Origin of the sequence: Roseovarius conchicola, assembly GCF_041403425.1 — a bacterium.
Classification (GTDB): domain Bacteria; phylum Pseudomonadota; class Alphaproteobacteria; order Rhodobacterales; family Rhodobacteraceae; genus Roseovarius; species Roseovarius conchicola.
Genome location: NZ_JBGEHK010000003.1, coordinates 1 through 115343, shown reverse-complemented (window position 1 = coordinate 115343; position 115343 = coordinate 1). Strand labels below are relative to the sequence as shown.

The window sequence follows — 115343 nt, the reverse complement described above, 5'->3', positions numbered from 1 at the left end:
CCATGCACAAATCGCCCGCAGTGGCAGTTTTCTGGATCGGGAAACGCGACAAAGACAAGTCTTCCTGGATGTCACCGAACCGGCTGAAAGTGTTTTGGCAGGTGATTTCCTGAAGGTCATTCTCCCGGGGCGCGCCGTGCCCAACACGGTGACGATACCGGAAAGTGCTTTGACCCGTTCGGGCCATGTCTGGATTGTCAATGAAGGTGACTTGCTGGAACGATTGACGCCGAAAGTCGTGTTTCGGTCGGGAAACACGGTGACCATTGCCGCGCCAGACACGGAGGGGCCATGGCGTGTTGCGCAAACCCCGCTTGCCTCCTTTCTTCCCGGGCAGCGTGTGACGCCGAAACCAGCGGGGAGTTAAGCCATGCATGTCTTGACCTCCTGGTTCCTGCGCAACCCGGTTGCGGCCAATCTGATGATGGCCTTGATCCTATTCCTAGGTGTGCAAACACTCCTGAACATCCGCATCGAGGGCTTCCCGCGCATCCCGCCGGAAAGCGTTCAGATCACCATTGAATATCCCAATTCGACCGCGCAGCAGGTGGATGAGCTTGTCACTCAAAAGGTGGAACAGGCGCTTGAAGGGGTCGCGGGCGTTCGCAGCGTCACATCGCAGTCGGTGAACGGCCAGAGTGCCATTACCGTGCGCCGTGCCGGCGGGCAGAAGCTACAGGCAGTGCTTGATCGGGTGCGCATCCGCGTCGACGGGATCACCGACCTGCCAGATGAAGCCCGTCGCCCGGTGATCGAGGCCTCCGGTTATGATTTCCCGGCGCTGTATGTAAACCTGCACGGGGATACCGATCCGGCCACGTTACAGACCCTGGCGCAGCGCCTGAAAGAGGAACTCCTGGCCCAGCCAGAGCTGTCCCGGCTGCAGATCTGGGGCCTGATCCCCCGCGAAATGCGCATTGAGATAGATCCGCAACGCTTGCGCCAATACGGGCTGAATGTCTCGGATGTGGCGGCGGCTATCCGGGGAAACTCGGTGACGTTCCAAGCGGGTGAACTGCGCACGGAAGGCGGCACAATTTTCCTGCGTGCTGATGATCGCGCGCGATATGCCCCGGAATATGCGAGGCTGCCCATCATCGAACGGGCAGATGGATCCAAGGTGCCGCTGGCAGATCTGGCCACAATCAAGGACACGTTTCTTGACGGGGATTTCCTCTTTCGCCTGAACGGCAATCCGACGGTTGGCATGGAAATCCTTGTGGGTCAGAAGGAAAACCTGCTGGAGATCAGCGAGGTCGTGCGCGAGACGGTAAAGTCCTTCAGCCGACAGCTGCCCCCTAATATAGAAGCCGAAATCTGGGGCGACAGCGCGGGCTACATTGGGGATCGACTGGCGCTTTTGCAGTCAAACGGTGTGCAAGGATTGATCCTTGTCATCCTCATCCTGTCGATCTTCCTGAATGTACGACTCGCCTTTTGGGTGGCAATGGGCATCCCAATTTCGGTCATGGGAGCCATTGCCGTATCTGGATCGAAATGGATTGATTACTCTCTCAACGATGTCACCACCTTTGGGCTGATCATCGCACTTGGCATTCTTGTGGATGATGCCGTTGTTGTGGGCGAAAGCGTCTTTGAGGAGCGCAGCAAGGAAAAAGACCCGATCAAGGGCACTGAACGCGGGGTTGAACGGGTGGCGGTCGCCACGGTGTTTGGCGTGCTCACGACCATCGCCGCGTTCTTCCCGATGCTCCTGATCGATAACGCTTTGGGAAAGGTCTTGGCGGGTTTCTCCGGAATCGTGATCCTGGCGCTGATCTTCTCTTTGATCGAAAGCAAGTTCATCCTGCCGTCGCATTTGGCTCATGTGCCGCTTCACAGTGAACGCCGCTATCTGCTCACACGAATTTGGGGTGGGGTGCAGGACATGGCGCAGGGTGGTCTGATGTGGTTTCGTGACCGCATTTATCAGCCAGTCTTGATTGCCTCTGTGCGTCAACGTTATTCGGTTTTGATCCTGTTTTTCGCTGCGGCCCTGTTGGGGCTCGGCCTGATGTATCAGGGCAAAATCAGAACTGTGTTCTTTCCCGAAGTGCCCGGGCAGTTGATCACCGTCAATCTTGAGATGGACCCACGCGCGCCATTCTCGCTCACCCGCGACAACGTCAACCGGATTGAGGATATCGGCGATCAACTGAGCACGGAATGGGGCGAATGGGTTGGTATGGAAGCCCCACCCGTCCAGACCTTTTTCACCATTATCGAACACGCGGGCAGTGCTCAGATTTATGCCGAGATGCTGCCCGTTGCGCAGCGGCCTGAGGTGCCAATTCTGGATTTTGTTTGGGAATGGCGCAACCGCGTGGGGGCTGTCGAAGGGGTGACTGAGATGGAGTTCACCGCCGCGGAACAGTTGGCTGGCGGTTTCCAGATTCGGCTCATGTCGAAAGACGAAGACCTGTTGCAGGCCGCCAGCGCGGAAATGCAGGCCTTTCTGTCGGATATCGAAGGTGTCAGCAATATCCGCGACAGCCTTGTCGGAGGTCAGCCAGAGTTGCGGGTACGCCTGCGTCCCGAGGCGCGCAATCTCGGATTTACCGCCGAGACACTGGCCAGCCAGATCGGGTATGGGTTCGGCGGTGCCGAGGTGACGCGCCTGCGCCGGGATGGATCAGAGTTGAAAGTGATCGTCCAGAATGCCCGCGATAGCCGCGATACTATTCATGACCTGATGCAGACCCGTTTGCGGAGCGCCACAGGCGCATGGGTGCCGTTGAACACGGTGGCCGAGGTTGTGGGCACCTATGCCGCAGGCGCCATCTATCGCCGCGATGGTCAACGCATGAACGTCATCTCGGCAACGGTCAATCGCAACCGTGTCGCACCCGAAGAGATAGGTCAGGCCATCTTTGAGCAACTCGTGCCAGAACTGAACGACAGATATCCAAGCGTCAAGATCATTGCAGCAGGTGAATTGGAAGAAATGGGCGAAATACAGGGCGGGTTGATCAATGCCCTGATCCTCGCAGCTGTCCTTATCTATGTGCTGATGGCTGTGCCGCTCAAAAGCTATTGGCAGCCCTTCGTGATCCTCGCCATCGTGCCCTTTGGGTTTATTGCCGCTGCCGTTGGCCATCTCATTATGGGCGTGTCCTTATCCTTGTTTTCCTTCTTTGGCATGCTCGCGCTGACTGGGGTGATCGTGAATGACAGCTTGGTCATGATCACGCGCTACAATCAGGCGCGCGAGGAAGGCACCACATTGGACCAGGCGCTGCAACAGGCTGGTGTCGGGCGGTTCAGGGCCATCTTTCTGACAACGGCGACAACAGTGATCGGCCTTCTTCCACTGCTGACCGAGACGTCCGAACAGGCTCAGTACCTGATCCCGGCGGCCGTATCTTTGGCCTTTGGGGAGCTTTTTGGTACGGCCCTGATGCTAATCCTGGTGCCTGTATTGATTGCCATCGCCGAGGACATCATTGCGCTTTTCCGCCCCGCCCCGGCCAACACTTCCAGCCAAAGGACCTGCCCATGATCGGAAAACTGTGTCTGACCACGTTTACTGCCATTGGCCTTGCGACGCCCACGGTTGCCGAAGGGCTTCGTATCGCCGTTGATGGGGTGCGCAACGGGAACGGAAACGTTCTGATTCTGGTGTTTGACAATGCTGACGCATTTGAAAGCCTGAACGTCTGGAAAGCGGTAGAGTATGCCGCGGTTCCGGCCCGGCTAGGCCAGATCCGACATCAGTTCGATCAGCTTCAAAAGGGTCCTTACGCGGTGTTCCTGTTTCATGACGAGAATAACGACGAGGATCTGAACACAAACGATACACGGCTGCTGGAAGGGATCGGTGCATCCGGTGCGCCCAACCGCGACGATGAACCGGATTTCGCGGCCGCCTCGGTCTGGCCGGGGGACGTCGCGCTCCGAATTCATTACGATCAGTAACCCGTCATGTTGGAGAATCAGAAACTGGCAATTGGCACGCTCTTGCGTGTCTTTCGATAGCGCATCGGGCTGACCTGGTTACTGATCCTTGGCGAGACAAGCCTTATGGCGTTGGTCCCGTTGTTCATCGGGTTTGCCATTGACGAGCTTTTGGCGGGGCAGCATGACGCTTTCATGGAGCTTGCCGTGATCCTATTGGCGCTTGTGGTGCTGAGCGTGGTCCGGCGGATGTATGATACACGGGTCTATGGCACGATGCGGGTTGAGTTTGGCAAGGCGCAGGCCGCGCGATCATCTGAACTTGCGATCTCTGCGCTGAATGCACGGCTGGGTATGGGGCGTGAACTGGTCGATTTTCTTGAAGACTTGTTGCCACAGGCTATGGCCGCGGCCCTGCAATTCGTGATTTCAATCATCATCCTTTATGCGTTTTCACCCATGCTGGCCCTGGCCGGTGGCGTGGCACTGATCAGCATGGCGGTGATCTACTCGCTGTTTCACGGCAGGTTCTACCGGCTGAACGGTGCCCTCAACCAACAATCGGAACTGCAAGTCAGCACACTTGAACGACGCCGGACTCTACCGACGCTGGCGCATCTGCTCAGGCTGCGCCGATACGAAGTCAAACTCTCGGACACCGAGGCTATCCTTTACGGCGCTATTTTTGTCGTCCTGCTTGGTCTCATCCTTTTTAATTTGTGGTTCACGACAGTCGAACTTGATGTGACGTCAGGAACCATCTTTTCCGTTGTCAGTTATTCCTGGGAATTCGCAGAAGCCGCCCTTGCCCTGCCAATTACATTGCAGTCTTGGACACGCCTGTCCGAGATCACCCGACGGCTAAACGGCGTGTAAAACTATTGCAACGAAAACGCCGCGAATTTCTTTATGCAGTTAGCGTCATAGACGGTGTGACTCTACTGGAACAGAGCTCTTCTCATATGGATGAACAACCGTTTCTTGCTCTTCACGGCCATCAGAGACAGTGCAGCATCGTTCCGGTAAAGCTGAGGTTTGGCCGTGAGCGGCCCAAAGCGGACATTCGGCTCCCTCCAAATTCGCTCGACCGGCTTTCTGAAAGCCGTCATTCGTGCAGAGCGCAGCATTTTCGGAAACGTACTTTACGTGTACCTATATTGCACCCCATTCCAAACCAAACCTTCCAAGATACTTCCGCAGCCTATCCGCATCGTTCTGGGTCTTGCGTTTACTGCGCGACACGGCAAACAGGGCGCGCCCGGCAGCGCTTAGGCTTGGAGACTTGCGGCAGGTCCGGATCACTTCTGCCAGTTGCACAAGATCAAACGGGTCAACGTCAGACACCGCGTCACCCATCACGTCTGCAACCAGCTTGAAATCATCATTGGACTGGGCCGATTTCCAATCCGCTTGAAGCGTTTCGATTTCGGTCGCGACCATCGCTCGCGTAATCCGCCCGCGTGGTGCAAGCGTGCACAAACGACGGATCGAGCCCGAAAAGTCGCGGAAGTTTCCCGGCCAGTGAGTTGCCGGGTCTTTGGCAAATGCCAGATATTGCGTGCGGGCAACGGAATTGAAACCGACATGGGTGCCCAGATCCCGTTCACAGCGATCCAGTTCATACAGCAGGTTTGCCTCGATATCCTCGCTTCGATTGCGCAGCGCGGGCAAGGTGAAACTCCAAGTGTTCAACCGGGCCAACAGATCGGGGCGAAACTGCCCTGAAGCTGTCATGCTTCGCAGGTCGCGGTTGGCCCCGGCGATCAAGTGAAACCGGCTTGAGATTTCGTGATCGGAACCCAATGGGTAGAACCGCCCGGTCTCGATGGCATGCAGAAGAACCGACTGCATGTTGGGGCTCAGTTCGTCCACATCATCCAGAAACAGGACGCCGCCATCGGCCTCGCGCAGCAAGCCGCTTCGCTCGGTCCCCGCAGCGCCATGAAAAGAACGACGCTGGCCAAACAACGTTGCCATGGCATCGGGTCCGTTCAATGTCGCGCAGTTCACATGGACCAGGCGGCCTTTGACGCGGCGCCGATCGAGTTTGAGGCTGTGAATGCGCTCGGCCAAAGCTGTCTTTCCCGTGCCGGTTTCTCCAAGCAGCAGGATAGGTTCGTCGGAATTGCTGGCGACCAGCTCAACCCGGTCGATCAGATCGTTATAAATCGCGTTGCGCGTTTCGATTCCCCCCTTCAACTGGTCACTGTGTTCTCGCGACAGTTGGTCGAAGCGCTGCTGAAGCGCGTTGTATCGGCTCAGGTCCAGATCAATGACATCGAATTTAGGCATGTCCTCATCCGGGCCGGGTGGACCGGTTTGGATCAAACGCGCAGGAACGTAGCGGCTTTCCGTCAGCAGGAACCAACAAATCTGTGCCACATGTGTTCCGGTGGTCAGATGCACATGGTACCGTTCGCGTTCATCGTCAAACCCATAGGACCGGGCGAAGTCGAACAGTTTTCCATAGACCTCCTGAAAATCCCACGGGTCATTCAGGTCAAGTTGCTGAAGCAGCACTTCTGTCTCGGGTGATGCCTCCTCGATCTCGCGCTGAACCTGCTTGGCCAGACGATTGAACCGCATGTCGTAGAGGATTTCGAGTCGATCCACCTTGAAATGATCGTGGCTGACAAGGCTGGGCGTCGGTTTCCAACGCCTTTTCTTGCCCATATCCAACTGGGTTCCGAGAAAGCCAATGACCACATTCTTCATAGTATATCCAAATTTATAAATAGCGATACTATGAGATAGTATATATGTGTGCAAGAAAACTCAAACTCCATATTATTGATTTAATATCAAGAGGTTGTTTGATTTTATGATTTTCTTTCTGGTGAACCGAGCATCATGCCAAAACGTCCTCACCAAATATGAGGAACAGAAAAATGGCGAACAAATCCGTGTTTGCATCGATCAAAGGCCGGTTGCTGCCGAAGGCAACTGCAAAGAATGCCCACGCGGCGCCGGCCTACGCTTATTCCGATGCCCATGCCCTGGCGCAGGTCGCTGTTACCGGCACTTTCGGGGGCATGTTCTATCAGTCGCCGCAAGAGGAACTGGAATATGTTCTGGACGTGGCCGAATCCGTTGATCCGCGCTATCTGGCGCAGGCGGCAATCTATGCCCGCCGTTCGGGCTACATGAAGGATATGCCTGCAGTGTTGCTGGCTGTTCTGGCCCGGCGTGATCCGGCCCTGTTCCGTGCGGCTTTCGCCCATGTGGTCGATAACGGCAAGATGCTGCGTACCTTTGTGCAGGTTATCCGTTCCGGTCAAACCGGTCGTAAGTCACTGGGTTCTGCGCCGAAGGCTATGGTGCAGAACTGGCTGAACACCGCGTCTGATTGGGCGCTGCTGAACGCCAATATCGGGAACGACCCGTCATTGGCGGACGTGATCAAGATGGTGCATCCGAAACCGGCCTCAGCCGAGCGGGAGGCGCTGTTTGCCTGGATTGTTGGGCGGCCTTGCGATTTGGCACGGTTGCCACAGGCTGTGCAGGATTGGATGGCTTTCAAGGAAACCGGCAAAGGTCCGGTGCCTGACGTGCCGTTCCAGATGTTGACGCAGCTAGAGCTGTCCTCGGCCCATTGGGCGCGGATCGCACGTAAAGGCTCGTGGCAGATGGTGCGCCAGAACCTGAATACGTTTCAGCGTCACGGCGTTTTCGGCGTGACCAAGAACGTGGATCACGTGGCGGCATTGCTGCGCAACCCCGAGGCTATCGCCAAGGCACGTGCGTTTCCGTACCAGTTGATGGTGGCGACGCAGAACGTGAACAGCGAGATGCCGCGCGAGATCGTTGACGCCCTGCATGATGCGATGGAAATCGCCGCTGCGAACGTTCCGAAGGTCGCGGGTCAGGTGGTCGTGTGTCCGGACGTCTCCGGTTCCATGACCTGGGCTGTGACCGGGTATCGCCCGGGCGCGACCTCGGCCGTGCGTCACGTGGATGTAGCAGCCCTTGTGGCCGCGTCATTCCAGCGCGTGAACCGTGGGTGTCAGGTTCTGCCGTTCGACTTCGACGTGCGTGACGTACGTCTGGAGCCGCGCGATACGATCCTGACCAACGCCGAGCGTCTGGCCGCTCTGGCAGGTGGTGGAACAAACTGTTCCGCGCCGCTGAAGTGGCTGAACGATCGTGGTCGTGCACCGGATCTGGTGGTGTTCGTGTCTGACAACCAATCGTGGGTGGATGCCCGTGCTGGCGGTCAGGGAACGGCGATGTTGAAGGAATGGGAAGCGATCAAGCGTCGCAACCCAAAGGCCAAGCTGGTCTGCATCGACATCGCGCCATACGGGACCACGCAGGCTCAGACGCGTGAAGACGTGTTGAACGTGGGTGGCTTCTCGGATGCGGTCTTTGACCAGATCGCGGCGTTTGCCTCCGGTCAGACTGGCCCGGACCATTGGGTCGGCGAGATCGAGAAGATCGACGTATAGAAAAAGGGTCAGGCGGAATGCCTGTGGGACTACAGCTGTAACCTGTCACATGTCTCACAAACATACTTGTCCGCCTGACCCAATTGAACGGAGAACAAGAACCCTTCGGAAATGCGTGGGATACGTCACGCCTTGGTGAATACACCTTGTCGTTTAAAGGAACGTAAGTCGCCGTTGCGGCCCGTACGCCGAGACATGAATGGAAAGGAAATATTTGGCGAATGCCGGTGGAAATACATCGTCCAACCATACGGATTGGGGTTCGATTCCCCGAACCGGAGTAAATCCCGGTGCTCTGGTAGAGCTTTTCACCAACTGACTTGTCGCCAAGCTAAACTGAAAAACAACCCCGGCGAATGCCGGTGGAACTACAGATTTTCAATCTCCTGGTCGCGGGTTCGATCCCCGCCATCGCAACCGCGATGTAGCTCAGTTGGTAGAGCAGGTTCGTTTCACCCCGGTCGTTCTTTGCTCACAAAAAACGACCACCTTGTCGCCGGGACTTGCGCCCGTAGCTCAGTGGTAGAGCACCCGCCTTTTAAGCGGTGCGTCGTGGGTTCGATCCCCACCGGGCACACCAAAACATATCCGGGGGAATGCCCGTGGGAATACATCGCTATGGTACGATCCGCCCCCAAAAAGGGCTTCTCACGAACTCTTGTCCCCCGGACCCGAAAAAAGAAAGGAAAACCCCGGCGAATGCCGAAGGAACTACATTGCAGCACCCTTCCGGGGTAAACCGAGCGGGTTCGACTCCCCTCCTTGCAGGCGCCCAGACGGCAAACGCGTGGTTTTCACGCGGGGCGGGTCCCGGGTTGTTTCTTCCACCTTGTCGCCGGGGCCCAAATTTTTCGGCTGTAGCTCAGTGGTAGAGCGCCTGATTGTTAATCAGGATGTCGTTGGTTCGATCCCAACCAGCCGAGCCAAATAGGAAAGGAAAACATCCGGGGGAATGCCCGCAGGACTACTGGTAGACGCACCCGGAAACGGGGGCATGGGCAACCATGCTGTGCTGGATCAAGCCCAGCCCGGGGCAACCCGGTGGCGGAAAAATGTCCTGCGAACCCCTTGTCTCCCGGATTTTTGCATGAAGATGAAACAAGCGCTTTTTTGTAGTAACTGCGACACGAGGCTCACTCATTGGCTGGCACCGATTGCGACTTTACCCGACATGTTGTCGCAATGCGATTTCGACAGCAATGGAGGGGACAAGAAGTATCAGCTTCCATTGGTTCCCGCAGGTCACGCACTCATCATGCGGACCGCCCAGATGAGATACGAACTCTTTGAACGAGCCTTGTACGCACAGATGCCGGAAGCTGACAGCTATATCAACCCCAATGACTTGCTTGATCCGATCCTTTGGACCGAAAAGGTTTTCCGGCTGTCCGGCTGTTGTGGTGTTAGTGGTATCGATGGCCCCACAAATATTTGCAAATGCCGCAAAGAGATAGGCACGACACAAGCAGATTGCTGGACGTGGCTTGTTTTTGTGCCTCAAAGCTCAAATACTTATTGGAAAAATAATGACTGAAGAAAACCAAAACTACCCGGTGACTGGTGAGCACCTGAAAGACTGGGGGCATCGCCCCGGCAAACAATTCCCATCGCTGTTGGCGCGGGCCAACGAAATGCGCGCCGAGGGCTTTGGGCTGGTCCGTATCCGTCAGGAGCTGGAGGGGGAGATTCCGCCGGTCCCGGTAACTATGGATCTGCGCGCCCCGGGCGAGGTGGCTTTTCACGAAAATATCGACATGGATCATCCCGACGAGGAAGATAACGTCGACAAGGTGCGTGAAACCATGACCGCGCTGATGCGTACCCCGACCATCGAGGCGGGGGCAATCATGCCTGATGCCTGCCCGGCGGGGCCTGTTGGTACGATCCCGGTTGGGGGCGTGGCAGCGGCGCGCAATGCGATCCATCCGGGGATGCATTCGGCTGACATCTGCTGCTCGGTCATGATCACTGATCTGGGTAACGCAGACCCCAAGGCGGTTCTGGATGCGGCCCAGTCGGTGACGCATTTCGGCCCCGGCGGACGGCCTCAGGGCAAGCGGTTCACCACCTCGATGAAACTGCTGGATGCGTTCCGGGAAAATCCGTTTCTGGACAACCCGAAATCCCTGCGCATGGCGCAGGAACATATGGGCACGCAGGGAGATGGAAATCATTTCCTGTTTGTCGGGCGCTCACGCAAGACCGGACGAACGGCGATTGTGACCCACCACGGGTCGCGCGGACCTGGAGCGGTTCTCTACAAGCACGGGATGCATGTGGCCGAGAAATTCCGCAAGGAACTGTCGCCCGAGACGGCCAAGCAGAACGCCTGGATTCCGGCAGATACCGAGGAAGGGCGCGACTATTGGGAGGCGCTGCAGCTGATCCGCAAATGGACCAAGGCCAACCACAATGCCATCCACCAGGCGACGGTCGAGGCCGCGCGTGTGGGCGATGTGGGTGGGCGGTTCTGGAATGAGCACAACTTCGTCTTCAAGCGGGATGACATCTATTACCACGGCAAGGGCGCGACGCCTGCCTGGGACGGATACGCCACGGATGCGACGGGGCTCACGCTTATTCCGCTGAACATGGCGGAACCCGTACTTGTTGTGCGTGGCAAGGACACGGGTCACGGTCTGGGGTTCAGCCCGCACGGTGCAGGGCGCAACTTCTCACGGTCCGAGCATAAACGCCGTATGGGATCGGTCACGCCTGAGCAGATGCTGAAGGCAGAAACCGAGGGCTTGGATATTCGGTTCCATGCCGGGGGCGTGGACGCCTCGGAACTGCCGTCGAGCTATAAAAACGCCGACAACGTGGTTGCCCAGATCAAGTCCTACGATCTGGCCGAGATCGAGGATTACATCGATCCATACGGCTGCATCATGGCAGGAGACGTGCCGCCGTTCTGGAAAAACAAGAAGAAAGGTCGCCGGTAATCATCGGCGCTCTTTGCGATCCATTCATGGGTGGACGTTGGGTTCCGGTTCTTAACACACATCGGAATCGGTTGCCTTGTATCCGCCCAAATTGGCTTTTATGCCTTAAACTTCAAAGCGTTCTTGATTGACCAAATTATGCAGATCGAAATTACCCTTACCGCATCCAATGATGCTGATTACGCCGCGAGTGATCTTGGGTTCTTGCTGCACAAGCATCCTGACCACATGCATCGGCGGGAAACGTCTGCCGGTGAGGTAACGATTTTCTACCCTGAGAAATCTCAGGTGCGCACAACAGCTGTGATGCACCTCGATGTCGATCCGGTCGGTCTTGTGCGTGGGAAAAACCAGCACAGCGATGGTCTATTGGCGCAATATGTGAATGACCGGCCCTTTGTGGCAAGTTCATTCCTGTCGGTTGCGATGGGGCGGGCCTTTGCCCAGACAATGGCTGGGAAGTCGAAGGACCGGCAGGCTCTGGCTGATCGAGCGCTGCCATTTGAAATCCGTGTTGTGCCTGTTGCTTTGTCGGGTGATCTGGATTTGGTCAAACGTCTATTCGAGCCATTGGGCTATACCATTATATCTCCGTCAGGGATTGGCGAAGAACAGGTTATTGAATTGCGCTTGTCCGCAACTCTGCGCCTCGCTGATATCCTTAAGCATCTTTATGTGCTGGTCCCCGTCCTTGACAACTTCAAGCACTACTATGTGAGCGAAGAAGAGATCGACAAGCTACTGGCGAAGGGTGGGGGATGGTTGTCCGAGCATCCGGACAAGGAACTCATCACACGCCGCGCATTGAAGCATCGCAGGTCATTGATGAACATGGCTCTTGCCCGCCTCGAGGAAGCGGCACCTCAGGAAGAGGAACCAGAAGATACCCCGAAACTGAAACCCGAGGATCAGCTTGAGAAGCCTTTGCGCCTGCATGCCTTGCGGTTGGATACTGTGGCAGAGGTGCTTAGGCAGAACAATGTCACCTCGGTTCTTGATCTGGGATGCGGCGAAGGCAAGCTGATGTCGCGGCTGATCAAGGAACGTGGACTTGCCCGCATTGTCGGCGTGGATGCGTCGGTGAGAACCCTTGAGACGGCGCATCGCAAGTTGCGGCTAAATCAGGCCGGGGACGCTATGGCCCAGCGTGTCACGCTGCAGATGGGCAGCCTGACCTATGGAGACCGGCGCTGGCAGGGCTTTGATGCCGCAACGCTAGTCGAGGTTATCGAACATATCGAGCCGCACCGCTTGTCGGCGCTTATTCTGTCGCTCTTTGGCGATGCACGTCCGCGCATGGTGGTGATGACGACACCCAACCGCGAATACAATGTACTGTTCGAAGGTTTGAAGGACGGCAAACTGCGCCATCCGGATCACCGGTTCGAATGGACCCGAGCGGAATTCGAGAGCTGGGCCAATATGGTGGCTGAAGAGCATGGCTATAGCGTCAGTTTCACGCCTTTGGGGCCGGTTGACGACACCCATGGCGGTCCATCGCAGATGGCTGTGTTCAAACAGGAGGATGCCGTATGAGCCTGCCTGTATTTGTCCCATCCGTCGCGCCGGATATCGAAGCGATCATTCAATCCAAGCTAACTGCCTTGGAGGCCGATCAAGATGTGCATATCCTCTTTGCCATCGAAAGCGGCAGCCGAGCCTGGGGATTTCCGTCGCCCGACAGCGATTACGATGTGCGGTTCATCTATGCCCGCCAACCTGACTGGTATCTCAGCATTGAGCCCGGTCGTGATGTCATAGAACTGCCCATCGAAGGCGACTGGGACATCAACGGCTGGGATATTCGCAAAGCGCTTGGCCTTCTGATCAAGCCCAATCCGGTGGTGCTGGAATGGCTGTCGAGCCCGATCCGGTATCGCTGGAATGATGCGGTCTGTGATCGTCTGATCCAATTTGCGGACAAAACCACATTTGGCGAAAGCTGCCTGCATCACTATCGCAACCTGGCGGTGAAGCAATGGGACAAGCATGTCGGGGACAACCCGGATGTGTCTTTGAAGAAATACTTCTACATCCTGCGGCCCGCTCTGGCGATTTCATGGATCAGGCAGAACCCCTCGGTTCAGCCGCCAATGAATCTGCAGGCGCTGGTCGAGGGTCAGTCGCTGGATCAAGAACTCATCGAATATATTGAACGGCTGCTGGTCCTGAAATCCGCTGCCAAGGAAATAGGGCGCGACGCGCGTATTCCGATGATTGATGCTTTCATCCATGATCAGATTGCTTGGGCAGAAGTTGTGGCAAAACAGGATGAACGGCCGGATTTGATGGCTGAAGGTGACGCGTTGTTGCGGCAGATCGTAAATAGAAGAACTCTAGAAGGGGATGTTGCATGACCAAGATATCCATCCCCGATTTTGCCCTTGTTGTCCTGATCGGTGCCACCGGCTCGGGCAAGTCCAGCTTTGCGCGCAAACATTTTCTGGAAACAGAGATTGTGTCTTCTGATGCCTGCCGGGCGATTGTTTCGGACGATGAAACCGATCTTGCTGCGACCGGTGATGCTTTCGATCTGCTCAACTACACGGCTGCCATTCGCTTGAAGCGCCGTTTGATGACGGTCATTGATGCTACATCAGTGAAACGCGAGGATCGGGCAAGACTTGTACAGCTGGCGCGAAAATACCATGCGCTTCCGGTGGCGCTGGTGCTCGATATCGACCCCAAGATTTGCCATGAACGCAATCAAAACCGCCCCAACCGCGACTTTGGTGAACACGTGGCGCGCAATCATGCCAAGGCACTCAGACGTGGATTGCGCGGGTTGCAGAAAGAGGGCTTCCGAAACGTACAGATCATGAAATCCCCCGAGGAAGTGGATGCGCTGGAGATTACCCGCGAACCGCTTTGGACGGACAACCGCGCTGATCATGGTCCCTTCGATATCATCGGTGACATCCACGGCTGCTTTGATGAATTGACCGAATTGCTTGGAAACCTCGGATACGTGATAGACCCGTTCGAAGCCGGTTCCGAAGACCTGATCCGCGCCCGCCACCCCGAGGGCCGTACAGCGTTCTTTGTCGGCGACATCACGGACCGGGGCCCGCGCAATCTGGATGCTTTGCGCCTTGTCATTGGCATGTGCGATGAAGGCTCTGGCCGCTGCGTGATTGGCAACCACGACTTCAAGCTGAACAAATGGCTGAAGGGCCGGAATGTGACGCAGGCGCATGGGTTGGATCTGACCGTTTCCGAGCTTGAAAAAACCTCGGAGGCCTTCCGCAAACGTGTCTCGGACTTCATTTGGGATTTGCGCTCTCATGCCTGGTTGGCCGATGGCAAGCTGGTCATCGCCCACGCCGGCCTGAAAGAGGAAATGCACGGGCGCGGCTCGGGTTATGTACGAAATTTCGCTATGTTCGGAGAAACAACTGGTGAGGTCGATGAGTTTGGCCTGCCCGTGCGCTTGGAATGGGCGCGCGATTACCGTGGCAAGGCAGATGTCGTCTTTGGTCACACGCCGATGGCCGAGGCCGAATGGCTGAACCATACCATGTGCATCGATACAGGTTGCGTCTTTGGTGGCAAGTTGACCGCATTGCGCTGGCCAGAACGGGAAACGGTTTCGGTCCCGGCAAAGACTCAATATGCGGTTCCCGCGAAACCATTGAATGCAGATCAATCCCTGTCCGCACAACAAGACCATGATCGTCTGCTTTATTTCGATGATTATGCAACCAAGATGCGGATCGAAACACGGTTCAAATCCACCCTGCAGATCCCCGAGGAAAACAGTCTGGCCGCTCTGGAGGTGATGAGCCGTTTTGCCGTTGATCCGAGATGGCTGATCTACCTACCGCCTACGATGGCTGCGTGCCCGACGGCACCCGAAGGTCCGTTTCTGGAACATCCCGATCAGGCGATGGACCACTTTGCCAGCCGGGGTGTGACGGATCTGGTTGTTGAAGAAAAACACATGGGATCGCGTGCCTTGTTGGTGGTTGCCAAGGACGTAGACGCAGCCAAGGCCAGATTTGGCGTCGAAGACGGCAAAGCAGGCGTGATCTATACACGTACCGGGCGCCCCTTCTTCAAAGATGAAGCCGAAGAAGCCGCGGTTGTGGCTCGGATTGGGAAAGCAATGCAATCCGCAGGTCTATGGGAGGAGCTCCAGACTGATTGGGTGCTACTTGACGCTGAACTTATGCCTTGGTCTGCCAAGGCACAGGATTTGCTCAAACGGCAATACCTGCCAACAGTAGCGGCAGCAAAATCGTCTGCTTCGGCGTTGCTGGAGGTAATTTCCAAAGCCAGCGAAATCGAGGGGCTGGACGTCCTTCGCGCACGTGCAACAAACCAACTTTCCAACGCGGACCTCATGGGGCAGACAATCGATGGATACTGCTGGGCAGCGGACAGTATCGAAGACTATCGCATCGCGCCGTTCCACATCCTGGCGAGCGAAGGCAAGGTGCATGCGGATCAGCCCCATACCTGGCATATGGAAACCCTGGGTAAATTGGCCGATGCCAATCCGATTTTACAAACGACGGGTTGGCAGCAGATCGATTTGAATAGTACGGCTGATCGCGATGCGGTTGTCAGTTGGTGGATGAAACACACCGACGATGGAGGAGAGGGGCTAGTTTTCAAACCCAACGCATTTACCCTGCGTGGCGACAAGGGGTTGATCCAGCCGGCAATGAAGGTGCGCGGGCGCGATTATCTGCGAATTATTTATGGACCCGACTATGACCAGCCTGTGAATATCGAACGCCTTCGTCAACGCGGGCTGGGTCGCAAATTCTCGCTTGCTGAGCGCGAATTCAAACTCGGTTTCGAGGGGGTGCATCGGTTTGTGGAAGGTCTGCCGCTCTCTAAGGTGCATGAATGTGCATTGGCAGTGCTTGCGCTTGAAAGTGAGCCAGTTGACCCAAGACTGTAGAACAGAAACTACCGTATTGGGACAGAGTCGCCGCAACTGCGGCCCAAAGCTGCCGTTGGTCGGCACCGATAACGCTGCAGAGCAGCTTTAGCCAAAGTAGACCTTCACGCTTCGCGCGGCACTCTCGGACATCGATTGATCACTTCAAGGAGTGTCGATGAGTAATCTGAAAGGTCAAGATTAGTGGAATTGGTATGAGAGAGCCGCTCCAAGCGTTGTCTTGGTTTGCGTGGAATGCTGTCTTAGCGCCCTCGTTTCAGTTGGCTTGTGATGTCGCTAGCCGTGATCTTGTCGTCATCGGCAAGCATCAGCGCTTTGGAAAGGATTACCGATAGTCGGTTGTCTCCTTCGAACGGCAATGCGATCTGCCCAGCTTTCGAGACTCCACCCGGAACGATGCACAGATATCGATCACCAGGAGACATTAGGATGTTCGAAGAGCCGAGGTGAATCTTGTATGTGTTCAGCTTGCCATCGACGATCAGAAACTTGCCTTCGATATGCGCGACATCACGGATCTTTAAACGCGGCAACAAGGTTTCCAGAACCTGTTTTCGGGTCTCGGCGAAACCATCGAGATTGCCAAAGGAATAGCTTTGCCAATAGTTGCGCGCCTCAGGTGTTGGGCCTTGATCCGCCCAAGCCGGGTCGTTGCCGACACTGGCCACGCCAACGAATAGATCAGCTTCACGCATGGTTTCCGACAAAAGACGGGGCGGTACAGTTTCAAGGTCAACCGGCGTGCCATTTCGCACAAACCTCAACTGATCCGTTCCGACATAGAGATAAATACCCGCATCGTTCCAGTTTTCTTCGTCCCAATTGGTATGAAGAAGATATTCGGCGGCCAAATCGCTTGTGACAAAGCTCTTGTGCGCCCATTGATCGTCCAGCCCATCGTCATAGGCACCCATTAACTGATAGCGCCAGCCGCGCGCTGCCATCAATGTCGCCATCTGATGCTGTTTGAGCATATGAGCGGCCATACGGTTTGAGTAAACCTGTGTTTTTCGCTCAGCATCGGTAAGCAGATACACCTCTCGATAGGCCTGTTTCGTGGGCTGAATGAGTTCAAGCTCTGCCATGCGTGCACGCCACGCCATGACCTCATCAGTCTCCCAATCGATCGGATGCCAGAGGCGAACCTTGGTCTCGGAAGAAATTTTTGCAATCGCGCCGGTCACATCCCGCCAGCTGTCGTCATGCCAAATCGCGCCGGTGGTCTTGCCGTCTGTCTCAAGCGCCCAGATCATCCGGCGTGCAATCACACACATCAGGTCATGCTCAACGTAATAGGTCACGATCTCTTCAATCGGCCATTCCAAATCCTCGGCAAAAAGACGATCAACCCGGTCTCGCTGCGCAGTCAGAACCTTTTTCAGCGCCGCGACTTCGGCCTTGACCTTATCAAACTTGGCCTTGTGCGCCGCCTTTTCGGAAATGAACTTGGGTTTGGTTTTTTGCAAGCCGCCGTCGGGTTTCAGCCAAGCCTGGCTGACTTTTCCCGGACCCTCTACCACGATCCGCAAAGCATAATCGCCGAAAGCCACGGTTTTTTCTCCCTTGGTTAGCCCGTAGGTCGGCACCACCCGTTCCTCAAGCTGGATTGTTGTGATCCCAGCCGCTTCGGCCTTTTTCTCGACGATCGCGGCGACTTTCTTTTGCACAGTTTTCTGTTTGATCGCAGTCGCAAGCCGCGACAGCCGCGCTGTTGCCTCAGCGCCCGGCGTGATTTCCAGATACCAAAGGCAAGCGTTTGCCGTGGCTTGTGCCGCGGGGCCCACACCCGGTATTTTCTTCATCGATTTTTCGCAGAGATCCGCGACCAAGTTGACGGTTTTTGAATCCTGGTACCCGTCGCAGATCCAAACCAGACCTTTTAGGAGCGTGGCATTTGACTTGGTAAAAACGGTGTGTTCCGTCCAAGTATGTTGATGATTGCCGTAGGTATGCGTGCGGGTCTGTTCGATGACTTTGGCCGAAAACGCCCGTGCAATCCAATCTTGCACATTGGACCTTACCCATTCCTTGCCCAGTTCTTCCTTCATCGCCTTCGCTTCGGTACGGAAGATTTTTGTAGGCTTCGCACCGTTAGCTGATGCCGCAAGGTTAAAGACACGGTGCCACTTGGCGGCTTCGTCGGCACTCAAAGATTTGAGCTCTATCTCAAGCGCGCCGCCGAATTCGTCGCCGGAAAGCTTTTTGTAGGGCAAGACGACTTGCTCAACACCCTCGGCACCGCCTAACAGTCGCTTGATGCGTAATCGAACTTTTGCAAAATCCGTGCCGTAATAGGTTTCGTTGGTCATTTCGGGCCAGGCAAGCATGGCATTGAGCTGCTCGAGCGCTTCCTCGGAAAGTGGAGCTTTTTTTGATTTTCGCTCGATCATCTGAACCATGAAACCGATCGGCCACTGGTTCAGATGGCTATGCCCGTTATTCCGATGTTTTTTGTGGTCATCGCAATCACGCTTCATTTGCGCCATCCAGTCCAGCAGCTCTTCCGGCTCGATCGGCAAGGTTGAGCGCATTAGGCTGGTGAAAACTGCGAAGCCGCGCCAATGCGACCTCATCCAGTCGGACCTGCCTTCAACGGGTTGGATGACTTCCGCGCGATTTGCGAAAATAAACCTCGCAAGCGCCGCTGCCTTTTCAGGGTCTTTTTTGAGTGCCTTATAGGTTTCGCTGTCAGTCGCTTTAAGGTCATAGTACGAACGAACTGCATCGCTCTCCCTCATCTCCTTGTCGATCTTGAGCAGCAGCTTGCCCAATTCGGACTTAAACAAGGCCTGTCCCCGGTCGACTGTCGGAACACGACTGGTGCCCTGGGCAACATCAGATGATGACATCAAGTTTCCAAACAACTTCTTCAAAATGGCCATGCTTTATCCCCCGACAAGCGGCGTCAGCTTGAGGAAGGTCACGATCGTTTCTTCCCGAATTTCAACCTCTTCCTCCAATCCTTCGACCTGCCTGTCATCGACAAGAAGAATAAATCCGTTGGCCTCGAATGCTGCGAGCGCCTGTGTAACAAATTTCTCCGGATCGATAGCGTGCTTTGCAGCCGGGCTGTTGAGCATCTGTTCTTTCTCATTCGGCGTGATCAGCCGTGGTGCCTGTTTGCCCGCTCTGTCAAGCAACCGATCGTCACATTCAGCTCGTACACGCTCTGAAATCAGGTCTTTCGCAGTCAGATTTCTGGAATTGAGTTTTAGCAAAAGCTCGATCACTTCGGAACGTGGAACGCTCTCGTCTTTGACAGTGACAACGAACTCATCGGGCTGAGGGATAACTGACATCAAATAGGCTCCGGCTGATTTGCATGCTTTTCTTTTTATACAGAAAAGCGTCGGAAGTTTGGCGGTTATCTTGGGAAAGATTTTGTTTTCCGGTCCAATCACCTGTGTCGCTCTCGTGTTTGGGACAGACTGGATTGATTTTTTTGATCTGCCGTCACTTTTGCGCTGTAGAATCGCGACCTGGCTTGGTTTTCACGTGTGACTCCGCCATTTTCGAAAACGTGGTTTCTCGATTGCTCACGGCCCATCGGCTTTACATCCGACTGGTGCGTGCGCCACGCCATCCCGTCAGACTGGGCAGAGCAGCGCGCGCTCATCGCGACTCTCTGATCCCAATCCACCAAACTCGTATCGCGAAATTGGCCTGCCCAAACTTTGGCCCTAGCCCGTGCTATTTCTGGTGCAGATATGGGTCTACGATTGGCGCGATCTAACGCAAGTCCCTGACAACGCGAGACCATTCCAGGCGCAAACTGTATCGGTGAAATGGCGAAGAGTGGTTGGCTGTGCGGGCAGTTTGCAGCTAGCCAGTCTCCCCCAAATTTCCCTGAAAACAGGGAAATTTACAGGGAATACGCGCTGTTTCGGTGGCATTTGATTTCTGAGGCTCCGAAATAGATAAACAGATCAGTGCCTTGTGGGCGAGTTCCCTAAATCGCAGAACAGGGAAAATCTGGTGACCTTTCAGTGAAAACTCGAAGGCTTTCAGGGAATGGCTGTTTCACTCAGCTTTCTTTCCCCAGAATTTCATCCGCCGTCGTCAGCAATCGAACAAGAGCAGTCCGGAGACATGCAAGCTCCAAAGAAATGCAAACTTCGTTTCGGCCAATAAGGCCAGAACAGTCTCGGCGACTTCATTCGAGTGGCGCATTGGCTCGATTAAGTGCTCGCCTGCAGAACCGTGCACCCTAGCCAGCCAGTTTTTCGCGATGTATGTCGAAACAACCAGTCAACTACACACTCGCTAGTGACACCCAAGGAGCCGATGGTTGGTTTTTTTCCAGTACCTCAAATCGCCTTAAATTCAAGAATGTAGGAACGCCTTGGATCATCCGGTATGGGCGCGTCAACGTTTCTCACTGAGCACGAGTATCCGTTGGCATTCGCAAGCTCAACGACGTCATTGAGCTCTGGATAATTTGATTTGGCGATCAGGATCCTACCGTCGCTAGTGAGTATTTCCCCCGACTTTTCAAATAGCGAGGTATGCGCCTTAAAAGATGTATCCCATTGAGCCGCTTCGGTGTACGTAGTTGAGGTTCTATTTCTACCAGGCAAGTTCGCCACGATAAGGTCAAATGCCACTCCCTCTTCGAACTCGGGAAGCCCATCACATTCCATCACCTTGACTACGTCATCAAATCCCCATTGGTCCGTGTTTTGTATGGTATTGCTAACGGCGGCTGGATTTATGTCCACTGCGACAACGCTTGCCGCACCCTTTATCACGGCCGCAATGGTGATGGCACCGGTTCCACAGCCAAAATCTAAGACGTTCTTGCCTTTCAGGACTGGCAAGCTTTCTATGAGTTGAATGGTGTCATCTCCCGGGGGGAACACCCCTTGTTCGACCAAGAAAGGCCGACCCATGAAATCAATGAACTGACCATTTTCGTCGAGAGAAAGCCATTCTCGTTGTTGAGCAATCTGCCTGTTCAAGGCAGCATCCAAGTCGTCCCCACTGATAACGTCAAACTTTTTCAACTGGTGTTTCCTAGTATCAATTCTTGATACAGTCTTGCGTGCTGTTCCGCCCGCGCGACCCAAGAATGATTGTCCACGACATTCGACCGGCTCGACAATCCCATTCTCCTCAATTCCGCATAATCTTTAATCAACGAAACAACCGCGTCAGCCATAGCTTTTGGATACATTGGGTCTTCGGGGTCAGTGTCCAGCAACAAACCGTTCATGCCGCTTTGCACCGAATCCTTCATGAAACCGATCCTGTTTGTAATGACCGGGGTCCCGCATGCCTGAGACTCCATCGCTACCATCCCGCAGGGCTCGTATTTAGAAGGTGCCAGGGTTATGCTTGCGTTCGCATAGAGGCCGGCTACGACGTCTCGCCGCCACTCATTGATAATCAATTTCGTTTTAGGTCTGCGTCGTCTGAGCATTTCGATCATCTCGCAATACTCGTCAGCATTCGGGTGCTTCTCTCCGTCCCAGCGTTTGGTGGAGAGCGCGAAAACCATCTGCACATCCTCATCGATGTAGTCGAGCATCGATACGATGGCTTCTATTCCTTTGGAAGGGACGGTTCGTCCGATAAACAGCAGGTAGCCAGGCGCAAGATCACTATAGGGTGCGGCTGCTTCCGGCCTAAAAGTCTGGGTGTCGACGCCGTTTGGAATGACAACGGTTTTTGAGGAGACCTCCGGATAAAAACTTGTCAAAATATCCCGGTTTTCTTCTGAAACTGCAACAATCCGATCCGCTTCGGACATCATGATTTTCTCACACAACACCCCATGTTCGTAGATGTCTGCCGTCTCATTCAACTCATCATGAGCATCGTTTTTCATGATATCGTGAGTGGTGTAAACTAGCGGAATTTTTTTAATGTACTTGGCGATAACTGCCGCCAGAGACACTTCCCAGGTATGAGCGTGAACCAAGTCGAAATCGAAGGTCGGCGAGGCATAGCGCCTGATCATTGAGAGGTTTGTCAGTTCCAGATCCAACAGCAGAGACAGCCGAGGATCATGGACGGCGACATCCGCGATTGGGCCATGCCCAACCATCCCAGCAATGATTTCAGTTGACGAACTAGTATGTGTATCCCAAGTCCAGTGCTCGAGCTTTGCGCAATGTGAAGGAAGTTCCTTCATCAACTCATACACAACAATTCCGAGACCACCGCTTTCAACCAGCGGGTATTGATAACGGCTTTGAAAGAGTATGTTCATAAAAGTACCCGGCGATCAGCTTAAAATCAGTTTCAGCAAGGCCTTTTTAAGCTGCACTCCCATAGCGGCTTCCTCCCAATATGCCGCATATTCTGACTCATCAACATCTGTTGAAAGCTCATCCATGCGAGGAAGGGAATGCAAAACCATGGCATCTCCCTTTGCTAGTCTGTGAAGCTTTTCAAGGTTTACCCGGTACTGCTCCGGAGTTTCCGGGACTTTCTGATCCCGCTCGACTCTGCTTGTCGAATAGTCCGCCTGTACAACTGGTTCCATGTAAATCACGTCGGCGCTGGGCAGCGCCTTGCTTACATCGTCGATTAATTCAATCGCGCAACCTCTTTCCGAGAAGTCGTCTAGGTACTCCTTCGGAATTCTGAGCTCAGGAGGGCTTACGAACGAGACAGAGACATCGTACCTAGAAAGCGCATAGCCGATTGAGTGCATGGTCCGCATCCGACCATCGCCAACAAGCAGGAAGTTCAATCCATCAAGATGCCCCTTGCGGCTAATCACGGTTGCAAGATCCGTGAGAACCTGAGTGGGGTGTTCGCCCCATCCATCGCCGGCATTGATAATCGGTGTTTTCGAGTGTTTCGAGGCCTCAAGAGGTGCGCCTTTCTCGAAGTGACGCATGACAATAACGTCGGCATAGTTTTCTAACATCCGAAATGTGTCTTTTATGGATTCCTGATAAAAGTCGCCTGCGCGAGTCATTTTTGGATCACCAAAGCCTATGACGCTCCCTCCCATTTGCACCATCGCTGCCTCATGAGACAGCCGTGTCCTTGTGGATGGCTGAAAGAAGGCCGAGAGTTGGGTTTTGCCTACAAGCAGATCACTGCTGTCTTTTGGATCAGATTGTGAAAACCACAGCGCGAGCTCGAGGATCTGCTCAATTTGCTCGCGTGACAGCTCCTTAAGACCAAGTAAACCATTGTTCAAGAACGTCATTTTACCTATCCCAGTCTCTGAGGCAACTACGCGAGCCACCGGCGCGCGGCCAATTAGAAATCAGTATCGGCAGACATGTCTTCGTCTGTCTAGCCCCTAGATTCTGTTCAACTAATTTGCGGTGTCTCCAACAGGCTTTCCGGAACTGGTGAAGGCATATCATTCTCCCACTATTTTTTAGAGCAACCAGTTGATGCGCAGGTTTATTTATCGATGCAGATTGGATACCGTTGAAAACTATGGCCTGCGCAAAACCACCAGAACCTGGAAGAGCGACACCACCGTCCGAAAATAGCCAATTCGCGATGAACCAATCGCACGCACTCTTAGACCATATTGAAAGTATGATAGGGCGAGGTGACTTGGGCGACAAATTCGACAAAAGCATTGAGGCCGCAGAACGGGCGCTTGACCGGTTGCGCTCAGCGGGAGCGACGGAAGCACAAGTTCGTAGAGTTGAAGGTCGTCTGAGTCAGCTGCGTGGTGATGCAATGGGCGCTGTGCGAAGAGAAGCGGAAGGTCTGCGCGGAGACAAGGCGAAGGGAACAAAGGCTCCTGACGGCAAGCAGGTCCTTGAAAAATTCCGTGAGGGGGCGCCCGATCGAAGCGCTCAGCGTGCTAGCGAAGTGCTCACCAAGCCGGGCCATTGGGCACATGAAGCATTCAAGCAAGAGGTCTTTCGAGTCATTGAGGCCAATGGTAAAATCCCCTCCGATTACAAGGCAACATTGGCTCGTGACGCCGCCGAGATGTTGAAGGTGTGCCCTTCTGCGGGCGGCTTGGTCGCAGCGATGGTCACGCGTGGACAACCGCGGGGCTCTTTTGCTCGGAGACTGAGTACCAAAGGAAACGACGCGGTCGGCGCTGCTTATGAAATCATGGGGACAGCAGCATTGTGTAAAGGCGCATCCAACCCTGCGAACACCAAACATGATGCACCGAAGCTAAGCATCAATCCCAATAAGGATAAGTTGGTATTCGGGCCAAAAGCGTACATGAATCATCGGTACGCTTACGACAGAAAGACCGCAGACCGAGATCGCCGGACCGTCGAAGCCGATGCGCAAGTTTTCCAAAACGGACGTGAGGTCGGCATAGATTTCAAGCACGTCAAGGAAGCTGGGACTAGAGGAAATTCTCGCGACCTCAACAAACAGCTGTCCGCCGTAGCGGAAGCAATCTCCCACGGTCAATACGATGAGTATCACTTTGTAACAAACGGTCGCTTTTCAGAATCATTCAAGGATGCCGTCGATGAGATCAACGATGATCTGGTCAAGAACGGGAATGCACCCATCGCCTGCCATGAGCATGTAACCTCGATCAGCGATGATCCATACGCAGATCAAGAGACCTGAGTTTCCATGGTCGCAATTACGGATCTTTACCAAGCCATTCGCTCGCAGGATCGTGGGGTGCTAGAAGACGTCTTATTCGATCCGGACAAAGGCGATGATGCGCCGAACGGATTACGCTTTGCAGTTCGTGCGCTATGGGACGCGATTGATCCTCCTCCAGAAAATCTACTCCCTATCATGCCAGTTTGCGATGGTTCGTTTGCTTGCGTTGTATGCGATCACGACATCTCGGATGGATCATTCCATAAGGGTCAAGCCCACGAAGTCGTTCGCTGGCACTTAGGCGTGGTAGATGACGTCAAACAAGGCGAGCTCCTTGATCTCGACGCAATCTCTTACATTCGCTCGATGTCGAAAGAGCTTTCAATTCGAAGAGCCGAACGAAAATCAGTCGAGAAGACGGCTACGAACTACTACAACAATTTCGTTGTTAAGGGTCGACGTCCTCGTGTCGATGTCAGGCGTCCGGTTCAGCTCGCTTGTCAAAATGTCATAATTGGATTGGCGTCGCTTCACTACGACGCGGTCTTTGATGGGCTGCGCGTCGAGGCGTATGTGACCTGCGAAGTCGCCCATCTAGCCACAGGAGAAGCAGATCGAGCGATGGCAGCGTTGTTGCTATGCGACGCGTTCCAAAGCGGTGGTACGATGGAAATCCGCTTCGGACGAGCAAACCGAGAGCGTCCAATTCCACCTGCTTTGCACCGGTTCGCACGTGTTCGCGGCATTCAGATTGGTGCCAAAGATCCTCGAGCAATATCACCGGCAGAGGCGCGCGAGCTCTTCATCTCTGTGTCGCCGATGACCGAGGAGCTGAGGCTTCGCGCGTTTGAAGCTTTCGATACCGGCGTCATCACACCAGAAAGACTATGTTATTGCCTGATGTCAGGGCTTTGGAGTGACATCGAGCTTAGCTACCTCCTTGCAACAACGCCGCGCGCGCCAAGAATTCTTGAGGGTGGCAGCGACCCCGAGGATCGAATGGCTCGCTGCGCGGAATCGGAATCATGCCGTGCAGCTGCCATGGTGGGAATGCTTAAAAGCAGACTCGAAAACGGAGCTCTGAAGGCAAACCAATCTCCTATGGTCGAAGTTCTTGAAGATTGGCGTTTGGATAGCAATTGGGTGGTTCTATCCGAAGTCGGCGCGGTGGCATTTGCCCAACTCAAAGGAAACGAAGTTCCTTGGCTCAGGAAGGGAACGGGAGCCCGGTTGAAAGTCGGCAAGGAAGCCCTGGTCGTACTGCCGCGCGGGATGCCCTTCTTAACGGATGCGGCTCTTGTCGCTCGTTTGCAGGAAGACCAGCCGGAGGCAGCGGTTTTTCTCTTGGTGCCTTCGGATGCAGATATGAGTGGCTTCCCAGGTGTGCCGTTCCTTAGGTGTCCGCAAACTCTGGATGTGATTGATCAGTCGGTACGTGGAAAACTAGATACATTGAGGATTTCCCGCAGATGACGGTTGAAAAAGTAGCGTTTGTTCGATTGCCGAGCCAAGTGACTGCTGAGTTCGAGGCTATGGCCGCCAAGGCAATGGCGGCGCTACGCCGTTCCAGCAAGCTTCCGCCGGGCAACAACGCAGAAATCGGTCGTTTCGAGGCAATTGCCGCTCAGCTTGAGAAACGCGCGATCGAACTCTCGGTGGCTGATCCTCAATCTGTGGCATTCGCCGACGATCTCCAATCACGCACGCGATTGCTTATGACGCCAGAGTTGCTGGGTGAAGTGGGGGAAGACATTCCTGCCAGTGTTGCTGATTGGCTGTCCGCAGGATCGAGCGTCGTTTCGGTGACATTGCCACATCAACAGGGCCCGACAGCTAATTCCTTGGAGGAAGTTGGACCTGCTCCGGTGGCCGAAGCCTGGAAGGGATCTCACCGCTACAAGAGAGAAGCAGAAACCGAGCGCTTCGAACATCAGATACGTTCAGCGCTTGCTGATGGGCGCGTGGACACAGCGATCAATCCCTCGGGTGTATCTAATCGCGTCCTGACAACGACTCTGAGGAAGTATGTCGCCAAGGCAGGAAGCGAAACCAGGATGGACGTACCTGTCGAATATAGGGATGGTTCGCGTGCAGAGGATTTCCCGTTTCGGGCAATTCACCTGTCGGATGACACGCCATCCAATCTGCCTGTTCTTCGTTTCACTCTCTTATCAATTCGTCATGTTGAGATGGATGAGTTGGTCGATGGCGCATGGTATAGAAACTCGCGGATCAGTCTGCCTCGTGCGGCAGGAATTACCGATGCCGACGCGTTCTCGATTTCAAAACAACAGCTCGAAACAATCAGAGCAACTGGGCCGGTAGTGATAGAGATGTTCCAAACTGGCCTTCAGCCTGCAGTAGTCGGCTTCTACCGTGCGGTTACACACGCACTGGTCGAGTATCCCGGCTCGATCTGCGTAGTGCCCAAGTTCTTTGTTGGTGAAGGATTTGAAGAAGGGGCTCCATGGCAGACGAGATAGACAATGAGCCAATGCGCGGTGCGGCAACGACGCACTATTGGAGTGCCGAGTGCAAAGACTGTGCTGCGGAGCTACGGCTAAGCGGTCGAAAGCTGAATGCTTCCAACAGGCAGAAGGGCCGGCGTGGTCCCGGGGGAGGACGAGGGTTCGAGTATTCGGGTGCTTGGGCTGAAAAGGAGTTTAATCTAGGGCATTCGCGCTCAGATCGCTGCGAGCGTCATCGTCGCCTTCATCGCCAAGCCATTAGAGCTTTGGCAGTTCCTTATGTTGATCTGGAAGTTGTTGGCACGGTTAGAAATCGTGAGAACCCCACTGGACCTTTGGGCGGTCTTGGCGCTCTGCCGCCTGCCCACAAACAAAGAGAAGCCGAGAGCAACCTTCAGGATTACGGCTTCGGGATGAGCGACCAGGACATTCTTGAGATTTTAGAAGGGCTGAAAGACAAGAAGGTAGCAGTGATCGAGGCGGGGACCGGGTCTGGCAAATCGACCTTCATGCCTTTTCGGCTCATGAACCCTCCAAACGGTGCGGTGTTTCACCCAATAAGAAACGGTCCAATCGTTGTGACTGAACCTCGAAGGGCCGCGGCAACAGGCGTCGCTACATTCGTTGGTGAGAACTTGGCTTTCGGCCGTGATAGCCGGAAAACCCAGTCTCATATTGGCCCAGGTTTTCCAGTTGGTTACCAAGTCAGCGGCGATCGCAAATGGGATGGAGCTTGCGATCTGATCTATGTGACCGACGGTACTATGATCAACTGGGTACGAGATGGAAGCTTGGCGCGCATCGGCATGGTGATTGTGGACGAAGCGCATGAGCGTAGTGAGAATATCGACATCATTCTCGCCCAACTTCGGGAAAAAGTTTTAGAATACGAACACTTAAGGGTGATTATCACGTCAGCAACGATCGATAAGGACTTTTTCGTCACGTATTTTGGTGGTGAGGAAAAAGTATTCCATCATCTTGTGCCGGAGAAAAAGAGTTTCGGCTACGGAGTCCCATTATTTATCGACCTCGATATCGACTCGCGAATAATCGCAAATGGTCTGAGCCTTAACGGAGGGATCGACCAAATCCAGTTTGGAGGTTGGTCTGGTCTTGGACCGGAACACGAGGGATTCCCGGAGGACGACCTTGCTGCAGAATCTCGCAATTACGAAAAACTTCGATGCGTAGATGAGATCCCTGTCGAGCAATGGCGTTCTGAGATGCCAAATGCATTAGCCCGCCAAGTGCTTGCCATCGCTAAGGGGACAAGTTGGGGGGACATTCTCGGGTTTTTGCCCACCACCAGAAAGATCGAGGAAGCGATTGACTTGATCAAACGCGGACTGGATGAACTTGATCTCAAATTCGACGTTTATCCGTTACTATCTTCCACAGACGCCGAAAGGACTAAAAAAGCCGTAGCGGCCAGGCGAAGGGGAGAGAAACGAAAGATCGTCATATCGTCTAATCTTGCAGAGACTTCACTCACGGTAAGTGGTGTTCGGTACGTCGTGGATTCTGGTCTGATCTGCCAGTCTGAATGGAACACCGAACTTGCCAGTGGGTCGCTGCCAGTCATTCCTCATAGTCAGTCTGGCCTTCGTCAACGTTGGGGTCGTGTCGGTCGGGATGCGCCAGGATGGGTTTTCCCGCTCTACACCAAGGACCAATTCCTGGCACTTGCTCGAGATACACCACCAGAGTCGACCCGAAAGAACCTTGAAGCTTTTTGCACAAAGCTCATCGCGTCGGGCCTCAACGTTGAGACAGCAATTTTGCCAGCGAGTTTTGAGGATCCTGCCTTCCAATTGGATGAATATGGCAAAAAGTCTGCAGAGACATTCAAGTCCGAATTGACACGAGCCAGCCGGGTCTTGCGCCAGAGTGGACTAATTGATCCGGACGGAGACTTGACCGAAATCGGCAGAGAGGTCGAGCGATACTCTGGTGAAGCCTCGGAGGCGCTAGCTATCGCGGTTGCAGACCGCCTCGCATGCGTTCATGAGGTGGCTCTTGCTATCGCTGTGTTGGTGCAGGGGACACTGTACGGGAAGACAACGCACTCGATCTTGAGAACGGATTTTGGCTGGCCTCCGGAGTGGCGACTGCGTGCTACGGCATGCCATAGGGCACTCGCAGAAGGGTGCTTAGACGATCTTGAATTGATTGTTCGCCTTGCTTCGCTCTACCAGGCAGCCTCCGACAAATCCCGCTGGTGTCGAACGTGGTGGGTGAATGAGCCAGCTCTTGTGGCAGCTATTGATGAAGTCACTTCGGTGGTGGGCAACTTGTCAGCACACATGAAGAGCGAAGCCGCTCGACCTTTTTTGCTGACCTTGCTCCCACGTGCCAGAGCGGCCTTGGTGTATGCCTTCCAAGACAACCTCTTCACCGAGCTGGAAGACGGAACTTTCGAAAAAGAGGGCGTGCCAACGCCCGCTGAATTGCAGAGCCATCGATTGGTTACCTGTAGCCGGAGCGTCATCGCGTTTCAGAGATACGAAAAGACCCTGCCTGGAGATGAAGAGCGGAGATTCATAAGTCATTTTGTAGATGCGAACCCGGAATTTACAAAGGTTCTGTCGGGCGGCGGCGTCGAAAATGACTTCGACCTATTGCTGCTCTTGAGCCGCTGGGCTGATGCGCAACCTAAAGCAACAATGACGCAGACTGACACTCTGCGACACGCTCGGGAAGCTTTGCCAATCGGTTCCATCGTGCGACTTGAAACGGCCGCGAAGACCGACGGTTTAAGCAAGGTTCTCGGGTTCGATATAGAACAACAGGCCTTTCTCGCACCTATTGGCCCAACAGACGGTCTGTTCGATAACGATGATGATGAGGTAGAATCCGGGTTTGATCGAGAATGGGACCTCTTAGGCAATGATGAGGCGACGCCGGACGAAGAAGAAGAAGCACGGAATCCCTTGGACCCTCGCTGGCTCGAAATCAACGACCGCGCCGAAGAAGGCTCCGCAGTAGTCGAATATAACAAGCCCAGCAATCCGCAGGCACCCGACACACCAGTTTTCGCGCGCTTGATGTTCGATGATTCCGAGCTAGCACCCAACAGGGCTTACGTAGTCACCGGTTGCGAATACGATAGCGGTAAGGCGGTCGTGCTGGTCGAACCATTTGATCCTATTAATCAGAGCGTTGATCCAGCGCAGCACAAGCGGCTTCGACCTTTCGACGAACTTGATGTCGAGGTCCTTGACGTGACGAGCGACCCTTACGATGCCTTCATTCGCTTCAGAGTTGTCGGATCTACAGAACGAATTGACGTTCCAGCACGGAAATTGTTTTCGCTTGATCCTTATGAGGAGGCCAATCCGCGCGGGATTGTCAACGGAGGTGTTTTTAAAGGGCTAGTTGTCGTCCCAAAGCCTGGTCAAAGAAGCCTGAGTTTTAAGGCTTGGATGCGAGAAGAACTAAACAAGTTAGGAGTTCCCCAAAAGACAGAGAAAGGAAAGGCCGACCGCCTTCATTCAGCTAGGATCATCAGCGAACCGAACGAGTACGACAAAGTCTTGGTTGAGCTAGAAGACGGGATTGAACCGGGAGATGTTGCACTGCGAACGGCGATCTGGATCGGTTGGCTCGGCGAGGAGAAAGGGGTTCCAGTTAATGTCGGTCAGCGGCTGCGCATTGGTTTCGCGGACAGTCCATCCACTTCGAACGGATTGAAACCGTTGTCGGAGGCCCTCGACCAAGTGGTCAGCAAGAGCGGTGGCAAGCTGAAGGTTCAGGGCCAGAAAGTGATTGCCAATACGGCGCTTGACCCGAGTCTTGCGAGACGACTTCTTCGACTTCACATGGGCGACAAATGGGCATCGCAAGTGTACCGCCTTTTCGAGTATTCACAGACCATCAATCCGGTCTTGGCGCTTCCTCCGATACATCAGCAAACCTCAGCGCTCACTGAGATTACAAGAGAGCTTTTCGATAACTTCCATCGCAGGAAGCAATTTGAGCAGCGCTTCAATGTGCGCTTGAAGCTCATCGAGACGAACCAGGTCGAAATCTGCGCTCAGGATGAACAAACAGTCTTGATGGCCGTGGAAGCGATCGCGTCAGTTGATGCGGCCGCGTACCTTGCTTTGCGTCTTCCTGGCGGCACTACGGGTCGCGTCATTGGCAAAGGTGGCCAGACGCTAAAAACTCTGCAAGCAATGTCTGGGGTCGAGTGGCTTTGGGTTGAAGAAGAGATTGTACACGTGATCGCGCAAACCTCCGCAGCCGCAAATGCCGTTCTCAGAAGAGTGAAGCCGCTGGTTGAAAAGGCGGTAGGCCTTGTGGTCGTTCCAAGCAACCAAATTGGGGCGTTTATTGGTCCCAAGGGCGCTCACATAAAGAGTGCAAGCGCCGCATCTCAAACACGGAACTTCAACACCGGCATAGATGGCCAATGGCGTTTGGAGGGTTCCTCGGTCGATTCCCTGGAGATGTTTGCTTCCATTGCTCGCGGATATGCCAGTGGTCTGACATTGCAGGTATCCTCTGGCCAGGAAGTTGAAATCATCGCTGAGCGAAAGCCAAAAAGAAAGCGCGCCAGTAGCAAGCCACGGTCAAAGGCCGCTGCTTCCACAGTCGCAAATCGGGCCAAACCCGCTCCTCGTGCGGCTAAAGGCAGAAAAGTCGACCAAAGCGACATTCAAAAGGCTAAATTGCAGTCAGGCAATTCATCCGCCGATGATCATGCCAAACCTACCGTAGACAAAGGTAAAGGTCTTCTGGGCCTCCTCAAAAGAAAGATTTGGGGACCTTAACCGACGCGTAAGCGCCATTATGTTAAATGCCGCCCGACCTGACTGGGGGAGTTTTCGCGACTGTATTCTGATCAGTGATCACTGATCACTGATCGCTGACGAGGGAAACCAGGATGCTTAGAGGATCTGGTGGCGGAAGTTTCAGCCGTCCCGCTCCAAATTCCTGGATCAATCTGATCGCCTCCGCGCCGTTCACCCGCGCCATTTCAAGTGAGCGTTCGAGCGCGGAGATCTGGCCTTGCCAGAGTTCGATGGGTACGCCTTCTGGCTGCGAATTCCTACGCCGCTTCAGTCTGAGTTCCCGGTTCCGGATTTCAACTTCGATTTGGCTGGAAACCTGTGTGGCAAACTCTTCAAGCACCGGAAAGAGCTGTGCAATGCTATCGTGAGCAAACTGATGAGCCGCAGATCGTACGAGTTCCAACTGTTTTGAACGAAGTGCGGAAGCCACTTCAGGCTTCAGGAAGTTTGACATAGGCCTTCGGCCACGGGCCATCGCCTTGTCGGTAGAGGCAGTAATGGGCTGGAGGCATTCGTCAACATCTTCGGCATTCAGGCGCTTCCATCCGTCCGAATTTCTTACAACCCCCGCTCGGATCAATCTCCCCGGAATTTCAAGACGCACCCTACGCTGTAGAGCGTGGAAAAGTGCTTGTAGGGCTTTCCGGTCCTCAAGTAGAGCGCTTCTTTGTGCGTCAGTTGTCGCTTGATCAAGAAGCGCCCTTGCTTCCGAAGACCAAAGGCCCGGCACCAGCTGATCTGGGAAAGGGTCCAGGGTCGCAACCGTTAGGAACGCAAGAGAACCAATTCCCCGAGCTGGGTGACCTTCGGGAAGAATAACGCTCGTCTGCACAACCGGTTTATCGGGTCCGAACTGACTGCTGACGGCTTTCGCATATCCTCTAAGCAAAGTGTCATGGACGACGCTTCCATGGTCCAGAAAACGCAAGGGCCTGGCAGTTTCTTCGCCCTCATCCGTGAACACAGCCTTTCGTGGCGGAGTTCCAATATCTGATCGGCGATATATGAAAGGAATATGATCGGACATCCAATTGTCGCGAGAGGTCGCTGGTAGCTGAAAAGGGCTGGCGCCTGCGCGTCCGGTGGCGGCTTCGCGATAGTACCACAACGTCCTGAAGCGATAGTCGTCTAACGTGTCACGGCGCGAACTCACGTTGAAGTCGTCAGATTTCCCAATGGTTTGAAGCCATGCCCCTAAGGCGCGTTCTTCTCTTCTGACGGGCGTGTCCTGTGACCGCGCGATATCTTGCATCATAGCTGGCGCCGGGCTGGTTTGCGCTTGCCACTCAGAGAACGCTGTGACCGCCCGCTCTGGCGTGTATGGATCTTGCGCAGTTAGTCGGCTCGTCAAACCGGTTCCGTCACCAGCAAGCCGCGCTATTGATCCGCGAACTTTTCGCGACTTTGCTGCTTTGCCCAGCTGGGCTTGAACGTGTTGTAGTTCGTCAGCGGAAAGTGGCGGCATCGGTGCATCAAATATGCCCATCGAAGCAACCACATCCGCAATTGCGGCTTCCTGCGAACCCTCGATAAGGATGCGCCATATATCAACGGTATTCTGCGCCCTGCGCCGGGACTTCGAGCCGCCGAGGCGGTCGATCCGGCCGATCAGCTGATCGATACTGTCGATTTCCCAAGGCAGCGAGAAGAAAATGATACCCTGCGCAACGTGATGTAAATTCAGTCCGGCCTGCACCCAGTCACCCACAAGAAGCAGCCTGCTCTCTCCAGCGAGTAGCGGGGCAAGAGTTTCCTGAATCTCTCGAAGGTTTGCGACGCCGTCGAGCTCACTTGTTGCAGGGCGCCGCATCACCGAAATCGCTCCTGCTAGATCAGGAAAATAACGAGGTAGTGTAGTGCGGAGCATATCGATTGTAGGGTTGTCGCCACAGACAACGATGAAAGCTCTTTCCGCTGCCAAACTCCATTGATCTGCAAGAATGTCGAGAAGTGCGTCGAGACGGCTGTCACCAGGGTCTTCGAGCGAGGTTGTTCGCGCTCGTTCCGCCCTTTCGCCCAGACTTCCTTCCTGCGTTGAAAGGTCCGTCAGAACGGTTCGCGCAGCTCTTGCGCTTCTCTGCAGCGCGCGCGCAGCAGTCCACAGCGGCCCCTTAAGACCTTGCTCCGGATCAGCTTCTTGTAGCAGCCTGTCGGCAATTTCATACCGGGCCCGTTCAGACTCAATGGGTTGGATGCGTACCTCATGGTTTCTGCGCTTAGGTAAGAACTCGCTCCATTGGCTTCGTCCGTTGCGGATCACTTTCCTGCCGGCAGCGGCTCGCAAGAAGCTTCGCGACCATTGCTGTGTGTCGGCGCTCTCTCCAAGGAGCTCGATCGCGGAATTCTCGCGTTCCTCGAGAACATCAACGAGTGTACGGCCTTCCAATCGCGCCAACTGGCTGGCTTCCGGTTCGATCATCCGCATGATCAATTCACGCCATGCCGGATCTCCGAGGCGCGGAGTAGCAGAGAGTATGAGTGCCTGCCTGAAGTTGTCAGAGGCCTGGGACAACATTTGGATCGTTTCGCGTGGCATGGTCTGCGGTTCATCTAATACCAGCAGATCAAACAGAGATGAGTCTGCAGAGATGGTGCGTGTGCCCTCTCCTTGTCGGATCATCAGATCACGAGGCCTCGCAAGGGTAACAGCTGCCGTTTCGTCGAAGCTGTTATCGGTGGCACCAGCAAGGGCAGGCATAATGTGCCCGCGCACCCAGCATTCCTCCTGCCATTGCGACAAGAGGTTGTCGGGCGCGACAACAATAGTGCGATGCGAGGGCTGCTGCCAGCGCAAAGCATTGATAATCATTAATGCCTGGACCGTTTTACCGAGACCGACTTCATCTGACAAAAGGTGACGGACGTGCGTATCACCGAGGACGCGTCGCACCGTTGAAAGCTGGTGAGGAAGAGGATCGGCGGCTACACCAAGAGCTCCGCAAAGGCCGACACTGAGTGCCGAAGTCCTGCGGCGCAGGGCCTGAACTCCATTGATGAAACGAAGGTATTGATCTGTCATACCGTCACTCCGCCGGGCATTTCAAGGCGTGCAAGCTTGTAACGAAGAGCCGTATAGCGAACGGCGCGGGCCGTTCGCACATCTGACAAGGCTTTTGACAGAAGCCGTGGCCAGTCTTCCTCATATATTGTCGCTTCAGGTGACAGCCAAAATTGCACTAAGGTCCTCAGTTCAGCCCTGCCAATCCATCGCTTACCGGGCCGACGGGATGCATCAACGTGGCACTCGTCAAGGAGGTCGACAAGATCGTTCTCGGTAAACTCATCATACGGTGCACTGGTGAGGGATATCCAGCGTGAGTCCGGCAGGATGAGCCGCCTGAACATTGGAAGTAGTGGCATTTCCTGTGCCTGCTCCAATGCCCTTAACCAGTCCTCTGCGGGGCGCGCCATATCAACTTCTTCGAACGCTTCGCGGCCGTTTTCCTCCAGATGAAGTCGAAGATCGTCGTAGGCGTCGATCACGGCGAGATCCAGTTCTCCGCCCATTTCCTCATCCCAGTGATGCACGGTTTCCGTTATTGTAGTTACTACTACTCGAAAACGGTCTATCAGGCGGTCTCTGAAAAACATCCAGTCGGAAATGATTTCAATCTGCGGCAGGTCTTCGCCTGTAAGGAGCCCCAAAGACTCTGCACTTCGAAATAGCGCACCGTGTTGAGACAGAATGGAAAGGTCTATTCCCGCCTCTGTTTTCTGCCACCGGGTACCACAAAGCAGTCCGATCACAGCCGCTTCGAGATGGTCGAGAACTGAGAAGCGGCGCCAATCACTGACCAGGTCATCTGCTTCGGCCAGTTGCCAGGCCAATGTGGCCCGAGCAACATCGGTCAACCCTACGTAGCCGTCACGGGAGTCGGCCTCTCGCAACAGAATCGGCACATTGACCTTTTCTCCGGCCAGTTGTGCAAAGCTGAGCCGGCGGTCGTCCGAAATAACAATCCCTGAGCCTAGCGTCTCGTGCCGAGGGGAAGCAGGCAAGAGTAACTTCAGGTCGCCGTCGTCAGCGGCGTTGGCATGGGGCAAGGGAGAGTTCGGGGTTGCAGTGAGAGTCGAAAATGTTCTGTTTTCGCTGCTTTCATCCAACCAGAGTCCCGAAGCTCGATCATAGTGAAGGTCCAGACGGTTGGGTGAAATCAGAGTAGAGGCAGGGCGAAGACCTTGGACTACCACGTCGAGGCGCACGCTGCTTAAGGGCGCTTGATGTTCGAGCAATTGCGTTTGCAAGCGACGCAGCAGTGGCGAACCTCCGGCAATGATGTGAGGTAGTCGGTCTATTGTGTCTTCGGCTATGGAGATCTGCTGGTCGCCCGACGAAATGCGAAGGCAAACAGGTACTTGCTCCAATGCAACCGGCGAAGAGATTTTTATCTCTAGTCTGCCTAGCTCAAGATCACGTAACGTTGCCTTATCAGGCTGAATACTGATGGAGGCCGGTTCAATATCAGGAGGCTCCGCGACCTCGATAAGGATTGAGTCACCATCGTCGAGTTCGGGCGATGAGAGCATATGCTCTCCGGGAGAAGGCTGAAAAGCAGCCCATTTGTTACCGCGCAGCTCGAGCCAATTCGCAGGGTGTTTCTCGCCATCGAGAATGGGAGTAAGACCATGATTTCGGGCTGAAACAAGGATTGGAAACTGCGCAGAATAGCTTGGAGTAACACCAGGCATTGGAATACCTAAAACACGTAGAGCCGACCGCTTTGAAAGCAACGTGAAACCATGCCGTCGCAGGTACTCGGCATCTGAAACGGTCTCGAGACGACGAAATTCGGGCGAACCGGTTTGGTCGGAGCGAATCCAATGTATGACGGCCGCGCCTACAGGAAGCGAGTCTCCTGGTACTACAGCGGTAGCAGTGTGCCCCTCTGGCTCAACCAGAAAGAACGAAGCCTCTGCAGGCTGTAAATTCTCCAAGAGAATGTCTGCAGTTTCCTTCTGTGGGCGAAGGAAGGTATCGCCTCGGTAGAGAGGAGACTCTGGCAAAATGTCGAGTGGGCCTAGCACGATCTCGCCGCCGGCAAGGAAGGAGCGCAATGAAATACTGTGCTCCGAGCCCGTTGCTCTTATCTTGTCTCCTTGAATACGCAACCCGGCGATCACTTCTTCTCGCAGACTTGCGCTCAAAACAGGTCCGCGAATTGCCAGTTCGGTCGGCAAGCTATCAGAAAGGCTTACCACGAACCGCGACGGTGGAATTTCTTTCGGCCGTGCGATCCTTCGCGTGGAATTGCGGCGAGCTTCGGAAATTGCGCGGAACGATCGGGCGTCCTTACGGACATCCTTATCAATCCGATGGAGTATGCCAGCAGACATCCACCCCTCAGAATCGGGAAGGAGCAGACGCCGCATAACCTCAAGCGCGACATCAGCATTCCTTATCCAATGCTCAAAGCGACGGCTGGCGTGTCCTGCGGCCAGCTTTTTGAGATACTCGATTATCCCCTCTGTGTCCTCGAAAGAAATTCCTGCACGTATAGCTCGCCGCAGTGCGTCTGTAATCTGGGGCTGAATCTCCAGCGGCACCAAAGCGTTACCAATTGGCCATGCTATTAGTGGAAAATGCCGTTCCCAAGGGCTGTTCCCGGGGCGAAACAGCTGAAAATTTTCGGCGCCGAGCTCAAACAACCGAGTAATCGCAACCCGGAATTCTCCATCGGTCTCAACCGTCAGCTCCCGAGACAGAAGTGGCCAGAAGTCCGTTCCCGTGCCACGGTAGCGATAGCCAGTTTCGGCAGCCGCCACTAGCAACGGGAGGTAGCCCCACGCCCATTGGCCTCCCTTCAGTTGAGGGTCATGCTCAATTCCTAGAGCCAGAGCGGCCTTGAGTTCCGAGAGAGCCCGTTGGTCGAGGTCATGTTCTATCGCAAAAACCGGAAAGGCTCCGCGTTCACTGGCTAGATCAGAGAAACGATCAGCAAGCGAAGCGTGGTGATCCTGCAGAGCCTTTCGGAACCACGTCATTCGCTCTCCTATATCTAAATAAAGATCTACTACGCGTTGTGCGGTTGAAAAATGGCACCGCCTCGACGAGAGTGTTCATTATTAAGCCTATGAAGGTCAACGCCAATTCAACAGAGAGCTCATTTTGAACGTGAATACCCAAGAGTTTTTAAACATGGTTGTGCCCGCAGATCTCGGGCCGCGTGCCAGACGCGCGATCGCCGACTTGGTGCGTAGTTTTGTTTATGCTCGGAAAGGCATCAGCCGGATTGCTGTTGTGGAATTGGTGGCTCAGTTCATGAGCGGCAGTGCCTCCTCAGAAGCAATAGCTACAGTTGAGAATGTGATCGATACTTTGTGCAGCGTTCACGACATCGGCTTTGGGACGATGCGTGGTGAAACTGTCTTAGTATCATTGTCTGAGCGGCGCATATCGCTGCCGGATGGCCGCACTATCTTGCTTGGCAGCCATGGTATCGGTGCCGGCAAGGACCTTGATCTTCTTTTCCCGGTGGTAGAGGCGGGCGAAACAGAAACCCTGATCGACTTGCTAGGGGAGTTAGGCCTTAGCGATTTGGAGGGCGTCACCGAGTTGCTGCCATCAGAGGGTCGATGGCCGGCGCCTGTACCTGAGACTTTGAGTCTCGCGCTTCAACTGTGCGGTTCCTTCAACCCTGTGACGCGGGAGTGGTCTTTGAGCGACCTGAATGCCAGATTCCTGAACGAATGGTTCGGGATAGTGCCATTGTTCGAGGATGCCGCAGGCACCCGCCCAAGCGATCCGAGTCAAGACAGAGTCATCAAAGCACTGGGCCCGGCCCGCCTCGTAGTCGAGGCAGGACCAGGGTCGGGGAAAACCCATGTTGCGTGTGAACGCGTGATTGCGCTCGTACAGGAGGAAAACCTTTCTCCCTCCCGTATCCTGCTCCTGAGTTTCACGCGCATGGCTGTGGCGGAACTCAGGGAGCGGGTCTACACGCGACTAGCTGAGCAGCCGAATGTAGCCGCCCTGCAAATACGGACCTTCGACTCTTTCGCCTCACGTCTTCTTTCTGTCACTGGCGCCGCAGGCGCGGCTACCTACGATGCGAACATAAGAGCCGCAGAGCAACTGTTGCGTTCCGGTGACCCGCTCGTGGCAAATGCAATCGGACAGCTTGAGCATGTCATTATCGATGAGGCGCAGGATCTCGTGGGCGATCGAAAGGCGCTTTGTGATGCTCTGGTCGAGCTGCTGCATCCGGAATGCGGTGTCACGATTCTTGGTGATTTCGCTCAGGCAATCTATGGCTATCAAGGCCGCGATAGGACTGAAGCCACTTTCCTCTCTGAGAAGGCTGATACCAACGATTTCGAGAGCTACAGACTGGAGCATGATCACCGCACCAGCAACATTTCACTTAAGCAGCTTTTTTCAGACGCTCGGGAGACCCTGCGGAGTGACCCTAGAGGTTCTCGAGGTACGTACTTCGAGGTTCGTCAAACGATACAGGCCGCAGCTCTGGAGACAGATGTAAAGAGCTTCACTACCCATCCGTCTACGACACGCGGCCTGATCCTTACTCGGAGCCGCAACGCGCTCTTTACAGCGGCCGAGGCCTTGCGAGCGGAGGGCCGTCAGTTCCGTATGCGTCTTCCAGACCGCCCTATTCGGATTGCGCCTTGGATCGGTGCAACACTCGGCGGACTATCAGGGTCGGAGAGGCTGTCGAGGGATGCATTTGAATTTTTACATGGTGCCGTTCATCCGGCAATTGACGAGGGCTGCGAGGAGTGTTGGGAAACCCTTCTGGAGCTTGACGGAAGCGGACGTGAAAACATCCTTGTCGGCCATGTGGCTGAAGCGCTCGAAGATGTACCTCTGGAGCTGCTTTGCGACTATGAAGGCAAACGTGGGCCACTGCTTTCAACGATCCACGCGGTAAAGGGTCGTGAAGATCAACGAGTGATGTTGCTTTTGACGCGTGCTCCATACGGCGACACGGTCGATTGGGGAGAGGAGGCGCGTACTCTCTACGTCGGCTCGACACGTTCTTCTGCTGAATTGAGGACGTCATGGATCCATCCGGACAAGTATTATTCCACGGGCAAGCCCGAAAGATACTGGGCACCTCGCAAGGACCACAGATTGATCGAAATAGGGCTCGAGGGCGACCTCGAAAACTGGCAGGATTTTCTTCGAATGGCGCAGGTAAGTGATGCTCAGCATGTGAGCGAAGCGATCTGGCGGGCTGCGGCGGACGGGGTATCTGCTGAGACGTTCTTGGATCCTGAAGGTAGGCTTCTGGTTCGCGCCGACGAAAGCGATGCCGTCGCAATAGGTTGCCTGTCTTCCGGTTTTGCCGAAGCGCTGCATTCTGTATGCCAGACTACTTCGGATAGTCCAATGCCTGAGCGGATTTCTGGTTTTTCCGTTGTGGGAGCAACAACCGTTGCCGTGCCAGACCGCACGGGTAACGTTCCTTCTATTGGGTTGATGCCTCTGCTAGGGGGCTTTGCAAAGGTGCCTCGCTGGAGCGAAAACAATTTTGGAGAATGCCGATGAACGATGCCCGAGATATAATGCTGGAACGACTGAAAGTCGACCTCATCGGGCCGGAAGCGAACGACGAGGTAATCACCGACAGGCCGACGGACCGATATCTCACCGGCATTCTCTTTGCTCACAGAACAACAATTTCTGCAGAAGAGGATGATGAGGCATCTGATGCCGACGACGCGGACTATGCCGGCACCTCACTCGACGGCGTAAAGGCCGCATCAACTTTCAGGCCAAGCTCCATTGGCTTGTCTTTCGGGGTTCAGTCGCTGGGGAATGGCGCTTCATTGCGTGTGCGGGTTGAAGGAGCCCGTTATCGAGCCGAGGAGCCTGAGAACGAGGATGGGGGGTCCCAAACTCGACGCAGAAAAGATTGGCGACGCGAGCCGCATGTGGCGGAACTCGTTCTTCAACTCGATAAATTACAATCTGATGAAGTTCCGACACTCAGTCTGGCGGACTATGGGCTCTCCGGCGCAAGCCTTCACTACCGCGTCGCAACGTGGGAGGGTGTCCTGCTGGTTACTCTGGCACTGACCAACGATACCAAGCCAGCGCGGGCAAAAAGCCGTGAGGCAAACGAAGAAGCCGCTTTGTTCCAGGTTTCGTTGTCTGTTCATTGCGATCAGGAATGCCGCCTGGTTCCAAAGCCAGAACGCGTGGCGGGAGCAACTCAAGACGACGATGCAAAATCAGCCGGTCTGCTTTACAAGAATGTGCAGCAATGGGCTGTGGGACACACGTGCTCCGCAACCTGGAAGGAGCCGGTCGATGGCACAATCAAGGAGATAGAAACCAGCTGGTTTCCGGAATCGACCGTTCACGTTGTTAGCGCAGCGGGTGATGTAGAGTTCGAAAGTGACAAAGTTCGTGCCGCACTTAGCGCCCGCTGGCTTGCAACGCAGGACAGAATCGAGCTTTGCGAAGCCCTGAATGCATTTGTGGATGCATATTTGGCATGGATCGCAAAGACCGAGGGTGGTGTTGCCGGGCTCCCAGCGCAACTGGCTGAACAAGGTGATCTACACATGAGGCGTTGCCGTGCGGCAGAGGACCGGATGCGAAGAGGTATCTCGCTTCTGGCAGAAGCGCCTGATGTTCTCGATGCCTTTCGTATGGCCAATGCTGCACTTGCACTTCAATATTCCTGGAGGGTCGAGCCCGACCCGCCGGAACTGTCATGGAGGCCTTTCCAGCTCGGTTTTGCACTTCTGAGTTTGGAATCTCTTGCCAATAGCGCCTCTCACGAGCGTGAGACAATGGATCTCCTTTGGTTCCCAACCGGAGGCGGAAAAACAGAAGCATATTTGCTCCTCACAGCCTTTACTATCTTCCTGCGGCGCCTCAGAGCCGCCGGTGATCCGGGTGGTGCGGGGGTGACCACCTTCATGAGGTACACGCTTCGTCTACTTACAATTCAGCAATTTGAGAGAGCCGCTGCTCTAATTTTGGCCTGTGAATTGATCCGGCTCGGCAAGACCGATGCGGGCTTCAGTCAGGTGCCACAGCACTTCGCCACTGACGCACCGATCTCTCTCGGCCTCTGGGTCGGCGAAGGTGCGACCCCAAATAGTGTGGCGGATGCCGAGAGAGCATTGGCAAATAACGGCGAAAGTTCTCCCGCGCAGTTGCGAACATGTCCTTGCTGCCACGAGCCTATGGAGTGGAAACTTTCCGCCAATGGTGATCGAGTCGAAGCGCGTTGTAATTCGGCGTCTTGCGAAGTGGCCCGGGCAATAGGCCCCGTACCTGTCTGGACGGTTGACGAGGACGTGTATCGCGAGCAGCCAACACTCATCATTGGAACGGTGGACAAATACGCACAGATCACACGAAATCAGACATCGGGCCGTTTGTTCGGTATCGGAACACCGTCAGACCCGCCGGAACTTATCATTCAGGATGAGTTGCATCTTATCTCAGGGCCTCTTGGAAGTCTCGCGGGCCTCTATGAAACTGCCATCGACGAGTTGTGCCGTGACACGTCGGGGTATCGGCCAAAAATCATTGGTTCGACTGCAACAATCCGTCGTGCTGAAGCGCAGATCCGAGCGCTGTTTGACCGTAACTCTTTTCAGTTTCCGCCGCCGGGGCTCGACCACACCAATTCAGGGTTCGCTGTCGAGGATCGCACTGTACCGGGCCGCCGGTACGTTGGCATAACTACGGTCGGACGTTCGGCCAAGTTCACTCAACAGGCGGTCGCAGCTTCGCTTCTGCAGGCGGCGACCGACAAGAGATTGGATGACAAGTCGCGAGATGGCTACTGGACGCTGGTAAACTATTTCAATTCGCTACGGGAGCTCGGTGGTGCGCTGGTTCTGATGCGAGACGACGCGGCACGAAGTATTCATGATTATGCTGCGCGCCATGGGAAGGAGCCAGAGCGCGATGCTCAGACACAAATCGAGTTGACGAGCCGTGTTCGCTCAAGCGAAATCCCTCGCTTCCTGAAGGATCTTGAGCGGCCATGGACTGATCCGGATCACATCGACATCGTGTTGGCCAGCAACATGATTTCGGTTGGAATGGACGTTTCGCGGCTTGGCTTGATGTTGGTCAACGGACAGCCGAAAACTATCGCTGAGTATATTCAAGCTACCAGCCGGGTTGGTCGCAGCAGCCGTGCTCCCGGCCTTGTGATTACCCTTTTCAACGCCGCGAAATCTCGAGACCGCAGCCGGTATGAGACTTTCGCCAGCTGGCACCGCAGTCTTTATCGAGACGTCGAGGCTACAAGTGTCACACCCTTCGCGCCGCGGGCCCGAGACAGAGCACTTCATGCTCCGTATGTAGCGCTGGTTCGCCACCTTGTAGACGGAATGACGGACCCGGGAGCCATTGAACAGCATCAGAAGGAAGCAGAGGAGTTGCTGGATAAGATCGTTGATCGGATCCAGCGCATTGATCCAGCCGAGGCTGAAGCTGCGCGCCATCAGCTCGACAGGTTCCTTGATGACTGGTTCGACCATCAAGGTCTTAGTGATTACTGGAGCGACTATCACGATGCGCTCTTAACCTCCGCAGAAGCAGCAGCTGAACGCGGAAACAGAGCGCGCTTCAGCAAGCAGAAACCGACGCCAAATTCACTACGGACCGTTGAGGCGTCGACGCCGTTCATTCTCCTTGGTGGATCCCGCGAAACGGAGACAAATCTTTGAAACCTATTGGAAAAATTCGAAGAAGTCAGGTTCTCTCCGGCAATGGTCCCGGGGCCATTATTGATTTTCGGGGTGAAGACGGGGCGCCAATTTCTGTGGTGGCCGCTGGCCTCGAGTTTTGGGATAAGCTTTCGGCAAAACCGGGCTTGCTTAATGACCAGCGCATCAATCACGAGCCCCTCCAGGCGCGCTTGCAAGTACGCGGATTTCGCTTGCCTCCTGTCGGTGAGGAACGGTTCGGACCGTCCAAGAGGCCGCGCCTGTTGCCCGCATATCGCTTTCCTGACTGGCATGTTTGCCCGAGCTGCAATCTTTTGCAGAGAAGTCGATTCTGGGGCTCTGAGATTGAAAAGCCAGAACTCTACTGCACAAATTGCAGTACCGGCAGAGGAAAGCGGATCAGAAAAGTCTACGCAGTGCCGGTTCGATTTGTCGTCACTTGTCCCGCCGGACATCTTCAGGACTTTCCGTGGATGTCATGGCCAAGACATCTTGAGAAGTGTTCAAAAAGGAAGCCTCTAAAACTGATTGGCGATGGCGCTGGTTTGAAGGGGCTGAAAGTTCACTGTACCGAGTGCAAACAAGAAAGGGATCTGGACGGGGCTCTTTCCCCAAGAGCACTTGGAAAGCTGCCCTGTGATGGAAGGTCGCCCTGGCTGAAATCTGAGGCTAAGGGTTGCAGCCATCAGCCTGTAGCAATTCAGCGAGGTGCTTCAAATGCTTACTTTCCGGTCATTGCCTCGGCGTTAGACGTACCTCCCTTTGGTGGTTCTTTCCGAGATATGCTGGAGGAATTCTGGGATGATCTGATATCGCTGGACGATCGGAACCAGCTCCCTCTCTATGTGAAGAGAAAGATACACCCGGTTTGGCCAGATCCACAGGTTACTGCAGAGGAACTGGCGGCAAGAATCCTGACTTTGCTTGTTTTGCTGGATGACCAAACGGGCGATCTTCGACCCAACGAACATATGATGCTTTGCTCCGGGATTGCAGGTGACGAGCATTTCCCCGAGTTCCAAATCAACCCACAGAGCCTGCCACCTGAGATGTCAGGATACCTGAGTCACCTCGCGTCAGTTGAACGATTGCGTGAGGTCCGGGTGTTGCGAGGTTTCAGTCGGCTCAATGCTGTGGAAGCCAACGATAACAGTGCATTTGTTGCGCCACTTTCGGACACAAAGCTGAACTGGCTTCCTGCTATTGAAGTGCGTGGAGAAGGGATCTTCATAAACTTTGATGAAGAAGAGGTCTCAAAATGGGAGGCGCGAAAGGAGGTTTCTGACCGGGCTAAAGAGGCGCACTTTGCGGCGGAGAACGCCTGGCGAGAGCACAATGGAGACGATCGCCCGTTCCCGATGACGATCTCGCCGCGTTTCCTTTTGGTACACACGACCGCGCACGCCCTTGCGGAGCAGCTTTCACTGGACAGTGGATATTCTACCGCTTCCATCAGAGAGCGGTTGTACGTTTCGTCTGGTCCGGGTGGAATGTGCGGCTTCCTTCTCTATACATCGGCGCCGGATTCCGATGGCACATTGGGCGGGCTATCGCGAAAGGGGCGAACAAGTGAATTGGGACCGCTTTTGGTTTCAGCCTTACGTGATCTGGAATGGTGCTCCTCTGATCCACTTTGCAGCAGTGGGATCCTGTCTTTGTCGGAAGGCTCAGGGTCTGCGGCATGCCATTGCTGCACATTTCTTCCTGAAACTTCTTGCGAGCATTTTAATCGGCATCTTGATCGCGGCATGCTCGTCGGCACACCGGACCAGCCTAAAATCGGATTCTTCAGAAAAATTCTCAACGGGGGTGAGTGATTATGGCCCGAATGTATCCGTCGCAGCTTCCTAAACATGTTATTGAAAATCAAAAACTGTCTTCTGAAATTCGTGTTTACGAGAAGCTTCGCGACCAACTCGCAGGCGACTACAATGTCTATTATTCACGCTCGTGGCATGAAGCGGATGCCGGCGGTGGCGAATTTGACGGTGAGGCCGACTTCATCGTCGCACATCGCGAGAACGGACTTCTTTTTCTTGAAGTTAAGGGTGGGCGTGTAAGCTGTCGCAGCGAAGATGGTCAATGGCTGACTACTGACCGGGATGGATTCACGTTCAGAATTAAGAATCCGATTTCTCAGGCTCGGAGTAGTAAGCATCACTTTCTCAAGCGAATAAAGAAGCGTCTTGGCAGTCGTTTCCTACGAGTTCGTCACGGGGCAATCCTCCCGGGAAGCACGCGACCGTCCCGGGCACTTGCATCTGACGCGCCGCTCGAAATCGTAGCCTTTGGTGACGACATGGAGAAACTTGATCGCTGGGTCGTGCGCCGAATGACGGAAGGGGCTGATGTGCGCGAGGAGCCACTTGGCCTTGATGGATTGAAGGCGCTCGAAGAACTCTTGGCTAGCCACTTCGAACTCCATGCTCATATCGGTGGCAGCCTCGCGGATGACGCTAAGGAAATAGAACGTCTGACCGGCGAGCAGGCTTGGATTCTTGACTCCCTGACTGACAACCATGAACTGGCGGTATCTGGCGGAGCAGGAAGTGGGAAAACCGTATTGGCAATTGAAGCCGCCATCAGATTTGCAAAGGACGGGCAGCGTACTTTGTTAACCTGTTTCAACGCGCCACTGGCAAATCATCTTCAGAACTCGTGCGGAGATCAGGAGAACCTTGTCGTCGCCAGTTTCCATTCACTCTGCCGCAAGTTCGCTGAAGAGGCTTCAATTCAGTTACCTGCGAACGCCGGGCAGACTTTGTTTGATACTCACCTGCCAGAAGCTCTGATGGAGGCGGTGGGTAGCCGACGTGATCTCGGCTTCGATACAATCATTATCGATGAAGGCCAGGATTTTCGTGACTCATGGTTGAATTCTTTGCGACTGATCCTGAAGGATGGAGGAGATCAGCGCTTCTGTGTGTTTTTCGACGACAATCAGCGTCTTTTCACACAGGACGACAACTTCATCTCAGCGTTGCCGCACTCAGCCATTCCACTGACGCGAAACCTCCGGAACACTCGACGCATTCATGCACTGATTTCCAAGTGGTACGAGGGCCGGCGGTCAACTGCCATTGGCCCTGAAGGTGAACCGGTCGGCATCATAGAGTGTCGCTCAAGCGACCTTGCATTTTCCAAAGTCAATGAGCGAATAGCTCGCTTGTTGTCATCCTCCCAAGTCGGTTTTGGGCAGATAGCCGTGCTAACAGGCAACTCGAATGACTTGAAGGCGCCGCCAGGAAAAATCGCTGGCATCGAAACTTGTCGCGCGGATGACCTGGCCCCCAAACACATCATCTTCGACTCTGTCCGCAGGTTCAAAGGTCTGTCCCGCCCCTGCGTCTTTGTAATTGGCCTTGAGGAATTGCGAGATCCTGAGCTGATTTATGTCGCCACAAGCCGGGCAAATATTCTGCTTGAGCTGGCAGGAACGTCTGAAGACATCGCTCGAATAACCATGACTAAGAAAGATAAGGGCTCATAATGCGGGTTCGTCTTTTTTGGGATTCCGCAACGGCATAGCCGTTCAGTTTTTCAGCGACGGCCTAATGCGGTCGTTGAAGCCAAGCTTGGCTAATGGCCGCTTTCGAGCGTATGCCCAAATGATAGGGGCCGTTATGTTAAGCCCGGTTCGAACAGGCGGTCTGCAAGATCGGGAATGCTAGGTACAAGGTCAAACCTACCTTTGTTGATCACGCGGATAGCAGCACGTTGGGCTTTGTATCCGTGTTGATCGCCCTTCTCATGTTTGCCGATCTTGTCACCCAGTTCCGGCAGCGGTTCGCCGGGTGATGCGCCGAACCACAGAAATTCTGTAAGTTTGAGAGTCTCCGGATCGAAGCGAACCCAGACCACACAGCCTGATGGTTTGTCTGCCAACCGGACGTTGATTTTCTGCCTTGCGGTTTTGGCACCGACAAAGCTGGATTTCATCTGTACGTGTCGTTCGACGCCGTTTGCCTCGAGCAAGATGTCATATCCGCTGCGATCCGTATGGCTGCGCAGGATGTCCATTTCGATGCCGCGCTTCCACATCTCCCGGCAGAGTTCACCGAGGAAGCCGTATTCTAGATACTGTTCCCTCAGGCTTGATGCATCGTTGTGATTTGCGTCTGGCATTTTATTTCCGCGTGGTTGTCGCCTCAGTCACGCTTCCCGCGTGCCGACAGTCAAGAAAAAAGAGACTTATAGTCTGTAGATTAAAAGGCAACATTTATGGCCCATACTTGGGATGGACGTTCGCCAGCGGGTTGGCCGCAATCTGAAGAAATACCGCAAGCAGGCTGGATTCTCGCAAGAGGGGCTTGCGCTCGAATGTGGTTTGCACCGGACTTATGTGAGCGGTGTTGAGCGGGGCGTTCGCAATCCGACTGTTGTAGTGCTGGAGCAGATTGCCAAACCTCTCGGGATCCCGTCCTGGCGGTTGCTGGAAGAGTAAGAAGATGACCGATTCCGGCGAAATAAAGGGCAAATTCGATCACTTGCGCCAGACCAGATCGGACGAGCTGGCCTGGCGCCTCGGAAAAGGCGAGTTTGTCTACCCAGACGAACTAGCAGAAGTTTTGCGACAGGAGCCGCCGGAACAGTGGCCGGAGGCGCTGTTGGAACATGTCTGTGGTTTATTGGATGGAAGTATTCGCCCGAAACGTGGGCCGCGACCCAACCGATATGAAAAGCTTGAAACGATCGAGTTCAGGTTGATTTACTCTGCCATGAAACATTGGGATGAAGAAGACAACGACCTGCCTGATGAAATGATTGCGTTTGCCCAGGAGCATTCGCAGAATTTTCATCACACACTCTCCCGTCATGAATGCGCGGCACGTCTGACCTCAATCTGGTTTCATGGTCATGACGGGCATCATGCGAATATCCTGAACCGGATCTCCTCACGTAAATAGTGCCAAATGCCGTGAGGGCTTTGAACAGGGAAACTCTCCATGAATGTGGGAAATCGCATTCAGGAGAAATTACATGTCCAGAACACAATACACACGTACGCCGGTTGATCAGCTTAAGCCTTATGCCAACAACCCACGGACGCACTCAAAAAAGCAGATCCGCCAGATCGCAGACAGCATTGAGGAATTCGGCTGGACCAACCCGGTTCTGACGGATGGGGCCGGCATAGTCATTGCAGGACACGGTCGGATCGAGGCTGCCAAACTCCTCGGAATGAAGGATGTTCCGGTACTATGCCTCGATTATCTTACCGACGCGCAAAAGCGAGCATACGTCATCGCTGACAATAAGCTTGCGGAAAATGCGGGTTGGGACACTGATCTTCTGGCGATAGAACTGCAGGGCCTGCTTGATTTGAACATTGACTTCGACATCGAGCTGACCGGTTTTGAGACGGGCGAGATCGACGTGCTTCTGGCGCCGGAAACGATGGCTGAATCAGAAACTGTGCCGCTGCCAGAGACCGACGGTCCGACCGTCAGCCGCCCCGGCGATCTCTGGCTCATCGGGAAGCACCGGCTGCTCTGTGGAGATGCGCTGAACCCTGACGACTGGCAGGTTCTGATGGGTAAGGACAAAGCGCAGATGATTTTTGTCGACCCGCCGTACAATGTGCCGATCGCAGGGCACGTCTCCGGGCTTGGCGCGGTCAGGCATCGTGAATTCGCTATGGCGTCAGGTGAGATGTCGCAGGACGCGTTCACGGAGTTTCTGAGGGAATCGTTCGGGAACCTGGCAGCGTTCAGTGCAGATGGTTCGGTTCATTTTGTCTGTATGGACTGGCGGCACATGCGGGAAGTGCTCGATGCCGCGGATGGAATATACGGTGAGCTGAAGAACCTGTGCATCTGGGCCAAGACCAATGCGGGAATGGGCAGTTTTTACCGGTCCCAGCACGAGCTTGTCTTTGCGTTCAAAAACGGTACGGCCTCCCATATCAACAACTTTGGTCTGGGCGAAACCGGTCGGCACCGTTCCAATCTCTGGACCTATGCCGGCGCCAATACCTTCCGCGCCGGTCGCATGGACGATCTAAAGGCGCATCCGACGGTGAAGCCCGTCGAGATGGTGGCCGATGCAATAATGGACTGTTCTGAGCGCGGCGGGATCATTGCCGACGCCTTTGCCGGATCGGGAACCACCCTGCTAGCGGCTACAAAGACTGGCCGGATCGGGGTCGGTATGGAAATCGACCCGCATTACGCAGATCTGATCGTTCGCCGCCTGCAGGACGCAACCGGAGAAACGGCGGTCCATGCTGAGGGTTTTGACAGCTTTGCGGCAATCAGTGTCGAACGCGGAGATGACACATGAGCGGCAAGGATAGGCACAGCTACGATGTCGGCTACGGCAAACCTCCCAAGAGCGGGCAGTTTCAGAAAGGGAAGTCGGGCAATCCGCGTGGCCGGCCGAAAGGCGCACGCGGTCTGAAAACCGATCTGAAAGCAGAGCTTGGTGAACGGGTGACGATCACGGAAAATGGCCGGACCCGCAAGCTGACTAAACAGCAGCTGATGGTGAAACAGCTAACAGCGAAAGCCGTGAAAGGCGATATGCGCGCCATCAGCAAGCTCGCGGAACTGGCGATTTCCTTGCTAGGGCCGGATGATGAGATCCCGGTAAGCACATCGCGTCTTTTGCCGGAGGATGATGCCATTCTGCAGCAATTTTTAGAACGGCAGGGCGGGAAGCCGGGGGATGACTGACCGCCAGGCATACTTCGACGCTGTGCTGCGGGAAGATTTCATCGCGTTTCTTTCAAAGGCGTTCACGACAGCCTCTGGGGGTGACAAATTCGTACCGAACTGGCACCACGATGCCATTGGGCATCAGCTGGGCCGGGTGGAGCGCGGCTCTTCAACACGTCTGATTGTTACTATGCCGCCACGCTACCTGAAATCTATTGCGATTTCGGTCGCCTGGGTTGCGTGGCGGCTCGGCCGCGAACCCGGGCTGAAATTCGTCTGCGTCAGCTATTCGGGCGAACTGGCCCAGAAACACGCAGGTGATTGCCGCGCGATAATGCAGACAGACTGGTATCGGCGCGTTTTTCCGGACACCCGCCTGAAACGCGGCGGCGGGGCCGAAATGGACTTTGCGACCACAAAAGGCGGTGGCCGGCTGTCTACCTCGGTTGGTGGCACGCTGACCGGGCGCGGCGGCGACATCATCATCATCGATGATCCGATTAAACCCGATGAAGCCGTGTCCGAAACTGCACGGCGCAAGGTCATCCACTGGTATGCAAATACGCTGTCATCGCGCCTGAACGATAAATCGAAAGGTGCGATCCTGCTGGTGATGCAGCGCCTGCATGAGGGGGATCTGGCCGGGCATTTGCTGGAGGCCGGTGGCTGGGATCATCTCAGCCTGCAGGCAATCGCGGAAACCAGTGAACACGTGCCGCTTGGCGGGGGGCGGATTCACGAACGGCAGTCAGGCGATGCCTTGCATCCGGAGCGTGAAGATGTCGCCCGCCTGCAAGCGCTGAAAACCGTGATGGGGTCAGCGACATTTTCGGCCCAGTATCAGCAATCTCCGGTTCCGGCGGAAGGTCTGCATGTGAAGCGGGAGTGGTTCAAACGGTACAAAGAAATGCCCGAGCGCCAGCCGGGAGATCTGATCGTTCAGAGCTGGGATACAGCCAGCAAAGACGGCGTGTTCAACGATTTCTCGGTCTGCATTACGGGGCTCGTCCGACAGAGTCAGGTTTTTGTACTGGATGTGCTTCGTGACAAACTGCAGTTTCCGGATCTGCGCCGCCGCACTATTGATCAGGCACGATCATGGCAGACGGATATGCTATTGATCGAAGATGCGGCGAGCGGGGCGCAGCTGATCCAGGTTCTGCGCCATGAGGCCTTGCAGGGGGTGCCGACACCAATTGCGCGAAAACCCGAAGGCGACAAGGAAACGAGGTTTTCAGCCCAGACACACCGCATCGAGGCGGGCGATCTGCTGATGCCCGAAGAGGCGCCCTGGCTTGCCGGATTTGAACGCGAACTGCTCGGGTTCCCGAACCTGCGCCACGACGATCAGGTGGATGCCCTGACGCAACTCCTTTCGTGGCGATCGCCGCGCCGCGCCCGCGTTGCGATGATTCCGCCGCAGCTGATCCTACTGGAAGAGTAACGACGGCTTTCCCGTTTAATCACGCAGATACCGCGCGGCGATCATCTCAGCCGCATCCAGCTTTCGGTCAATTTCTGCCAGGTGTTCACGCACAGACAACGCGGCATTGCGGGCCTTTTCCGCGTCTATCCACGGCGACTGCCCCTCAAGTGCGGCAAGGGCCGCATCTTCAAGCCGGACTGTCACTTCCGCAAACAGGCGCTGAACGGTATCTTTCGGGTCGTTTTCCATAGTGGTGACTGACGCTTCCTTTGGAAAGCAAGTCCAGTGGCTTCTTTTGTGATCAGGATTAACCCGGCATTTATCAAAATGTTTTCTGAATGTTCTTGTCTTGCGGGAATCCTGTCGCCATAGTGACAAAAAAATTCCCCGCGAGGCTGAATCGTGGAACCGAAGGGCGCGCAGAATGACCGAATTCGAACTACTGTTACAGAAAACAGGGCACTCAGTCGCCGAAGCCGCAAAGATCCTCGGCTATTCTGAAGGGCATATCTACCGTTGGAAACGTGGAGAAGAAACCCCGCGCGAAGGTGTAATGAACCTTCTTCGGATGGAAGTCGGCGCACGTCAGCCGGAGACTTCCGGCGCGGCGTTTTCCTTTATCGATCTCTTTGCCGGCATCGGAGGCCTGAGAAAGGCCATGGAGAGCGCAGGCGGGCGCTGCGTGTTTACCTCGGAATGGGATCGGTTCGCCCAGCAGACCTATGATGCCAACTTCTCGGACAACCGCCCGATTGCCGGGGACATAACCGAAGTCGACGCCGAAGAGATTCCCGAACATGACGTGCTGGTCGCGGGCTTTCCCTGTCAGCCGTTTTCAATTGCAGGGGTATCGAAAAAGAACGCCCTTGGCCGCGCTCATGGATTTGATGATGAGACCCAGGGCACGCTGTTTTTTGATGTGCTGCGGATCCTCAAACATCACCGCCCAGCCGCCTTCATGCTTGAGAATGTGAAGAACCTGCGCAGTCATGACAAAGGCCGTACGTTCCAGGTCATCATGCGTAAGCTGCGGGATGAGCTTGGCTACTATGTGCCGGAGCCGCGCGTCATTGATGCCGCGCATTTCGTGCCTCAGCACCGCGAACGGATCGTCATTGTGGGCTTCCGCGAAGACGTGCCGTTCAGTTTTGATGATGTTATATTGCCACCCCACCGGGAGCGCCGCATGCGGGACATCCTGCACCCGGAGAACGGCAATGAGAACCCGGAGAGCCATTTCACGCTCGGCAATGACGCTGCCGTCAGCGGCAAATACACCCTGTCCGATAAGCTCTGGAAATACCTGCAGGACTATGCCGCAAAGCACAAAGCCAAAGGCAACGGGTTTGGCTTTGGCCTGGTGGATGGCGACAGCATCGCCCGCACCTTGTCTGCCCGGTACTACAAGGATGGTTCGGAAATCCTCGTAAGCCGCGGCGAAGGCAACAATCCGCGCCGCCTGACCCCGCGCGAATGTGCCCGACTGATGGGCTATCCGGAAGATTTCCGGATCCCTGTCTCAGATACCCAGGCCTATAAACAGTTCGGCAACTCGGTGGCCGTTCCTGTCTTTGCTGAGGTTGCCCGGGTTATGGAGCCGCACGTCCGGTCAATTCTGCAAGGGCAGGGGGCCAGCCCGGTCCGAAAAGTTGGCTGACGTCCATACCCCGGAAACCCGCAGTCGCAACATGGCGGCGATCCGGGGAACCAATACAAAACCCGAACTGCTCATCCGCCATGGGCTTCACGCTCGCGGGTTTCGTTATCGGTTGCACGATCGCAAGCTTCCAGGCCGACCGGATCTGGTGCTGCCTAAGTACCGGGCGGTGATTTTTGTGAACGGGTGTTTCTGGCACGGGCATGACTGCCCGCTGTTCAAATGGCCGAAAACCCGGGAGGAGTTCTGGCGGGGCAAAATCGGCGGGAATGTCGAACGGGATCAGAGGAACCTGGCTGCGCTCAATGCAACAGGCTGGCGGATTGCATGCGTCTGGGAGTGCGCACTTAAGGGGCGTGGCAAGCTTCCGCGGGAAGACCTGATTGACAACGTCGCCACATGGTTGTCCTCTGACCGGAAAGAAGTATCTTTCCGGGGCGAGGACACTGTCTGACAATCTGACATCATTGCTGGATCGCATGGCTGCAGCTGGCGCAACGGCGTTTTATGCCAAGCGGCTTGCTCCAAACGACAATTCCAAGAACCAGATCTATCTCGGTGGTGGTTTTGAGGCGCTCAACACTATTCCTCATGGGCCCATAGAAACCGACAGCTCGTCAAAAGCAGGCAGCGTGCGGGATCGGGCAAAAGCAGGGGTGCGGTTCTATTGGATTGATGCGCAAGGTTTGTCACTGGCGCCGGACGTCTCTCTGATCCTTTATCCGAAATACCCTGAAGTGCGTATCTCCGGGTTCCTCAAAGGCGCAGAGCGGGCGCCTTCAGACCTGATGCGGTCACGGGATCCAGGGCGGGTTCTCTTCCTTGGCACATGTCCGGACGGGCGCGTCTTTGGCTTTGCCGCGGGCTGGTCTGATCCTGTCGTGTCAGCCCTTGATGCAGCAGAGTTTCCCGAAACCACAGGGGTGTTTCTGAACCTGACCGGGTTGCGAACCGGGGTTGCAGACACACGCACGGCGCTCATCAACCGGCTCAGGGAAATCCACCAGGCCGGGTGGATCAGGTCCCAAAAACTCGGACCTCACGGACCTCAGCCTTATCAGGCCCAAAACGGCGGCGGATACACGCTTGAGGCAGAACTTGGCATCACCCCGAACGGCCATGCCGACCCCGATTACCTTGGCTGGGAGATAAAACAGTACGGTGTCCGTGACTTCATCAGGTTTGCACCCAAAAGCGTGGTCACGTTAATGACCCCTGAACCGACGGCCGGATACTACCGTGAGGCCGGGCCGGACGCATTTGTGCGCCGCTTTGGCTATTCGGATCAGTCCGGTAAAGCCGATCGGATCAACTTTGGCGGCGCATACGCAATCGGCAAAGAGGCAAACGGGCTGACGGGACTGAGACTTGCTATCAGCGGCTATGATGGCCCCCAGGGCAAAATCACCGATATGGGTGGTGGTATTCATCTTGTCGATGCTGAGGGGACGCGAGCGGCGACCTGGGCCTTCGAGGGGCTGATTTCCCACTGGAACAGAAAACACGCGCGCGCCTGTTACGTGCCATCAATCCGACAAGGACCTCCGTTTGAATACCAGTACGGCGGCCGCATTGAGATGTGCGAGGGAACGGATTTCTTCCTGTTTCTCAAGGCGGTTTCAGATGGTGTCGTTTACTATGATCCGGCGCTGAAGCTTGAGGCAGCGACGTCTGCTAAACCCAGGCTCAAGCGACGGAGTCAGTTTCGGGTGCGGCATCAGGCACTTTCGGGGCTTTATAGAAAAGCTGAGCAGGAAATGCTGTAAAGGCGTCATGAGCGACGGGAAGAAGACATTCGCTGCAAGCACAAGTGATTTCTGTGAAGCCGCAAAAGCGGACCTTGAGCGCACGATCATTTTCGACACTGGTTATTCACCACGTTCAGGCCAATCATCGGGAATCAGTTTCTGCCCGTTTTCCTTTGTCCAACGTTCCACAGTTGCATCAACATATCGGGCGTCATTCGCCATGTATGCATGTTCGATCAATAGGACTTGCAGACCGGTTGCCCTAGCTGTTTCAGCAAAGATGAAATCAACGATCTGGGTCATGGCGCGCCGGTCGTCGTCGTCTTTCATTTCGCTAAGATCACGCTCATCTTCAGCTCTTTCATCCTTTGGATAGTAGGGGCGGCTTATCTGGTCGATCACCAACAAACCCGGAACCGGCGACGAAACCTGTTCAAAATGTTTGTGCAAACCGAATAGGAGCGCCAAGTGTATGGCGAGATAGTTCTGATCTGAACCAACTTCGACCATATTCAGCGAGCGTTGACGCACCGACTCAACGACCCTAACTCTTCCATCAGCTAGAAATTGCATTCGAGCACCGGTCAATGGCTCGGTGGATGGTAACTGCGCCAGCATTTCCGACGAGTAGTTTGAAACCATATTCTCTGCGTGTGCTATCTTGTCGCGCAGCGCCTGCGGATCAACTAAGTCACGCAACTCTTCTATCTGACTTTGAAGATCACCCAAATTGATCGAAGGTTGTTGAAAATCCTCCACAGTGGTTTCGAGGAACTGCTCTACTCGACCAATGGTCATTGCACGCGCTTGGGCGACATCGTCGGCCCGTTTAAGAGCATCATTCTGTTGAATAGCACTCCGTATTTGACGTTCGATCTCTTGGATGCGCGCGTTGGTCGATTTCAGATCGGCCTCTGCTTGCTCCAATTGCTCGATTAATTCAGGAGCAACTTGTTGGACAGACGCCACCTCTTGTTCAATTAGGCTCAAAGAACTCGAGATACTATTCGCGATCTCGGCGCCGACTTCACTGGGATTTTGACAAACAGGGCAAACGCCCGCATCCAGGCTCAAGTGACCGACAAGCCCCAATTTTTGATATTGCTCGGAGACTGTAGTTTCGAACCCTGAAGAGTCTTTGACCAATGCACGTAGAGCATTCCGTTCTTCACGTTTGGACGAGACCAAACGCACAGCCTGTTTTCGAGCTTCTTCCAGCGGTCCCAGTTGATCGCCGAGTTCAACATCTGTTCGGCTGATGTCAAAGTTTGTAATTTCTCGAAGTAGAGCTAGTAATTCTGGTTCGCTGTTATCAGGCGACGGAGCATCGATAAGTCCCACACCGGACGCTTGAGTGAGAAGCGCCAATGCTCGTTCGGTTACCATCGAACGACTTTTTTGCTGGCTCTTTGACTGACGTTCCAACCGACCGTAAGCGGCCTCTAATCGCCGAAGTTTTCGTTGTGTCAAAACCGTTTCTTGATCAACCGCTTGCAAGAAGTACGGCATCGTAGCCTTCAAATCGCGTACCTTATTCGGGTTATCGAAATCATGCAAAAGCTTCGACTTACTGATTATTACATCAGATGTAAGATACAGATAGGGTGTGATGTGCCTGATTGTTGCTTTGCCGACTGTCCATTTCTCGTCTGCGTCAGCATCTTCAATATCAGCGACCTTAAAAGCTCTTTCTATCAACTGTTTTGCCGTTGCGCGTGGCGCTGGTCCTTGCATACCATCAAACGAGCTGGGTAGTGTTAAGCTTGCCCCAGTTTGCACAAACATCTTCTCTGTGCCTTTGCCACCATCCGGAACTACACGTCCAACCAACATATCGACGTTTCCGTCGGTCCAATGAACTGCTACCCCAATTGCTCGCCTCCGAACGAAGTACGGAAGATCACAACTCTCCGAGCCAAGACAATAATCAATTGCCTCAATTATTGCGGACTTGCCAGTACCTGAGCGCCCCGTGAGGATCGTCACCTTGTCTGGCCGCAAGCTCAAAGTTCTGCGACGTCCCCCCACCCCATAGAATGCAATTTGTGTAATGTTCCACCGGCTCATGGGGTGACCTCCAACGCTGAAAATATCAGTGCCGGGCCTCCGACCTTTGACATCCATACCCCCAACCGTTCGGCCCGGGAAACCGCATGTTTTGGTCCGCTAGAGAGTTTGCCCTTAGCGTTTTCTGGAGGTTTCTTGGCCACACCAATTCCCAACGTTCCATCTGGTTTTATATTGAGTAACTGGCTGTGGAGCGCTGCTCGAAGTCCCGCAGCCGTAACATGTTTTGAATACGCAAGATCTCTTTGCAGACCGACCCGACTATCTGGGAAGCGGTTTAACCATGCTAGTAAGCCAGTCGTTGCATTTGTTGAAGCAAAGCTGGTTTCAAGCCTTTCAGACATTGCCAACGGCACCGCGAGGTACGCGAGGCTAATGTGTGGGGTCTCAGATGTGCCATCAGAAAAACTCTTGACAAAACGGTACAACAAAAAAGAAACAAATGCCGGGTTAGTTTCAGCATATAGATCATAGCTAATCGTCATTTTTGAAGCCCAATCTGTCAACGTACTCTGGATGCCACCCAACACGACCCTGAATGGATAGAACCTGATAGCTTCCGCGGACATAGAAGGGAGATGTTATGGTACTTTCGATACTGCCAACTTCTACGGCAGCATCTTCCAACGCCCATTTTAATACATTTAACCCCTCAGATTTTTGAGATGTTTCATCACCTGCGTTCATGTTCTCACATGCAGTCTCGTGCTGATATTCCCACTCCAAAACAAGCTTTTCATCATAAGAAACGATCTTGCTGTGCTTTGACGGTGCTTCTTTAGACCATTCGGAACGTTGGTTCCGTGCTTGCCACTCGGAAATGCGCGCGCGTCTTAACATAGCAGGTTTCGCCCCAACCAAATCACACTGCTTTGCCAGCATTTCATTGGTATGAAAAACTGCAGGAGGCTGTTTGCTGCTGAAGCTATCCATCAATGTCTCAGAGTGGAGCATCGCACTGGTCTCCGACAACTGCTCCAAAATTTCATGGCGGGCGATGAAGCGATCTCTTTTGTTTTCAAATGAGAGCAAAACCTGACGATCCCACCACTCATAGGTCTTTCGTGACAGAGTCTCTCTTTGAGGTGCTGGATACGTGTCCAGCCGCTGTGCGAGCATCCTCTCCAATTCGTCTATTCTTGGCGCATCGGAACGTAGCGCAATCTTAGAAAGCAACTCTTCCCTTTCCTTATCGGAGAGAGACAAATACGCTTTGGCGCCGGGCAACCTTTTTGCGTGGGTTTTGCGTTTGCCTGCTAATTCTGCCACTTTCACTTCTTCCAAGACACGTTGAGCCTCCGAAACAAGCGCGCTCTGCAGTCCAGAGCGATCCGAACCTACCGTTTGCAAACACTCCAACAGCGAACCTTGTGACAGGGGCGCAACGGTTATCAACGCAAATCTGGTACTAGATATGTCAACGGAAGTTAGTAGACCTGCCCAAATTCTCAGCGTTGTCCAAAGGTTGGTAGACTTGATATCAATCGGCGCTGGTTGCTTCGCAAACGAATGTTTAAGCTGTTCGAGTATGTCAGTGCCGTTTGCCGTAAGCTGAACATCGTCCAGAGCTTCAATGGCAACTGCAGCCTCGTCATCCTTCGTGTCGAATAGTTCCAACAGAGCAAAACGTTCTTGATATCGAAATCCCACTGCAGATGCGGTTGCGTCGTGCACAGGACTCGCCAATTTAACATTCATTCGATATTCGCCCAAAAAAGTTCATTGATTTCAAGGTGCACGCCTGAGTTTAAGTATTCAAGCAATAAGTAACCAGGGGGAGAGGGGAGAAGTTCCATAGCCTCTTGGAATTTCGTCAGTAAACATCCATCTACCAAAAATGCGCTATGCTCTCTCAAACAGTCAACGTATCGAAGCAACACCCAAAGCTGCTGGCACCTGCCCCGGCTGCGGAGCAGAAATGCTGGCCCGCTGTGGTACCAAGAAGATATGGCATTGGGCGCACAGGGGGCGACGCCACTGTGACCAATGGTGGGAGAACGAGACCGAATGGCATCGATCTTGGAAGAACCAGTTCCCATCCGATTGGCAAGAAATACCTGCGCGCGATGCGCATGGCGAGCTACATATCGCGGACATTAAGACCCCTTACGGACTCACAATTGAATTCCAGCATTCCGCGATAAAGCTCGACGAAGTGGTCAGGCGTACCACATTTTATGATCAAGTAATCTGGATTATAGATGCAACACGTCGCCCTACTGACCTAACGCAATATGCCCAGATGTTAGAGTACAATTACCCAGAGCGCTTCGACGGGGTCGACATCTACACGGTTCATCATAAGGAAACACGGCTTCTGAAGGAATGGGGATCGATTGAGAGGATTATTGGTTTTGACTATGGTGGTGACAACCTGTGCCTACTGACGGCGGCACAAGGTCACAATCGATACCTATTCGATTTTCCCAAGGCTGAATTTTCCAAGTCGATAATCGACGGAAAACCCTTACCGGTCGTCCAATTCGGAAAACCGACCCAACGCCGTTATCGTCGTCGCCGAGGTTACTAAGTTCGATGCGACGCATTGATTGGCGGCATAGTCTTGCGATTCAGCCATTACCCTCGTCGAAATGCTGAGTTCCGCCCGTATGTCCCGCAACTGTGAGTTCGCCGGTCATCCGATCTAGCAAGTGCAGCGAATGTCCGGAATAACGGGCCGCACCGCTGTATTGTAAAGCCACAGTGAAGGTCTGGTTTGAGCCGTTCTCCACAAAATGACTGGACTAGTGCGCCAAACGGAGCGGTACTGTGATAGCGACGCGCCCACAGGGGTGCGAGCTTCTCCGCCCGGACCTCCGGGCTGTGGTCGGTAGCAGGGCCAGACCGGTCCTGTGTGACCTGATCAGGATAACCTCATGACTCAACATAGAAAACCACGGACCAAGAAAGCGCAACTGATTCAGATGCTGAGCCGGAAAGGAGGGGCGGATGTTGCCGCCATCAGCGCAAAATTCAGCTGGCAACCTCACTCCACGCGTGCGGCACTGACCGGCCTGCGCAAGTCGGGATACAAGCTTGACGCTGAGAAGCCGGGCAGCGGCAAGCCCTTGCGATACCGCATTGTCGACAAGCCCGCGGTGGATTCTGTCTGATGACCGCTGAGAACGCGGTAAAGACCCGTTGGGCAGAACTTTCTGACATGGACCGTTCGGCTCTTCGGGTGGCCTGGACAGAGGCTTTCAACAACGCGCCACCTCACTTCCTGTCGATGACCTTCATGCGCAAGGCTCTGATCTGGCATGTTCAGTGCCGCCGGTTTGGCGGGCTGTCCCCGGACGTGAAGCGGGCCCTCAATTCTGCAAACGCAGATAAGACCGTGAGGAGCGCAGGGGCTGCAATTCGGCTAGGGACGCAGCTTGTCAGGGACTGGAACGGGCGGCGGTACCAGGTCGATGTGAGCGATGATGGATACGTAATGAATGGTGAGCGGTTTAAGTCGCTGTCGGCCATTGCATTTCACATCACTGGTACAAGCTGGTCCGGCCCGCGTTTCTTTGGATTGAACAGAAAATCGGGCGGTGGTGCATGAAGAAGACCCGCTGCGCGATCTATACCCGCAAATCCTCGGAAGACGGGCTGGAACAGGAGTTTAACTCGCTGGATGCACAGCGCGAAGCCTGTGCGGCCTTTATCGCCAGCCAGAAGATTGAAGGCTGGGTTCTGGTTCCTGACGCTTATGATGATGGCGGGCTATCGGGCGGGACGCTGGAACGTCCGGGATTGCAACGACTGATGGCAGACATCCGGTCAGGTAAAGTGGACAGGATTGTTGTTTACAAGATTGACCGGCTGACACGATCGCTGGGTGATTTTGCCAAGATCGTCGAGGTTCTAGATAAGGCAGGCGGATCGTTTGTCTCTGTGACCCAATCGTTCAACACAGCCACAAGCATGGGACGGTTGACGCTGAACATGTTGCTCAGCTTTGCCCAGTTTGAACGGGAGGTTACGGCCGAACGTATTCGCGACAAGATCGCGGCGTCCAAGAAGAAGGGCTTCTGGATGGGGGGCAACGTGCCGCTGGGCTATGAACCGGATGGCAGAACGCTAAAGATCAAAGAGCCGGATGCACAGATTATCCGAACGATCTACGATCTCTACAAAGAGCATGGGACGGTTCGGGAGGTGAAGGAACAGGCAGACAGGCTTGGCCTGAAGACAGCCATCCGCACATTGTCATCTGGCCGGTTGAAGGGTGGAACGCCCTTCAGCTTTGGCCACATCTACTACATCCTGACCAATCCGATCTATGCGGGCCGCATTCGCCACAAGGCAAACGTGTATCCCGGCCAGCATCCTGCGCTCATTGAGCCAGAGATCTGGGATACGTTGCAGGACCAGCTAATGGGCCGTTCGGCCAGCAACCGCCTCGGTAAAGAAAGAGGCAAGGGCAGAGGTGGCCGAAAGCAGGTCTCGCTTCTGATCGGCAAACTGTTTGATGAAACCGGTGATCGTTTGACCCCGAGCCACACCAAGTCATCGAAAGGGCACCGGCTCAGATACTATGTCTCAAACCGGCTGATCCGAAGTAAAGGCGCCATAGATCCGTCGGGTTGGCGATTGCCCGGGCCCGAGCTGGAAGCATTGGTCGCAAAACTGCTCCGCAAGCATCTGAGCACCCCAGCCGTGACGGCAAACATTATAAGCGATGCTACGACGGAAGAGATCACAACTATTGCTACACAATTGTCAGGCATCACCAGCAGCGAACCTGATGAGCAGAACGAGAAGCACAACCAGATTTTGCAGCTGCCTCAAAACATTCAGATCGCGCCGGGAAGGATCAGAATCACCATATCAGAGAACGGCTTAGCTGAGATGTTGGGCGTTGATTGCGAACGAGTATCTGAGGAACACCTCGAGATCGACGCTGCGTTCCAACACCGCAAGCGGGGTGTCGAAACAAAACTTATTCTGGCGGACACAGCCAACCCGCGCGATGAAACCTTGTTCAAAAACATCGCAAAGGCGCATCACTACTTTGACCTGATCCGAGCCGGGAAAACCTATGCCGAGATTGCTGCATCTGAAGGCGTATCAAAACACCGGATTTATAAGCTGGTCGATCTGGCCTTCCTGGCACCGGATGTCGTGCGGGATGCATTTGCCGGTTCTCAACCAATGGGCCTGACAACCGAATGGTTGCTGCGTCACGCCATTCCCGCGCTTTGGGATGAGCAGAGAGAAATGTTCCGCACCCTGTAAGAGGGCACGGGCCCTGAACGGACCAGCGCCGCGCGATCCCGGCAGCATCAAACACACCCAACCGTCGACCGCGCAAATGCCCTTCCCAGACTTTTGGCAGAATCCTACCAATTAGCGGCATGTTCCGGGTCTGGGGTGTCCGGACACCTTGAAAAGCCCAGGAAAACACGGAGAAAAATCCGAATACTCGTACTGGTAAAAAATTGTTGTGAGTGTTGGCTGGGGTGGTAGGATTCGAACCTACGATACACGGTACCAAAAACCGATGCCTTACCGCTTGGCTACACCCCAACAGTGACGCGCTAATTACTCTGCACCTTCCGCTCGTGCAAGGGTGGAAATCAAAAAAAAACCAGACGACCGGCTTTGACGTTCACGCGCACGGGAAAAGCGGTGCTGTTGGCCGTTATTCCAGGATTTCCTGCGCGCCGATGCCCCAGAGCGCGGTCTTGGGGGCCCAGCCGCGATAGCCCGATGCATTCAGGCGGCACCAGCTGGCATCGCATTGATCCAGCCGCACGATCACGCCCAGTTCGAGCCGCGCAACGACCAGCGCGCCGTCCTCGGGTTTCGAGACGATATCCAGCATGTCGCGCTCGACAATGGCCGTGCGCGCGCCCGAGAGCAGCGAGTAATGAATCCATCCCCCCGCGCCATCGCGATCCTCGACCCGGCGCCAATGGCCGTGTTCGGCGGTGATGATCAGGGGAATATCCTTGCGTTTGAACACCCAGTCGATCCGGTGCGTCAGGCTGGGACCGCGCCGCACATTGCCTTCGCTGGCCTTGAGCGACACGTAGCGCGGCAGCGGCAGATTGGTGACCGAGCCGCGATCCTGCGCTGTCACGGGCGTCCCTTGCAGGGACAGCATGACGCTGAGCGCCAGCGCGCAAAGAGGCAGGAGTTTCATCTGGTTCGTCCGATTTCTGCTCAAACTAGGGCCCGGGGTTCTTGTGCCCGGTGCATTCCTGCGCCACTCTGACAGCAACGCGACCCGTTTGAAAGCACGAAGGAGGTCCCGATGGCATCTGCGCGCCCAAGTGTTGTTGTTACGCGACGCTTGCCTGAGCCGGTTGAGCGGCGGATGGCCGAATTGTTCGATGTGACATTGCGCGATACCGACGACCCGATGACCCGATCCGAGTTGATGGCGGCGATGAAAACGGCAGATATTCTGGTGCCCACGCTGAACGATCAGATTGATGCGGCGGCACTGTCCCAGGCCGGGGATCAGTTGAAGCTGATTGCCAATTATGGCTCGGGGGTCGACCATATTGATGTGCAGACCGCGCGCCAGCACGGCATTATCGTCTCCAACACGCCGGGGGTGTCGGCCGAGGACACGGCCGATATGACCATGGCGCTGATCCTGAGCGTGACGCGGCGCATTCCCGAAGGGCTGGCGGTGATGCAGGGCGGGAATTGGGATGGCTGGTCGCCGACCACATTGCTGGGTGGGCGCGTTGCGGGACGTCGCCTTGGCATCCTTGGGATGGGTCGGATCGGGCAGGCCGTGGCACGCCGGGCAGCGGCCTTCGGGATCGAGGTGCATTACCACAATCGCAACCGCCTGCGGGTCGAAACCGAGGCCGATCTGGGTGCGACATATTGGGAAAGCCTGGATCAGATGGTGGCGCGGATGGACATCATCAGTGTGAATTGCCCGCATACGCCTTCGACCTTTCATTTGATGAATGCGCGGCGTCTGAAACTGATGAAACCCGACGCGGTGATCGTGAACACGTCCCGCGGCGAGGTGATCGATGAAAATGCCCTGACGCGGATGCTACGTGCAGGGGACATCGCGGGTGCGGGGCTGGATGTCTACGAGAACGGGTCCGAGATCAACCCACGTCTGCGTGCGCTGAAAAACGTGGTTCTGCTGCCGCATATGGGCTCGGCCACGGTCGAGGGGCGGATCGAGATGGGCGAGAAGGTGATGCTGAACATCAAGACCTTCGAGGATGGTCACCGTCCGCCTGATCAGGTCGTGCCTGCGATGATGTGATCCTTCGGATCACACGAAATCAAACCGGAGTTTTTTGCGATGAAACCGTTGATTGCCTGTCTCACTGCTGTCGCGCTGGCCGGTGCTGCTTTTGCCCAAGAGGCCGCCGATCAGGTTGCCCCCGAAGCTGGTGGAGCCGGAGTCATCAACGGTTCTCCCGCCGTGATGGCAGCGCAGGAGTCCAAGGAGTCTGGCAAGCCTGTGATGGCGCAAGACTGGATGGTCGCGGCGGCCAATCCGCTGGCGGTCGAGGCCGGGGCGCGCGTGTTGCGCGACGGAGGGACGGCGGCAGATGCCATGGTTGCCGTACAGGTGGTTCTGGGCCTGGTTGAACCGCAAAGCTCGGGGCTTGGGGGCGGGGCGTTTCTGGTCTGGTATGACGGTGAAACCGGCGGGTTGACGACGCTTGATGGCCGCGAAACCGCACCCTTGGAGGCCACGCCCCGTCTGTTTCAGTCTGAGGATGGCGAACCGATGGGTTTCTTCGATGCGGTTGTGGGCGGTCGGTCTGTCGGCACCCCCGGCACGCCTGCGCTGTTGCAGGACGCGCACAAGCGTTGGGGCCGGGCGGACTGGTCCAGTCTCTTTACCGATGGGATCACCTTGGCCGAGGAGGGGTTCACTGTCAGCCCGCGTCTGGCCAAGCTGGTGGCTGGCGATGCCGAACGGCTGAGCCGTCATGCCCCGGCGCGAGAGTATTTTGTACCCGGTGGCGTTCCGATCGCCGCCGGGGATCTGTTGAAGAACCCGGATTATGCCGCCACCCTGCGCGCGATGGCCGATCAGGGGGCGGGAGTGTTCTATAGCGACCCCATTGCCGAGAACATTGTGCAGACCGTGCGGTTGGGCAGTGACAATCCCGGTGTGCTGAGCGCCGTTGATCTGGCGATCTACACGGTGAAAGAGCGCCCGCCGGTTTGCGTAAAATACCGTGCACACGATGTTTGCGGGATGGGTCCGCCGTCCTCGGGGGCATTGACGGTGGGGCAGATTTTGGGGCTGTTACAACCCTTTGATATGGCGGGTCTGGGCGCCCAGAGCGCCGAGGCGTGGCGGTTGATCGGGGATGCCAGCCGATTGGGCTTTGCGGATCGTGCGCGCTATATGGCGGACAGTGATTTCGTCCCGGTGCCGGTCGAAGGCCTGATTGATCCGAGTTATCTGGGGGACCGCGCCGAGCTGTTGCAGGGCGACGATGCTTTGCCCGAGGTGCGGCCCGGCAACCCGGAGTTTGACCACACGCTCAACTGGTCGGATGATGTGTCGCTGGAATTGCCCTCGACCTCGCATATCTCGATTATCGACAGCTATGGCAACGCCCTCAGCATGACCACGACGATTGAAAACGCCTTTGGATCGCGCCTGATGGTGCGGGGTTTTTTGCTGAACAACGAGTTGACGGATTTCTCCTTTCGCAGCCACCGCAATGGCGTACCGATTGCCAACCGGGTGGAGCCGGGCAAGCGGCCACGCTCCTCCATGGCGCCGACGATTGTGATGAAAGACGGCAAGCCCGTGTTGGTGGTGGGCAGCCCGGGCGGCAGCCGGATCATCGGATATGTCGCCAAGACGATCATTGCCCATCTCGATTGGGGCATGGATGTACAGGCAGCGGTGGCCCTGCCGCATCTGGTGAACCGGTTTGGGACTTATGACGTCGAGGCAGGCACCGGCGCCGAGGCCATCGGAGCCGAGTTGGCCGAGATGGGGTTCGAGGTGAATGCCCGCGACCTTACCTCGGGGATCCATGCGATTGCCATTGGCGAGGGTCTGAGTGGCGGGGCCGATCCACGCCGTGAAGGAATTGCGCTGGGCGAGTGATATCCTAGCCCGGAATCAAGGCCGTAGGCCGCCGGGCCATCGCCAGACCGCCCGCAAGGGCTGGCGATTTGGTTGATGAAGGCGCTGCATTTGTTCTGAGTGCGGATTTGGCAGCCATAAAGCGCTCCCAACTACCGTTTGGTCGCCATCCCACGGTCTGGCGGTGGCCCGCCTTATCGCCTCCATCCGTCCAAATCCATCAGTTCGCCGTCCAGTTCGCGACAGGTGTGACGGTTTTGTGCGGCTAATGGTCGGCTGGGCTGTGCGCGATTTCGCTCACCTGATAAAAAAGCACCGTTACATGCCGCCTATGGGGAGTCGCATCACATGAAAACGAACGTCAAAGCACTGGTTGTTGGCGGGGGCGCCGTGGGCACCTCGATTGCTTATCATTTGGCCAAGGCCGGGTGGGACGATGTGATGCTGATCGAGCGGGACGAGCTGACCAGCGGCTCAACCTGGCATGCAGCGGGCCTTCTACCCTTGTTCAACATGTCCTACGCGACAACGCATATCCACAAATACTCGGTCGATTTCTACAAGACGCTGGAAGAAGAAACCGGCCTGAATGCCGGCTTTGCCGTGGTGGGCAACCTGCGCATGGCCCAGACGCAGGAGCGGATGGACGAGTATATGCTTTATGCCTCGACCGCCGAGACCTGCGGGGTGAATTATGAATGGCTGACCGCGGATGAAATCAAGGAACGCTGGCCGCTGATCCGTACGGATGATCTGAAAGGCGCGATCTATCACACGGAAGACGGCTATATTAACCCTGCCGATGTGACCATGGCGATGGCCAAGGGCGCGCGCCAACGCGGCGTCGACATCGTGCGCAAGGTGCAGGCCGACGCCTTCCATTGGACTGGCACCCACTGGGAAGTGACCTGCACCAAGATGGTGGAAAAGGGCGGCAACCTTGTGCCGGGCGACGAACAGGTTGTCATCACCGCCGATCATGTGGTGACCGCATCCGGCAACCACGCGCAACGCACCGCCAAGATGCTGGGCATCAAGATGCCGGCGATCCCGGTCGAGCACACCTTCATCGTCATGGATCAGGACCCCGAGCTGGTCAAATGGCGCGAGGCAGGCAATGCCGAACATCCGGTGGTCCGCGATGCGGATTCACAATCCTATGCCCGCGAAGAGCGTGGCGGCTGGATCCTGGGCATCTACGAGGTCGGCGCCCCGGCGCGCTTTGAGCACGGTGTGCCGGACAGTTTCCGCGCCGATCTGTTTCCGCTCGACCTGGACCGGATCGCCGAACAATACATGGCGATGACCGAGCGTGTGCCGTCTTGCGCCGAGTCGGGCCTCAAGGACGACTTCAACGGGCCAATCTGTTACACCCCGGATGGCAACCCGCTGGTGGGGCCCGCGCCGGGGCTGCGCAACATGTGGCTGGCCGAAGGGTTTTCGTTCGGGATCACTGCCGCTGGCGGCACCGGCTATTACCTTGCCCAGATGATGGTGGATGGCGAGGCCGAGATCGACATGGCCTCGCTCGACCCCAAACGCTATTCCAGCAATTGGATGACGACCGAGTTTGCCGCGCGCAAGAACGAAGAATGCTATAACCACGTCTATGTTCTTCACCATCCGGATGAAGAACGCCCCGCGGCCCGCCCGCTGCGCACGGCCCCGGCCTATGACCGTCAAAAGGCCCGCGGCGCACAGTTCGGCTGGGTCAATGGCTGGGAACGGCCGAACTACTACGGGCCTCTTGATGCGCCAGACAATTTTGACCATGACAGCCGATCGTTCCGCCGTGGTGGTTGGTGGCAACATGCGGTGGACGAGGCCAAGGCTATTCGCGAAGGTGTCGGCCTGATCGACGCGACTGCCTTCACTAAACATATCGTGCAAGGCCCGGGCGCCACCGCCTTCCTCGACTGGTTCACCTGCAACAAGCTGCCTCGCGTGGGCCGCATCAACCTGACCTATGCGCTGACTGCGTTTGGCACGACGCGCACGGAATACACCATCGTGCGGCTGGCCGAGGACAAGTACTACCTTGTTTCCGCAGGGGCCTGGACCGAATATGACGCTGATTTCCTGAAGAAAGCGGTGGAAGATAAAGAGGCTGAGTTTGGCCGGATCGAGGTGCAGGATGTCACCACGCAATGGGGCGTCTTTGCCATCGCGGGGCCGAAATCCCGCGATGTTCTCAAAGAGGTCATCAACGATTCTGATCCACAGACCGCGCTGAGCAACAAACGCTTCCCGTGGCTGAGTGCCCACCAGATCGAGCTGGGCATGTGCCCTGTGAATGCGATCCGCGTGGCTTATACCGGCGAGTTGGGTTGGGAACTGCATCACCCGATGGAAATGCAGAACTACCTCTTTGATCTGCTTGAGAAGGCCGGTGAAAAACATGGGATGAAGCTGGTCGGGGCGCGCGCGCAGAACTGGCTGCGGCAGGAGAAGTCTTACCGCGCCTTCGGTAATGAGTTGGGTCGCGATGCCACGCCGCTTGAAGCCGACCTGCCACGCTTTGTCGATCTGGAAAAGGATTTCCACGGCAAGGACAAGCTGGTGGAAACCGGCGTGCGGGTGAAATGCTGCACCGTCCTGATCGACGGGCCGGACGATGCCGATCCGTGGGGGCGCGAGGCGCTTTACACGACGGATGGCACCCGTGTGGGCCGCCTGACCTCGGGCGGGTATTCGGTGCATTTCGGCAAGTCGATCGGCATGGCCTATGTCACGCCTGATCTGGCTGTCGAAGGCACCAAGCTGCAGGTCAAGATGCGGGACAAGCTGTGGGATGCGGTTGTCACCTGTGACAGCCCCTATGATCCGAAAAACGAGGTGATCCGCGTCGACGAGTAAGACAAACAAAGGGGCGCGCCATGACGGCGCGCCCCGAACGTCTGAACGCGAACTTTGATTGACTGTCAGAACAGGAAATCAGTTGCGCCAAGATCACTCAGATTGACGCCCTGCAGCAGGATCGAATTGCCGTCTCCCGTGTCGATCAGCACATCCGCGCCCACCTGTGTCGCCGCGCCGGTGGTGGCCGAGGCGAGGTCGAGATCGCCCAGCGAGGAAATCGCGCTGATCCCCCTCAGATCGACCTTTTCAAAGTCGTTGAACTCATCGAAATCACCCACCGTGTCGGCCCCGTGACCATCCGCAAAGACGAACGTATCGGCGTTGAAATCCCCGAAGATCAGGTCATCGCCCGTGCCGGCATCGATCAGGTCAAAGCCCGAGCCCGCGCCAATGCTGTCATTCCCGCCGCCCGCTTCGATGACGTCATTGCCACTTTCACCAAAGAAGCGGTTCGACGCATCGCCGGACTGGATCGTGTCGTTGCCCGAGCCGCCGAAATAACCGCCAAACCCGTCGAAATCCTGCAATAGATCGTCGTCGGCCCCGCCAAACAGACGGTCAAACCCAGCGCCACCGATCAGCGTATCATTGCCCGCTTCCCCGTAGAGATTATCCGCCTGCGCCCCGCCATCGATGGAATCGTCGCCTTCGTTGCCGATCAGCAGGTCAAAACCGGCCTCGCCAAAGATCGTGTCATTGCCCAAGCCGCCCTCGACACCGTCAACCGAGGTGCCGAAATTGGTGCCTGCGCGAATAAGATCATTGCCGTCGTCGCCGAAAATCCGATCGGCTCCGGTGCCACCAAGCAGAGTGTCATCCCCATCACCACCGGAAAGCCGGTCGGCGCCATCGCCACCATCCAGCCAGTCGTTGTCAAGACCGCCCATCAGGTTATCGGCATTGGCCCCACCGATCAGCGTGTCTTCGCCGCGCTCACCTGTGAGAACGTCAAAGCCCGCACCGCCCAAGAGGCTGTCGTTGCCCGTTTCACCCAAGAGAGAGTCGTTACCAGTCCCTCCCAGCAACGTATCATTATCAGTGCCGCCAAACAGGGTGTCATTGCCGCCGAGACCGGAGATAAAATCGTTTCCGCCGTGTCCTGACACCTCGTCACGCTTGTCAGTTAGGGTAAAGGTGTCGTCGCCAGCAAGCAGTGCAGCGAAGGCTTCTGCATCGCTGCGCCCTTCAAACCTACGCAAATCGTCCTCGGTAAAGCCGGGTTCGAAATCCAACTGGACCAGGCGATTGCCGTTGCTATCGATGATCGAGACTGAATAGACCGGATCGAGCAGTGCGTCGGGATCCGGATTGTTGAAGTCATACGGTGTGAAATCCCCCTCGAAAAGAAGAATGGCACCGCCCAGATTCTCGTTGGAGCTGGTGTCTCCGGTAACATAGGTCGGTCCGGATGCGCCGCGCCTAAGAAGCCCCATGAACCAGAAGTTCTCATCGCTGAGGTCGAGAAGGTCGACACCTGAAGAAACGTTGGGGAGGGAAAACCCTGTTACTGTGACCATCGGACCACCCATCTTTGCGTTGCCAACGGCATCTATGGGGTTCTCGGTGCTTGTTCAACCGCCGTCACCAGTGAACGCTTGCGCTATCCTGTCGCGGTTGTCGTCCCGGCCTCGAGCACCCGCCCGTCACCTAGCGCATCCGCCGTTTCAACCATTTGCGCCATTGGTTGCGCGATCCGGCGAAGACGTTGATATCCACATTCCCGTCAAACCCCGGCACAATACCGGTGCCGGTGTATTGCCAGAAACTCCAGCGTTGACCCGGATAGGTCTTGTCCAGCGTCCTGGCGGTGGAGCGCAGCCAGAATTCCTCGTTCAGCTTGCCGATGCCGGTGTCGCGGTAAAATTCGACCGTGGTGTAGATGATCGGGCGCTGGCCGTAATGGCGTTCCAGAATGTCCATGAAAACCTTGGCCTGACGGCGCACCTCGGCCCCCGGAGGACGCACCGTGCAAGTGGGCGAAAACGGGTTCCATTCCATGTCGAGCACGGGGGGCAGGGATTTGCCCCGGCGTGGCACGTTGCGGATGAACCAACGGGCCTGAACCTCGGGTTTGGTGCAGAAATAGTAGAAATGATAGGCCCCGGTTGGGATACCGGCCTTGCGCGCGCCTTTCCAGTGGCTGTCAAACATCACATCCTTCAGATCGCCGCCTTCGGTGGCTTTGACAAAGGCAAATTCGATGCCTGCGCGCTTGACCTGCATCCAGTTTACAGTCTTCTGGAACCGGGCGGCATCAATACCATGAACGGCATACCGGTCGGGGCCTTTGCCAACCCATTCCACCGGATCGCTGTCGCCGAGTTTTTGCGCCTGTGCAGGCAGGGCCGCACAGATCACCACACATAAAACACCAAGTAACCTGCCCATTATCCCGCCTTTTTCGCCACGAAGGACAGGTTGTTGGCGGGCATCTCGACCACATCCATCAACTCCAGTCCAGCCTCGTGCAGCCAGTCTATCACATCGAAATCATCCTTGTAGCCAATCTCGGGATCGCTCTCGCACAGGCTTGCGTGAAACCGGGAATCGCCCTCCGATGTGGCCTCGCCATCGCGGAGGAAGGGACCGTAAAGGATCAGACGGCCGCCGGGAGCCAGTGCCTGAGCCGCTTCGGTGATCAGGGTCTGCGCCTCGGGCGTGCTGATCAGGTGCAACAGGTTCACGTTCAGGATCAGATCATAGCCATGATGGACTGCCGACCAGCCAGGATCGGTGGCGTCCAGCGCGATGACAGCCCTGACATTCGCGGCGTTCTGGACCCATGAACCGATACTGTCCCGCCGGGCCTTGTCGACCTCGCTGGGCTGCCAGACCAGATCGGGCAGGGCAGCGGCGAACGCGGCCACATGTTGCCCGGTGCCACTGGCGATTTCCAGCGCGGTTCCGGTTGCGGGGGCGTGGTGTTGCAGCAGGGCGGTGATGGCCTCTGCGTTGCGCTCGGCTGCGGGGGCAAACAGGCGGCCTTGATCGTCCGGAGTGAAAACCGAAGCGTTCTGAGGCAGGGTTTTACGGTAGGACATGTGGTTCTCCGGCAAAGCAATCCTGCTCAGAAGTACGGCCTTTGCCGGGACATGGCCAGACCGCGGGGTGGCGATCCAACCGTCTTTATGGGGCGCTTTATGGTTGCCAAATCAGCAAAAGATCAAACCGATGTGTCCCGCCCAACCAAATCGCCAGCTCTTGCGGGCGGTCTGGCGATGGCCCGGCGGCCTGCGGCCTTGAGTCCGGGCAAGCTCAACGTCTCTGCGGTCAAAAAAAGGCCCCGCCGAAGCAGGGCCTATTTGTGATGTTGCCTCACTTACTGCGGGATTTCGCCGCTCAGCCCTTCGACATAGAAGTTCATGCCCAAGAGTGTGCCATCGTCCGCCACTTCACCCTCGGCCAGCCAGTCCGAGCCGTCCTGTTTTTTCAGGGGGCCGGTGAAGGGGTGGTAGTCGCCCGCGGCAATTGCCTCTTTCATGGCCAGCGCTTCGGCTTTCACATCGGCGGGCACCGCATCGGTGATCTCGCCGATGCCGACCATGCCGGGGCCGATACCGTCCCAAGTCTGGGCGGTTGCCCATGTGCCATCAATCACCGCCTGTGTGCGGGCAACATAGTAGGGTGCCCAGTCGTCGATGATCGAGCTGACCCGCGGGAAGGGCGCGTATTGGCCCATATCCGAGGCCTGACCGAAGGTCACAACATTGCCGGCCTTTTGTGCTGCCGCTTGGGGCGCGGTGGAGTCGGTATGTTGCAGGATCACATCCGCCCCCTGTTCGATCAGGGCGGTGGCGGCGTCGGCTTCCTTGGCCGGATCAAACCAAGTGTAGGCCCAGATGATCTTGAACTCGACATCGGGGTTCACCTTCTTGGCATGGATAAAGGCCGAGTTGATGCCCCGGATCACTTCGGGGATGGGGTAGGAGGCGATATAGCCGATGACGTTCGACTTGGTCATTTTCCCGGCGATATGGCCCTGAATGGCGCGGCCTTCATAGAAACGGGCCGAGTAGGTAGAAACGTTGTCGGCTGTCTTGTACCCGGTGGCATGCTCGAACTTCACATCGGGGAATTTCGAGGCGACGTTGATGGTCGCGTCCATATAGCCAAACGAGGTGGTGAAGATCAGGTCGGCCCCTTGCAGCGCCATCTGGGTGATCGCGCGTTCGGCATCCGCGCCTTCGGGCACGCTTTCCTGAAACACGGTTTCCACGGCATCGCCGAAATGTTCCTCGACCGCCAGGCGGCCCTTGTTGTGTTCATAGGTCCAGCCGCCATCGCCGACGGGACCGACATAGATAAAGCCGACCTTGGTGGTGTCCTGCGCCATGGCAGTTGTGGCCAGACCAAGGGCCAGCGCGGCACCGGTCAGCAGTTTTGAGAGTTTCATCAGTTTTCCCCCTGTTAGGTTCTTTTGAGCAGCGTGCCTCAGCTTGAGGCGTGAAAGGTCCGGCCCAGCGAGGCAGGTGCGCGTGCGCGATCCGCCGACATGATGACCAGCACCAGAATGGTAATCAGGTAAGGTGACATGGACAGATATTCGACCGGAATATCAACCCCTGCGGCCTGTAAGTTAAGCTGTAAGACGGTGACTCCGCCAAAAAGATAGGCACCCAGCAGCACACGGCCCGCTTTCCAGCTGGCAAAAACCACCAGCGCCAGCGCGATCCACCCCGCGCCTGCGGTCATCCCTTCGGTCCATTGCGGGACGCGAATGAGGCTGAGGTAAGCGCCACCCAGCCCCGCGCAGGCCCCGCCAAACAGGATCGCCATAACCCGAACGCGCACCACCTTGTAGCCCAGGGCGTGGGCCGCGTCGTGGTTTTCGCCCACTGCACGCAGGATCAGCCCGGCGCGGGTGTATTTCAACGTGGCCCAGACCGCGGCGACAAGGGCGAGGCCGATATAGACCATCAGGTCATGGGAAAACAGGACGGGGCCAAAGAACGGCAGATCACTGAGGACGGGGATATCCAGCTTGGAGACCGGCGGTGGTTTGATCCCCACATAGCTTTGGCCGAGAAGCGAGCTGAGCCCCAGCCCGAACAGCGTCAGCGCAAGTCCTGAGGCCACCTGATTGGCCAGTGCATATTGCGTCAGCAGTGCGAAGAGCAGCGACAGAACCGCCCCTCCCGCTGCGGCTGCAACAAAGCCGATAAGGGGCGAGCCGGTATTGACCGCCATGGCAAAGCCACAGATCGCCCCGGTGATCATCATCCCCTCAACGCCGAGGTTCAGAACCCCTGCGCGCTCCACCACCAACTCGCCCAAGGCGGCCAGTAGAATGGGCGTGGAGGCCACCATGAGCGAGGCCAGAAGCAGGGTGGGGGAGATTGAGGAGAGGTCCATTATGCAGCCCCAGATTTCTTCAGAAGCATTTGAACAATCCAGATTGCAAGCCCCACGGCCACACTGATCAAGTAAACGCGATTGTTCCAGCTATCTGAGGGAGCGCCTTTTTCAGGTGTCGGTTCGTTGAAAAAGAGCCTTTCGATCAACATCGGGACAAAAACTGACACAATCACTGAAATCAAGATAATAGCGGCGATCTTTGCTGGTAGTATCGAAATGGTCCAAATGAAAAGCAGGAGCAAAGGGCTAAGATACCCGACGCAAAGTCCAAGTAGTATTGGCGCAATGTCGAAATCTGCCTGTTTCTTCATGCCGCCCCCCGCTGTGCCAGCCGCACCCGAAAGTTCGTCAGCATATCCACCGCCAGTAGGAAGAACAGCAGCATCCCTTGGAACATCTGGATGGCGGCGGCGGGCAGGCCGAGATTGCTTTGGGCGATTTCGCCACCGATATAGGTCAGCGCCATCAATAGCCCGGCCAGCAGGATGCCCACCGGGTGCAGGCGTCCTAGAAACGCGACGATGATCGCGGTGAAGCCGTATCCGACATTGAAATCAATGCTCACCTGCCCTGAGGGGCCGGAGACCTCGAACATACCCGCCAGCCCGGCCAGTGCGCCGGACATGCTAAGACAGAACAGGATCAGGCGGGTTGGGTTTACGCCTGCAAAGCGCGCGGCGCGGGGGGCCTGTCCGGTCAGGCGGATGTGATAGCCAAGGATATGACGGTTGAGCAGGATATAGGCGAAGATCACCGCGATCAGGGCGCCGAGCACACCGTAATGCATACCTGTCCCGGCAATGATTTCGGAGTTATGCGCCGAAGGATATTCGCGCAGGTTGCGCGAGCCGGGAAAGCCCATGCCATCCGGGTTTCTGAGTAGCCCCAGGGCCATCTTGGCCAGGAGTTGCTCGGCCACGTAAACCAGCATCAGCGAGACGAGGATTTCATTGGTCCCGAAGCGCACTTTCAGCAGCCCCGGGATCATCGCCCAGGCCCAGCCGCCAAGGGCGCCGGCCATGATCATCAGTGGAAAAACATACCACGCCTCAAGGGGGTAGAAGGCAAGGCCGACACCCGCACCGGTCAGAGCGCCGATGATGTATTGCCCCTCGGCACCGATGTTCCAGATGCCAGCGCGAAAGCCCAGCGACAGGCCGGTGGCGATCAGGATCAGCGGCGCGGCTTTGATCAGCAGTTGCGGGCGGTAGTAAAAGGCGAATTCGCCAAAAAGCGGCTCCCAGAAGATCGTGGCGATGGCCTCGATCGGGTCTTTGCCGAGCAGGGCGAATAACGCGCCGCCTGCGATCATCGTGGCGATCACGGCCACGAGGGGGGTGAGATAGGTCCAGAGTTTTGAAGGCTGTGCGCGCCGCTCAAGCGTCAACATGGGCGACCTCCATACCATGCGCGCCACCCATCATCAGGCCGATTTCCTCGACGCTGAGGCCTTGCGCCGGTTTGATGTCCGACAGTCGCCCCTCATTCAGCGCGCCGAACCTGTCAGAGATTTCCATCAGCTCATCAAGGTCCTGACTGATGCAGATCACGGCTGTGCCCTCGGCGGTAAGGTTCAGCAAGGCCTGCCGGATTGCAGCAGCGGCGGCGGCATCGACGCCCCAAGTGGGTTGGTTGACCACCAACACGGTGGGGCGCTGGAGCACCTCGCGCCCGATGACGAATTTCTGGAGGTTTCCGCCAGACAGAGAGCGTGCGGTGTTGTCCGGCCCCGGGGTGCGCACATCAAACGCCTCGATGATGCGGCGCGCGAACCCTTCGGCAGCAGACCAGCGCAGAAAGCCATTTTTCAACAGGCTTTCACGCGCGGCACCGGTCAGCAGGGCGTTTTCGGTCAGGGTCATATCCGGGGCCGCAGCGTGGCCCAGACGTTCTTCGGGTGCGGCCAGCAAACCCAGCTTGCGCCGGGCATTGGGACCCAGCCTGCCAATCGGAACATCCGATAGCTTGATCGCCTGGCTGGGATTGCCGATTTCGCCTGAAAGCACGGCCAGCAATTCATCCTGCCCGTTGCCAGCCACGCCGCCGATGCCCAGGATTTCGCCCTGCCGGACGGTGAAGTGAATATTCTTCAGCGAGGTCCCAAAGGCGCTGGGCGAGCGGACGGACAGACCGGTGACATCCAGCGCGACCTCGCCCAGATCACGGCCCGCGCGGGCCGGGGCCTCGAACGCGTTGCCGACCATCATCTCGGCCATTTCACGCGCTGTCGTTGTGGCAGGATCGCAGGTGCCTACATTCTTGCCACCCCGCAGGATCGTGGCGTGATCGCACAGGGTGCGGATTTCTTCGAGCTTGTGAGAAATGTAAAGGATCGCAACGCCTTCGGCGGTCAGCTTGCGCAGGGTTTCAAACAGGATTTCAACCTCTTGCGGGGTCAATACCGAGGTCGGTTCGTCCATGATCAACAACCGCGGATCCTGCAAAAGGCAGCGAATGATTTCAACGCGTTGGCGTTCGCCTGCCGAAAGGTCACCCACCGTGCGGTAGGGATCAAGCGGCAGGCCGTAAGTTTCGCTGACCGCGCGGATCTGGCGGGCCAGATCGCGCATTGGGGGTGGCGTTTCCATCCCCAAAGCGATGTTTTCGGCCACGTTCAGCGCGTCAAACAGCGAAAAATGCTGAAACACCATCGCCACGCCAGCGGCGCGGGCGGCGCGCGGCTCGGGCGGTGCGAATGGTTTGTCGCGCAGGGTCATCGCACCGCTGTCGGGTTTCACAAGGCCATAGATCATCTTGACCAGGGTGGATTTACCGGCCCCGTTTTCGCCCAGAAGCGCGTGCACTTCGCCTTCGTTGATATCGAAGGAGACATCGTCATTGGCGACAACACCGGGATAGGCCTTGGTCAGCCCCGTGATCCTCAGTAGTCTCGCGCTCACACCGTGTCCCTTACACTGGCCTGCTGGTCTTGCTCGAGCCTCAGTAGCGCAGCTGCGACCCCTATCGCAATGGCTTGCGGCTCTTTGCCCAAGCTTGGATCGCCGATGGGGCACTGAATGCGGGCAATGCTGCGCTCGGAATGGCCCATGCTCTGCAACTCGTCGCGAAACCGGGCCCACTTGACGCCAGACCCAATCAATCCCGCATAGCCGAACTTCCGGCCCAGCAGGCGGTGGCACAGTTCAAGATCATAATCATGTTCGGGGGTCATGATGAAATGGGCGGCATCATCGGGGGCCTCGGCCATCAGGTCGGTGGGGAGGCGTTGCCAGCTTTGATGCACGGTTCGAGGCAGATCGCGAAACTGGTCTTCGCGCACATCTGCCAGATAGACCTCGAACTGGGGCAGGGGGGCCAGAACACGCGCCAGCGTATGGCCGACATTGCCCGCTCCATAAATCATGATCCGCCGACGCGGGGCCCGTGTCGGTTCGATCAGCCATCCATCCCGCAAAATCGTCGGCGTCAGCTTCTGGGTTTCCCAGTGGCGCAACAGGATTGTCGGCGGGGTGGATGCCCCTGCCTGCACCTTGCGCAGATAGGCCCCGGGGCGATCGGAGTTGGGAAAGCTGTCTTTCAATCTCGTGGCATCAAAGCGTTCAAACACAAGGGTCATCACGCCGCCGCAAAACTGTTTGTGGTCAGTGCCGAGCATTTGCTGCTGAACCTGGAGCGGCTCTTGCCGATCCAGCATGTTGCGGGCGATCTTGATCGCATCGAATTCATGTGCCCCGCCGCCAATGGTGCCGCTGATCCCATCCGCCCAGACCAGCATCGACACACCGGGTCCGCGCGGGGCCGATCCTGTCAATGCGCCGATCACGATGCGCACCACCGCGCCATGCTGGTCTACGGCCTCGGACAGGGCCTGAATGTCGATCATAAAACCTCTCGCCGCTGGTGAGTGTCAGGGCAACGGGCCGTTGTGACGGGTCAAATGGCCTTTCTCAAGCTAAGCGGCCCGTCCCTTGTTTGGCAAGGTGCGATTGCTTTCTGTTCGGGGCAAATCCCGGGTGGTGCGGCGGCGGGTGCTGGCATAGGCTGTGCCCATGAGCAGCCCATCCCGATTCATTCACCTGCGTGTCCACACCGAATACTCCCTGCTGGAAGGGGCCGTGCGGTTGAAAAAACTGCCCGGTCTGTGTGCGGATGCCCAGATGCCCGCCGTGGCGGTGACCGACACCAACAACATGTTCGCCGCCCTGGAATTCGCTGTCACCGCCAGTGGTGCCGGTATTCAGCCGATCATGGGCTGTCAGATTGATCTGGAGTTTCTCAAACCCGCCCCCGGTGAGCGCGCCAAACCGCCCGCTGCGCTGGTTCTTCTGGCTCAGAATGAGCAGGGGTACGAGAACCTGATGAAGCTGAATTCACGGCTTTATCTGCGAGGCGACGGGCAGTTGCCCCATGTCACGCTGGACGATCTGGTGTCTCATGCCGAGGGGGTCATTTGTCTGTCAGGTGGCCCTGATGGCCCGGTGGGGCGGCTATTGCAAACCGGCCAACGCCCGGCGGCAGAGGCGCTGATGGGGCAGTTGAAAGCGGCTTTTGGTGACCGGCTTTATGTTGAATTGCAACGCCATCCCGGTGAGGGTGGTGCCCCCGAGGCCGAGCGCCTGACCGAGCGTGGTTTTGTCGAGATGGCTTACGCAATGGACCTGCCGCTGGTGGCGACCAACGATGTCTATTTTCCCACGACGGACATGTATGAGGCGCATGATGCGATGATCTGCGTCGCCGAAGGGGCTTACGTCGATCAGTCTGATCCGCGTCGCCGGTTGACTGCGCAGCATTACTTCAAAAGCCCGCAGGAAATGGCGACCTTGTTTGCCGACCTGCCCGAGGCCCTTGAGAACACAGTCGAGATTGCGCGCCGTTGCGCATTTGGGGCCTATCGGCGTGATCCGATTCTGCCCAAATTTGCCGATGACGAGGTGGATGAACTGCGCCGTCAAGCCGAGGCCGGATTGAAAGATCGCCTTGCGGTGATCCCCCATGCGGCCAGCGTGGAAGAGTATGAAAAGCGTCTCGAGTTTGAGCTGAAGATCATCGAGGGTATGGGTTTTCCCGGCTACTTCCTGATCGTGGCCGATTTCATCAAATGGGCCAAGGATCATGACATTCCTGTGGGGCCGGGCCGGGGCTCGGGCGCGGGTTCGTTGGTGGCCTATGCGCTGACCATCACCGACCTTGATCCGCTGCGCTATGCGCTTCTGTTTGAACGGTTTTTGAACCCCGAGCGGGTGTCGATGCCCGACTTTGACATCGACTTTTGCATGGATCGCCGGGAAGAGGTGATCCAGTACGTGCAGGAAAAATATGGCCGCGACAGGGTGGGGCAAATCATCACCTTCGGTGCGCTTTTGTCCAAGGCCGCTGTGCGCGATCTGGGCCGGGTGTTGCAGATGCCCTATGGGCAGGTGGACCGCCTGTCAAAAATGATTCCGGTCGAAGGGGTCAAACCGCTGTCGATTGAAAAGGCATTGGCGCAGGAAGAACGTCTGCGCGAAGAGGCCCGCAATGAAGAGGTGGTGGATCGCCTGCTGAAATACGGGATGCAGGTGGAGGGGTTGCTGCGCAATGCCTCGACCCACGCGGCGGGGGTGGTGATCGGGGATCGCCCGCTGGATGCGCTTGTGCCACTTTACCAAGATCCGCGCTCGGACATGCCGGCGACGCAGTTCAACATGAAATGGGTGGAACAGGCCGGTCTGGTCAAGTTCGACTTTCTGGGCTTGAAAACCCTGACCGTGATCCAGAACGCGATGGAGCAGATCCATCGCTCGGGCCGCGATTTGCATATCGCCGCCGATGGCACGCAGCTTTACGAGCCCGCCGAGGGGGCGGTGAACCAGATCAACGCCATCCCGCTGGATGATGCGCCAACTTATGAGCTTTATGCGCGTGCGCAGACCGTGGCGGTGTTCCAGGTGGAAAGCTCGGGCATGATGGACGCCCTCAAGCGCATGAAGCCAGACTGTATCGAAGATATTATCGCCCTCGTGGCGCTGTATCGCCCCGGCCCGATGGAGAACATTCCGAAATTCTGCGAGGTGAAGAACGACCTGTCGGATCGCGAAACCCTGCACCCCTCAATTGACCATATTTTGGACGAGACCCAAGGCATCATCGTTTATCAGGAGCAGGTGATGCAGATCGCGCAGGAAATGGCCGGGTATAGCCTGGGCGGCGCGGACCTGCTGCGCCGCGCGATGGGTAAGAAAATCCAGGAAGCGATGGATGCCGAACGCCCCAAATTTATCGCCGGGGCCAAGGAAAACGGTGTTGATGATGCCAAGGCGCTGGAGGTGTGGAACCTTCTGGACAAGTTCGCCAATTATGGCTTCAACAAATCCCACGCCGCCGCCTATGCTGTGGTCAGCTATCAAACCGCCTGGCTGAAAACCAACCACCCGGTCGAGTTCATGGCCGGGGTGATGAACTGCGATATCCATCTGACCGACAAGCTGGCCGTTTATTTTGAAGAGGTCAAAAAGGGGCTTGATCTGCCTTGGGCGCCGCCTTGCGTGAACCGGTCCGAGCCGACATTCGTGGTGCGCGAAGGGACGTTGCATTACGGGCTGGGTGCGCTGAAAAACGTTGGCGTTGAGGCGATGAAGCTGATCACCGACGGGCGCGTCGTGGACGGCGTTGAAAAGCCCTTTGCCACGCTGTTTGACTTTGCCCGCCGGGTCGATCTGAAACGCATCGGCAAGCGCCCGATCGAAATGCTGGCCCGTGCCGGGGGCTTTGATCAGCTTGATCCCAATCGCCGCCGTGTGTTTGACAGCGTTGAAGGGTTGATGAGCTATTCAGCGGCTATTTTTGAACAGAAGAACTCCAATCAGGTGTCGTTGTTCGGCGAGGCGGGCGATGATCTGCCTGAACCGCGCTTGTCTCCGGTCGAGGATTGGCTGCCCGCTGAACGCCTGACCGAAGAATTCAAGGCTGTCGGGTTTTACCTGTCGGGTCACCCGCTGGATGATTATCAGGCCGCGCTCAAGCGCAAGGATGTCAAAACGTTGGAACAGGCCACTGCCGAGGCGGCCTCCAAGGGGGCTGTGGTGCTGAAGATGGCCGGGGTCGTGGCCGGGCGTCAGGAACGCAAATCGGCTCGTGGCAACCGCTTTGCCTTTGTGCAGCTGAGCGATACGACCGGTGGCTACGAAGTGACGATGTTCTCGGAACCGCTTGAAAAATATCGCGATCTTCTGGAAACAGGCAACTCCGTGGTGATCACCGCGGAGGCGACCATGGAAAGCGATCAGTTGAAACTGCTGTGCCGTGCAGTGCAACCGATTGACGGCGTTGTGGCCGATGCTGGCGCGGCGGGTCTGCGCATCTTTGTCGATGATGCGGCGGCGATCACCTCGGTCGCCAACGTTTTGGAAAACGCCGCGCAAACCGTCACCAATGGTGGGCGTGGGCCGATCCATTTCTGCCTGATGGATCCTGGCCTGCCCGGCGAGGTCGAAGTGGCATCGGGGCGCGAATATCCGGTCAATCCACAGATTAAAGGTGCGTTGAAATCTCTGGGTGGTGTGGTCCTGGTGGAAGAATTCTAAAGCGTTGCATGAACTGTCCATGGGCAAATACTTGCCAGCTAAAGAAAATTTCTGGACCAGTGCCGACTTAATCGAATAAACTCATTGCCAGTCCGGGGGATGAGGACGGTTGTACCGTGCGACTGACGTTTGCTTTTCTGAGCAGTGTGGCCTTGGCGGCCTGTGGAGATCCGCTTGCGGATTTCCCACGCTTGTCTGATCAGAACATTCCCGAGACGACGGCCAGTGTCGAGATTGCCGCCGCGCCCGAGGCCGAGGGCGTTGGGCTGCTCCAACGGCTGCTTGGCGCGTCTTCAGAAAATACTCCGCCAGTTGGCACCACCGGTGCCGTGGCCGCCGACATGGCCAATGGGCCGGAAACGGCCGAGTCAGAGGCACTTGTTGTCGAGGCAGGTGCGCCCGAACCTGAGCGTCGCGGTCTGTTTGGTGTAGCAGCAAGACCTGCCACCGGTCCCGCAATGGTCAGCGAGATTCCCCCCGGAACGATGTTGCCTTATGGGCGTGTGGCACGGATTTGTGGGTTGGCCAAGCGCGATCTGGGTGAGAAAATCGCGCAGTATCCAGAAAAAAGCCCGCGTCACCGGATCTATGATAGCGATCCCGGCAACACCGCGCCCCACAGTTTTTTCATCACCGGGTTTGACGACGGCTGTGCGCGTCAGTTCACCGCCTCGCTGGCGATGTTTGGCCCGGTCGCGATGCATGAACAATTGCGCTATGGTCTGCCTGCCGAGGTGCAACCCTATAGTGACACCGACAAGGCCTATGAGAAGCTGAAATCAAGGGTCTGCGGGGTGCCACGCAAGAAGCCGTGTGGCTCGAAAGTGTCGAAACTGGACCGCAGCACCGTGTTTGTCAGCATTTACGAACGCTTTGGCAGCAATCCGCACTGGACCAACCTGCTGTTGCACAATGGCAAGGTGCTGGCGCAGGACAAGAAAGCGGGCGGCTGACTTCTCTTAATAGTGCGGTGGGCGTTCATCGCCCAGCACGACGCTTGCGCCGCCATCGGTCTCGCGGCCTGCTTCCCGTTCCATCAACATTGCCACGCGCCGTGTAAGGTTGGCGATCTCGGCCTCCTGACGGGCGACGATATCTGACAGGTCCTCGACCGTGCGGGTCAGGTGGGCGATATGTTCTTCGATTTGGCTCATGGCCTGTCATGTATGGCGCGGGGGGCGGCGCGTCAATCGTCGCGGCTTGCCCCCATCTGCCCTATCCGCTAGACCGCGCCACGTATGATCCCAAGGACCAAGCCCATGGCAAAAGTCAAAAAACAGCCCCGCCCCAAGGCCGAAACCCCCAAAGGCTTTCGCGACTATTTCGGCACGGATGTGGCCGAGCGTAGCCGGATGTTGCAGACCATCGCCGAGGTCTATCATCACTATGGGTTTGATGCGCTGGAAAGCAGCGCGGTTGAGACGGTTGAGGCGCTTGGGAAATTCCTGCCCGATGTGGACCGCCCGAATGAGGGAGTGTTTGCCTGGCAAGAGGATGCAGAGGGTGACAAACCCGGCGATTGGCTGGCGCTGCGTTATGATCTGACCGCCCCCTTGGCGCGGGTTTATGCGCAGCACCGCAACGATCTTCCGCTGCCTTACCGGCGCTATGCCATGGGTCCTGTCTGGCGTAATGAAAAGCCGGGGCCGGGGCGGTTTCGCCAGTTTTATCAATGCGATGCGGATACGGTTGGCGCGGCCTCGGTCGCGGCGGATGCCGAGATTTGCGCGATGCTGTCGGACACGCTGGAAAAGGTTGGCATCCCGCGCGGTGACTACCTTGTGCGAGTCAACAACCGCAAGGTTTTGAACGGAGTGCTGGAAACCATGGGCTTGGCCGATGAGGGCCAGCGCGACGCGGTTCTGCGCACCATTGACAAGTTCGACAAGGTTGGCGAGGCGGGCGTGCGCGAGTTGTTGACCAAAGGGCGTCTGGATGTTTCAGGTGCGTTTATTGACGGCGTGGGCCTCAGCGATGATCAAGCCGGGCCGGTTCTGGCCTTCCTGACCTCCAAAGGCGCGGATGCTGCCACCACGCTGCGCAACTTGCGGACAGCGATTGGCGGCTCGGACATCGGGGCTGAGGGCGTGCAAGAACTTGAAACCATTGCTGAATTGTTGGCGGCCCAAGGGTATGGTCCGGACCGGGTTGAAATTGACCCCTCGGTCGTGCGCGGCCTTGGGTATTACACCGGGCCGGTTTTTGAGGCCGAGCTGACCTTTGAGATTTTCGACGAGAAGGGCCGCAAACGGCAGTTCGGGTCGGTTGCGGGCGGCGGGCGTTATGACGATCTGGTCAAACGTTTCACCGGGCAGGCCGTGCCTGCAACGGGCGTGTCGATTGGTGTCGATCGCCTGTTGGCGGCGCTGCGCGAAAAAGGCCGGTTGGGCGGCGAGGCAGCAGGTCCCGTGGTGGTCACTGTGATGGATCGCGACCGGATGGCCGATTATCAGGCGATGGTCGGCGAATTGCGTAGCGCTGGCATCCGCGCAGAGGTGTACCTGGGCAATCCGAAGAATTTCGGGAACCAGTTGAAATATGCCGATAAACGTGGCTCGCCGGTGGCGGTGATCGAAGGAGGCGACGAAAAGGAAAAGGGGATCGTGCAGATCAAGGACCTGATCCTTGGGGCCAAAATCGCTGAAAGCGCGACCCATGAAGAATGGAAAGAACGGCCCAGCCAGTTCGAAGTACCTCGTGCGCAACTGGTTGAAAAGGTGCGTGAAATTCTAGACGGGCAGGGCTGATGATCACGCGGTCTGCCATCCGGGCCGAGGCGGCGCGCCTGCGGGATATGGTCGAGGAAACCGGCGCGCAGGTGGTGGAAACCCCTGTGCTGCAGCCCGCCGATCTGTTGCTGGACCTTTACGGTGAAGACATCCGCGCAAGGGCCTACGTGACCTCCGATGCGCTGCGCGGTGAGCAGATGTTGCGCCCGGATTTTACCGTGCCAGTGGTGCAGATGCATATGGAAGAGGGCGCTGAACCGGCGCGTTACACCTATTCGGGCGAAGTTTTTCGCCGTCAGGAGGACGACCCGGACCGTGCCAATGAATACACCCAGGTGGGGTACGAGCTGTTTGCGCGTGATGCGCCCGAGGCGTCGGATGCGGAAGTATTCTCATTTATATTCAAGTTATTGCAGCCATTGAACCTGCGCGCCGCGACGGGGGACATTGGCGTTCTGACCGCTGCGGTTGAAGGCCTGACAACCACGACGCGGCGCAAACAGGCGTTGATGCGCCATATCTGGCGACCCCGCCGGTTCCGCGCGCTGATCGAGCGGTTTTCCGGCCGCGCGCCGGTGCCGGAAAGCCGGGCCGCGTTGTTGGCGGCGGATGATCCGATGGCCGACGCCCCGCCGTTGATCGGCAAACGTGGTCTTGATGAAATCAATAACCGTATCAAGGCGTTACGCGAAGATGCGGCAACCGCGCCCATCGCGGCAGGCGAGGTCGAGTTGATTGATGCCATCCTGTCGGTGCGTGAAACCAGCCCCTACGCGTTGGAGCGCCTGCGCGATATCGCCGTGGATATGCCGGCGATTTCCGGCGCAGTGGATCGCCTTGCCGCGCGGCTTGAGGCGTTGGACAATCACGGAATCGACGTATCTGCGCTGGACTTTGAGGCCTCTTACGGGCGCACGCAGATGGAGTATTACGATGGCTTCGTCTTTGGTTTTTACGCGGAAAGCCGGCCCGATTTGCCCGCCGTGGCCAGCGGGGGGCGCTATGATGCGCTGACCCGGCAACTGGGGCAGGGGCGCGAAATTCCCGCGGTGGGCGGCGTCATCCGGCCCGGCCTGGTGCTGACCCTCGGAGGCCTGACATGAGTGTGAAGCTGGGTGTGCCGTCGAAGGGTCGGTTGATGGAAAAGACCTTTGACTGGTTCGGGGCACGCGGGATCGAACTGGGTCGTGCGGGATCAGAGCGCGAATATGCAGGCTTCGTGCAAGGCGTTGAAAATGTTGAACTTGTCTTGCTTTCGGCCGGGGAAGTACCGCGAGAACTGGCCGCGGGGCGTATCCACCTTGGTGTAACGGGCACTGATCTGATCCGGGAAAAGCTGGCCAGTTGGTCAACCCGGGTCGGTGAACTGGCTGAACTGGGCTTTGGCCATGCCGATCTGGTGCTGGCGGTGCCGGGCTGCTGGGTGGATGTGAACACGCTGGATGATCTTGATGCCGCGGCGGCGGCGTTCCGGAAAACCCACGGGTTCAGGATGCGCATTGCCACGAAGTATCACCGGCTGGTGCGGGAGTTCCTGCGCGAAAACGGCGTGGCGGATTATCAGTTGGTCGATAGCCAGGGTGCGACCGAGGGCACCGTCAAGAATGAAACCGCCGAGGCGATTGCCGATATCACCTCGAGTGGCGACACGTTGCGCGCCAATCATTTGAAAATACTGGACGATGGGTTGGTTCTGCAATCTCAGGCAACGCTGTTCAAATCCCGTGCTGCCCAGATGACCGATGAGGATCGTCAGACGTTGAAGGTTCTTCTGAAGGCGCTGAATCTGGACTGACGGCCTGCGTGTCGGGGCTGAATGCGTGATCTGCGATGTCTTCCAAGGTTTTTGCCAGTGCCGATCCGCCTGCCGTGCGGGTGATCACACCGCGCATATAGGGCTGCACCGCGCTTGCAACGCCTGCGGCGGCGGGGGACGAGATTACCCCACTGCGGATCAGTTGCGCCTGCATGGCTTGAGCGACCTCCGGGGCAAGGCGGAGTTTTTGCATTAATAATTCAGGGGAACACTGCCCTGCGGACCGCGCCAGATGCGTGCCGAGGCCGTACATATAGGGTGTATAGGCCGGGCTGGCGGCGGTGGGTAGCGTGGGAAGCACGGGAGCGAGTCCCAGTGCGGCAAGAGATTTTGCGAAGTCTCGTCTGTTCATGAGACTGATATAGGAAGAGTTTGGCCCAATTGCGAATCGCTCGCAATTGGGCCTTCTTTCGCGATCTTAGAACCGGAAGGTGCCGCGCAGTTGTACGGTGGTCGCTTCGACATCAGTGGTGGTGCCATTGTAGTTGTCGAACTCGTGGTAGAGAACCTCACCACCCAGCGAGAAGTTTTGGGTGATCAGATGCTCGTACCCGGCACCAACGAAGTAGCCATCGTCGGACCCAAGGTTGTCGGTGTCAGCTTGTGCATAGCCTGCGGTTGCATAGGCCAGACCATTGCCGAGCTTGTAACCGCCGCGCAGTTTCGCGCGCCACACGCTTTCAAGGTCGGCCGCACCGCCTAGGTTAATATCGGCGAAATCGTAATCGATGCCACCACCGACGACCCAGTTGCCAAAGTCATAATCGTAACCAGCGACCAGACCGCCGATGAAATCATCGCCGTCTACGCCGGCAACGTTGGTATCGACCCCGGCCCAGCCGAGCTGTCCACCGACGTAAAAGCCGGTCCAGTCAGGGGATGAGGGGGCTGGTGTGTTGTTGAAGACCACTGGGGGTTCGTCGGCCACGGGCGCAGGGCTGCCTGCAAGGGCCGGGCCGGTCGCCAAAACGGCGGCGGCGATGATCGGTGTGATAAGCGTTTTCATGTCTCTTGCTCCTTCTGCCTTAAAATGGCGGGTAACTGTCCCGTCTCGGCGCTATTTGTTGCGCGCTGGGATGTACTTCAACCTTGAGGGCTATCAAGCAAATGCACGAAACTGTGAACTGGCGATTCTTTGCGGAGGTGGCGGTGCGATTGAGCGGATCGTTGCCGCGTTCGTGCGAGCGCAGACTATTTTTGATCCAGTGGCATTTTCGCGGAAATTGAAAGAAGCTGCGGGAATGAAAGAGAGGCCCGGACATGAAAATACGCTCAGTCACCGCTACGCCGGTCAACATCCCCTTCGTTGCGCCGTATCGGTTCAGCTATGGCAGCATCGCGTCGCTGACCAAGACGGTGATCGAATTGCAGACAGAGGATGGCGTGATCGGGCTTGGCGAATGCGCCGATGGGGATCGCGCCGCGGATGTGGAGGCGATGGGCGCGGCACTGGTCGGGATGGATATCCGGCTGATCGCGGAAGCGCAGGCGCGGGTGGTGCCCGGGATGGTCTATTCACCCTGGGACAACGTGTTGGCACGCCGTCGGGCCTTTGCCGGCATCGAAATGGCGATGTGGGATGCACGGGGCAAGACCGAGCATTTGCCGTTGTGGCACCTGCTGGGCGGCAAGCGGCGGGATGAGATTCCGCTGACCGAGTATTTTGCCTTTCGCGCCCCCGGCCCCGATCATCCGGGCGAGGCGACGCCGACCGAGATCGCCCGTTTTTGCGCCGAGATGATCGAGCAAAACGACGCGCAGGTGTTCGAAGGTAAGCTGGCCACCGAAGATCTGGCCACCGAGGTGCAGATGGTGCGCGAGATCCGCGCGGCGATAGGCGCGCGTGAATTGCGGCTGGATGCCAATGGCGGCTGGACCCTGCCAACTGCCAAACAGGCAATCCATGCGCTGGAGCCCTTTGATATCGCCTGGTACGAGGAACCGGTGGAAAGCTACGAGGAGATGGCGGCGCTCAGGTCTGTCACGGCGGCCAGCCTGTCCTCGCACAGGATCGACCTGCGCCCCGCGGTCGAACTGGGTGCACCGGATGCGATCGTGACCAACATCAACGAACTCGGCGGCATCGCCGTGGCGGTGCAGTTCATTCAGTGCTGCGAGCGCTTTGATGTGGGATTTCGCTTTCACAGCGGCGAGACGGGCGTGGCCAGTGCCGCCTATCTCCAGTTATCCGCTGCGCTGGAACCGGTGCGCGGACCCAGCCAGACCCTGTTTCGCTGGTACGCGGATGATGTGATCGAGGGTGGGCCGTTTGTGCCTAAGTCAGGCGCTGTAACTGTGCCCGATGGGCCGGGGTTGGGTGTTGTGTTGGATGCCAAGGCCCTGGCACGTTGTCATCAGCGGTATGTCGATGAAGGGCCGTTTCCCGGAGCGCGCAAGAGTGACAGCTATGGCGGGGGTTTTCGCAAGACCTGAGTGCGAAATCGCCCCATTCGGGCGCCCGCCCGGCCCACCCTGTCCGCCCTCACGGGGCGATGCCTGCGGCGCGAGTATTTTTTGCAAGATGAAGAGGCATGATCAGATATCAAAGGACGCCGATATCGGCCAGGGCGGCGGAAAGATCGGCGGGAAGTGCGTCTTCGCTTTGACGGTTTTGCGGCAGATCCAGTGGGGCATCGGCTGCGGGTAGGTAACGCCAGCCCTGAAATGGGCGTTTGGGGGCGGTTGAGGTGCGCACCAAAGTCGGGTCGAGCACGATGGCGCAGCGGCGGATGCCGTCTGCGCCAGTCACCTCGTCCAGGCGCAGGATGCGCTGACGGCATTGCACAAGCCCCTGAAACACCCAGTAGATCGAGCCGCCGTCCAGCAATTCGGCCGCGCGTTTGGGCCACATGCGGGTGACGTGGCGGGGCAACCCGTCAGGGCCATGGGCACGCGGGTTCTTGTGCCATTCGGCCAGGCCTTCGACCGATGTGGTGCCGACGCTGAGTTTGATGAGATGCAGAGTGGCCAACAGAATCCCCTTGGGCGATACACGAGATAGGGTAGTGGAAATCTGGTGGCATTCAAGGTATTGTGGTTGTCTCCATCTGCCAAGAATCGCCTTAAATCCACACGGAACCGCTGCCATGACACGCTTCACCGCCCCTATTTCCGAGACCATTTGGGACATGAAATACCGGTTCAAGGCCCCGGATGGGACGCCGCACGACAAGACGGTCGAAGACAGCTGGCGCCGGGTGGCGCGGGCGCTGGCAGAGGTTGAAGACGACCCCAAGCACTGGGAAGAGGTGTTTTATAACGCTCTTGAGGATTTCAAGTATTTGCCTGCCGGGCGCATCGCGGCGGGGGCCGGAACCGGGCGCAAGGTGACCCTGTTCAATTGCTTCGTCATGGGGACGATTCCCGACGATATGGGCGGGATTTTCGATAATCTGCGCGAGGCGGCCCTGACGATGCAGCAGGGCGGCGGGATCGGTTATGATTTTTCGACCATTCGCCCCAAAGGCGCGGATGTGAAAGGGGTTGGTGCGGATGCCTCTGGCCCCTTGAGTTTCATGGATGTGTGGGATGCGATGTGCCGCACGATCATGTCTGCGGGCTCGCGTCGTGGGGCGATGATGGCCACGATGCGCTGCGATCATCCCGATATCGAGGATTTCATTGCCGCCAAATCCGATGCGGCGCGGCTGCGTATGTTCAACCTTTCTGTGTTGGTGACCGATGACTTCATGGATGCGGTCAAGGCGGATGGCAGTTGGGAACTGACATTTGGCGGCAAGGTTTATCACACCGTGCAGGCGCGCGACCTTTGGAACCGGATCATGCAGGCGACCTATGATTATGCCGAACCGGGCGTGATTTTCATCGACCGGATCAATGCGGCGAACAATCTGCAATATGCCGAAACGATTGCCGCGACCAACCCGTGCGGCGAACAGCCCTTGCCGCCTTATGGCGCGTGCCTGCTGGGCAGCATCAACATGGCGCGTCTGGTCAGTGATCCGTTCGAGAAAACCGCCAAGCTGGATCAGGCGAGGATGGAACAGTTGGTCGCCACTGCCGTGCGGATGATGGATAATGTGGTCGATGCCTCGCAATTCCCTCTGGAGGCGCAGGCGCAGGAAGCCCAGGCCAAGCGGCGGATCGGGCTGGGGGTCACCGGCCTGGCGGATGCGCTGCTGATGATGGGCCTGCGCTATGGCAGTGACGAAGCTGCCCAGCAGACCGAAGACTGGCTGCGCGCGATTGCCCGTGCCGCTTATCTGGCCTCGGTCGAACTGGCCAAGGAGAAGGGCGCTTTCCCGCTTTTCGATGCCGAGGAATTCCTGAAATCCGGCACCATGCAAGCGATGGACGAGGATGTCCGCGAGGCCGTGCGTGCGCATGGTATTCGCAACGCTTTGCTGACCTCGATTGCCCCGACTGGCACGATCAGCCTGTATGCAGGCAACGTTTCCTCAGGCATCGAACCGGTCTTTGCTTATTCCTACACCCGCAAGGTTCTGCAGCGCGATGGCAGCCGCACTGAGGAAGAGGTGGTGGATTATGCCGTGCAATTGTGGCGCGAGAAATTTGGCGATGCCGAACTGCCCGAGCATTTTGTGAATGCTCAAACGCTGGCGCCGCTGGAGCATGTGAAGATGCAGGCGGCGGCGCAGAAATGGATCGACAGTTCGATCTCGAAAACCATCAACTGCCCCGCAGATATCAGTTTCGAGGCGTTCAAGGATGTCTATATGGAGGCGTGGGATACAGGCTGTAAGGGCTGCACCACGTACCGTCCGAACGATGTGACCGGCTCGGTTCTGAGTGTGTCCGAGGCCGAGGATAAGGTGCCCGGCGAAGGTGCGGGCGCGGTACCTGAGGAGGGCGGTGAGGTGGTTTATATGTCCGAGCCGCTGGACCGTCCGCAAGAGCTGGACGGGGCGACTTACAAGTTGAAATGGCCCGACAGCAACCATGCGATTTACGTGACGGTGAATGATATCGTGCTGAACGGGCATCGCCGCCCGTTCGAGGTGTTCATAAACTCGAAAAACATGGAGCATTTCGCTTGGACCGTGGCTCTGACCCGGATGATTTCGGCAGTGTTCCGGCGCGGAGGCGACGTGTCATTCGTGGTGGAAGAGCTGAAGGCGGTGTTTGATCCGCGCGGTGGCGCGTGGATGAACGGGAAGTACATCCCCTCGATCCTGGCGGCCATTGGCGGGGTGCTGGAACAGCACATGATTGCCATCGGGTTTCTGGAAGGCGAGGGGTTGGGCCTGAAGTCTGACCCGCAGGCGCAGGTGGTGAATCTCGATGCGCCGCGCGGGGCGGCATGCCCTGCGTGTGGTCAGTTCGATATGCGGATGATCGAGGGCTGCATGACCTGCGGCAGTTGCGGGCACAGCAAATGCGGCTAAGTTGCTTGCAGCCCGCCTGATACCCGATCTCAAGACGGCAACGCGATCTGGCGCTGTGCCCAGTCGAAAAAGGCGACGACGGTTTCGCTTGGCCGCTTGCGCCGTGAGTGGACCAGGAAATACCCATAATGAGATAGCTCGAACTCGGAGAGCCGGAAAAGTTTGCCCCGGTCCAGTTCTCTCTTGATGAGATCATCCATCAGGGCAATCCCCTGACCGTCTATCACTGCTTGCACACGGACGTTTGGGTCCGGCACGATCAGGACATCGCGCCGGGTCTGTTGGGGCAGGCGCGCGGTTTGAAGCCAGTCTGTCCATGCATTGCTGTCATCACGGTCCCTGAGAAGGGTGAAACTGGTGATGGCGTGCGCAAGCCCCAGCGCTTTGACCTGTTCAAAGGCGGCTTTGTTGCCCACAGGAAAGGCGGGCATTGGCATGAATGGCGTGACCTCCACATCGCGCCAGTCTCCGGCCCCCCAGCGGATGGCGAGATCGACCTCCTCCAGTTCCTGGTTTGAAAACTGGATCAGGGGCTGGATGCGCAACTGCACATCTTGATGGTCTTGCATGAAGGACATCAGCAAGGGCGACAGCCATCGCGCCGCGAAATAGGTCGACACGCCAATGGTCAGCGTTTTCGAGGACATGCCCCTGAGCGCTAAAAGCTGGGCCTCGATATCTTCATACCGGGCTCGGCAGGCCGCCAGCACCTTCAGCCCTTCACCGGTGAGGGTGACCCCCCTTGTGCTGCGCCGGAACAAGGCCATGCCCAGATCGGCCTCAAGCGTTTTGATCTGATAGCTGATCGCCCCCTTGGTCATGTTGAGCGCCTCGGCCGCGTCGGAAAAGCTCGGATACCGGGCAATTTCCGCGAAAAGCCTGAGCAGATCATGATGGCGAAAGAGGGTTTGCATGATCATTGTGTACAAATTTTTTAAACGTAATGAAAAGAAAAATTCGATTTTCGAGGCAGTTTGAAAGCCAGAATATGGGTTTCACTTGGGTGTAACGGAGGACTCGCGTTGAAAAACCTGAACGCGACACGGCAATCGGCCCCGCGCAGGCGAGCACGTCGTGGGCGCGTGACACGCCACAATACCCCCGCCGATGACATGCCGTTTCTGGGCCGAAAGATCCCGGCCTATAACCTGCTGGATGAGGCGGCCCTGACCCGGATCGAAGATCAGGCTGATTGGATTTTACACAAGATCGGTGTCGAGTTTCGCGGTGACCGTGTGGCACTGGACTTGTTTGAACAGGCGGGGGCCAGTGTTGAGGGTGAGAGAGTTCGCTTTGCGCCGGGTCATGCGCGCGCGCTGTGTGCGAGCGCGCCCGAGGCTTTCGATTTGCATGCCCGCGACCCGCTAAACACCGTCACCCTTGGTGGTGACAACGTGGTTCTGATGCCGGGCTATGGTTCGCCTTTCGTGAGTGATCTGAAACAGGGGCGGCGCTATGCGACGCTGGAGGATTTCAGAAACTTCGTGAAACTGTCCCACAGTTCGCCCTGGCTGCATCACTCGGGCGGAACGATTGTCGAGCCGACGGATATGCCGGTGAACAAACGACATCTCGACATGATGCTGGCGCACCTGACCTTGTCGAGCAAACCGTTCATGGGGGTCGTGACCTCGCCCGAGCAGGCGCGAGACAGCATCGATATGGCGCGGTTGGTTTTTGGCAAAGATGTCATGGACCGGCGGGCCGTGGTGCAGGCCAATATCAACGTCAATTCGCCTTTGATTTATGACCATACCATGTCCGGTGCCTTGCGGGTTTATGCGGCGGCAAACCAATGTGTGTGCGTCTCCCCGGCGATTTTTGCGGGGGCCATGGGGCCGTTGTCACCGGCGGCGGTGGCGGCCCAGACACTGGCCGAGGCGATGGTGGGGATTGCCTTGGCTCAGCTGGTCCGGCCGGGCTGTCCGGTGGTGTTTGGCAGCTTTCATTCCACCATGAACCTGCGGAGCGGCGCGCTGACCTTTGGCTCGCCCGAGGCGAACATGACCACTATGGCGCTGTCGCAACTGGGGCGGAGGCTGGGTGTTCCGGTGCGTTCGGGCGGGGGGCAAATCACGTCGTCCAATGCCCCTGACGGGCAGGCGATGCAGGACAGTGCCGGGGCGATGTGGGCCACGCTGATTTCCGGCGCGCATCAGGTCTGGCACGCGGCTGGCTGGCTGGAGGGTGGTCTTGTGATGTCCTACGAGAAATTCATCATGGACCTTGATCATTGTGGCGCAATGCTGACGCTGCTGCAGGGGTTTGACACCGATGACGAAGCCTTTGGCCGCGATGCCTATCTCGAGACAGGACCGGGCGAGAACTTCCTGTCGACCAGCCACACGTTGCGCCATTACCAATCGGCCAATTTCGAACCGCAGATCGCGGACGGATCCCCCTACGAAACCTGGATCGACAACGGCGCGTTGAGCGCGGATCAGCGCGCCTCTGCGCGCTGGCGTCAGATGTTGGCCGACTATCAGCAACCCGAAATGGAGACCGGAGTAAGGGCCGCGCTTGAGGATTTCGTCTCCGAGCGCAAGGCGGCCCTGCCGGATGAATGGTATTAGAAAGGAATGACCATGACCGAAGAACTCAGCCGCACCTCGGCACTTGCCTCGCGCCACACCGCCCTTGGATCGGGGTTGGAGGATTGGAACGGAATGGGCACTGCGTAGAGCTATGGCACCGATCCCAACGACGAACATGATGCCGTGCGCGAGCATGCCGGCATGTTTGATATGTCGCCTTTGAAAAAGGTGTTCGTGCGCGGCCCCGAGGCGCAGGCGGTTCTGGATCATCTGACCACGCGCGATCTTTCAAAAGTCACGCCCGGCAAGGCGGCCTATCTCTGTGTTCTGACCGATGAGGGCGGCATCGCAGATGATGCGATCGTGTCCAACAATGGCGATGATGAGTGGATGATCGTGCATGGGTCGGGCGATACCATGGCGCTGCTGGAGGCTTCGGCACAAGGCCGCGACGTGGAGGTGGCGTTTACTGACGATCTGCATGATCTGTCGGTGCAGGGGCCTGCATCGCTTGGGATTCTGAACGCTCATACGGATATTGACCTGACCCAGATGGGCTATTTCGAGCATGCGCCTGCAACCCTCTTTGGTCATTCCTGCCGCATCTCGCGCACAGGTTATTCAGGCGAGCGGGGCTATGAGGTTTTCGCGGACGGTACCGTGATCACCGATATCTGGGACAAGCTTGTCGACGCGGGCGTGATGCCATGCTCGTTCACTGCTCTCGACAAGGTGCGGATCGAGGCGGGGTTGCTGTTTTACGGCTATGATATGAAAGAGGAAAATACACCTTGGGAAGTTGGCCTTGGCTTCACGGTATCAAAGACCAAGGGGGATTTCCGGGGCAAAAGCGCGGTGATGGCCGCGAAGGGAAGAGAGAAGGTCAGGAATGTCTGCCTTGAGATTGATCATTCCGATATGGTTGAGGGCGGGGAGACTTTGATCGCAGGTGGTGAAGAGGTTGGCGTCATCAACAGCCCTTGTTATTCGCACCGGATGGCAAAGTCGCTTGCGCTTGCCCATATCCGCCCAGACCTGTCCTTTGGAGCGTCGTTGATGGTATCGGGTGACGGGTTTGAAACCAGCGCCACTGTTGTTGCGTCCCCGGTTTATGATCCTGAAAAGTCACGGACACACGGCTAAGGGGGCGACCGCGCCTCTTTCTTGCCGAGGGGCTTGATGGCAATACTGTGGGAACACCCACAACTCGGCCTAAATCTCCGATATGAAACGAAAGCTGTTCCCGAATGCGATCCGCGCGCTGGCCGTTCTTTTGAGCCTTTGGTGCTTTTGGGTGCTGGAGGCGGACCGCGCCAGCGTGGCTGAAACAAAGCTTGAGACCGTGGCCGGCCCGGTGGCGCTTTATGGCGATACTGGCGGCCCGTTGGTGGTGGTCACGCACGGGTTTGCAGGCTCGACACAGATGATGCAGGCCATCTCGCGCGATCTGGCGCGGGGCGGGTTCACCGTCGCGGCATTTGATTTTCTCGGCCATGGGCGCAGCAGCGGTGTGATGTCGCGCGATATCACCCGGATTGAAGGGACAACCGCCCAATTAGTCACGCAAACCGTGGCGGTCGCGCAGGCCGTGCGTGACGAGACCGGGTTGGACGGGCCGATGGCCTTGCTGGGACATTCCATGGCGACGGATATCATCGTCCGCGCCGCCGAGGTATTGCCGGATGTGGGCGCATTGGTTGCGATTTCGATGTATTCCCAAGCCGTGGGCGCGGACAGGCCCAAGAACCTGCTGATCCTGTCGGGCGAATGGGAGACGCGGTTGCGCGCCGTGGCGCTGGAGGCGGTGCACCTGCTGGACCCCGGCGCGGTTGAAGGGCAGACCGTGCGAGCAGGCGATGTGACGCGTCGCGCCGCCATGGCCCCGATGACCGAACATCTGGGGGTGCTCTATAGCCCTGTGACCTTGGCGGAGACGCGCAACTGGCTGGCCGAGGCGTTGGATCACGACCTGCGTGGCGATGCCCGCGTCACAGGCCGCGCGATCCCTGGATTGTTGATCAGCCTTGTAATCCTCGGTGCGTGGGCCGCGCAGGCCGTGCCGCAACAACGTATGACCATACCGTATTTGTCCACGGGGCGCTTTCTGGTGGCCTTGATCGCTCCCGTGGTGCCCGCGATGGGCGGAGCAGTGGGGATGGGCGGGGCGTTGCTGGGGTTGGCGGCGTTCGGTCACCTGATGGTCTTTTTCCTGGTTTGGGGCGTGGTCGGGCTGGTCATTCTGGCTCGGTTCGGGCGCGCACCGGACAGGATTGATCCGGTTGGTTTGCTGATGGTTCTGGGCTTGTGCCTTGTATTCTCGCTGGCGATGGACCGCTATTGGGCTGCGTTCCTGCCTGCGGGGCAGCGCTTGCAACTGATGGCCCTTCTGTTGTTGGGCACGGTGCCGTTTCTTATGGCGGATCGGCTGTTGGTGGCCGATGCGACGCTCTGGCAGCGCGTGCTGGCGCGGGTTGTCCCGCTCGCAGCGCTCACTGGGTTGATGATTGGATGGCCCGAGCAGTTTGGGCTGCTCTTCACCGTCCTGCCGGTGCTGGTGCTGTTCTATCTGGTCTTTGGCACAATGGGCCGCTTTGTGGCCAAACGCGCAGGCTCCGAGGCGGTTGGACTGGGCCTTGGGATCGTGCTGGCCTGGTCGATCGCGGCCAGCACGCCGTTGTTTTCCGCCGTTATGTAAGCACGTCAGTAATCACGTTTTGCGCTGTATCCCGGCCGCTGAAGAATGCGCCCGAACATAGGGCGTTATAGGGCGTGGCCATCGCCTCGCCCGCAAAGAAAAGCCGATCCTCGACGGGACGAGCCAGATCGGCACGGGCGTCGTGGCGGCCCGGGCGCGCAGCGGCATACCCGCCCAACACAAGCGGGTTGGTGGCCCAATCGGTCAGATGACCCTTGATGAACATGTCACGGGCCTTTGAACCCGCGATTTTAACAACCTCTCCCAAAGCAAAATCGACGGCGGCATCTTGTCCGGCGCGGGACAGCTCCCACCCGAAGTCACCCCCGATGAAACCAACCATATAGTTGAAGTCAAAGGGCCACGTCAGGAAATATGCGGCCTCGGCTGGCAGTTCATTGGGAACGTAGTAATCCATCCAGTGATTGGGGATGAAGCCCAGCCGCGTATCGTCGAATTGCAACGTGACTTTGGCCAGGAGACCCATGGGCAGATCGTCAATCGCCGCTTGTTTCCAATCGGGCAGGGGCGAAGAGAAATTGATGGCATTGGATTGCAAGACACCCGTCGAAACGGTGCAGATACAGGCCTTGGCGCGGATTGTGCCGCTGTCTGTTTCGACCAGCACGCCATCGCCGCCCCACGATATGGATTTGGCAGGGGTGTTGAGCGAAACAGGCACGTCGCGGCCATAATGGGCAACCACACTGCCCAACCCTTCGCGGACCAGAAGATCCTGATAGCTGTCTTCCGAATTCCAGTAATCCTTGGTCGAAAGGTCTTTGAAATCGACCCCCCAGTCCATCGGCCCGATCCAGGTCTGCGGCAGACCTATACCGTCCATACCCTCGGGCATCACGGTACTGGCCGCGACATCCAGACCTGCGGTGCCAGCTTTGGCCAGCGCGTCTGTCACAGCGCCCCAGGCCTGATTGTTGGCCTTGCGCTGGGCCGAGTTGGCCAGTTCACCATCCACGTAATAGGCGCTGCCCGCCGAGGTGTGATCAAGCAACTCGAAACCGCCGCGTTTGGCGAGCAGGGCCCATGGGTTTTTGTCAGCGTGGTTGATCCAGCTGCACCCATGATCGAACGGCACTCCGAACGTGTCGCTTTCGGTGTAGGCGCGCCCGCCAATCCGGTCGGCGGCCTCGATCACGGTGACACTGTGCCCTGCTTCCATCAAGGTGCGCGCGGCGGTCAGACCGGCAATACCTGCCCCGATGATCACCACATCCACGTCGCCCGAGGGTGTCGAGGCAAGGGCAGGGGCCGCCCCGAACGCGGCAAGCCCGCTCAGGATCGCACGACGAGAATAGGGGGTGGATGTGGGCATCATAGAATCTCCGATTGAATGTTCATTCAATGGAAATATACCGGAAGTTTCCCGTTTGACCAGTCCCTCTTGTCTTGTGCCGTCATTGACCGCAGGCTATCGCCAAGGAAGGTAAGAAAAGGCGCAAGCATGACACGGGTATTTTTGACAGGCAGTGCAGGGTTCATCGGGTATCATCTGGCCAAGGTGCTGCTGGATGATGGGATGATCGTGCACGGCATAGACGGGATGACCGATTACTACGATGTGGGCCTGAAACAGAAACGTCACCAGATGCTGCTGCAATCGCCCGGGTTTACCGCCAGCGAGGTGATGCTCGAGGATCACGAGGCCATGGACGCCGTGGCCAATGCCTTTGAACCGGATGTCATCGTGCATTTGGCCGCGCAGGCTGGGGTGCGGTATAGCCTTGAAAATCCACGTGCTTACATCGATGCCAATGTGGTGGGCACCTTCAACGTGATGGAGATTGCACGCTGCCACGAGGTCAAACATCTGCTGATGGCGTCAACCAGTTCGGTCTATGGCGCCAATACCGAAATGCCTTACGCCGAGACCCACAAGGCCGACAGCCCGATGACGATTTATGCCGCCACCAAGAAGGCGAGCGAGGCGATGGGTCATTCCTATGCGCATCTGTGGAACCTGCCGACCACCATGTTCCGGTTCTTCACCGTTTATGGGCCCTGGGGGCGGCCTGATATGGCCTATTTCAAGTTCACGGATGCGATTTTGGAAGGGCGCGAAATCGACATCTACAACCACGGCGAGATGTTCCGCGACTTCACCTATGTCGGCGATCTGGTACGTGGAATCCGCTTGCTGATCGACGCGGTGCCGGTGCGCCCGGACAGTGCCGATGACATTGCCGAGGGCGACAGCCTGTCGCCGGTGGCGCCTTACCGGGTGGTCAATATCGGCAATTCGGAGACTGTGAAACTGCTGGATTTTGTCGATGCGATAGAGGCCGAGCTGGGTGTGGAAGCCAAACGCAACTTCATGGAGATGCAAAAGGGGGATGTGCCCGCAACCTGGGCCAATGCCGATCTATTGCACGCCCTGACTGGGTATAAACCGCAAACCAACGTGCGCGAGGGGATTGCAGCCTTTGTCGCTTGGTATCGGGAGTATTATCAGAAATAGCAGCGGGGTTTATGGGTGCCGTGAGGGCCTAAAGGCCATCGAATTCGCACAGCACATGGACATCCACGCCCATCGCTTCGATCCGCTTGCGCCCGCCCAGTTCGGGTAGGTCCACGATCACGGCGCAACCGATAAGATCTCCGCCCAGCCGCTCGATCAGTTTGATCCCGGCCTCTGCAGTGCCGCCCGTGGCCAGCAGATCATCGACCAGCAACACCTTTTCACCGGGCTGAATGGCGTCATCATGGATTTCCACGACGGCCTCGCCATATTCCAGCGTGTAATCTTCGGAAATCACCGCACCGGGCAGTTTGCCCTTCTTGCGGATCGGTACGAACCCGACGCTTAGCTGGTGGGCAATTGCTCCGCCCAAGATAAAGCCGCGTGCCTCAAGCCCGACAACCTTGTCGATTGACTGGCCTGCGTAGGGGTGCAGCATCTGATCAATCGCCATGCGAAACCCGCGCGGATCGGCGAACAGCGTGGTTACATCGCGAAACAGGATTCCCTCATGCGGGAAGTCCACGATGGTGCGGATGTAATCCTTAACGGTTTTCTGGTCTGGCATGGGCCGCCCCGGGCTAGGTCAAAACTGCCTGCCCCGTTTGGCGGATTGTACTGCGTTGATCAAGAGGCGGTTCGCCGCACAGCTTAGGGATTGGACCCGAAAAGCCGACGGAAAGCGCGTTTTGAAATCCATTCGGGATGGGGGCGTGCCCAATCAAGCCGATCATGCACGAGGAAGGTTTTGGCTGCCTGCAATGTCATTTTTTGTTCCTTTCTGACTTGGGGCCAATTAAAATGCCTTCACTGGTATATGAAATGTATATACATTGTATTGACGAAAAGTCAAGGCGTCAAAAGGAACAGTTTCAGGTGAGCAAGACTGACGAAAAAAAGCCCAAGAAGAAATCAGGCAGGAAGAACAGTCAGTTGGTGCTGAGGCTGGACAAGAATGAGCGGGATGATTTCGTCGATCTGTGCAAGGAGCTGGACACCAGCGCCGCGCGCGAAATCCGCGGCTTTATCCGCAGGTTTATGAAGGAAAATAGTGCGTCTTAGTGCGCGCTACGGCGTCAATTTGCGCGCCGTAAGGTTGCCGTCAGCACACCCATCCCGATCAGTGCGACACCGCCACCGCGCGTCAGCCATGTGATCACACCCGGACGCTTGATGGTCTGGCGCAGCTTGTCGGCGGCCAGCGCATAGGCCAGTGCATTGATCGCGGCCAGCCCCACGAAGGTGGCAATCAGGATAGCGAACTGCGGGAGCAGAGGGTGATCGACCCGAACGAATTGCGGCACGAAGGCAATGAAAAACGCAATGGATTTCGGATTGAGCGCAGTGACCGTGGCGGTGTGACCAAAAACACGGCGCGGCGTGCTATCCGGTGGTGTTGTCGCCTCCAACCCGGTTGAGGCAGGCGCGCGCAGCAATTTGATGCCCAGATAGATCAGGTAGACGGCCCCGATCCATTTCATCGCGGTGAATAACGTGGCCGAGGCCAGAACCAAGGCACCAAGGCCCAGAAGCGAGGCGGTCATTGCAATCAGGTCGCCAAATGCCACGCCCGTGGCCGAGGCAACGGCAACCCGCTTGCCCTGTGACAAAGCATAGCTGAGCACCAGCAGCACGGTAGGGCCGGGGATCAACAATAGGGCAGTCGAGGCGGCGACAAAGGCAAGCCAGAGATCAAGGGGCATAGGGGCCATCCTTTCGGTTACGTAGCGAACCTGCCTTATCGCATGACCAGATTGCAAGCGGAGCTTTGCTTAGTTGCGATGAAACCCAATGCGGTCTGTGATATGCTCGGGTCATTATCAGCCGCGGAGCTGGACATGAAACCATTTGAACGTCTTTTGGATTTGATCACGCGCGATCCCGTTGATCTTCTGGCCTATTTCCTGCCGGGGGCGGCGGCATTGCTGTTGGTTCTGGAAAAAACAGATTGGCTGAACGCTTCGGTCCCGACCGGCTGGGCCAGTCAACCGCTCTGGCTCATCGGGTTCGTGGTGGTGTCATGGGTGATTGGCATTCTTTTTGCTTACGCCTCTCACCTGTTGAATGTTCCTTACGACTATCTGGCCAACCGACGGCGCGAGGTGGTTGGCGATCCCAAACGCGATCGCGCGCGCGCGTTGGCCGGGGCGGCGTTGGGCAAGGGCGATAGTGCGTATCACTTCGCCAAAACGGCGCTCGGCACATCTAAACACAAGGAGTTACTTGGGGATGCGGACAAGCTGGAAGCAGTTTCCAAGTTTTTCAGGACGGTTTGCTTCGCCTCCCTGATGTTCGCTTTCTGGGCCGCGATCAGCGGGATGGGCTGGGGCATAGTGGCCGTCGCTTTGGTCGTCGCTGGCCTGTCCTGGCGCATCTTCTATGATCAGCGTTGGGCCGCCTCGCAGACGTTGTATCAGGGCTACATCACCTTGAAGGATCAGGACTGAGGCACCCGCCCGGCCACTGTGCCCGGTGTTGTAACCCTGCCGCATTCCGGGCCTTGGGGCTGACTTAAGCCCAAAGCGGTGGTTTTGCGACCATCAGCCAGAAGATCACCATCAGCGCGGCAAAGGCAGGCCAGCCAAGGGCAAACCAGATGCGATAGGCGCGACGGGCCTCGGGAGGCAGGGAGGCACCTGCGGCATTGGCCTCGCGGGCCAGATCGCGGATGCGGATTTGCAGATGCACCACCGGGGCCCAGCAAAAAAACGCCAGCACGTAGAGCGCATAGGTTAAAACCAACCACGGTGCGTCCAGCGGATAGCCCAGATACCAGACCAGCCACAGGCCGGTCGCGGGCTGGATCACCCCCGCTGGCGTGGTAAAGAGCCAGTCGGCCCAAACCACGCCCGAGGCCACGCCTGCGATCTGGTGCGGATCGCCCCGGCGCATCACCCAGACCATCTGAAAGGCCGTGCCGATCCCGGTGCCGAACAAGACGGTGCTGGACAGGATATGCACCCATTTCATGACCAGGTACGGGTCGATCACCTCTCGTCCTCCAACACGATCCACAGCAGGATCAGCACAAGAATGGGCAGGTTCTTCAATAACCCGCCCAAAGGCAGGAGCCAAAGGGCTGGAGCCAGCAGAGTAAACCCGATCGTATATCCGCCAACCACAGCCAGTTGCGTCGCGCCCGTCAGAAAAGGCCGCCAATTGCGCGCCAGGGCCAAGGCGATGGCAAGATCGATCATTCCAAAGCCCCGTGCCAACACGATCAGAGCCACATCTGGCAGGCCGGACTGCGCCATCAATGGCAAGAAGCTTTCTGGCGGCAAAAACAGGCCCAATAGCCCCGAGGCCAGCCAAAGCATCATCAAGGTCAGGCGCAGAAGCGGGCGCAACAGAAACAAGCGGGCATGCCACAGATCCTGCGTGCCTGCCGGACGTGCCGCCAGAAACTGGGTCACTCCGCGCGGTGTGACTGCAAGGTGGTTGCTTAAGGGTCGCTCATCCGCCTCGACCCCGTGGGCCAGCTGTGCCACCGATGTGCGTGAAATTGGACCCATCCGAAAGGCATCCCCCAGCGCGCCCAGCAGATTGGCCAGCTTTGTTCCAAGTGGCAACAAGCGCGCGGGCCGCAACCCCAGCCAATTGCGCAGGCCCGTCAGCAGCCCGGCCTGTGTGATCCGTTCGGGCCCGCCAATCTCCCAATGTCCCGGGCCGGGCGGGGTGATCAGGCATGTGGCCACGACCCGGGCCAGATCGTCGGCATGGATCGGGTTGAACACCTGATCACCGCCTCCAACCACCGGCGTCACGCCGGGTAAGGCCGCAAGAGCCCGGGCCAATGAGGTGCCGCCATAAGAGGTCTCGCCCATCACCAGACCCGGTCGCAATAGGGTCAGCCCGGCCTTGGCGGCGGCCTCTTCTCCGGCGCGGCGCCAGCGGGCGAAGGGGGTATCGGCTTCAATCCCTACGGCCGAGATCAACAGCCCTCCCGCGCCGGGCTCCAGCGCCGCATAGGCCGCAGTCGGGGCATCGACATGCACAGCTTTGAAGGCCGCATCCGATCCGGTCAGCAGGCCCGCAGCGTTGACGATCATACGCCCACCGGCAAGGGCTGTGCGCCAGAATTCAGGCGTATGGGTGGCTGGGTCGCCGAGGTCAGCGCGAAACGTGGCAAAGCCCATCTGTTCCAGTCTTGCAGTGCGGCGCGCAGAGGCCAGAACATCCCATCCCTCGGCGCGCAGATGAAAGGCGATGTGGCGTCCGATGAAGCCGTCGGCCCCGAGGATCAGAACCGATCGCCCGCCGCCTGTCATCCCAAGACCCGTCCGGCCACCGCATCCAGCTTGGCCACCAACGCTGCATCCCGGGCCTCGGGGGCCGTCAGGATCGCGTAGTCCAGTGCGCGATCGCACCCATGCGGGCAGGGGGTACGCTCGGTGCCCAACAGGTCAGGCAGCTGTGACACCATATTGCGGGCCTTGTCGGCGTTGCCGGTCAGGGTTTCGATGATGGCGGTGATGTCGACTTCGCCATGATCGGGGTGCCAGCTGTCGTAATCGGTGATCATCGCGACGGAGGCATAGCAAAGCTCGGCCTCGCGGGCCAGTTTGGCCTCGGGCAGGTTGGTCATGCCGATCACATCGCAGTTCCAGACCTCGCGGTACATCTTGCTTTCGGCCAACGTGGAAAACTGCGGACCTTCCATTGCCAGATAGGTGCCGCCCTTGTGTACTTTGATCCCCGCTGCGCGTGCGGCTGTCTCACAGGTGTCCGACAGGCGCGGGCAGGTGGGATGAGCCAGGCTGACATGGCCCACGCAACCGATGCCGAAAAAGGATTTCTCGCGCGCGAATGTGCGGTCAATGAACTGATCTACAATCACAAAATCACCCGGCGCCATGTTTTCGCGAAACGACCCGCAGGCCGAGACGCTGATCACATCCGTCACGCCAAGACGTTTGAGGGCATCGATATTGGCGCGATAAGGCACCGTCGTGGGCGAATGCACATGTCCGCGCCCGTGCCGGGGCAGAAACGCCATATCCACGCCGTTCAGCGTCCCGGTCAGAACCTGATCCGAGGGCGTGCCCCACGGGCTGCCCACGCTTTGCCACGTTGCGTCTTCCAGACCGTCAATCTGGTAGAGGCCCGAACCGCCGATCACACCGATCCTTGTTTTGGTCATATCGCCCTCGTTTTTGCCCGATATGTGAGGTTTACGCCGCCATTCCGCGAATGAAAAGCGATGTGGGCAAACAGGCTATGGCCTTCTTAGAACACAGGCGTTAGAGGGCGGGTCTGCGCAGGAACAGGACATCACATGAACCGAGCATTAATGGGCCGCTTCGCCAAGCGGCTGGGTCAGGCCGATTTGAACATCATGCAGGACGAACACCTGACGTTCGGCCGTTTGCGGATCGAAATCCTTGCGGGGCTGACCGTGGCGTTGGCCTTGGTGCCCGAGGCGGTGGCCTTTGCCTTTGTCGCCGGGGTGAACCCGCTGGTCGGGCTTTACGCGGCTTTCCTCGTGGGGTTGATCACGGCGCTGTTTGGTGGGCGTCCGGGCATGATTTCCGGCGCGACAGGCGCTTTGGCCGTGGTGATGGTGTCACTGGTGGCCCAGCACGGCGTTGAGTACCTGTTCGCGACCGTTGTTTTGATGGGCATCCTGCAGATCATTGCAGGCGCGATGCATTGGGGCAAATTCATCCGTCTGGTGCCCCATCCGGTGATGCTGGGCTTTGTGAACGGTCTGGCGATCGTGATTTTCCTCGCTCAGATGGGGCAGTTCAAAGTGCCCGGCACCATGGTCAATACCGGCCACGGGATGAGCGGCGGTGAGTGGTTGCCTGCGGGTGAAATGACATTGATGCTGGGCCTTGTGGCGCTGACCATGGGGATCATTTGGATCATGCCGCGGATCACCAAGATCGTGCCTGCGCCTCTGGCGGGGATCGCCGTCGTCGCCGGCTTGGCCATTGCATTGGGCCTGGACGTGCCGAGTGTCGGTGATCTGGCCTCGATCCAGGGCGGGCTTCCCAGCTTTCATATTCCTGTGGTCCCGTTGAATTTGGAAACGCTTGAGATCATCCTGCCCTATGCCGTTATTCTGGCCGCGATTGGCCTGATTGAAAGCCTGCTGACCCTGAACCTCGTGGGCGAGATGACGGGTAATCGCGGTGGGGCCTCGCAGGAATGCATCGCGCAAGGTTCGTCCAACATTGTGACCGGTTTCTTTGGCGGCATGGGCGGCTGTGCGATGATCGGGCAGTCGATGATCAACGTGAAATCCGGCGCGCGCACGCGAATTGCGGGCATCGCGGCGGCGTTGTTTTTACTCAGTTTCATCCTCTTCGCCGCGCCCTTGATCGAACAGATCCCGCTGGCCTCGCTGGTGGGTGTGATGTTCATGGTGGTGATCGGGACATTCGCGTGGAACTCGCTGACCATCCTGCGCAAAGTGCCGTTGACCGATGCGCTGGTGATCGTTCTGGTGACAGTGGTCACGGTGAAATACGACCTTGCCATCGCGGTGGTCGTCGGGGTGATCGTCTCGGCGCTGGCCTATGCGTGGAACAACGCGACACGTATCCACGCGATTGAACGCCCCTCCGAGACCGAGGCCGGGGCCAAGGTGTACGAGATCAAAGGCCCGTTGTTTTTCGGGTCGGCCGAAGGGTTCTCCGAGCTCTTCCATATCGAAGATGATCCGGACACGGTAATCGTCGACTTCGCCGACAGCCGGGTAGTGGATCAATCCGCCCTGCAGGCTATCGAGCGGATCGCGGGCAAGTACGAGGCGGCGGGCAAGCGCATCATGCTGCGCCACCTCAGCCGCGATTGCCACAAGCTGTTGACCAAGGCAGGCCACCTGATGGTCGATAGCGACGATGATCCCGATTACGAAATCGCGGTGGATTATGGCGTGAAAACGGGGATTTTGGGCGGGCACTGACGGCTGGCTGCGCACGCGGCAAAGGGCAGGTTTGAGCCTAGACAGACTAATCCATCTCGCTGAATTTGAAGGCCTCACACGTTACGGATCAATTACTGATATCAACTTCGTTACACCCTCAGCCGATGTTGGTCTTCTATACAAGTAGCTTTCGAGCATGCCATCGCTGCTAAATGTCATTTTAAAAGTTTCAAGAACAAAGCCGCTTTCATCCACTTTCTGACCGGTCAGAACGCCGTCTACAAACTCGGAACGGTATTTGCGCTTGTACACATTACCATTTGGGTGAATGAAATCGTAATTGCAATCACCTATAACTCTGAAGCAATTATGGGGCTCATATATGAGTTTCAGGCCAGAAGGGTAGACAGCTTCTTTTGCTAGCCCCTGACCGTCAAAAACCAATGTTAGGCTCACACGCTCGTCGTCGTTTGCTTCCAACACTTCTATTACTATACGCTGGTCATTGTTCACCGTGATACGACGCTTTTGTATTCCTCTAACGCCTTCATAGATAAGAACGGTGCCAACTGGAAGATTTTCGCGCGGAAGTCGGATTACGGTCTCGGCAAAAGCTGAACTCGCGAAAAAAATCGACAATATAATTGCCCCAAAACGCATCGCTAAACCTCAATGTAAAAATGATCGAAATTTATCGTCCCTGCTCCGAACTAATAGTTCAAGCTGTAATACATGGTAAAATCGACTTTGGTGTGTTTAGTAGAATGTCAGCCATGTCCGCGAAGCAGACCAAGTCACCTTGTTTAGGCACGGATAGTCAGGCTTTGAAAACGGGCCTATTCGCCCGGTCGCTCCATCGAAAACACCTCGCGGATGACCGAGTAATCCATGTAGCCCAACCGCGTCAGCGGGTTGAAGCGGGTGACGTCAAATCGACCGTCCACAACGCAGTCTTCGCGCATATGCACGCCCGTCACCTCGCCAAACACCACGAAATTGGCCGCACCGGGCAGTTGCACGATCTGTGTCAGCTTGCATTCCAGCGACGCAGGGGCAACGGCCACACGGGCGCAGTCTATCGTCTCGCAGGCGGCTTTTCCCAGACCGGCATCGGCGAACTCATCCACCCCAGCCTCCCACGGCCCCGAGGTCTGGTTCATCGCGTCTTTCATGGCCTCTTCTACGATGTTGACGCAAAACACGCCCGTTTCGCGGATATGGGCCACGCTGTCTTTGGTGCCATCGCGATCCGGCTTTACGCCGGTTGAGGCAAACATCACCTGTGGCGGCACATAGGCCACGGCGTTGAAAAACGAATAGGGGGCAAGGTTGTCCTGCCCGTCCGCACCGCGCGTTGAAATCCAGCCGATGGGGCGCGGCGTGACGATGGCGTTGAACGGGTTATGCGGCATTCCGTGGCCGTTTCTGGGTTCGTAGAACATGCGCTTGCCCTTGCGTAAGTGGTTTGTGCAACGCTTACGCCCGTGCTAGGCGCAGTTCCAGCCAAATTCGTGACGGAACGCTTAAGGTGTTGGAACTCAAGCCCGAAACAGCCGATGACTGGTGGGAGGTCGAGGCGCTTTATGACCTGTGCTTTGCACCGGGGCGTGAGGCGCTGTCGTCTTACCGGCTGCGCGATGATGTGCCACCCGTGGAAGGGCTCAGCATGGTGGCGCGCGACGCCGATAGCATTCTGGCGGGTGCGATCCGCTATTGGCCTGTACGGATTGGCGAAAACCGTGCGCTGTTGCTGGGCCCCATCGCCGTGCACCCGACCCATCAGGGCGAAGGGCTGGGCGGTTCGCTGATCCTGGAAAGCCTTGATCGCGCAGCTGAGAGCGGGTGGGAACGGGTGATGCTGGTCGGCGATGCGCCCTATTATAGCCGGTTTGGCTTTGCCCGGCTGGACGGTGTTCAGATGCCCCCGCCGACCAATCCTGAACGTATTCTGGGCCGTGATCTGGTCCCCGGCGCATGGGATGCCGTCAGGGGCCTTGTCGCGCGCGACGCTTGAATTCAACGCGCGCAGCCCCGATCTTGAGGGAAAGGTGCAATGACGGGAGGCCTTATGGAATTGTTGGATCACGCCATCGCGGATGACAATGTCGACACGCGGCTGGATGCGCTGGTGCGCCGTCATGCGCAGGCCGGAAACGCCGGTATCCAACTGCTGAACATGATTGGCGGGCAGGCCGAAAACCTTCTGGATCGCCTGCCGGGCGAGATGCGTGCGCGGCTGGGGGATGGCACCGAACAGGCGCTGCGGATGGCGATGAGCGCGGCGAACCGATCCCGTGATGTTGTGGGTGGCCAACCCGGTTGGCTGTCGCGCGCGGTGACCACGGCGATGGGGGCGGCGGGTGGCTTTGGCGGTGTGCCCTCGGCGATGGCCGAACTGCCCGTGACCACAACGATCCTGCTGCGGGCCATTCAGGATGTGGCGGTGGAACACGGGTTTGACCCGTCTGAGGAAGGTGTTCAGTTCGACTGTATTCAGGTCTTTGCCGCCGCTGGACCGCTGGATCATGACGACGGGTCCGACATGGCCTTTCTCGGCACGCGGGTGACCGTGACTGGGGCTGCCTTACAGGGTTTGATTGCCCGGGTTGCGCCGCGTCTTGCCACGGTGATGGGTCAGAAACTGGCCGCGCAAACCGTGCCGGTTCTGGGTGCGGCTGCCGGGGCGGCCACCAATTATGCCTATACAAGCTATTACCAGCAGATGGCCCACGTCCATTTCGGCCTGCGTCGTCTGGCGATTGACGCCGGGCGCGATCATGAGGATCTGGTGGAAGAGTTCCGCCAACGCGCCGCCGTCCCGATCAAACGGGCCGGGTAAGCGCGAGCGGATGTGAAACGCCGCGCTTCCGTGGCTCAATGATCGTCCTTGGCCGAAAAACTGCCGTTCGACATTCGTAATCCCTACTTGGGGATGCAAATAGGTATTTGCGTGCCGGGCATTTTCCCGTCGTGAAACTGTCTTTCAGGTAGTTGAAACACTGATCACGTGTATTAAATCCCTGACACCCACCAAGCTTCATATCGTTGACGTTCAGCGTGTAGGGACCAATCAGGCTCTGCCCTGCCGAGAACTTCTTCCCAATACGGAAGGTCGTCCGCATAGGAATCTGCATGAAACCTAAATCCGATCCACCTTAGCGAAGCTGCAAACCCGTCAGAGAAGTTGGGACCACTTCATCGTCGAGGGATCCCGGCTTACACCGCTCTGGCTTTCAAGTGTTTTAAGCGCTTTGTTGAAACCCTTCGTCCGGACTCGAAGCACTTCGCCGGCCGGCAAATGGCTTATGCTGTGTGCCTGCTGAGCTGATCCATTGCGCCGGTGCCGAGTTTTTCCATCTCTGCGCGCAGCGTCTTTTCGGCATCTCGCATCAGAGCGTCACGATGCGCGCCCATCAACTCGTCTTCTTTTCGAGACGATGGCATCAACGCGCCGATCAGAGCACCGACACCAAGCGCCAAGGCACCGACGGCAAGAGGCTGCTCATGCGCGAAGGTCTTGGTTTTGCGGGCCATGCGGGCGGCTTGTGCTTCCACCTTCTCTTGAGCCTCTATGGCAGCTTCGCGCGCTTTCATCACGCGATTGCGCGAGGCATCGGGCAGTTTGTCGAGCCCGTGATCAAGGGCGGCACGCAGGCGTGAGGCTTTGGGTTCGGGATCAATCATTCCGGTCATCTCCTCTTTCATTTCGGCGTCAGCTTTTGCAACGCGTTGGTCAAAACCGGTCAGGGCGTCATTGGGAGCGACCGAGTTCGTCCGTCTGACGGCCTTTTCGTCGCGCGTGCCTGCGCCGGTCAGCAGTAGGCCCAGCCCCGCACCGACGAGGGCGAAAGCGGCGGGGTTGTCGCGCGCGGCGCGCCACGCCTGGGTTCCCAGTTCACCACCATAGGCCTGAGCGGTCGAGCCGATTTGCTGCGCGATGTGATCGGGCGCGACGGTTGCGGTCAAGGCATCGAGCGAGCGGCTTAGGGCGGCCCGATCCTGTTCAACCTGTGCTTCCAATGTGTCCAGATCAGCCATGGGTCGTCTCCTTGATGCTTTCGATATCGCGTTTCAGATTGCGGGTCGCATTGGACGGGGCGATGGCGTCTGCTGACAAACGTTGCTTGCCAACCAGGGCGAGGATGCAAGCGAGGGCGAGCAATCCGCCACCAACGATCAATGCGGCCATGCCGACAGATAGTCCGGTTTCGGCGATGTAGGCGACCAATGCCGACGCCAGAACATTCAGCGCAACAAGAGCCAACAGGGCAGCGACACCGAAGAAAACAAGCCCGGTGCCGGCCCGCGAAAGATTGCGGGACATCTCGGCCCGCGCCAATTTCAGTTCATTCTGCACCAGCGTGAAAAACTGACGCAAGGTCGTGGTGAGAAGCTGCGGTGCTTCGCGAATGTCGGGGTTATCCATGTTGCCGACCTCCATTGATGTCAGCCAGAACCGCATGCGATTGGGGGCTGCCCCACGGATCGTCATGATCGAAAGAGGTAGAGGGGTGCGGATCACGTGCCTTGAGAAAGCGCGTGGCGGCAAAGCCAAGGGCCGCGGCCCCGCCAATGAAAAGCAGCGGGTTGCGGCGGGCAAAATCGCTGGTCTGAGCGACAAGGCTGTTGATATCCGTTGTCCGCAATTGGGTGGCCACGCCTTCGATCTGATCGGCGATGCGGTGGGCCGCCTGTGCCTGAAGGCTGTGACTGTCAAACTGACCGGCGGCCACCTCAGCGGCATCTGCGGCAGATTGAACCTCGTCAGCAGCGGTGTGACGCACGGCGTCGGCCTTGGCACCGACCTCGGCCGCAACACGGTCCTTCGCGGCGCTGCTGATATCTCTGATCTGGCTTTTAGCATCCTGCGCCAGGGTCGTCTTGTCCGACATGTCGGCATCCTCCGTGTTCAATGCGTGTTGTGTCCCTAACGCGCAGCCACATGATCGGTTCCACACCCTCTGCATGCTGTGCGTGGGAACAACCCCTACGCTTCGTGCGTTGGGAGAGTGATTAATCGTAGGAGAGAACCATGTCCCGTGGGCGCGGCGCGCATTCACCGTTCAAAATTCCACCACGTGGATGGTTGGATGTTGGCTGGCGCATCTGGACCCGTTTGGGCAAGCATCGGCTGGGCCTGATCGCGGCGGGGGTGGCGTTTTACGGGCTGTTGTCACTGTTCCCGGCCATTACGGCAACGGTTGCGATTATGGGTCTGATGTTTGATGCCTCGCTTTTGCTGGATCGGTCGCAGTTCCTGCTCGATGTGCTGCCCACAGAGGCCGCTGATATGATCGCAGCCCAGATTGCACAGGTGGCAGGGGCGCGGCCTGACTCGCTGGGTTGGACTGCCATCCTGGCGACAGGGCTGGCGCTCTGGTCCGCTTCAAAGGGGATGGGCAGCGTCATTCAGGGGCTGAACATCATCAATAATGAATCAGAAGAGCGTCATGTTGTTCTGTTGAAGGCCGTGACGCTTGCCCTGACGCTGTCCTTGATTGTCGTGCTGGCCCTTGCGGTTCTTGTCGTGGCGGCGATCCCGGCCGCCCTTGTTTTCATCGGCGTCAATCAGAATCTGGCCGATCTTGCCTTGACCCTGCGTTGGCCTGCCATGTTCGGCATCGGCGTTTTTGCCATTGCGGCGCTCTATCGCTATGGCCCGAGTCGCCGGCCCGCAAAGTGGCGCTGGTTGTCGCCCGGGGCGTTGCTGGCCTGCGCGCTCTGGGTGGCGGGCAGCTTTGGCTTCAGCCTCTATGTCGAGTCCTTCGGAGCCTACAACGAAACCTTCGGCGCGCTTGCCGGTGTGGTTATTCTGCTGACATGGCTTTGGCTCTCGGCCTTTGTGGTCTTGCTGGGCGCGCAACTGGATGCCGAAGTAGAGGCACAGACCGCGCGGGATACGACCATAGGGCCAAGCCAGCCCATGGGACAGCGCGGCGCGTTCAAGGCGGATCACCTGGGTGAGCGGTTTCGGGAAAGTCCCCGGACCTGAGGAACCATCCGGGTGACCATGCGTTCAACCTACAGAGACGCTAAAAGTCGCTTTTCAACGCACGACGTGGCCGACGCATACGTGCCAGTTCGGCGCGAGATCGGAGGCTGGCAGGTTCGCCAGATCCGGCGCGGCGACACAGATCACAATATGGGAGCCATCCAATGCCATCAGACTTCTTGAAATCGGTCAACACGCGCGTGCGGGTCGAACGACTGGAAACGCTGGCCGGCGCGCTCGACAGCCGTTTTCGGATTTTTGGCATATCCCTTGGCTGGGACTCGCTTCTAGGCCTGATCCCCGGAGTTGGCGCAGCGGCGACCGCGATTCCGGGGGCGTTGATGATCGCCGAAGGAGCCCGGATGGGCGCCCGCAAACGCGTATTGGCGCGCATGGGAGTGATCACGGGTGTCGATATGTTGATGGGCGCGATTCCGATTGTCGGCGATGCCTTTGACATTTTCTTCAAGTCACACCAACGTAATGTTGCCTTGCTGAAGGTCGAGATAATGCGGCGGGAGATCGAGGAAGACGTGCGACAGGATGATCCCGGGAATGCCTGCCCACTACCGGCCCAAATGCTCTGAACGACAGCAGACTGGTTCGTTAGCGGCGATCGATGTCAGGATTCTTGACTGATCCCCGCCTCAAACCGGGACCGCTCATTCTCGGTTTTCAGACCGTGATCTGCATGCTCCTGCAAGGCGGTGCGCAGCGCGTCAATTGCGTCAGCGTCATCTGCGAAGTCACGGCTGGCAAGAGCATCGAGGGCATTGGACACGGCAATCAGCACTTCAACGAAAGCGGCGCCATCACGCGAAATGTCGCGAAACGCGGTTTCGATCAGTGTGCTGTTGGCGATGGATTTCACAAAGACCCGATCATAAAGCGGCCCGTCTTCATCGGCCTCTACGGACAACCCATCCCATAACAAGCGTTCAAGACGACCGACAACCTCAACCGCTGTTCCCGGATCGTTGATGCCCGGAGACAGCGCCTTGGAGGCCGTTTCCCGCATGGCTTGAATGGCATAGCGCGGATCCTGTTCGGGGCTCCTGTTGGCGGCGATGACAAAGCACTTGGCGATGTTCTGTGCATCTGCGTCACCCGTCACGTAAGCCATCGCCTGACCACGCAGGATCAGGTCGCCGGGCATGATCTGAACAAAGACCTGCCCACCGGTTTCAGCGGTGCAATCCTGCAGGTTCTGCATTTCAAGCCGTTGCAGAAACCCGGAGGTCGGTGCCGTGATAACGTTGGACGTGCCGGGGATATCGTCTTTCTGCAATGCCTTGCCGCCCAGATTGGGCCATCTTTTCAAACTGTGCAGTGTGTCCTTGGCGGTTCGCTCGGCGCGTTCAAGGGCGTAATCCATGCTGCCGATGCGCGACAGTTGGTGAATCCAGCGCACCAGCGAGACAATGATCGCAATCACCACCAGCACCGTGGCGGCAAACACAATCACCGATGCGCTGTCGCTATAGTAGCCGGCACGAAACAAGATGATGGAGGACAAGGCGAAAGCAAAGGCGCCCAGAAATGTCGCGAGCATGGTCTGGGTCGATGTATCTTCCATCAAGAGCCGGTGAATACGCGGTGTTGTCTGCTCGGCCATGGTGCGATGAGACGACACCATCACACCCAGGGAAAACGTGGCAACGGCCAGCATGCTGTTGGCCAGGATCGTGAGGATCGGCAAGGTCGCCGCGGCTGTGAAACGGTCCTTTGGCCCTTGGGGGATCAAGGGATCGAGTAATTCAGCGGCTAAGGCCGCGAAGACCGAAAGTGCCAGAATGAGTGCCACCCGCACCCAAAGGACACGGCTGACGCGCCTGAGTTGCTGCAGGCGCTGCAAAATGTTCGCTTGGGGCAAATCCCGCCTTTCGGTATCTGACATGTCTCTCGATTAAGGGACATAGTTTGCCCTGCTGTCTAGCCGCTTTCTGAAACGGCCGCGGGTGCAATATTCTCGCCGTCATCATCCACGGCACCGCCGGCGAATGACATTGCGAAAACGACCACCAGAACCGCGACGCCCGCGAAGCCCAGAAGCACTGGCAGATGGCGCCGTTTTTGCTTTTCGATATTCGTGTCAGGAGCTGTCATGTCTGCACCTCTCTCAAAGTCTTTTCAATTTCTGCGAAGCGAAAGAAGGGCCGCAGCATCAACCGCGACCCCATCGACTGTGTGGCAACAATCGCGAGGTCAGCCCCGTCCACGAAGGGCCAAGCCTATCAGGACGCCGATGCCGACTGCACCTGCCACGGCGATCCCAGGGTTTTCCCGCACGAATTTCGAACTCTGGTCGCTCACCTTGCGCAGCTCGTCTGCGGTCTGGGACGCCACTTGCTCCAACGCGTCCTGGGTTTGCGCGACGCCCTCCTCTACCTGCGCTTTCACGCGCTCGGCAATCGCGTCTTTGGTCGTGTCCGGCTTCGAACGGGGCTTCTCTGTTGTTGTCGTACTGGCCATTTGAATGTCCTCCTTCGCAGGTGAAACGTTGACGGGGCGACGCAATACCAAAGGCTCGCGCCGCCACTCGATGATGTCAGCTTCGCATCGCGCGCATGATCAGCGACCCGACGAACAGCACCAGGAAAATCACAAACAGAATTTGTGCGATCCCAGCGGATGCTCCGGCAATGCCGCCAAAGCCCAAGACACCAGCGATCAGCGCAACGATGAAGAATGTAACAGCCCAACCAAGCATGGGACTTACCTCCTGTTTTCTTACAATTTGGCGTGCAGAGCATCTCTGCTGCCTTCTGATGACAAAACGCGACAGGCCCATCGTGTCTGACGTCAGCGTCGATGGGACAGTTTAGGGCGATTTGATAAGGGAGGGTTTCTGGCCCATCGTAACCACCAAGGAGTGGAGATGAGACAGAAACCCGGAACACGTAAGAGCCACGGCGA

At 57.1% G+C, this 115343-nt stretch carries 93 protein-coding genes, 3 tRNA genes and 1 pseudogene (1 of these 97 running past the window's edge); 54 read left to right on the top strand and 43 right to left on the bottom strand.

The window, feature by feature from the left end:
* The 4 genes from V6N02_RS09770 to V6N02_RS09755 all read left to right on the top strand — a co-directional run.
* Nucleotides 1–367: the end of an efflux RND transporter periplasmic adaptor subunit gene (locus V6N02_RS09770; protein ID WP_371225391.1), read on the top strand. The gene continues 659 nt to the left of window position 1, outside the view; only the last 367 of its 1026 coding nucleotides appear in the window; its start codon lies off the left edge, out of view; the stop codon is at nucleotides 365–367.
* 3 nt (nucleotides 368–370) lie between these two features.
* Nucleotides 371–3499 (top strand): efflux RND transporter permease subunit, encoded by a 3129-nt coding sequence (locus V6N02_RS09765; RefSeq protein ID WP_371225390.1) that lies wholly within the window; start codon nucleotides 371–373, stop codon nucleotides 3497–3499.
* A complete protein-coding gene (locus V6N02_RS09760) occupies nucleotides 3496–3915 on the top strand; it encodes a DUF2141 domain-containing protein (protein WP_371225389.1) in 420 nt (139 codons plus the stop codon). Before V6N02_RS09765 ends, V6N02_RS09760 begins: the two co-directional genes overlap by 4 nt.
* A gap of 63 nt (nucleotides 3916–3978) precedes the next feature.
* Nucleotides 3979–4770: an ABC transporter six-transmembrane domain-containing protein gene (locus V6N02_RS09755; RefSeq protein ID WP_371225836.1), complete on the top strand. Its 792-nt coding sequence runs from the start codon at nucleotides 3979–3981 to the stop codon at nucleotides 4768–4770.
* Between the two features lie 276 nt (nucleotides 4771–5046).
* On the opposite strand, the gene rtcR is transcribed toward V6N02_RS09755, so the two are convergent.
* The gene (rtcR, locus tag V6N02_RS09750; RefSeq protein WP_371225388.1) at nucleotides 5047–6609 is read right to left on the bottom strand and encodes an RNA repair transcriptional activator RtcR; all 1563 of its coding nucleotides are present in this window, start codon (nucleotides 6607–6609) and stop codon (nucleotides 5047–5049) included.
* Between the two features lie 173 nt (nucleotides 6610–6782).
* Here rtcR and V6N02_RS09745 point away from each other — a divergent pair, with 173 nt between their 5' ends.
* The 8 genes from V6N02_RS09745 (at nucleotide 6783) to V6N02_RS09710 (ending at nucleotide 16190) form a co-directional block, all read left to right on the top strand.
* Nucleotides 6783–8339, top strand: coding sequence for a vWA domain-containing protein (locus tag V6N02_RS09745; protein WP_371225387.1), 1557 nt, complete (start codon nucleotides 6783–6785; stop codon nucleotides 8337–8339).
* A 505-nt stretch (nucleotides 8340–8844) separates the two neighbouring features.
* A tRNA-Lys gene (locus V6N02_RS09740) sits at nucleotides 8845–8919 on the top strand.
* A gap of 271 nt (nucleotides 8920–9190) precedes the next feature.
* Nucleotides 9191–9265 (top strand) — tRNA-Asn (locus V6N02_RS09735).
* Between the two features lie 167 nt (nucleotides 9266–9432).
* Nucleotides 9433–9873 carry a hypothetical protein gene (locus tag V6N02_RS09730; RefSeq protein WP_371225386.1) on the top strand — a complete coding sequence of 147 codons (441 nt, stop codon included), beginning with the start codon at nucleotides 9433–9435 and terminating at the stop codon, nucleotides 9871–9873.
* Nucleotides 9866–11281, top strand: coding sequence for an RtcB family protein (locus V6N02_RS09725; protein ID WP_371225385.1), 1416 nt, complete (start codon nucleotides 9866–9868; stop codon nucleotides 11279–11281). Before V6N02_RS09730 ends, V6N02_RS09725 begins: the two co-directional genes overlap by 8 nt.
* Nucleotides 11282–11419: 138 nt before the next feature.
* Entirely contained in the window at nucleotides 11420–12817 is a 1398-nt protein-coding gene (locus tag V6N02_RS09720; protein ID WP_371225384.1) for a 3' terminal RNA ribose 2'-O-methyltransferase Hen1, read from the top strand.
* Nucleotides 12814–13638 (top strand): nucleotidyltransferase domain-containing protein, encoded by an 825-nt coding sequence (locus V6N02_RS09715; RefSeq protein WP_371225383.1) that lies wholly within the window; start codon nucleotides 12814–12816, stop codon nucleotides 13636–13638. The genes V6N02_RS09720 and V6N02_RS09715 overlap by 4 nt, the downstream gene beginning before the upstream one ends.
* On the top strand, nucleotides 13635–16190 hold the full coding sequence (locus V6N02_RS09710; protein WP_371225382.1) for a polynucleotide kinase-phosphatase: 2556 nt from the start codon (nucleotides 13635–13637) through the stop codon (nucleotides 16188–16190). The genes V6N02_RS09715 and V6N02_RS09710 overlap by 4 nt, the downstream gene beginning before the upstream one ends.
* A 242-nt stretch (nucleotides 16191–16432) precedes the next feature.
* On the opposite strand, the gene V6N02_RS09705 is transcribed toward V6N02_RS09710, so the two are convergent.
* The 5 genes from V6N02_RS09705 to pyrB form a co-directional block, all read right to left on the bottom strand.
* On the bottom strand, nucleotides 16433–19072 hold the full coding sequence (locus V6N02_RS09705; RefSeq protein ID WP_371225381.1) for a DUF4132 domain-containing protein: 2640 nt from the start codon (nucleotides 19070–19072) through the stop codon (nucleotides 16433–16435).
* Nucleotides 19073–19075: 3 nt separating this feature from the next.
* Nucleotides 19076–19489 carry a hypothetical protein gene (locus V6N02_RS09700; protein ID WP_371225380.1) on the bottom strand — a complete coding sequence of 138 codons (414 nt, stop codon included), beginning with the start codon at nucleotides 19487–19489 and terminating at the stop codon, nucleotides 19076–19078.
* 1008 nt (nucleotides 19490–20497) lie between these two features.
* Nucleotides 20498–21193: a 50S ribosomal protein L11 methyltransferase gene (locus V6N02_RS09695; RefSeq protein WP_371225379.1), complete on the bottom strand. Its 696-nt coding sequence runs from the start codon at nucleotides 21191–21193 to the stop codon at nucleotides 20498–20500.
* Nucleotides 21190–22401: a glycosyltransferase family 4 protein gene (locus V6N02_RS09690; protein ID WP_371225378.1), complete on the bottom strand. Its 1212-nt coding sequence runs from the start codon at nucleotides 22399–22401 to the stop codon at nucleotides 21190–21192. The genes V6N02_RS09695 and V6N02_RS09690 overlap by 4 nt, the downstream gene beginning before the upstream one ends.
* 15 nt (nucleotides 22402–22416) lie before the next feature.
* Nucleotides 22417–23355: an aspartate carbamoyltransferase gene (gene pyrB / locus V6N02_RS09685; RefSeq protein ID WP_371225377.1), complete on the bottom strand. Its 939-nt coding sequence runs from the start codon at nucleotides 23353–23355 to the stop codon at nucleotides 22417–22419.
* Between the two features lie 362 nt (nucleotides 23356–23717).
* Between pyrB and V6N02_RS09680 the strand changes: the two genes are divergently transcribed.
* The 4 genes from V6N02_RS09680 to V6N02_RS09665 are packed head-to-tail and all read left to right on the top strand — an operon-like array spanning nucleotide 23718 to nucleotide 31938.
* The gene (locus V6N02_RS09680; RefSeq protein WP_371225376.1) at nucleotides 23718–24713 is read left to right on the top strand and encodes a hypothetical protein; all 996 of its coding nucleotides are present in this window, start codon (nucleotides 23718–23720) and stop codon (nucleotides 24711–24713) included.
* Between the two features lie 6 nt (nucleotides 24714–24719).
* Complete coding sequence (locus tag V6N02_RS09675) at nucleotides 24720–26168, top strand: hypothetical protein (RefSeq protein WP_371225375.1); 1449 nt, start codon at nucleotides 24720–24722, stop codon at nucleotides 26166–26168.
* On the top strand, nucleotides 26165–27178 hold the full coding sequence (locus V6N02_RS09670) for a hypothetical protein (protein WP_371225374.1): 1014 nt from the start codon (nucleotides 26165–26167) through the stop codon (nucleotides 27176–27178). Before V6N02_RS09675 ends, V6N02_RS09670 begins: the two co-directional genes overlap by 4 nt.
* Nucleotides 27163–31938 carry a DEAD/DEAH box helicase gene (locus V6N02_RS09665; protein WP_371225373.1) on the top strand — a complete coding sequence of 1592 codons (4776 nt, stop codon included), beginning with the start codon at nucleotides 27163–27165 and terminating at the stop codon, nucleotides 31936–31938. The genes V6N02_RS09670 and V6N02_RS09665 overlap by 16 nt, the downstream gene beginning before the upstream one ends.
* Before the next feature lie 85 nt (nucleotides 31939–32023).
* Here the strand turns inward: V6N02_RS09665 and V6N02_RS09660 are convergent, their stop codons facing one another.
* Complete coding sequence (locus tag V6N02_RS09660; protein ID WP_371225372.1) at nucleotides 32024–34978, bottom strand: SNF2-related protein; 2955 nt, start codon at nucleotides 34976–34978, stop codon at nucleotides 32024–32026.
* A complete protein-coding gene (locus V6N02_RS09655) occupies nucleotides 34975–37941 on the bottom strand; it encodes a hypothetical protein (RefSeq protein WP_371225371.1) in 2967 nt (988 codons plus the stop codon). Before V6N02_RS09655 ends, V6N02_RS09660 begins: the two co-directional genes overlap by 4 nt.
* A 130-nt stretch (nucleotides 37942–38071) precedes the next feature.
* On the opposite strand from V6N02_RS09655, the gene V6N02_RS09650 reads away from it, so the two are divergent.
* Genes V6N02_RS09650 through V6N02_RS09635 form a run of 4 tightly spaced genes read left to right on the top strand, consistent with a single transcriptional unit; the run spans nucleotide 38072 to nucleotide 47110 of the window.
* Nucleotides 38072–40465 (top strand): UvrD-helicase domain-containing protein, encoded by a 2394-nt coding sequence (locus tag V6N02_RS09650; protein WP_371225835.1) that lies wholly within the window; start codon nucleotides 38072–38074, stop codon nucleotides 40463–40465.
* A complete protein-coding gene (locus tag V6N02_RS09645; protein WP_371225370.1) occupies nucleotides 40462–43620 on the top strand; it encodes a DNA helicase in 3159 nt (1052 codons plus the stop codon). Before V6N02_RS09650 ends, V6N02_RS09645 begins: the two co-directional genes overlap by 4 nt.
* On the top strand, nucleotides 43617–45437 hold the full coding sequence (gene drmB / locus V6N02_RS09640; protein ID WP_371225369.1) for a DrmB family protein: 1821 nt from the start codon (nucleotides 43617–43619) through the stop codon (nucleotides 45435–45437). The genes V6N02_RS09645 and drmB overlap by 4 nt, the downstream gene beginning before the upstream one ends.
* 2 nt (nucleotides 45438–45439) lie before the next feature.
* Complete coding sequence (locus V6N02_RS09635; protein ID WP_371225368.1) at nucleotides 45440–47110, top strand: nuclease-related domain-containing DEAD/DEAH box helicase; 1671 nt, start codon at nucleotides 45440–45442, stop codon at nucleotides 47108–47110.
* Nucleotides 47111–47241: 131 nt separating this feature from the next.
* On the opposite strand, the gene V6N02_RS09630 is transcribed toward V6N02_RS09635, so the two are convergent.
* Complete coding sequence (locus V6N02_RS09630; RefSeq protein ID WP_371225367.1) at nucleotides 47242–47745, bottom strand: hypothetical protein; 504 nt, start codon at nucleotides 47743–47745, stop codon at nucleotides 47242–47244.
* A gap of 112 nt (nucleotides 47746–47857) precedes the next feature.
* Here V6N02_RS09630 and V6N02_RS09625 point away from each other — a divergent pair, with 112 nt between their 5' ends.
* The 5 genes from V6N02_RS09625 (at nucleotide 47858) to terL (ending at nucleotide 51720) form a co-directional block, all read left to right on the top strand.
* Nucleotides 47858–48064 carry a helix-turn-helix domain-containing protein gene (locus tag V6N02_RS09625; protein ID WP_371225366.1) on the top strand — a complete coding sequence of 69 codons (207 nt, stop codon included), beginning with the start codon at nucleotides 47858–47860 and terminating at the stop codon, nucleotides 48062–48064.
* Nucleotides 48065–48068: 4 nt separating this feature from the next.
* The gene (locus tag V6N02_RS09620; RefSeq protein ID WP_371225365.1) at nucleotides 48069–48527 is read left to right on the top strand and encodes a hypothetical protein; all 459 of its coding nucleotides are present in this window, start codon (nucleotides 48069–48071) and stop codon (nucleotides 48525–48527) included.
* A gap of 73 nt (nucleotides 48528–48600) precedes the next feature.
* On the top strand, nucleotides 48601–49902 hold the full coding sequence (locus V6N02_RS09615) for a site-specific DNA-methyltransferase (protein WP_371225364.1): 1302 nt from the start codon (nucleotides 48601–48603) through the stop codon (nucleotides 49900–49902).
* Nucleotides 49899–50294 carry a DUF5681 domain-containing protein gene (locus V6N02_RS09610; RefSeq protein ID WP_371225363.1) on the top strand — a complete coding sequence of 132 codons (396 nt, stop codon included), beginning with the start codon at nucleotides 49899–49901 and terminating at the stop codon, nucleotides 50292–50294. The genes V6N02_RS09615 and V6N02_RS09610 overlap by 4 nt, the downstream gene beginning before the upstream one ends.
* The gene (gene terL / locus V6N02_RS09605) at nucleotides 50287–51720 is read left to right on the top strand and encodes a phage terminase large subunit (RefSeq protein ID WP_371225362.1); all 1434 of its coding nucleotides are present in this window, start codon (nucleotides 50287–50289) and stop codon (nucleotides 51718–51720) included. Before V6N02_RS09610 ends, terL begins: the two co-directional genes overlap by 8 nt.
* A gap of 15 nt (nucleotides 51721–51735) precedes the next feature.
* Here the strand turns inward: terL and V6N02_RS09600 are convergent, their stop codons facing one another.
* The gene (locus V6N02_RS09600; RefSeq protein ID WP_371225361.1) at nucleotides 51736–51951 is read right to left on the bottom strand and encodes a hypothetical protein; all 216 of its coding nucleotides are present in this window, start codon (nucleotides 51949–51951) and stop codon (nucleotides 51736–51738) included.
* Nucleotides 51952–52126: 175 nt separating this feature from the next.
* On the opposite strand from V6N02_RS09600, the gene dcm reads away from it, so the two are divergent.
* From dcm to V6N02_RS09585, 3 genes are read left to right on the top strand one after another with little or no spacing between them, the layout of a single operon-like run.
* On the top strand, nucleotides 52127–53359 hold the full coding sequence (gene dcm, locus V6N02_RS09595) for a DNA (cytosine-5-)-methyltransferase (protein ID WP_371225360.1): 1233 nt from the start codon (nucleotides 52127–52129) through the stop codon (nucleotides 53357–53359).
* Nucleotides 53352–53813, top strand: a complete 462-nt coding sequence (locus tag V6N02_RS09590) for a very short patch repair endonuclease (RefSeq protein WP_371225359.1) — start codon at nucleotides 53352–53354, stop codon at nucleotides 53811–53813. Before dcm ends, V6N02_RS09590 begins: the two co-directional genes overlap by 8 nt.
* Before the next feature lie 25 nt (nucleotides 53814–53838).
* On the top strand, nucleotides 53839–55125 hold the full coding sequence (locus tag V6N02_RS09585) for an MvaI/BcnI family restriction endonuclease (protein ID WP_371225358.1): 1287 nt from the start codon (nucleotides 53839–53841) through the stop codon (nucleotides 55123–55125).
* A gap of 102 nt (nucleotides 55126–55227) precedes the next feature.
* On the opposite strand, the gene V6N02_RS09580 is transcribed toward V6N02_RS09585, so the two are convergent.
* Genes V6N02_RS09580 through V6N02_RS09570 form a run of 3 tightly spaced genes read right to left on the bottom strand, consistent with a single transcriptional unit; the run spans nucleotide 55228 to nucleotide 58872 of the window.
* Nucleotides 55228–57174, bottom strand: a complete 1947-nt coding sequence (locus V6N02_RS09580; protein ID WP_371225357.1) for a DUF3732 domain-containing protein — start codon at nucleotides 57172–57174, stop codon at nucleotides 55228–55230.
* On the bottom strand, nucleotides 57171–57659 hold the full coding sequence (locus tag V6N02_RS09575; protein ID WP_371225356.1) for a three component ABC system middle component: 489 nt from the start codon (nucleotides 57657–57659) through the stop codon (nucleotides 57171–57173). Before V6N02_RS09575 ends, V6N02_RS09580 begins: the two co-directional genes overlap by 4 nt.
* A complete protein-coding gene (locus tag V6N02_RS09570) occupies nucleotides 57649–58872 on the bottom strand; it encodes an ABC-three component system protein (protein WP_371225355.1) in 1224 nt (407 codons plus the stop codon). Before V6N02_RS09570 ends, V6N02_RS09575 begins: the two co-directional genes overlap by 11 nt.
* A 139-nt stretch (nucleotides 58873–59011) precedes the next feature.
* Here V6N02_RS09570 and V6N02_RS09565 point away from each other — a divergent pair, with 139 nt between their 5' ends.
* The 4 genes from V6N02_RS09565 (at nucleotide 59012) to V6N02_RS09550 (ending at nucleotide 62400) form a co-directional block, all read left to right on the top strand.
* A complete protein-coding gene (locus V6N02_RS09565; RefSeq protein ID WP_371225354.1) occupies nucleotides 59012–59704 on the top strand; it encodes a competence protein CoiA in 693 nt (230 codons plus the stop codon).
* A gap of 346 nt (nucleotides 59705–60050) precedes the next feature.
* On the top strand, nucleotides 60051–60287 hold the full coding sequence (locus V6N02_RS09560) for a DUF3489 domain-containing protein (RefSeq protein WP_371225353.1): 237 nt from the start codon (nucleotides 60051–60053) through the stop codon (nucleotides 60285–60287).
* Complete coding sequence (locus V6N02_RS09555) at nucleotides 60287–60724, top strand: DUF2924 domain-containing protein (protein ID WP_371225352.1); 438 nt, start codon at nucleotides 60287–60289, stop codon at nucleotides 60722–60724. Before V6N02_RS09560 ends, V6N02_RS09555 begins: the two co-directional genes overlap by 1 nt.
* A complete protein-coding gene (locus tag V6N02_RS09550; protein WP_371225351.1) occupies nucleotides 60721–62400 on the top strand; it encodes a recombinase family protein in 1680 nt (559 codons plus the stop codon). The genes V6N02_RS09555 and V6N02_RS09550 overlap by 4 nt, the downstream gene beginning before the upstream one ends.
* Before the next feature lie 216 nt (nucleotides 62401–62616).
* Here the strand turns inward: V6N02_RS09550 and V6N02_RS09545 are convergent.
* Nucleotides 62617–62691, bottom strand: a tRNA-Gln gene (locus V6N02_RS09545).
* Between the two features lie 115 nt (nucleotides 62692–62806).
* A complete protein-coding gene (locus V6N02_RS09540; RefSeq protein WP_371225350.1) occupies nucleotides 62807–63310 on the bottom strand; it encodes an SH3 domain-containing protein in 504 nt (167 codons plus the stop codon).
* Nucleotides 63311–63421: 111 nt separating this feature from the next.
* Between V6N02_RS09540 and V6N02_RS09535 the strand changes: the two genes are divergently transcribed.
* The 3 genes from V6N02_RS09535 (at nucleotide 63422) to V6N02_RS09525 (ending at nucleotide 69064) form a co-directional block, all read left to right on the top strand.
* Nucleotides 63422–64408, top strand: coding sequence for a 2-hydroxyacid dehydrogenase (locus tag V6N02_RS09535; protein WP_371225349.1), 987 nt, complete (start codon nucleotides 63422–63424; stop codon nucleotides 64406–64408).
* Between the two features lie 39 nt (nucleotides 64409–64447).
* The gene (gene ggt, locus V6N02_RS09530; protein ID WP_371225348.1) at nucleotides 64448–66229 is read left to right on the top strand and encodes a gamma-glutamyltransferase; all 1782 of its coding nucleotides are present in this window, start codon (nucleotides 64448–64450) and stop codon (nucleotides 66227–66229) included.
* A gap of 327 nt (nucleotides 66230–66556) precedes the next feature.
* Nucleotides 66557–69064, top strand: coding sequence for a GcvT family protein (locus V6N02_RS09525; protein WP_371225347.1), 2508 nt, complete (start codon nucleotides 66557–66559; stop codon nucleotides 69062–69064).
* A gap of 65 nt (nucleotides 69065–69129) precedes the next feature.
* Here V6N02_RS09525 and V6N02_RS09520 read toward each other — a convergent pair whose 3' ends face one another.
* From V6N02_RS09520 to xdhC, 9 genes are all read right to left on the bottom strand, one after another.
* On the bottom strand, nucleotides 69130–70584 hold the full coding sequence (locus tag V6N02_RS09520) for a calcium-binding protein (protein ID WP_371225346.1): 1455 nt from the start codon (nucleotides 70582–70584) through the stop codon (nucleotides 69130–69132).
* Between the two features lie 130 nt (nucleotides 70585–70714).
* Nucleotides 70715–71455, bottom strand: coding sequence for a glycoside hydrolase family 25 protein (locus V6N02_RS09515; RefSeq protein WP_371225345.1), 741 nt, complete (start codon nucleotides 71453–71455; stop codon nucleotides 70715–70717).
* On the bottom strand, nucleotides 71455–72108 hold the full coding sequence (locus V6N02_RS09510; protein ID WP_371225344.1) for a DUF938 domain-containing protein: 654 nt from the start codon (nucleotides 72106–72108) through the stop codon (nucleotides 71455–71457). The genes V6N02_RS09515 and V6N02_RS09510 overlap by 1 nt, the downstream gene beginning before the upstream one ends.
* A 278-nt stretch (nucleotides 72109–72386) precedes the next feature.
* Nucleotides 72387–73460, bottom strand: a complete 1074-nt coding sequence (locus tag V6N02_RS09505) for a BMP family ABC transporter substrate-binding protein (protein WP_371225343.1) — start codon at nucleotides 73458–73460, stop codon at nucleotides 72387–72389.
* Between the two features lie 38 nt (nucleotides 73461–73498).
* On the bottom strand, nucleotides 73499–74419 hold the full coding sequence (locus tag V6N02_RS09500) for an ABC transporter permease (RefSeq protein ID WP_371225342.1): 921 nt from the start codon (nucleotides 74417–74419) through the stop codon (nucleotides 73499–73501).
* Nucleotides 74419–74733, bottom strand: a complete 315-nt coding sequence (locus V6N02_RS09495; protein ID WP_371225341.1) for a hypothetical protein — start codon at nucleotides 74731–74733, stop codon at nucleotides 74419–74421. The genes V6N02_RS09500 and V6N02_RS09495 overlap by 1 nt, the downstream gene beginning before the upstream one ends.
* On the bottom strand, nucleotides 74730–75812 hold the full coding sequence (locus tag V6N02_RS09490; protein WP_371225340.1) for an ABC transporter permease: 1083 nt from the start codon (nucleotides 75810–75812) through the stop codon (nucleotides 74730–74732). The genes V6N02_RS09495 and V6N02_RS09490 overlap by 4 nt, the downstream gene beginning before the upstream one ends.
* Nucleotides 75799–77322, bottom strand: coding sequence for an ABC transporter ATP-binding protein (locus V6N02_RS09485; RefSeq protein WP_371225339.1), 1524 nt, complete (start codon nucleotides 77320–77322; stop codon nucleotides 75799–75801). The genes V6N02_RS09490 and V6N02_RS09485 overlap by 14 nt, the downstream gene beginning before the upstream one ends.
* The gene (xdhC, locus tag V6N02_RS09480) at nucleotides 77319–78266 is read right to left on the bottom strand and encodes a xanthine dehydrogenase accessory protein XdhC (RefSeq protein WP_371225338.1); all 948 of its coding nucleotides are present in this window, start codon (nucleotides 78264–78266) and stop codon (nucleotides 77319–77321) included. Before xdhC ends, V6N02_RS09485 begins: the two co-directional genes overlap by 4 nt.
* Before the next feature lie 166 nt (nucleotides 78267–78432).
* Between xdhC and dnaE the strand changes: the two genes are divergently transcribed.
* On the top strand, nucleotides 78433–81948 hold the full coding sequence (dnaE, locus tag V6N02_RS09475) for a DNA polymerase III subunit alpha (RefSeq protein WP_371225337.1): 3516 nt from the start codon (nucleotides 78433–78435) through the stop codon (nucleotides 81946–81948).
* A 116-nt stretch (nucleotides 81949–82064) separates the two neighbouring features.
* Nucleotides 82065–82901, top strand: coding sequence for a hypothetical protein (locus V6N02_RS09470; RefSeq protein WP_371225336.1), 837 nt, complete (start codon nucleotides 82065–82067; stop codon nucleotides 82899–82901).
* 6 nt (nucleotides 82902–82907) lie between these two features.
* On the opposite strand, the gene V6N02_RS09465 is transcribed toward V6N02_RS09470, so the two are convergent.
* Nucleotides 82908–83102, bottom strand: a complete 195-nt coding sequence (locus V6N02_RS09465; protein WP_371225335.1) for a SlyX family protein — start codon at nucleotides 83100–83102, stop codon at nucleotides 82908–82910.
* Nucleotides 83103–83207: 105 nt separating this feature from the next.
* On the opposite strand from V6N02_RS09465, the gene hisS reads away from it, so the two are divergent.
* Genes hisS through hisG form a run of 3 tightly spaced genes read left to right on the top strand, consistent with a single transcriptional unit; the run spans nucleotide 83208 to nucleotide 86472 of the window.
* The gene (hisS, locus tag V6N02_RS09460) at nucleotides 83208–84695 is read left to right on the top strand and encodes a histidine--tRNA ligase (protein ID WP_371225334.1); all 1488 of its coding nucleotides are present in this window, start codon (nucleotides 83208–83210) and stop codon (nucleotides 84693–84695) included.
* Nucleotides 84695–85780 carry an ATP phosphoribosyltransferase regulatory subunit gene (locus V6N02_RS09455; protein ID WP_371225333.1) on the top strand — a complete coding sequence of 362 codons (1086 nt, stop codon included), beginning with the start codon at nucleotides 84695–84697 and terminating at the stop codon, nucleotides 85778–85780. The genes hisS and V6N02_RS09455 overlap by 1 nt, the downstream gene beginning before the upstream one ends.
* Nucleotides 85777–86472 carry an ATP phosphoribosyltransferase gene (gene hisG / locus V6N02_RS09450; RefSeq protein WP_371225332.1) on the top strand — a complete coding sequence of 232 codons (696 nt, stop codon included), beginning with the start codon at nucleotides 85777–85779 and terminating at the stop codon, nucleotides 86470–86472. Before V6N02_RS09455 ends, hisG begins: the two co-directional genes overlap by 4 nt.
* A 439-nt stretch (nucleotides 86473–86911) precedes the next feature.
* Here hisG and V6N02_RS09445 read toward each other — a convergent pair whose 3' ends face one another.
* Nucleotides 86912–87499, bottom strand: coding sequence for an outer membrane protein (locus V6N02_RS09445; RefSeq protein WP_371225331.1), 588 nt, complete (start codon nucleotides 87497–87499; stop codon nucleotides 86912–86914).
* Between the two features lie 254 nt (nucleotides 87500–87753).
* Between V6N02_RS09445 and V6N02_RS09440 the strand changes: the two genes are divergently transcribed.
* A complete protein-coding gene (locus V6N02_RS09440; RefSeq protein WP_371225330.1) occupies nucleotides 87754–88926 on the top strand; it encodes a mandelate racemase/muconate lactonizing enzyme family protein in 1173 nt (390 codons plus the stop codon).
* A 109-nt stretch (nucleotides 88927–89035) separates the two neighbouring features.
* Here V6N02_RS09440 and V6N02_RS09435 read toward each other — a convergent pair whose 3' ends face one another.
* A complete protein-coding gene (locus tag V6N02_RS09435; protein ID WP_371225329.1) occupies nucleotides 89036–89464 on the bottom strand; it encodes a DUF1489 family protein in 429 nt (142 codons plus the stop codon).
* 115 nt (nucleotides 89465–89579) lie between these two features.
* Between V6N02_RS09435 and V6N02_RS09430 the strand changes: the two genes are divergently transcribed.
* Nucleotides 89580–91859, top strand: a complete 2280-nt coding sequence (locus V6N02_RS09430) for an adenosylcobalamin-dependent ribonucleoside-diphosphate reductase (RefSeq protein WP_371225327.1) — start codon at nucleotides 89580–89582, stop codon at nucleotides 91857–91859.
* Between the two features lie 29 nt (nucleotides 91860–91888).
* Here V6N02_RS09430 and V6N02_RS09425 read toward each other — a convergent pair whose 3' ends face one another.
* Nucleotides 91889–92773, bottom strand: a complete 885-nt coding sequence (locus V6N02_RS09425; protein WP_371225325.1) for a LysR substrate-binding domain-containing protein — start codon at nucleotides 92771–92773, stop codon at nucleotides 91889–91891.
* 108 nt (nucleotides 92774–92881) lie between these two features.
* Between V6N02_RS09425 and V6N02_RS09420 the strand changes: the two genes are divergently transcribed.
* The 4 genes and pseudogenes from V6N02_RS09420 to V6N02_RS09405 all read left to right on the top strand — a co-directional run bounded on the left by V6N02_RS09420 (nucleotide 92882) and on the right by V6N02_RS09405 (nucleotide 97088).
* Nucleotides 92882–94432: a trimethylamine methyltransferase family protein gene (locus V6N02_RS09420; RefSeq protein ID WP_371225324.1), complete on the top strand. Its 1551-nt coding sequence runs from the start codon at nucleotides 92882–92884 to the stop codon at nucleotides 94430–94432.
* Between the two features lie 138 nt (nucleotides 94433–94570).
* Nucleotides 94571–95212 (top strand): annotated as a pseudogene (locus tag V6N02_RS09415) (aminomethyl transferase family protein); the annotation flags it as partial.
* A 39-nt stretch (nucleotides 95213–95251) separates the two neighbouring features.
* A complete protein-coding gene (locus V6N02_RS09410) occupies nucleotides 95252–95536 on the top strand; it encodes a glycine cleavage T C-terminal barrel domain-containing protein (RefSeq protein WP_371225834.1) in 285 nt (94 codons plus the stop codon).
* Nucleotides 95537–95618: 82 nt separating this feature from the next.
* The gene (locus V6N02_RS09405; RefSeq protein WP_371225321.1) at nucleotides 95619–97088 is read left to right on the top strand and encodes an alpha/beta fold hydrolase; all 1470 of its coding nucleotides are present in this window, start codon (nucleotides 95619–95621) and stop codon (nucleotides 97086–97088) included.
* Here the strand turns inward: V6N02_RS09405 and V6N02_RS09400 are convergent.
* Nucleotides 97081–98421 (bottom strand): flavin monoamine oxidase family protein, encoded by a 1341-nt coding sequence (locus tag V6N02_RS09400; RefSeq protein ID WP_371225319.1) that lies wholly within the window; start codon nucleotides 98419–98421, stop codon nucleotides 97081–97083. The two genes, V6N02_RS09405 and V6N02_RS09400, sit on opposite strands and share 8 nt — an antisense overlap.
* Before the next feature lie 129 nt (nucleotides 98422–98550).
* Here V6N02_RS09400 and V6N02_RS09395 point away from each other — a divergent pair, with 129 nt between their 5' ends.
* Nucleotides 98551–99564, top strand: coding sequence for an NAD-dependent epimerase/dehydratase family protein (locus tag V6N02_RS09395; RefSeq protein ID WP_371225317.1), 1014 nt, complete (start codon nucleotides 98551–98553; stop codon nucleotides 99562–99564).
* 28 nt (nucleotides 99565–99592) lie between these two features.
* Here V6N02_RS09395 and V6N02_RS09390 read toward each other — a convergent pair whose 3' ends face one another.
* The gene (locus V6N02_RS09390) at nucleotides 99593–100132 is read right to left on the bottom strand and encodes an adenine phosphoribosyltransferase (protein ID WP_371225315.1); all 540 of its coding nucleotides are present in this window, start codon (nucleotides 100130–100132) and stop codon (nucleotides 99593–99595) included.
* 308 nt (nucleotides 100133–100440) lie between these two features.
* Between V6N02_RS09390 and V6N02_RS09385 the strand changes: the two genes are divergently transcribed.
* Entirely contained in the window at nucleotides 100441–100626 is a 186-nt protein-coding gene (locus V6N02_RS09385) for a hypothetical protein (protein ID WP_371225313.1), read from the top strand.
* A gap of 14 nt (nucleotides 100627–100640) precedes the next feature.
* On the opposite strand, the gene V6N02_RS09380 is transcribed toward V6N02_RS09385, so the two are convergent.
* On the bottom strand, nucleotides 100641–101267 hold the full coding sequence (locus V6N02_RS09380; RefSeq protein ID WP_371225311.1) for a LysE family translocator: 627 nt from the start codon (nucleotides 101265–101267) through the stop codon (nucleotides 100641–100643).
* 135 nt (nucleotides 101268–101402) lie between these two features.
* Here V6N02_RS09380 and V6N02_RS09375 point away from each other — a divergent pair, with 135 nt between their 5' ends.
* The gene (locus tag V6N02_RS09375; protein ID WP_371225309.1) at nucleotides 101403–102011 is read left to right on the top strand and encodes a hypothetical protein; all 609 of its coding nucleotides are present in this window, start codon (nucleotides 101403–101405) and stop codon (nucleotides 102009–102011) included.
* A 64-nt stretch (nucleotides 102012–102075) separates the two neighbouring features.
* Here the strand turns inward: V6N02_RS09375 and V6N02_RS09370 are convergent, their stop codons facing one another.
* Genes V6N02_RS09370 through V6N02_RS09360 form a run of 3 tightly spaced genes read right to left on the bottom strand, consistent with a single transcriptional unit; the run spans nucleotide 102076 to nucleotide 104704 of the window.
* A complete protein-coding gene (locus tag V6N02_RS09370) occupies nucleotides 102076–102555 on the bottom strand; it encodes a DUF2269 family protein (protein WP_371225307.1) in 480 nt (159 codons plus the stop codon).
* Nucleotides 102552–103832: a DoxX-like family protein gene (locus V6N02_RS09365; RefSeq protein WP_371225305.1), complete on the bottom strand. Its 1281-nt coding sequence runs from the start codon at nucleotides 103830–103832 to the stop codon at nucleotides 102552–102554. The genes V6N02_RS09370 and V6N02_RS09365 overlap by 4 nt, the downstream gene beginning before the upstream one ends.
* Nucleotides 103829–104704 carry an S-methyl-5'-thioadenosine phosphorylase gene (locus V6N02_RS09360; protein ID WP_371225303.1) on the bottom strand — a complete coding sequence of 292 codons (876 nt, stop codon included), beginning with the start codon at nucleotides 104702–104704 and terminating at the stop codon, nucleotides 103829–103831. Before V6N02_RS09360 ends, V6N02_RS09365 begins: the two co-directional genes overlap by 4 nt.
* Before the next feature lie 135 nt (nucleotides 104705–104839).
* Between V6N02_RS09360 and V6N02_RS09355 the strand changes: the two genes are divergently transcribed.
* Complete coding sequence (locus tag V6N02_RS09355; RefSeq protein ID WP_371225301.1) at nucleotides 104840–106474, top strand: SulP family inorganic anion transporter; 1635 nt, start codon at nucleotides 104840–104842, stop codon at nucleotides 106472–106474.
* 81 nt (nucleotides 106475–106555) lie between these two features.
* Here V6N02_RS09355 and V6N02_RS09350 read toward each other — a convergent pair whose 3' ends face one another.
* Nucleotides 106556–107095, bottom strand: a complete 540-nt coding sequence (locus V6N02_RS09350; protein ID WP_371225299.1) for a hypothetical protein — start codon at nucleotides 107093–107095, stop codon at nucleotides 106556–106558.
* A 176-nt stretch (nucleotides 107096–107271) separates the two neighbouring features.
* The gene (locus V6N02_RS09345) at nucleotides 107272–107877 is read right to left on the bottom strand and encodes a flavin reductase family protein (protein WP_371225297.1); all 606 of its coding nucleotides are present in this window, start codon (nucleotides 107875–107877) and stop codon (nucleotides 107272–107274) included.
* An 86-nt stretch (nucleotides 107878–107963) separates the two neighbouring features.
* Between V6N02_RS09345 and V6N02_RS09340 the strand changes: the two genes are divergently transcribed.
* Entirely contained in the window at nucleotides 107964–108449 is a 486-nt protein-coding gene (locus V6N02_RS09340) for a GNAT family N-acetyltransferase (protein ID WP_371225295.1), read from the top strand.
* A 39-nt stretch (nucleotides 108450–108488) separates the two neighbouring features.
* On the top strand, nucleotides 108489–109274 hold the full coding sequence (locus V6N02_RS09335; RefSeq protein WP_371225293.1) for an EcsC family protein: 786 nt from the start codon (nucleotides 108489–108491) through the stop codon (nucleotides 109272–109274).
* Nucleotides 109275–109738: 464 nt separating this feature from the next.
* Here the strand turns inward: V6N02_RS09335 and V6N02_RS09330 are convergent, their stop codons facing one another.
* From V6N02_RS09330 to V6N02_RS09320, 3 genes are read right to left on the bottom strand one after another with little or no spacing between them, the layout of a single operon-like run.
* Nucleotides 109739–110473: a DUF3618 domain-containing protein gene (locus V6N02_RS09330; RefSeq protein WP_371225291.1), complete on the bottom strand. Its 735-nt coding sequence runs from the start codon at nucleotides 110471–110473 to the stop codon at nucleotides 109739–109741.
* Nucleotides 110466–110861: a phage holin family protein gene (locus tag V6N02_RS09325; protein WP_371225290.1), complete on the bottom strand. Its 396-nt coding sequence runs from the start codon at nucleotides 110859–110861 to the stop codon at nucleotides 110466–110468. Before V6N02_RS09325 ends, V6N02_RS09330 begins: the two co-directional genes overlap by 8 nt.
* Complete coding sequence (locus V6N02_RS09320; RefSeq protein ID WP_371225288.1) at nucleotides 110854–111327, bottom strand: hypothetical protein; 474 nt, start codon at nucleotides 111325–111327, stop codon at nucleotides 110854–110856. The genes V6N02_RS09325 and V6N02_RS09320 overlap by 8 nt, the downstream gene beginning before the upstream one ends.
* Before the next feature lie 140 nt (nucleotides 111328–111467).
* Between V6N02_RS09320 and V6N02_RS09315 the strand changes: the two genes are divergently transcribed.
* Nucleotides 111468–112427 carry a YihY/virulence factor BrkB family protein gene (locus tag V6N02_RS09315; protein WP_371225286.1) on the top strand — a complete coding sequence of 320 codons (960 nt, stop codon included), beginning with the start codon at nucleotides 111468–111470 and terminating at the stop codon, nucleotides 112425–112427.
* 164 nt (nucleotides 112428–112591) lie between these two features.
* On the top strand, nucleotides 112592–113014 hold the full coding sequence (locus V6N02_RS09310) for a DUF4112 domain-containing protein (RefSeq protein WP_371225285.1): 423 nt from the start codon (nucleotides 112592–112594) through the stop codon (nucleotides 113012–113014).
* Nucleotides 113015–113049: 35 nt separating this feature from the next.
* Here the strand turns inward: V6N02_RS09310 and V6N02_RS09305 are convergent, their stop codons facing one another.
* The 4 genes from V6N02_RS09305 to V6N02_RS09290 all read right to left on the bottom strand — a co-directional run bounded on the left by V6N02_RS09305 (nucleotide 113050) and on the right by V6N02_RS09290 (nucleotide 115137).
* Entirely contained in the window at nucleotides 113050–114324 is a 1275-nt protein-coding gene (locus V6N02_RS09305; protein WP_371225283.1) for a DUF2254 domain-containing protein, read from the bottom strand.
* Nucleotides 114325–114359: 35 nt separating this feature from the next.
* The gene (locus V6N02_RS09300) at nucleotides 114360–114533 is read right to left on the bottom strand and encodes a hypothetical protein (protein WP_371225282.1); all 174 of its coding nucleotides are present in this window, start codon (nucleotides 114531–114533) and stop codon (nucleotides 114360–114362) included.
* 99 nt (nucleotides 114534–114632) lie between these two features.
* Complete coding sequence (locus V6N02_RS09295) at nucleotides 114633–114899, bottom strand: hypothetical protein (RefSeq protein ID WP_371225281.1); 267 nt, start codon at nucleotides 114897–114899, stop codon at nucleotides 114633–114635.
* A gap of 76 nt (nucleotides 114900–114975) precedes the next feature.
* The gene (locus V6N02_RS09290) at nucleotides 114976–115137 is read right to left on the bottom strand and encodes a DUF1328 domain-containing protein (RefSeq protein WP_371225280.1); all 162 of its coding nucleotides are present in this window, start codon (nucleotides 115135–115137) and stop codon (nucleotides 114976–114978) included.
* Nucleotides 115138–115343 lie beyond the last annotated feature (206 nt).

Bases quoted from the DNA above. Each gene is read 5' to 3' on its own strand.
- V6N02_RS09765 (WP_371225390.1), top strand. From the start codon at position 371: ATGCATGTCTTGACCTCCTGGTTCCTGCGCAACCCGGTTGCGGCCAAT.
- V6N02_RS09760 (WP_371225389.1), top strand. From the start codon at position 3,496: ATGATCGGAAAACTGTGTCTGACCACGTTTACTGCCATTGGCCTTGCG.
- rtcR (WP_371225388.1), bottom strand. From the start codon at position 6,609: ATGAAGAATGTGGTCATTGGCTTTCTCGGAACCCAGTTGGATATGGGC.
- V6N02_RS09745 (WP_371225387.1), top strand. From the start codon at position 6,783: ATGGCGAACAAATCCGTGTTTGCATCGATCAAAGGCCGGTTGCTGCCG.
- V6N02_RS09730 (WP_371225386.1), top strand. From the start codon at position 9,433: ATGAAACAAGCGCTTTTTTGTAGTAACTGCGACACGAGGCTCACTCAT.
- V6N02_RS09725 (WP_371225385.1), top strand. From the start codon at position 9,866: ATGACTGAAGAAAACCAAAACTACCCGGTGACTGGTGAGCACCTGAAA.
- V6N02_RS09720 (WP_371225384.1), top strand. From the start codon at position 11,420: ATGCAGATCGAAATTACCCTTACCGCATCCAATGATGCTGATTACGCC.
- V6N02_RS09715 (WP_371225383.1), top strand. From the start codon at position 12,814: ATGAGCCTGCCTGTATTTGTCCCATCCGTCGCGCCGGATATCGAAGCG.
- V6N02_RS09710 (WP_371225382.1), top strand. From the start codon at position 13,635: ATGACCAAGATATCCATCCCCGATTTTGCCCTTGTTGTCCTGATCGGT.
- V6N02_RS09705 (WP_371225381.1), bottom strand. From the start codon at position 19,072: ATGGCCATTTTGAAGAAGTTGTTTGGAAACTTGATGTCATCATCTGAT.
- V6N02_RS09700 (WP_371225380.1), bottom strand. From the start codon at position 19,489: ATGTCAGTTATCCCTCAGCCCGATGAGTTCGTTGTCACTGTCAAAGAC.
- V6N02_RS09690 (WP_371225378.1), bottom strand. From the start codon at position 22,401: ATGAACATACTCTTTCAAAGCCGTTATCAATACCCGCTGGTTGAAAGC.
- pyrB (WP_371225377.1), bottom strand. From the start codon at position 23,355: ATGACGTTCTTGAACAATGGTTTACTTGGTCTTAAGGAGCTGTCACGC.
- V6N02_RS09675 (WP_371225375.1), top strand. From the start codon at position 24,720: ATGGTCGCAATTACGGATCTTTACCAAGCCATTCGCTCGCAGGATCGT.
- V6N02_RS09670 (WP_371225374.1), top strand. From the start codon at position 26,165: ATGACGGTTGAAAAAGTAGCGTTTGTTCGATTGCCGAGCCAAGTGACT.
- V6N02_RS09665 (WP_371225373.1), top strand. From the start codon at position 27,163: ATGGCAGACGAGATAGACAATGAGCCAATGCGCGGTGCGGCAACGACG.
- V6N02_RS09660 (WP_371225372.1), bottom strand. From the start codon at position 34,978: ATGACAGATCAATACCTTCGTTTCATCAATGGAGTTCAGGCCCTGCGC.
- V6N02_RS09655 (WP_371225371.1), bottom strand. From the start codon at position 37,941: ATGACGTGGTTCCGAAAGGCTCTGCAGGATCACCACGCTTCGCTTGCT.
- V6N02_RS09645 (WP_371225370.1), top strand. From the start codon at position 40,462: ATGAACGATGCCCGAGATATAATGCTGGAACGACTGAAAGTCGACCTC.
- V6N02_RS09635 (WP_371225368.1), top strand. From the start codon at position 45,440: ATGGCCCGAATGTATCCGTCGCAGCTTCCTAAACATGTTATTGAAAAT.
- V6N02_RS09630 (WP_371225367.1), bottom strand. From the start codon at position 47,745: ATGCCAGACGCAAATCACAACGATGCATCAAGCCTGAGGGAACAGTAT.
- V6N02_RS09625 (WP_371225366.1), top strand. From the start codon at position 47,858: ATGGACGTTCGCCAGCGGGTTGGCCGCAATCTGAAGAAATACCGCAAG.
- V6N02_RS09620 (WP_371225365.1), top strand. From the start codon at position 48,069: ATGACCGATTCCGGCGAAATAAAGGGCAAATTCGATCACTTGCGCCAG.
- V6N02_RS09615 (WP_371225364.1), top strand. From the start codon at position 48,601: ATGTCCAGAACACAATACACACGTACGCCGGTTGATCAGCTTAAGCCT.
- V6N02_RS09610 (WP_371225363.1), top strand. From the start codon at position 49,899: ATGAGCGGCAAGGATAGGCACAGCTACGATGTCGGCTACGGCAAACCT.
- terL (WP_371225362.1), top strand. From the start codon at position 50,287: ATGACTGACCGCCAGGCATACTTCGACGCTGTGCTGCGGGAAGATTTC.
- V6N02_RS09600 (WP_371225361.1), bottom strand. From the start codon at position 51,951: ATGGAAAACGACCCGAAAGATACCGTTCAGCGCCTGTTTGCGGAAGTG.
- dcm (WP_371225360.1), top strand. From the start codon at position 52,127: ATGACCGAATTCGAACTACTGTTACAGAAAACAGGGCACTCAGTCGCC.
- V6N02_RS09585 (WP_371225358.1), top strand. From the start codon at position 53,839: ATGGCTGCAGCTGGCGCAACGGCGTTTTATGCCAAGCGGCTTGCTCCA.
- V6N02_RS09580 (WP_371225357.1), bottom strand. From the start codon at position 57,174: ATGAGCCGGTGGAACATTACACAAATTGCATTCTATGGGGTGGGGGGA.
- V6N02_RS09575 (WP_371225356.1), bottom strand. From the start codon at position 57,659: ATGACGATTAGCTATGATCTATATGCTGAAACTAACCCGGCATTTGTT.
- V6N02_RS09570 (WP_371225355.1), bottom strand. From the start codon at position 58,872: ATGAATGTTAAATTGGCGAGTCCTGTGCACGACGCAACCGCATCTGCA.
- V6N02_RS09565 (WP_371225354.1), top strand. From the start codon at position 59,012: ATGCGCTATGCTCTCTCAAACAGTCAACGTATCGAAGCAACACCCAAA.
- V6N02_RS09560 (WP_371225353.1), top strand. From the start codon at position 60,051: ATGACTCAACATAGAAAACCACGGACCAAGAAAGCGCAACTGATTCAG.
- V6N02_RS09555 (WP_371225352.1), top strand. From the start codon at position 60,287: ATGACCGCTGAGAACGCGGTAAAGACCCGTTGGGCAGAACTTTCTGAC.
- V6N02_RS09550 (WP_371225351.1), top strand. From the start codon at position 60,721: ATGAAGAAGACCCGCTGCGCGATCTATACCCGCAAATCCTCGGAAGAC.
- V6N02_RS09540 (WP_371225350.1), bottom strand. From the start codon at position 63,310: ATGAAACTCCTGCCTCTTTGCGCGCTGGCGCTCAGCGTCATGCTGTCC.
- V6N02_RS09535 (WP_371225349.1), top strand. From the start codon at position 63,422: ATGGCATCTGCGCGCCCAAGTGTTGTTGTTACGCGACGCTTGCCTGAG.
- ggt (WP_371225348.1), top strand. From the start codon at position 64,448: ATGAAACCGTTGATTGCCTGTCTCACTGCTGTCGCGCTGGCCGGTGCT.
- V6N02_RS09525 (WP_371225347.1), top strand. From the start codon at position 66,557: ATGAAAACGAACGTCAAAGCACTGGTTGTTGGCGGGGGCGCCGTGGGC.
- V6N02_RS09520 (WP_371225346.1), bottom strand. From the start codon at position 70,584: ATGGTCACAGTAACAGGGTTTTCCCTCCCCAACGTTTCTTCAGGTGTC.
- V6N02_RS09515 (WP_371225345.1), bottom strand. From the start codon at position 71,455: ATGGGCAGGTTACTTGGTGTTTTATGTGTGGTGATCTGTGCGGCCCTG.
- V6N02_RS09510 (WP_371225344.1), bottom strand. From the start codon at position 72,108: ATGTCCTACCGTAAAACCCTGCCTCAGAACGCTTCGGTTTTCACTCCG.
- V6N02_RS09505 (WP_371225343.1), bottom strand. From the start codon at position 73,460: ATGAAACTCTCAAAACTGCTGACCGGTGCCGCGCTGGCCCTTGGTCTG.
- V6N02_RS09500 (WP_371225342.1), bottom strand. From the start codon at position 74,419: ATGGACCTCTCCTCAATCTCCCCCACCCTGCTTCTGGCCTCGCTCATG.
- V6N02_RS09495 (WP_371225341.1), bottom strand. From the start codon at position 74,733: ATGAAGAAACAGGCAGATTTCGACATTGCGCCAATACTACTTGGACTT.
- V6N02_RS09490 (WP_371225340.1), bottom strand. From the start codon at position 75,812: ATGTTGACGCTTGAGCGGCGCGCACAGCCTTCAAAACTCTGGACCTAT.
- xdhC (WP_371225338.1), bottom strand. From the start codon at position 78,266: ATGATCGACATTCAGGCCCTGTCCGAGGCCGTAGACCAGCATGGCGCG.
- dnaE (WP_371225337.1), top strand. From the start codon at position 78,433: ATGAGCAGCCCATCCCGATTCATTCACCTGCGTGTCCACACCGAATAC.
- V6N02_RS09465 (WP_371225335.1), bottom strand. From the start codon at position 83,102: ATGAGCCAAATCGAAGAACATATCGCCCACCTGACCCGCACGGTCGAG.
- hisS (WP_371225334.1), top strand. From the start codon at position 83,208: ATGGCAAAAGTCAAAAAACAGCCCCGCCCCAAGGCCGAAACCCCCAAA.
- V6N02_RS09455 (WP_371225333.1), top strand. From the start codon at position 84,695: ATGATCACGCGGTCTGCCATCCGGGCCGAGGCGGCGCGCCTGCGGGAT.
- hisG (WP_371225332.1), top strand. From the start codon at position 85,777: ATGAGTGTGAAGCTGGGTGTGCCGTCGAAGGGTCGGTTGATGGAAAAG.
- V6N02_RS09445 (WP_371225331.1), bottom strand. From the start codon at position 87,499: ATGAAAACGCTTATCACACCGATCATCGCCGCCGCCGTTTTGGCGACC.
- V6N02_RS09440 (WP_371225330.1), top strand. From the start codon at position 87,754: ATGAAAATACGCTCAGTCACCGCTACGCCGGTCAACATCCCCTTCGTT.
- V6N02_RS09430 (WP_371225327.1), top strand. From the start codon at position 89,580: ATGACACGCTTCACCGCCCCTATTTCCGAGACCATTTGGGACATGAAA.
- V6N02_RS09425 (WP_371225325.1), bottom strand. From the start codon at position 92,773: ATGCAAACCCTCTTTCGCCATCATGATCTGCTCAGGCTTTTCGCGGAA.
- V6N02_RS09410 (WP_371225834.1), top strand. From the start codon at position 95,252: ATGGCCGCGAAGGGAAGAGAGAAGGTCAGGAATGTCTGCCTTGAGATT.
- V6N02_RS09405 (WP_371225321.1), top strand. From the start codon at position 95,619: ATGAAACGAAAGCTGTTCCCGAATGCGATCCGCGCGCTGGCCGTTCTT.
- V6N02_RS09400 (WP_371225319.1), bottom strand. From the start codon at position 98,421: ATGCCCACATCCACCCCCTATTCTCGTCGTGCGATCCTGAGCGGGCTT.
- V6N02_RS09395 (WP_371225317.1), top strand. From the start codon at position 98,551: ATGACACGGGTATTTTTGACAGGCAGTGCAGGGTTCATCGGGTATCAT.
- V6N02_RS09390 (WP_371225315.1), bottom strand. From the start codon at position 100,132: ATGCCAGACCAGAAAACCGTTAAGGATTACATCCGCACCATCGTGGAC.
- V6N02_RS09380 (WP_371225311.1), bottom strand. From the start codon at position 101,267: ATGCCCCTTGATCTCTGGCTTGCCTTTGTCGCCGCCTCGACTGCCCTA.
- V6N02_RS09375 (WP_371225309.1), top strand. From the start codon at position 101,403: ATGAAACCATTTGAACGTCTTTTGGATTTGATCACGCGCGATCCCGTT.
- V6N02_RS09365 (WP_371225305.1), bottom strand. From the start codon at position 103,832: ATGACAGGCGGCGGGCGATCGGTTCTGATCCTCGGGGCCGACGGCTTC.
- V6N02_RS09360 (WP_371225303.1), bottom strand. From the start codon at position 104,704: ATGACCAAAACAAGGATCGGTGTGATCGGCGGTTCGGGCCTCTACCAG.
- V6N02_RS09355 (WP_371225301.1), top strand. From the start codon at position 104,840: ATGAACCGAGCATTAATGGGCCGCTTCGCCAAGCGGCTGGGTCAGGCC.
- V6N02_RS09350 (WP_371225299.1), bottom strand. From the start codon at position 107,095: ATGCGTTTTGGGGCAATTATATTGTCGATTTTTTTCGCGAGTTCAGCT.
- V6N02_RS09345 (WP_371225297.1), bottom strand. From the start codon at position 107,877: ATGTTCTACGAACCCAGAAACGGCCACGGAATGCCGCATAACCCGTTC.
- V6N02_RS09335 (WP_371225293.1), top strand. From the start codon at position 108,489: ATGACGGGAGGCCTTATGGAATTGTTGGATCACGCCATCGCGGATGAC.
- V6N02_RS09330 (WP_371225291.1), bottom strand. From the start codon at position 110,473: ATGGCTGATCTGGACACATTGGAAGCACAGGTTGAACAGGATCGGGCC.
- V6N02_RS09325 (WP_371225290.1), bottom strand. From the start codon at position 110,861: ATGGATAACCCCGACATTCGCGAAGCACCGCAGCTTCTCACCACGACC.
- V6N02_RS09320 (WP_371225288.1), bottom strand. From the start codon at position 111,327: ATGTCGGACAAGACGACCCTGGCGCAGGATGCTAAAAGCCAGATCAGA.
- V6N02_RS09315 (WP_371225286.1), top strand. From the start codon at position 111,468: ATGTCCCGTGGGCGCGGCGCGCATTCACCGTTCAAAATTCCACCACGT.
- V6N02_RS09310 (WP_371225285.1), top strand. From the start codon at position 112,592: ATGCCATCAGACTTCTTGAAATCGGTCAACACGCGCGTGCGGGTCGAA.
- V6N02_RS09305 (WP_371225283.1), bottom strand. From the start codon at position 114,324: ATGTCAGATACCGAAAGGCGGGATTTGCCCCAAGCGAACATTTTGCAG.
- V6N02_RS09300 (WP_371225282.1), bottom strand. From the start codon at position 114,533: ATGACAGCTCCTGACACGAATATCGAAAAGCAAAAACGGCGCCATCTG.
- V6N02_RS09295 (WP_371225281.1), bottom strand. From the start codon at position 114,899: ATGGCCAGTACGACAACAACAGAGAAGCCCCGTTCGAAGCCGGACACG.
- V6N02_RS09290 (WP_371225280.1), bottom strand. From the start codon at position 115,137: ATGCTTGGTTGGGCTGTTACATTCTTCATCGTTGCGCTGATCGCTGGT.